The 107,648-nt window shown below is 59.6% G+C and carries 116 protein-coding genes and 6 pseudogenes (1 of these 122 only partly in view); 71 read left to right on the top strand and 51 right to left on the bottom strand.

Going from position 1 to position 107,648, the window contains the following annotated elements; genetic code table 11:
• The first annotated feature begins 271 nt into the window (after positions 1 to 271).
• Positions 272 to 592: a hypothetical protein gene (locus C5J24_RS06745; RefSeq protein ID WP_105416509.1), complete on the top strand. Its 321-nt coding sequence runs from the start codon at positions 272 to 274 to the stop codon at positions 590 to 592.
• A gap of 16 nt (positions 593 to 608) precedes the next feature.
• Here C5J24_RS06745 and C5J24_RS06740 read toward each other — a convergent pair whose 3' ends face one another.
• On the bottom strand, positions 609 to 941 hold the full coding sequence (locus C5J24_RS06740; protein WP_105416507.1) for a hypothetical protein: 333 nt from the start codon (positions 939 to 941) through the stop codon (positions 609 to 611).
• 72 nt (positions 942 to 1,013) lie between these two features.
• Between C5J24_RS06740 and C5J24_RS06735 the strand changes: the two genes are divergently transcribed.
• The gene (locus tag C5J24_RS06735) at positions 1,014 to 1,364 is read left to right on the top strand and encodes a cupin domain-containing protein (protein ID WP_105416505.1); all 351 of its coding nucleotides are present in this window, start codon (positions 1,014 to 1,016) and stop codon (positions 1,362 to 1,364) included.
• A gap of 33 nt (positions 1,365 to 1,397) precedes the next feature.
• On the opposite strand, the gene C5J24_RS06730 is transcribed toward C5J24_RS06735, so the two are convergent.
• The gene (locus C5J24_RS06730; protein ID WP_105416503.1) at positions 1,398 to 2,009 is read right to left on the bottom strand and encodes a hypothetical protein; all 612 of its coding nucleotides are present in this window, start codon (positions 2,007 to 2,009) and stop codon (positions 1,398 to 1,400) included.
• 237 nt (positions 2,010 to 2,246) lie between these two features.
• On the opposite strand from C5J24_RS06730, the gene C5J24_RS06725 reads away from it, so the two are divergent.
• Both C5J24_RS06725 and C5J24_RS06720 read left to right on the top strand, forming a co-directional pair.
• Entirely contained in the window at positions 2,247 to 2,801 is a 555-nt protein-coding gene (locus tag C5J24_RS06725) for a recombinase family protein (protein ID WP_105416501.1), read from the top strand.
• 47 nt (positions 2,802 to 2,848) lie between these two features.
• Complete coding sequence (locus tag C5J24_RS06720) at positions 2,849 to 3,988, top strand: M20 aminoacylase family protein (RefSeq protein ID WP_105416499.1); 1,140 nt, start codon at positions 2,849 to 2,851, stop codon at positions 3,986 to 3,988.
• Between the two features lie 14 nt (positions 3,989 to 4,002).
• Here the strand turns inward: C5J24_RS06720 and C5J24_RS06715 are convergent, their stop codons facing one another.
• Positions 4,003 to 4,527, bottom strand: coding sequence for an SMI1/KNR4 family protein (locus C5J24_RS06715; protein WP_172723864.1), 525 nt, complete (start codon positions 4,525 to 4,527; stop codon positions 4,003 to 4,005).
• A 266-nt stretch (positions 4,528 to 4,793) separates the two neighbouring features.
• Between C5J24_RS06715 and C5J24_RS06710 the strand changes: the two genes are divergently transcribed.
• Positions 4,794 to 5,183 (top strand): ester cyclase, encoded by a 390-nt coding sequence (locus C5J24_RS06710; protein ID WP_105416495.1) that lies wholly within the window; start codon positions 4,794 to 4,796, stop codon positions 5,181 to 5,183.
• Between the two features lie 78 nt (positions 5,184 to 5,261).
• Here C5J24_RS06710 and C5J24_RS31775 read toward each other — a convergent pair whose 3' ends face one another.
• Positions 5,262 to 5,486 carry a hypothetical protein gene (locus C5J24_RS31775; protein ID WP_172723863.1) on the bottom strand — a complete coding sequence of 75 codons (225 nt, stop codon included), beginning with the start codon at positions 5,484 to 5,486 and terminating at the stop codon, positions 5,262 to 5,264.
• A 151-nt stretch (positions 5,487 to 5,637) separates the two neighbouring features.
• Positions 5,638 to 5,850, bottom strand: coding sequence for a hypothetical protein (locus tag C5J24_RS06700; RefSeq protein ID WP_105416491.1), 213 nt, complete (start codon positions 5,848 to 5,850; stop codon positions 5,638 to 5,640).
• A 114-nt stretch (positions 5,851 to 5,964) separates the two neighbouring features.
• Between C5J24_RS06700 and C5J24_RS06695 the strand changes: the two are divergent.
• Positions 5,965 to 6,696 (top strand): annotated as a pseudogene (locus C5J24_RS06695) (phosphotransferase enzyme family protein); the annotation flags it as partial.
• A 724-nt stretch (positions 6,697 to 7,420) separates the two neighbouring features.
• Positions 7,421 to 7,552: pseudogene (locus tag C5J24_RS06685) on the top strand (aminoglycoside phosphotransferase); the annotation flags it as partial.
• Positions 7,553 to 7,621: 69 nt separating this feature from the next.
• Here the strand turns inward: C5J24_RS06685 and C5J24_RS06680 are convergent.
• The 5 genes from C5J24_RS06680 to C5J24_RS06660 form a co-directional block, all read right to left on the bottom strand.
• Entirely contained in the window at positions 7,622 to 7,912 is a 291-nt protein-coding gene (locus tag C5J24_RS06680; RefSeq protein WP_052753933.1) for a hypothetical protein, read from the bottom strand.
• Between the two features lie 63 nt (positions 7,913 to 7,975).
• Positions 7,976 to 8,431, bottom strand: coding sequence for a hypothetical protein (locus tag C5J24_RS06675; protein ID WP_105416485.1), 456 nt, complete (start codon positions 8,429 to 8,431; stop codon positions 7,976 to 7,978).
• Entirely contained in the window at positions 8,428 to 8,985 is a 558-nt protein-coding gene (locus C5J24_RS06670) for a nucleotidyltransferase domain-containing protein (protein ID WP_046625487.1), read from the bottom strand. Before C5J24_RS06670 ends, C5J24_RS06675 begins: the two co-directional genes overlap by 4 nt.
• 182 nt (positions 8,986 to 9,167) lie before the next feature.
• Positions 9,168 to 9,623 (bottom strand): carbon-nitrogen hydrolase family protein, encoded by a 456-nt coding sequence (locus tag C5J24_RS06665; protein ID WP_105416483.1) that lies wholly within the window; start codon positions 9,621 to 9,623, stop codon positions 9,168 to 9,170.
• An 83-nt stretch (positions 9,624 to 9,706) separates the two neighbouring features.
• Positions 9,707 to 10,111 (bottom strand): hypothetical protein, encoded by a 405-nt coding sequence (locus C5J24_RS06660; RefSeq protein ID WP_105416481.1) that lies wholly within the window; start codon positions 10,109 to 10,111, stop codon positions 9,707 to 9,709.
• Positions 10,112 to 10,414: 303 nt separating this feature from the next.
• On the opposite strand from C5J24_RS06660, the gene C5J24_RS06655 reads away from it, so the two are divergent.
• Positions 10,415 to 11,242 (top strand): LON peptidase substrate-binding domain-containing protein, encoded by an 828-nt coding sequence (locus tag C5J24_RS06655; protein WP_105416479.1) that lies wholly within the window; start codon positions 10,415 to 10,417, stop codon positions 11,240 to 11,242.
• A 296-nt stretch (positions 11,243 to 11,538) separates the two neighbouring features.
• A pseudogene (locus C5J24_RS06650) lies at positions 11,539 to 11,905 on the top strand (VOC family protein).
• Between the two features lie 118 nt (positions 11,906 to 12,023).
• On the opposite strand, the gene C5J24_RS06645 reads toward C5J24_RS06650, so the two are convergent.
• Complete coding sequence (locus C5J24_RS06645) at positions 12,024 to 13,703, bottom strand: hypothetical protein (RefSeq protein ID WP_245446528.1); 1,680 nt, start codon at positions 13,701 to 13,703, stop codon at positions 12,024 to 12,026.
• A 1,163-nt stretch (positions 13,704 to 14,866) separates the two neighbouring features.
• Here C5J24_RS06645 and C5J24_RS06635 point away from each other — a divergent pair.
• Together C5J24_RS06635 and C5J24_RS06630 are read left to right on the top strand one after the other, a co-directional pair.
• The gene (locus C5J24_RS06635) at positions 14,867 to 15,298 is read left to right on the top strand and encodes a hypothetical protein (RefSeq protein ID WP_105416477.1); all 432 of its coding nucleotides are present in this window, start codon (positions 14,867 to 14,869) and stop codon (positions 15,296 to 15,298) included.
• A 143-nt stretch (positions 15,299 to 15,441) separates the two neighbouring features.
• Positions 15,442 to 16,425 (top strand): phosphotransferase enzyme family protein, encoded by a 984-nt coding sequence (locus C5J24_RS06630; protein ID WP_105416475.1) that lies wholly within the window; start codon positions 15,442 to 15,444, stop codon positions 16,423 to 16,425.
• 28 nt (positions 16,426 to 16,453) lie between these two features.
• On the opposite strand, the gene C5J24_RS06625 is transcribed toward C5J24_RS06630, so the two are convergent.
• Positions 16,454 to 17,608 (bottom strand): hypothetical protein, encoded by a 1,155-nt coding sequence (locus C5J24_RS06625; RefSeq protein ID WP_245446526.1) that lies wholly within the window; start codon positions 17,606 to 17,608, stop codon positions 16,454 to 16,456.
• Positions 17,609 to 17,695: 87 nt separating this feature from the next.
• Entirely contained in the window at positions 17,696 to 18,907 is a 1,212-nt protein-coding gene (locus C5J24_RS06620; RefSeq protein WP_105416473.1) for a flagellin, read from the bottom strand.
• 396 nt (positions 18,908 to 19,303) lie between these two features.
• On the opposite strand from C5J24_RS06620, the gene C5J24_RS06615 reads away from it, so the two are divergent.
• Positions 19,304 to 20,542, top strand: coding sequence for a flagellin (locus tag C5J24_RS06615; RefSeq protein WP_105416471.1), 1,239 nt, complete (start codon positions 19,304 to 19,306; stop codon positions 20,540 to 20,542).
• A gap of 117 nt (positions 20,543 to 20,659) precedes the next feature.
• Here C5J24_RS06615 and C5J24_RS06610 read toward each other — a convergent pair whose 3' ends face one another.
• Positions 20,660 to 20,944, bottom strand: a complete 285-nt coding sequence (locus C5J24_RS06610) for a hypothetical protein (RefSeq protein WP_105416469.1) — start codon at positions 20,942 to 20,944, stop codon at positions 20,660 to 20,662.
• 97 nt (positions 20,945 to 21,041) lie between these two features.
• Complete coding sequence (locus tag C5J24_RS06605) at positions 21,042 to 21,497, bottom strand: VOC family protein (RefSeq protein WP_245446524.1); 456 nt, start codon at positions 21,495 to 21,497, stop codon at positions 21,042 to 21,044.
• A gap of 107 nt (positions 21,498 to 21,604) precedes the next feature.
• On the opposite strand from C5J24_RS06605, the gene C5J24_RS06600 reads away from it, so the two are divergent.
• Positions 21,605 to 22,210, top strand: coding sequence for an adenylate kinase (locus C5J24_RS06600; protein ID WP_371673847.1), 606 nt, complete (start codon positions 21,605 to 21,607; stop codon positions 22,208 to 22,210).
• Between the two features lie 15 nt (positions 22,211 to 22,225).
• On the opposite strand, the gene C5J24_RS06595 is transcribed toward C5J24_RS06600, so the two are convergent.
• Positions 22,226 to 23,038, bottom strand: a complete 813-nt coding sequence (locus tag C5J24_RS06595) for a nucleotidyltransferase domain-containing protein (RefSeq protein WP_105416464.1) — start codon at positions 23,036 to 23,038, stop codon at positions 22,226 to 22,228.
• Between the two features lie 428 nt (positions 23,039 to 23,466).
• Entirely contained in the window at positions 23,467 to 23,994 is a 528-nt protein-coding gene (locus C5J24_RS06590; protein ID WP_105416462.1) for a hypothetical protein, read from the bottom strand.
• Positions 23,995 to 24,122: 128 nt separating this feature from the next.
• Between C5J24_RS06590 and C5J24_RS31770 the strand changes: the two genes are divergently transcribed.
• The 3 genes from C5J24_RS31770 to C5J24_RS06580 all read left to right on the top strand — a co-directional run bounded on the left by C5J24_RS31770 (position 24,123) and on the right by C5J24_RS06580 (position 24,890).
• Positions 24,123 to 24,308: a transposase gene (locus tag C5J24_RS31770; RefSeq protein ID WP_172723862.1), complete on the top strand. Its 186-nt coding sequence runs from the start codon at positions 24,123 to 24,125 to the stop codon at positions 24,306 to 24,308.
• 178 nt (positions 24,309 to 24,486) lie between these two features.
• The gene (locus tag C5J24_RS31765) at positions 24,487 to 24,657 is read left to right on the top strand and encodes a hypothetical protein (protein ID WP_172723861.1); all 171 of its coding nucleotides are present in this window, start codon (positions 24,487 to 24,489) and stop codon (positions 24,655 to 24,657) included.
• Positions 24,654 to 24,890, top strand: a complete 237-nt coding sequence (locus C5J24_RS06580) for a transposase (RefSeq protein WP_105416458.1) — start codon at positions 24,654 to 24,656, stop codon at positions 24,888 to 24,890. The genes C5J24_RS31765 and C5J24_RS06580 overlap by 4 nt, the downstream gene beginning before the upstream one ends.
• On the opposite strand, the gene C5J24_RS06575 is transcribed toward C5J24_RS06580, so the two are convergent.
• Together C5J24_RS06575 and C5J24_RS06570 are read right to left on the bottom strand one after the other, a co-directional pair.
• Positions 24,880 to 25,122 (bottom strand): hypothetical protein, encoded by a 243-nt coding sequence (locus tag C5J24_RS06575; protein ID WP_105416456.1) that lies wholly within the window; start codon positions 25,120 to 25,122, stop codon positions 24,880 to 24,882. The two genes, C5J24_RS06580 and C5J24_RS06575, sit on opposite strands and share 11 nt — an antisense overlap.
• A gap of 502 nt (positions 25,123 to 25,624) precedes the next feature.
• Positions 25,625 to 25,903 (bottom strand): hypothetical protein, encoded by a 279-nt coding sequence (locus C5J24_RS06570; protein ID WP_105416454.1) that lies wholly within the window; start codon positions 25,901 to 25,903, stop codon positions 25,625 to 25,627.
• Positions 25,904 to 26,095: 192 nt separating this feature from the next.
• On the opposite strand from C5J24_RS06570, the gene C5J24_RS06565 reads away from it, so the two are divergent.
• Entirely contained in the window at positions 26,096 to 26,731 is a 636-nt protein-coding gene (locus C5J24_RS06565) for an HAD family hydrolase (RefSeq protein WP_105416452.1), read from the top strand.
• A gap of 153 nt (positions 26,732 to 26,884) precedes the next feature.
• On the opposite strand, the gene C5J24_RS06560 is transcribed toward C5J24_RS06565, so the two are convergent.
• The 6 genes and pseudogenes from C5J24_RS06560 to C5J24_RS06535 form a co-directional block, all read right to left on the bottom strand.
• Positions 26,885 to 27,331: an HIT family protein gene (locus tag C5J24_RS06560; RefSeq protein WP_105416450.1), complete on the bottom strand. Its 447-nt coding sequence runs from the start codon at positions 27,329 to 27,331 to the stop codon at positions 26,885 to 26,887.
• Between the two features lie 90 nt (positions 27,332 to 27,421).
• On the bottom strand, positions 27,422 to 28,096 hold the full coding sequence (locus C5J24_RS06555; protein ID WP_105416448.1) for a hypothetical protein: 675 nt from the start codon (positions 28,094 to 28,096) through the stop codon (positions 27,422 to 27,424).
• Positions 28,097 to 28,174: 78 nt separating this feature from the next.
• Positions 28,175 to 28,615: a hypothetical protein gene (locus C5J24_RS06550; protein WP_105416446.1), complete on the bottom strand. Its 441-nt coding sequence runs from the start codon at positions 28,613 to 28,615 to the stop codon at positions 28,175 to 28,177.
• A gap of 202 nt (positions 28,616 to 28,817) precedes the next feature.
• On the bottom strand, positions 28,818 to 29,300 hold the full coding sequence (locus tag C5J24_RS06545) for a hypothetical protein (protein ID WP_105416444.1): 483 nt from the start codon (positions 29,298 to 29,300) through the stop codon (positions 28,818 to 28,820).
• 138 nt (positions 29,301 to 29,438) lie between these two features.
• A pseudogene (locus tag C5J24_RS06540) lies at positions 29,439 to 29,709 on the bottom strand (transposase domain-containing protein); the annotation flags it as partial.
• 169 nt (positions 29,710 to 29,878) lie between these two features.
• The gene (locus C5J24_RS06535; RefSeq protein WP_172723860.1) at positions 29,879 to 30,397 is read right to left on the bottom strand and encodes a hypothetical protein; all 519 of its coding nucleotides are present in this window, start codon (positions 30,395 to 30,397) and stop codon (positions 29,879 to 29,881) included.
• Between the two features lie 461 nt (positions 30,398 to 30,858).
• Here C5J24_RS06535 and C5J24_RS06525 point away from each other — a divergent pair, with 461 nt between their 5' ends.
• Positions 30,859 to 31,131: a hypothetical protein gene (locus tag C5J24_RS06525; protein WP_105416438.1), complete on the top strand. Its 273-nt coding sequence runs from the start codon at positions 30,859 to 30,861 to the stop codon at positions 31,129 to 31,131.
• A 6-nt stretch (positions 31,132 to 31,137) separates the two neighbouring features.
• Here C5J24_RS06525 and C5J24_RS06520 read toward each other — a convergent pair whose 3' ends face one another.
• Entirely contained in the window at positions 31,138 to 31,371 is a 234-nt protein-coding gene (locus tag C5J24_RS06520; protein WP_105416434.1) for a hypothetical protein, read from the bottom strand.
• A 63-nt stretch (positions 31,372 to 31,434) separates the two neighbouring features.
• Between C5J24_RS06520 and C5J24_RS32635 the strand changes: the two genes are divergently transcribed.
• On the top strand, positions 31,435 to 31,746 hold the full coding sequence (locus C5J24_RS32635; RefSeq protein ID WP_371673809.1) for a hypothetical protein: 312 nt from the start codon (positions 31,435 to 31,437) through the stop codon (positions 31,744 to 31,746).
• Positions 31,747 to 31,897: 151 nt separating this feature from the next.
• Here the strand turns inward: C5J24_RS32635 and C5J24_RS06510 are convergent, their stop codons facing one another.
• Positions 31,898 to 32,080 (bottom strand): hypothetical protein, encoded by a 183-nt coding sequence (locus C5J24_RS06510; RefSeq protein WP_105416430.1) that lies wholly within the window; start codon positions 32,078 to 32,080, stop codon positions 31,898 to 31,900.
• 597 nt (positions 32,081 to 32,677) lie between these two features.
• Between C5J24_RS06510 and C5J24_RS06500 the strand changes: the two genes are divergently transcribed.
• Genes C5J24_RS06500 through C5J24_RS06490 form a run of 3 tightly spaced genes read left to right on the top strand, consistent with a single transcriptional unit; the run spans position 32,678 to position 38,122 of the window.
• Positions 32,678 to 33,436, top strand: coding sequence for an ImuA family protein (locus C5J24_RS06500; RefSeq protein ID WP_105416426.1), 759 nt, complete (start codon positions 32,678 to 32,680; stop codon positions 33,434 to 33,436).
• Positions 33,354 to 34,868, top strand: coding sequence for a DNA polymerase Y family protein (locus C5J24_RS06495; protein WP_205836922.1), 1,515 nt, complete (start codon positions 33,354 to 33,356; stop codon positions 34,866 to 34,868). Before C5J24_RS06500 ends, C5J24_RS06495 begins: the two co-directional genes overlap by 83 nt.
• Positions 34,865 to 38,122, top strand: a complete 3,258-nt coding sequence (locus tag C5J24_RS06490; RefSeq protein ID WP_105416422.1) for an error-prone DNA polymerase — start codon at positions 34,865 to 34,867, stop codon at positions 38,120 to 38,122. The genes C5J24_RS06495 and C5J24_RS06490 overlap by 4 nt, the downstream gene beginning before the upstream one ends.
• Before the next feature lie 134 nt (positions 38,123 to 38,256).
• Here the strand turns inward: C5J24_RS06490 and C5J24_RS06485 are convergent.
• A pseudogene (locus C5J24_RS06485) lies at positions 38,257 to 38,413 on the bottom strand (transposase domain-containing protein); the annotation flags it as partial.
• A 142-nt stretch (positions 38,414 to 38,555) separates the two neighbouring features.
• On the opposite strand from C5J24_RS06485, the gene C5J24_RS06480 reads away from it, so the two are divergent.
• Positions 38,556 to 39,191, top strand: coding sequence for a hypothetical protein (locus C5J24_RS06480; protein ID WP_105416420.1), 636 nt, complete (start codon positions 38,556 to 38,558; stop codon positions 39,189 to 39,191).
• Between the two features lie 9 nt (positions 39,192 to 39,200).
• Here C5J24_RS06480 and C5J24_RS06475 read toward each other — a convergent pair whose 3' ends face one another.
• From C5J24_RS06475 to C5J24_RS06460, 4 genes and pseudogenes are all read right to left on the bottom strand, one after another.
• A complete protein-coding gene (locus C5J24_RS06475) occupies positions 39,201 to 41,069 on the bottom strand; it encodes a hypothetical protein (RefSeq protein WP_105416418.1) in 1,869 nt (622 codons plus the stop codon).
• Positions 41,066 to 41,548 carry an ABC-three component system middle component 2 gene (locus C5J24_RS06470; protein ID WP_105416416.1) on the bottom strand — a complete coding sequence of 161 codons (483 nt, stop codon included), beginning with the start codon at positions 41,546 to 41,548 and terminating at the stop codon, positions 41,066 to 41,068. Before C5J24_RS06470 ends, C5J24_RS06475 begins: the two co-directional genes overlap by 4 nt.
• Positions 41,545 to 42,561 (bottom strand): ABC-three component system protein, encoded by a 1,017-nt coding sequence (locus tag C5J24_RS06465; protein WP_105416713.1) that lies wholly within the window; start codon positions 42,559 to 42,561, stop codon positions 41,545 to 41,547. Before C5J24_RS06465 ends, C5J24_RS06470 begins: the two co-directional genes overlap by 4 nt.
• 375 nt (positions 42,562 to 42,936) lie before the next feature.
• Positions 42,937 to 43,725 (bottom strand): annotated as a pseudogene (locus C5J24_RS06460) (transposase); the annotation flags it as partial.
• Here C5J24_RS06460 and C5J24_RS31760 point away from each other — a divergent pair.
• On the top strand, positions 43,627 to 43,830 hold the full coding sequence (locus tag C5J24_RS31760) for a hypothetical protein (RefSeq protein ID WP_172723803.1): 204 nt from the start codon (positions 43,627 to 43,629) through the stop codon (positions 43,828 to 43,830). The pseudogene C5J24_RS06460 and the gene C5J24_RS31760 overlap by 99 nt on opposite strands.
• Positions 43,831 to 44,081: 251 nt before the next feature.
• Here the strand turns inward: C5J24_RS31760 and C5J24_RS06455 are convergent, their stop codons facing one another.
• Entirely contained in the window at positions 44,082 to 44,474 is a 393-nt protein-coding gene (locus tag C5J24_RS06455) for a helix-turn-helix domain-containing protein (RefSeq protein WP_105416414.1), read from the bottom strand.
• An 81-nt stretch (positions 44,475 to 44,555) separates the two neighbouring features.
• Here C5J24_RS06455 and C5J24_RS06450 point away from each other — a divergent pair, with 81 nt between their 5' ends.
• From C5J24_RS06450 to C5J24_RS06415, 8 genes are all read left to right on the top strand, one after another.
• The gene (locus C5J24_RS06450; protein ID WP_105416412.1) at positions 44,556 to 45,287 is read left to right on the top strand and encodes an SDR family NAD(P)-dependent oxidoreductase; all 732 of its coding nucleotides are present in this window, start codon (positions 44,556 to 44,558) and stop codon (positions 45,285 to 45,287) included.
• Positions 45,288 to 45,605: 318 nt separating this feature from the next.
• On the top strand, positions 45,606 to 46,001 hold the full coding sequence (locus C5J24_RS06445; RefSeq protein WP_105416711.1) for a response regulator: 396 nt from the start codon (positions 45,606 to 45,608) through the stop codon (positions 45,999 to 46,001).
• Between the two features lie 87 nt (positions 46,002 to 46,088).
• Positions 46,089 to 46,877, top strand: coding sequence for an alpha/beta fold hydrolase (locus tag C5J24_RS06440; protein ID WP_105416410.1), 789 nt, complete (start codon positions 46,089 to 46,091; stop codon positions 46,875 to 46,877).
• 7 nt (positions 46,878 to 46,884) lie between these two features.
• Positions 46,885 to 48,015 (top strand): HAMP domain-containing sensor histidine kinase, encoded by a 1,131-nt coding sequence (locus C5J24_RS06435; RefSeq protein WP_105416408.1) that lies wholly within the window; start codon positions 46,885 to 46,887, stop codon positions 48,013 to 48,015.
• 9 nt (positions 48,016 to 48,024) lie between these two features.
• A complete protein-coding gene (locus C5J24_RS06430) occupies positions 48,025 to 48,330 on the top strand; it encodes a hypothetical protein (protein ID WP_105416406.1) in 306 nt (101 codons plus the stop codon).
• Positions 48,331 to 48,391: 61 nt separating this feature from the next.
• Complete coding sequence (locus tag C5J24_RS06425) at positions 48,392 to 49,060, top strand: SOS response-associated peptidase family protein (RefSeq protein ID WP_105416404.1); 669 nt, start codon at positions 48,392 to 48,394, stop codon at positions 49,058 to 49,060.
• 28 nt (positions 49,061 to 49,088) lie between these two features.
• The gene (locus tag C5J24_RS06420; RefSeq protein ID WP_105416402.1) at positions 49,089 to 49,733 is read left to right on the top strand and encodes an SOS response-associated peptidase family protein; all 645 of its coding nucleotides are present in this window, start codon (positions 49,089 to 49,091) and stop codon (positions 49,731 to 49,733) included.
• Between the two features lie 117 nt (positions 49,734 to 49,850).
• Positions 49,851 to 50,093, top strand: a complete 243-nt coding sequence (locus tag C5J24_RS06415) for a DUF2934 domain-containing protein (protein WP_105416400.1) — start codon at positions 49,851 to 49,853, stop codon at positions 50,091 to 50,093.
• Here the strand turns inward: C5J24_RS06415 and C5J24_RS06410 are convergent.
• Genes C5J24_RS06410 through C5J24_RS06400 form a run of 3 tightly spaced genes read right to left on the bottom strand, consistent with a single transcriptional unit; the run spans position 50,073 to position 52,148 of the window.
• On the bottom strand, positions 50,073 to 50,417 hold the full coding sequence (locus tag C5J24_RS06410; RefSeq protein WP_105416398.1) for a hypothetical protein: 345 nt from the start codon (positions 50,415 to 50,417) through the stop codon (positions 50,073 to 50,075). The two genes, C5J24_RS06415 and C5J24_RS06410, sit on opposite strands and share 21 nt — an antisense overlap.
• Position 50,418: 1 nt before the next feature.
• Positions 50,419 to 51,231 (bottom strand): Ku protein, encoded by an 813-nt coding sequence (locus C5J24_RS06405; RefSeq protein WP_105416397.1) that lies wholly within the window; start codon positions 51,229 to 51,231, stop codon positions 50,419 to 50,421.
• A gap of 11 nt (positions 51,232 to 51,242) precedes the next feature.
• Entirely contained in the window at positions 51,243 to 52,148 is a 906-nt protein-coding gene (locus tag C5J24_RS06400; protein ID WP_105416395.1) for a Ku protein, read from the bottom strand.
• Between the two features lie 1,113 nt (positions 52,149 to 53,261).
• Here C5J24_RS06400 and C5J24_RS06395 point away from each other — a divergent pair.
• Positions 53,262 to 53,543: an AlpA family transcriptional regulator gene (locus C5J24_RS06395; RefSeq protein WP_172723859.1), complete on the top strand. Its 282-nt coding sequence runs from the start codon at positions 53,262 to 53,264 to the stop codon at positions 53,541 to 53,543.
• 39 nt (positions 53,544 to 53,582) lie between these two features.
• Here C5J24_RS06395 and C5J24_RS06390 read toward each other — a convergent pair whose 3' ends face one another.
• The 3 genes from C5J24_RS06390 to C5J24_RS06380 all read right to left on the bottom strand — a co-directional run bounded on the left by C5J24_RS06390 (position 53,583) and on the right by C5J24_RS06380 (position 56,447).
• Positions 53,583 to 54,140 carry a hypothetical protein gene (locus C5J24_RS06390; protein ID WP_105416391.1) on the bottom strand — a complete coding sequence of 186 codons (558 nt, stop codon included), beginning with the start codon at positions 54,138 to 54,140 and terminating at the stop codon, positions 53,583 to 53,585.
• 347 nt (positions 54,141 to 54,487) lie between these two features.
• Positions 54,488 to 55,837: a site-specific integrase gene (locus C5J24_RS06385; RefSeq protein ID WP_172723858.1), complete on the bottom strand. Its 1,350-nt coding sequence runs from the start codon at positions 55,835 to 55,837 to the stop codon at positions 54,488 to 54,490.
• 307 nt (positions 55,838 to 56,144) lie between these two features.
• Complete coding sequence (locus C5J24_RS06380) at positions 56,145 to 56,447, bottom strand: hypothetical protein (RefSeq protein ID WP_105416709.1); 303 nt, start codon at positions 56,445 to 56,447, stop codon at positions 56,145 to 56,147.
• A 431-nt stretch (positions 56,448 to 56,878) separates the two neighbouring features.
• On the opposite strand from C5J24_RS06380, the gene C5J24_RS06375 reads away from it, so the two are divergent.
• Positions 56,879 to 57,535 (top strand): hypothetical protein, encoded by a 657-nt coding sequence (locus C5J24_RS06375; RefSeq protein ID WP_172723857.1) that lies wholly within the window; start codon positions 56,879 to 56,881, stop codon positions 57,533 to 57,535.
• A gap of 66 nt (positions 57,536 to 57,601) precedes the next feature.
• Here the strand turns inward: C5J24_RS06375 and C5J24_RS06370 are convergent, their stop codons facing one another.
• The 4 genes from C5J24_RS06370 to C5J24_RS06355 all read right to left on the bottom strand — a co-directional run bounded on the left by C5J24_RS06370 (position 57,602) and on the right by C5J24_RS06355 (position 61,921).
• A complete protein-coding gene (locus C5J24_RS06370; RefSeq protein ID WP_046637733.1) occupies positions 57,602 to 58,375 on the bottom strand; it encodes an amino acid ABC transporter ATP-binding protein in 774 nt (257 codons plus the stop codon).
• Positions 58,376 to 58,424: 49 nt separating this feature from the next.
• Positions 58,425 to 59,582 carry an amino acid ABC transporter permease gene (locus tag C5J24_RS06365; protein WP_105416385.1) on the bottom strand — a complete coding sequence of 386 codons (1,158 nt, stop codon included), beginning with the start codon at positions 59,580 to 59,582 and terminating at the stop codon, positions 58,425 to 58,427.
• A gap of 4 nt (positions 59,583 to 59,586) precedes the next feature.
• Positions 59,587 to 60,780 carry an amino acid ABC transporter permease gene (locus C5J24_RS06360; protein WP_105416383.1) on the bottom strand — a complete coding sequence of 398 codons (1,194 nt, stop codon included), beginning with the start codon at positions 60,778 to 60,780 and terminating at the stop codon, positions 59,587 to 59,589.
• Positions 60,781 to 60,895: 115 nt separating this feature from the next.
• Positions 60,896 to 61,921, bottom strand: a complete 1,026-nt coding sequence (locus C5J24_RS06355; protein ID WP_105416381.1) for an amino acid ABC transporter substrate-binding protein — start codon at positions 61,919 to 61,921, stop codon at positions 60,896 to 60,898.
• 365 nt (positions 61,922 to 62,286) lie between these two features.
• Between C5J24_RS06355 and C5J24_RS06350 the strand changes: the two genes are divergently transcribed.
• Entirely contained in the window at positions 62,287 to 63,477 is a 1,191-nt protein-coding gene (locus C5J24_RS06350) for a cystathionine beta-lyase (protein WP_105416379.1), read from the top strand.
• On the opposite strand, the gene C5J24_RS06345 is transcribed toward C5J24_RS06350, so the two are convergent.
• Both C5J24_RS06345 and C5J24_RS06340 read right to left on the bottom strand, forming a co-directional pair.
• Positions 63,478 to 64,641 (bottom strand): FAD-dependent monooxygenase, encoded by a 1,164-nt coding sequence (locus tag C5J24_RS06345; protein WP_105416377.1) that lies wholly within the window; start codon positions 64,639 to 64,641, stop codon positions 63,478 to 63,480. It lies immediately after the preceding gene.
• 13 nt (positions 64,642 to 64,654) lie between these two features.
• Entirely contained in the window at positions 64,655 to 64,900 is a 246-nt protein-coding gene (locus tag C5J24_RS06340) for a zinc-finger domain-containing protein (protein ID WP_007758304.1), read from the bottom strand.
• A 172-nt stretch (positions 64,901 to 65,072) separates the two neighbouring features.
• Between C5J24_RS06340 and C5J24_RS06335 the strand changes: the two genes are divergently transcribed.
• From C5J24_RS06335 to C5J24_RS06300, 8 genes are all read left to right on the top strand, one after another.
• On the top strand, positions 65,073 to 65,861 hold the full coding sequence (locus C5J24_RS06335; RefSeq protein ID WP_105416375.1) for an alpha/beta fold hydrolase: 789 nt from the start codon (positions 65,073 to 65,075) through the stop codon (positions 65,859 to 65,861).
• A gap of 116 nt (positions 65,862 to 65,977) precedes the next feature.
• A complete protein-coding gene (cysE, locus tag C5J24_RS06330) occupies positions 65,978 to 66,799 on the top strand; it encodes a serine O-acetyltransferase (RefSeq protein WP_046637726.1) in 822 nt (273 codons plus the stop codon).
• Between the two features lie 162 nt (positions 66,800 to 66,961).
• The gene (locus C5J24_RS06325) at positions 66,962 to 67,165 is read left to right on the top strand and encodes a DUF3126 family protein (protein WP_105416373.1); all 204 of its coding nucleotides are present in this window, start codon (positions 66,962 to 66,964) and stop codon (positions 67,163 to 67,165) included.
• 272 nt (positions 67,166 to 67,437) lie between these two features.
• Positions 67,438 to 67,788, top strand: a complete 351-nt coding sequence (locus C5J24_RS06320; protein ID WP_105416371.1) for a phasin family protein — start codon at positions 67,438 to 67,440, stop codon at positions 67,786 to 67,788.
• 255 nt (positions 67,789 to 68,043) lie between these two features.
• Entirely contained in the window at positions 68,044 to 68,397 is a 354-nt protein-coding gene (gene clpS / locus C5J24_RS06315; RefSeq protein WP_007758328.1) for an ATP-dependent Clp protease adapter ClpS, read from the top strand.
• Between the two features lie 10 nt (positions 68,398 to 68,407).
• On the top strand, positions 68,408 to 70,939 hold the full coding sequence (clpA, locus tag C5J24_RS06310; RefSeq protein WP_105416369.1) for an ATP-dependent Clp protease ATP-binding subunit ClpA: 2,532 nt from the start codon (positions 68,408 to 68,410) through the stop codon (positions 70,937 to 70,939).
• Between the two features lie 89 nt (positions 70,940 to 71,028).
• Entirely contained in the window at positions 71,029 to 71,778 is a 750-nt protein-coding gene (locus tag C5J24_RS06305; protein ID WP_105416707.1) for an AzlC family ABC transporter permease, read from the top strand.
• On the top strand, positions 71,775 to 72,113 hold the full coding sequence (locus C5J24_RS06300) for an AzlD domain-containing protein (RefSeq protein ID WP_105416367.1): 339 nt from the start codon (positions 71,775 to 71,777) through the stop codon (positions 72,111 to 72,113). Before C5J24_RS06305 ends, C5J24_RS06300 begins: the two co-directional genes overlap by 4 nt.
• A gap of 3 nt (positions 72,114 to 72,116) precedes the next feature.
• Here the strand turns inward: C5J24_RS06300 and C5J24_RS06295 are convergent, their stop codons facing one another.
• From C5J24_RS06295 to C5J24_RS06280, 4 genes are read right to left on the bottom strand one after another with little or no spacing between them, the layout of a single operon-like run.
• On the bottom strand, positions 72,117 to 72,548 hold the full coding sequence (locus C5J24_RS06295; RefSeq protein WP_105416364.1) for an HIT family protein: 432 nt from the start codon (positions 72,546 to 72,548) through the stop codon (positions 72,117 to 72,119).
• 46 nt (positions 72,549 to 72,594) lie between these two features.
• Positions 72,595 to 73,791 (bottom strand): GNAT family N-acetyltransferase, encoded by a 1,197-nt coding sequence (locus C5J24_RS06290; RefSeq protein ID WP_105416362.1) that lies wholly within the window; start codon positions 73,789 to 73,791, stop codon positions 72,595 to 72,597.
• Positions 73,792 to 73,799: 8 nt separating this feature from the next.
• Positions 73,800 to 74,537 (bottom strand): glycerophosphodiester phosphodiesterase, encoded by a 738-nt coding sequence (locus C5J24_RS06285; RefSeq protein ID WP_172723856.1) that lies wholly within the window; start codon positions 74,535 to 74,537, stop codon positions 73,800 to 73,802.
• Complete coding sequence (locus C5J24_RS06280) at positions 74,534 to 75,004, bottom strand: RidA family protein (protein ID WP_105401245.1); 471 nt, start codon at positions 75,002 to 75,004, stop codon at positions 74,534 to 74,536. Before C5J24_RS06280 ends, C5J24_RS06285 begins: the two co-directional genes overlap by 4 nt.
• A gap of 110 nt (positions 75,005 to 75,114) precedes the next feature.
• Between C5J24_RS06280 and C5J24_RS06275 the strand changes: the two genes are divergently transcribed.
• From C5J24_RS06275 to lpxB, 18 genes are all read left to right on the top strand, one after another.
• A complete protein-coding gene (locus tag C5J24_RS06275; RefSeq protein ID WP_105416360.1) occupies positions 75,115 to 75,963 on the top strand; it encodes a cell envelope integrity EipB family protein in 849 nt (282 codons plus the stop codon).
• A gap of 131 nt (positions 75,964 to 76,094) precedes the next feature.
• Entirely contained in the window at positions 76,095 to 77,171 is a 1,077-nt protein-coding gene (locus C5J24_RS06270; RefSeq protein WP_105416358.1) for a toxic anion resistance protein, read from the top strand.
• The gene (locus C5J24_RS06265) at positions 77,168 to 78,751 is read left to right on the top strand and encodes a VWA domain-containing protein (RefSeq protein WP_245446518.1); all 1,584 of its coding nucleotides are present in this window, start codon (positions 77,168 to 77,170) and stop codon (positions 78,749 to 78,751) included. Before C5J24_RS06270 ends, C5J24_RS06265 begins: the two co-directional genes overlap by 4 nt.
• Positions 78,752 to 78,759: 8 nt before the next feature.
• A complete protein-coding gene (locus C5J24_RS06260) occupies positions 78,760 to 79,377 on the top strand; it encodes a 5-bromo-4-chloroindolyl phosphate hydrolysis family protein (protein ID WP_105416356.1) in 618 nt (205 codons plus the stop codon).
• Positions 79,377 to 80,483: a substrate-binding domain-containing protein gene (locus tag C5J24_RS06255; RefSeq protein WP_105416354.1), complete on the top strand. Its 1,107-nt coding sequence runs from the start codon at positions 79,377 to 79,379 to the stop codon at positions 80,481 to 80,483. Before C5J24_RS06260 ends, C5J24_RS06255 begins: the two co-directional genes overlap by 1 nt.
• 174 nt (positions 80,484 to 80,657) lie before the next feature.
• Positions 80,658 to 81,431, top strand: coding sequence for a 30S ribosomal protein S2 (rpsB, locus tag C5J24_RS06250; protein WP_046637716.1), 774 nt, complete (start codon positions 80,658 to 80,660; stop codon positions 81,429 to 81,431).
• 236 nt (positions 81,432 to 81,667) lie between these two features.
• The gene (gene tsf, locus C5J24_RS06245; RefSeq protein ID WP_046606277.1) at positions 81,668 to 82,594 is read left to right on the top strand and encodes a translation elongation factor Ts; all 927 of its coding nucleotides are present in this window, start codon (positions 81,668 to 81,670) and stop codon (positions 82,592 to 82,594) included.
• Positions 82,595 to 82,708: 114 nt separating this feature from the next.
• Positions 82,709 to 83,431, top strand: a complete 723-nt coding sequence (pyrH, locus tag C5J24_RS06240) for a UMP kinase (RefSeq protein ID WP_038542600.1) — start codon at positions 82,709 to 82,711, stop codon at positions 83,429 to 83,431.
• A gap of 45 nt (positions 83,432 to 83,476) precedes the next feature.
• On the top strand, positions 83,477 to 84,034 hold the full coding sequence (gene frr / locus C5J24_RS06235) for a ribosome recycling factor (protein ID WP_046606279.1): 558 nt from the start codon (positions 83,477 to 83,479) through the stop codon (positions 84,032 to 84,034).
• A gap of 52 nt (positions 84,035 to 84,086) precedes the next feature.
• Positions 84,087 to 84,830, top strand: coding sequence for an isoprenyl transferase (locus C5J24_RS06230; protein WP_105416352.1), 744 nt, complete (start codon positions 84,087 to 84,089; stop codon positions 84,828 to 84,830).
• Positions 84,830 to 85,663: a phosphatidate cytidylyltransferase gene (locus C5J24_RS06225; RefSeq protein ID WP_105416350.1), complete on the top strand. Its 834-nt coding sequence runs from the start codon at positions 84,830 to 84,832 to the stop codon at positions 85,661 to 85,663. The genes C5J24_RS06230 and C5J24_RS06225 overlap by 1 nt, the downstream gene beginning before the upstream one ends.
• 39 nt (positions 85,664 to 85,702) lie before the next feature.
• Entirely contained in the window at positions 85,703 to 86,824 is a 1,122-nt protein-coding gene (gene rseP / locus C5J24_RS06220; protein ID WP_105416348.1) for an RIP metalloprotease RseP, read from the top strand.
• A 197-nt stretch (positions 86,825 to 87,021) separates the two neighbouring features.
• On the top strand, positions 87,022 to 89,385 hold the full coding sequence (gene bamA, locus C5J24_RS06215) for an outer membrane protein assembly factor BamA (protein ID WP_105401250.1): 2,364 nt from the start codon (positions 87,022 to 87,024) through the stop codon (positions 89,383 to 89,385).
• A 51-nt stretch (positions 89,386 to 89,436) separates the two neighbouring features.
• On the top strand, positions 89,437 to 90,504 hold the full coding sequence (lpxD, locus tag C5J24_RS06210) for a UDP-3-O-(3-hydroxymyristoyl)glucosamine N-acyltransferase (protein WP_105416346.1): 1,068 nt from the start codon (positions 89,437 to 89,439) through the stop codon (positions 90,502 to 90,504).
• Positions 90,497 to 90,964: a 3-hydroxyacyl-ACP dehydratase FabZ gene (gene fabZ / locus C5J24_RS06205; RefSeq protein ID WP_046637708.1), complete on the top strand. Its 468-nt coding sequence runs from the start codon at positions 90,497 to 90,499 to the stop codon at positions 90,962 to 90,964. The genes lpxD and fabZ overlap by 8 nt, the downstream gene beginning before the upstream one ends.
• Positions 90,961 to 91,776, top strand: coding sequence for an acyl-ACP--UDP-N-acetylglucosamine O-acyltransferase (gene lpxA / locus C5J24_RS06200; protein ID WP_105401252.1), 816 nt, complete (start codon positions 90,961 to 90,963; stop codon positions 91,774 to 91,776). The genes fabZ and lpxA overlap by 4 nt, the downstream gene beginning before the upstream one ends.
• 6 nt (positions 91,777 to 91,782) lie before the next feature.
• On the top strand, positions 91,783 to 92,664 hold the full coding sequence (locus C5J24_RS06195) for an LpxI family protein (RefSeq protein ID WP_105401253.1): 882 nt from the start codon (positions 91,783 to 91,785) through the stop codon (positions 92,662 to 92,664).
• The gene (gene lpxB, locus C5J24_RS06190; RefSeq protein ID WP_105416344.1) at positions 92,664 to 93,842 is read left to right on the top strand and encodes a lipid-A-disaccharide synthase; all 1,179 of its coding nucleotides are present in this window, start codon (positions 92,664 to 92,666) and stop codon (positions 93,840 to 93,842) included. The genes C5J24_RS06195 and lpxB overlap by 1 nt, the downstream gene beginning before the upstream one ends.
• Positions 93,843 to 93,871: 29 nt before the next feature.
• Here the strand turns inward: lpxB and gltA are convergent, their stop codons facing one another.
• Positions 93,872 to 95,161, bottom strand: a complete 1,290-nt coding sequence (gene gltA / locus C5J24_RS06185; RefSeq protein ID WP_046637704.1) for a citrate synthase — start codon at positions 95,159 to 95,161, stop codon at positions 93,872 to 93,874.
• A 287-nt stretch (positions 95,162 to 95,448) separates the two neighbouring features.
• Between gltA and C5J24_RS06175 the strand changes: the two genes are divergently transcribed.
• A complete protein-coding gene (locus C5J24_RS06175) occupies positions 95,449 to 97,956 on the top strand; it encodes a ComEC/Rec2 family competence protein (RefSeq protein WP_105416340.1) in 2,508 nt (835 codons plus the stop codon).
• Here C5J24_RS06175 and lexA read toward each other — a convergent pair.
• Positions 97,937 to 98,656: a transcriptional repressor LexA gene (gene lexA, locus C5J24_RS06170; RefSeq protein ID WP_105401256.1), complete on the bottom strand. Its 720-nt coding sequence runs from the start codon at positions 98,654 to 98,656 to the stop codon at positions 97,937 to 97,939. The genes C5J24_RS06175 and lexA overlap by 20 nt on opposite strands.
• A 200-nt stretch (positions 98,657 to 98,856) precedes the next feature.
• On the opposite strand from lexA, the gene C5J24_RS06165 reads away from it, so the two are divergent.
• From C5J24_RS06165 to lpdA, 9 genes are all read left to right on the top strand, one after another.
• Positions 98,857 to 99,729: a VOC family protein gene (locus C5J24_RS06165; protein ID WP_105416338.1), complete on the top strand. Its 873-nt coding sequence runs from the start codon at positions 98,857 to 98,859 to the stop codon at positions 99,727 to 99,729.
• 4 nt (positions 99,730 to 99,733) lie between these two features.
• A complete protein-coding gene (gene kdsA, locus C5J24_RS06160) occupies positions 99,734 to 100,582 on the top strand; it encodes a 3-deoxy-8-phosphooctulonate synthase (RefSeq protein ID WP_105416337.1) in 849 nt (282 codons plus the stop codon).
• 110 nt (positions 100,583 to 100,692) lie between these two features.
• The gene (eno, locus tag C5J24_RS06155; protein WP_046669297.1) at positions 100,693 to 101,967 is read left to right on the top strand and encodes a phosphopyruvate hydratase; all 1,275 of its coding nucleotides are present in this window, start codon (positions 100,693 to 100,695) and stop codon (positions 101,965 to 101,967) included.
• A 161-nt stretch (positions 101,968 to 102,128) separates the two neighbouring features.
• Positions 102,129 to 102,446 (top strand): septum formation initiator family protein, encoded by a 318-nt coding sequence (locus tag C5J24_RS06150; RefSeq protein ID WP_046669298.1) that lies wholly within the window; start codon positions 102,129 to 102,131, stop codon positions 102,444 to 102,446.
• Positions 102,447 to 102,640: 194 nt separating this feature from the next.
• Complete coding sequence (gene pdhA / locus C5J24_RS06145; RefSeq protein ID WP_046669299.1) at positions 102,641 to 103,711, top strand: pyruvate dehydrogenase (acetyl-transferring) E1 component subunit alpha; 1,071 nt, start codon at positions 102,641 to 102,643, stop codon at positions 103,709 to 103,711.
• A gap of 18 nt (positions 103,712 to 103,729) precedes the next feature.
• Positions 103,730 to 105,148, top strand: coding sequence for a pyruvate dehydrogenase complex E1 component subunit beta (locus tag C5J24_RS06140; RefSeq protein WP_105416335.1), 1,419 nt, complete (start codon positions 103,730 to 103,732; stop codon positions 105,146 to 105,148).
• Positions 105,149 to 105,163: 15 nt separating this feature from the next.
• Positions 105,164 to 106,507: a pyruvate dehydrogenase complex dihydrolipoamide acetyltransferase gene (locus tag C5J24_RS06135; protein WP_105416333.1), complete on the top strand. Its 1,344-nt coding sequence runs from the start codon at positions 105,164 to 105,166 to the stop codon at positions 106,505 to 106,507.
• A 60-nt stretch (positions 106,508 to 106,567) separates the two neighbouring features.
• Positions 106,568 to 107,206 (top strand): SGNH/GDSL hydrolase family protein, encoded by a 639-nt coding sequence (locus tag C5J24_RS06130; protein WP_105416331.1) that lies wholly within the window; start codon positions 106,568 to 106,570, stop codon positions 107,204 to 107,206.
• A gap of 61 nt (positions 107,207 to 107,267) precedes the next feature.
• A protein-coding gene (gene lpdA / locus C5J24_RS06125) for a dihydrolipoyl dehydrogenase (RefSeq protein ID WP_105416329.1) crosses the window boundary here: on the top strand, positions 107,268 to 107,648 show its start. The gene runs 1,065 nt beyond the window's last position; only the first 381 of its 1,446 coding nucleotides appear in the window; it begins with the start codon at positions 107,268 to 107,270; its stop codon lies off the right edge, out of view.

The following is a 107,648-nucleotide window of genomic DNA, read 5'->3' as shown; positions in this document are numbered from 1 at the left end:
TCTTCTGGAGCCAATCGGAAACATTCCGCCTGCAGAGGCAGAAGAACAATACTACGCCATGCTGGACGCGCCAGCGATGGCCGCATAACTTAAACCAAACGGTCTCCGGCAAACCCGGGGCGGTTCAACACGATTTTCTGGGAGAACCTGGGGAAGGGAGAGGGGATGCTCAACCTCGCCGGGATCGACGTCCACAAATCGCTTCACGGGTTTCGCACCAACAGCGGGCAAGGTACGCAATACCAGGTGTCGTTTCATTGGACGGGTTCTGATGGGGAGCGTCGAAGCTCTGGATCCGGGCTGCCCCCGGCTGCCTTCAATCGAAGGAACGACGAGGCACGGGACTACGGACTACACGAATAACGAAGACTACTGGGTGATTCATGACTTGGAAATCAAACCGTTCAAGGAGGATGGCATCGAAGTCATAAGGGAATTCGAACGGCGCAACTGCGGTCCGCTGGAATCCAGTGAGATCGTTATATTCGAGAAGCTCGGGATTTCGACTGGCCGGCTAAACCAGTCTGTCCGCGAGGACAATTCCGTCACGGCGTTCGTGGGGGTCTGTGGACGGAAAGGCCCAGCCGTCTGAAGCCCGTTTCGTTCCTTTAGGTGCTCTTGTCGCCTCGCCAGTAGCTGTCGATGATATGCTGGCCGTTGTTGACGATACGCTGACCGATCTCCGGGTCGCCGCCTTGAAGAGTGTCGGGGTTGCCACCGCACAAACGGACGAATGCAACCTGCTGTACCGTGAACGTGAAGTAGTCCTTGCTGGTCGGCTCGAACTCTAGGCCTGCTTCCCGGAAGCCGCCCGCGACCTCGGCGGCCGCGTCGTCTATCGCTTTGAAGACCTTTTGCAACATCGCGCGCTCGGCGGCCTCCCGTATCACGAGATACTTGCGTTGTTCAGGCGTCGGGACGGCGCAGCTCTTATCGGTCATGTCATCTCCATCGATACGGTTGGCGATCTCGGCATCCGCTCTATCTCCCGATCACAGCATAGGAGGTGATAGATGAAGGTCCAAAAGTTCAGTTTTGCGGACGCCAAACTGGTCAAGTCGCCAGGTCAGGATGCCGAAATCTATGTCGGAAATCTGGTGGACGAGAAAAACGGCGGGCCTGTCACCATAGGTTACGGCCGCTATGCGCCTGGTCAATCGCTGACCGAGACCATGGCCGTCGACGACACGATGATTGTCTTGGAAGGTAGGCTCTCCGTATCCACGGGCGCTGGCACGGTGACGGCAGGGCCTGGCGACATTGTGTATATGCCCAAAGGCGAGTCGGTGACGATTACCACCGAAGGCGAGGGCGCGCTGACGGCGTACGTAACCTACCCGCATTGGGCCGAAGCTCACGATTAAGGTATTCCTGTCAGCTATCGGCGGACGAAGCTTTCACCACGTGGCCGAGAGCAATCGCACAAACGCGGTAACTCCGGTGCGTGCCTTGATCTTCGCGATCCGGTGTTCGATCGTCCTCGCGGACAATTCGAGCGCCATCCCGATTTCCCCTGCCGACAGGCCCTCCCGTGAAAGCTGTAGGATCGAGAGGTCGACGTCGTCATAGCGGGTCGGCTGCCCGGCACCCGAGATCGACTGAACCTCGTAGAAGAGTATGCACCATCGCCCCGTGCCTGAGGGGTCAGGCAGTACCAAACGGTCGCAGACAATCCTGATGCCGTAGACGGTCTCGTCAATCCGGCCGAACTCGGGTCGTCCTGAGGCTGTCACCATCCGACAGGGCCTGATGACGTGCTGTTCAGTTCCTAACGATGCCCATTCCGGCAAACTCGAAAGCTGGCGGTCCTGTTGCGCTTTCCTGGCGTCGAACAATGTCGTCGGAATCGAATAAGTGTGGACAAACCTGACCTGCCAATCCTGCGGAGTGTCCCGTGTCATGTCGACAATCAGAAGCGCCATGTTGACCCTGAACAGGTCTTGAACGGACCGACAAATGACGTGGGGAGAGATTTTCTTTCCGGCGTTAGTCAGCCAGGCGTCGGTCATTCGTCTCGAGAGGTCAGCAAAACGGAGATGCGTCCTCACCGGAGCGGCGTCCAAGCGCGGTCGGTAGACAGAAACGAACGGATTTGTCACGACAGACACGAAGACCTCGTTTCTTGCCTAAGTCTTTGCGATGCTTCATTTGAGCTAAAAATTGCCGACCCGAATGCAAGACCTGCGAAACCGTTCGTTTCTGTCAAGCCATTCTCGCGGGACGGAATTGGGAGGATTCGAAAGACAATGGCGAGGATCGGCTATGCGAGGGTCTCGACGATTGACCAGCACATGGACCTTCAGATGGACGCGCTCCGGGCAGCGGGATGCGAACGCATATTTGAAGACCTCGGTGTTTCTGGCGGTCGGGACAGGAGGGCAGGGCTCTCGGCGATGCTCAGGGTCTTAAGAAAGGGAGACGTCTTGATCGTCTGGCGGCTAGACAGGCTCGGCCGGTCGATTGGACACCTCATTTCCGTAATCGAAGGCCTGAAGCGGCGAGGCATCGCGTTTCTCTCGCTGACGGAGTGCATCGACACCTCGTCGGCGGGCGGAAAGCTGGTCTTCCATTTTCTCGCAGCACTTGCCGAATTTGAGAAATCCCTGATCCGAGAACGTACCATTGCCGGTATCAAGGCCGCGAAGGCACGGGGGCGATGTCCGGGGCGACCGCGCGCGCTGACGGATGAGCAGTGTGAGGAAGTCCGGACCGCCATCGGAGCCGGGACATCATTGCAGGACGTAGCTCGCAGATACAATGTCCACCCCAGAACCATTGTCCGCGGAATCGAGCGGCGGTAGCATGTCGTGCGTGGCGGACGTGCGATATCGGAATTGGGACAACATTCATGGACCATGAAATCGTTGCTTGGCGTCGTGATCTGCATGCCAACCCGGAACTCGGCTACGAGCTGCCTCGCACGGCATCCTTTGTGGCCGACAAACTGCGCGGCTTTGGCTGTGATGACGTGACCGAGGGAATCGGCAGGAGCGGCGTTGTCGGCGTTGTCCATGGCCGTAGCAGGTCGTCCGGGAAGGTGATCGGCCTGCGCGCGGACATGGATGCCCTTCCCATTCACGAAGCGACCGGACTTTCCTACGCCTCGAAGGTCGATGGCCGAATGCACGCATGTGGCCACGACGGCCACACGGCGATGCTTTTGGGGGCCGCAAAGAGCCTGGCAGAGACACGAAAGTTCGACGGCACGGCCGTTCTGATCTTCCAGCCGGCGGAGGAAGGGCAGGCGGGTGCCAGGGCGATGTGTGACGACGGCCTGATGACGCGGTGGGGGATTGAGAAGGTATTCGCCCTCCACAACGAGCCAGGCCTCGCGGTGGGCCACTTCGCTACCCGCACCGGGCCGTTCGGCGCAGCGGTCGCAAGTTTCCGAATAATCGTAGATGGCCAGACTGCCCACTCGGCAAGCCCGCAGGCTGGTGTTGACGCGCTGCTTCCCGCCGCCAACATCCTCATTGCCCTGCAAACGATCGTCGCCCGCAATGTCCATCCCCTGAAGAGCGGCGTGATCTCCTTCGGGTCATTCCAAGGAGGACAGCCCGGAGGTACCTTTGTTCGCTCAAGCGAGACGCGTGGGCTCGCCCGCTGGTTCGAGCCCGAGGTGCGGGATACCATGCAGCGGCGCATCATCGAGATAGCCGAGGGAATTGCATCATCCTATGGGGCAATTGCGACGGTCAGATTCAGAGGCTTGTATCCCGTGGTCGTCAACCATCCAGCCGAAACGGCGATGGCAGTGGAAGTCGCCCGGGCCGTCATGGGGTTCGATGCGGTTGACCCCGACCACCCGCAGCTCATGGGGTCCGAGGATTTCGCGTTCATGCTGGAACAACGGCCCGGCAACATCGCGCTGCTTGGCAACGGCAGCACGGCAGGTTTGCATGATCCCGCCTATGACTTCAACGATGCCGCGATACCATACGGTGTCGCCTACTGGACGCGATTGGTCGAGGTCGCAATGCCCTGCTGACCCGCTGAGAGTTCTCAGCTGAGGCGGGCGAACTTGTCGAGCAGATCGTCGAAATCTTTCGCAATGGGAGCGTAATAGCCGATCTCCGAAAGATATTCGATGGCTGCGTCTGCGGACTTGCCGTCGAGATCGTCGTGGGTGAGGCCGTGGAACAACTCGCCATCGGTATAGATGATTGTGCCCGCATGCTCGCCTTCGGTGATCTCGACGAGGGTGGAGAAATCGCCGCCGAGACCGACAACATGGGCGAACGGTGTGAGGTTGTAGTCGTGAAAGCCCATCTCCGGTGCGAGGGCTTCGAGATCGAAATAAGGATGGCCGTTGCCTATGCCGAACAGGGTGTTGATATCCGATAGGATGAAAGCATCGCGACGCTGGTCAGTAGGCAGTGCATCAATGCCATCGTGAGGAAGAGCGTAGTCCAGCCCGTTCTCCCGCATTAGGAAACGCCGGTATGCATCGGAGAAACGGACACCGTAGTCGCGCTCGTATGCGGCCAAGCGCTCCGCGTTCGCACCACCGTAACGTCCGACGACCAACCGGGATGCCACGAACTTCGAAAGGCTGTCCGACGGTCGGAAAGGCACAATGTTGTCGTTGCTCAGTGTGGCCTCCTGTCATGTTATTGGCTGTGTGATCCCCGGGCTTTCTAAATGTGACAGGAGGTCGCCTCGTCAAGGCAGCTTTCGTGCTGCCCGCCAATGAAGACGCCCGTCGCGGCCTTGGAGGAAGGGGAGGGTGCGCCATATCTCAACCTTTTGAAGACCGCGTGGCATTTGGGCCTTCGGGCGCAGGGAGATTGCCAATGATCGGAGAACTCGCTGATATATATCGTGCCTACCTGGATTGCCTCAATCGGCACGCGTGGGATAAGCTTGGCCGCTTCGTCGACGATGACGTACAGCACAACGGTCGGCTGCTAAGGTTATCGGGCTACCGGGAAATGCTGGTGAAGGATTTCGCAGATATTCCGGATTTGCACTTCAACATTCAACTGCTTGTCTGCGAGCCGCCGCGCCTTGCCGCCCGCCTTTCATTCGATTGCTCCCCGAAGGGCGAGTTCCTGGGCCTGAGCGTCAACGGACGTCGCGTGTTCTTTACGGAGAACGTCTTCTACGAGTTCACGGGATCGAAGATCAGTGCGGTATGGTCGGTAATCGACAAGTCCGCAATCGAGGCACAGCTCCCCGATTAGTGGGTCGGCCAGCCGCCTGCTTGGCCGAAGGGACTGGGTCGCTTCGCGGTGGCAGCGGCCGTCTGCACCCTGAACACCTTAGCGCGGCCTGGAGCAGCACCGGAAGCCTTCAACCCACGCCAGGAAGCGCTCAGGTTCAGAAACCGAGCTGTAGAGACAAAGTGTGGCATCTTTTCCGTGTTTCGCCGCTTCGGCACCCTGCTCAAAAGCCTGGAGCAGCCCCTCCGTAAGAACGGGCGAAAGATCGCCGTATTGTTTTTTGACGTATTCGTTGAAGACTTCTTTGCAGTGACATTCCAGCATTCCGCATACCACCCATCATTGCCGAAGGTTACCCATTTGCCAGCGCCCATTCTTGCGAACGAACCTGTACAGCAACTGAACGGGACTCAGGCCGCTGACATGGCTCCCGAGTAGGGGTAGCTCCTGAACAGGGATGGCCGATGGTTTTTGGCTATTTAACGCGGGTCAGTTTTTCGTGAGTAAGAGCGATTTCGAAATTTCCATCGGACAGTAACTCTACTAGATACCCATCGACCGTATAGTAAATCACCGTCAGTGGCGCATCGACAGTATCCGGATCAGATTGTCGCGTAGCCTTGATAACGGTCACCAAGGAACCGCTCTCGTTGGTGCAGCTAATAACTTGCTCTTGGGGATTTATCATGGGGCGTCCCCTTATCCATCGGGAACAAGCTTAGAGGGCGGTCCAATAGGGGGCAAGGGCGGCGTTTCCCTCTATTTCATCACTCAGATCGATCACGACGGCAAAGGTTAGCCAATGGGATGGGATGCACTCGCTCGGTGGGGAGAAGACGCGGTTCGCATCGAACCGCTGGCTGGTGGATCGGCCAACGACGTGTGGAGCGTTCGCGTCCACGGTCGGATCGCCGTCGGGCGTCTCGGCTCCAGGAGCGACGCTGATCTCGCATGGGAAACCGACCTGCTCCGATACCTCGACCGTGAAGGCATGACCGTTCCAGTACCGATCCGGACGACGGACGGTCGCCTGTTCGCGGACGGTCTGGTGGTGATGAAATACATGGAGGGCGGACCGCCCGAGACGAAGTCCGACTGGCGTCGCGTCGCCGAAGCGCTCCGGGAACTGCATCGATTGACACAGGGCTGGCCGCAGCGCCCAGGCTGGCGGTCGTCGATCGACCTCCTGCAGGCCGAGACCGGAACGAGGATCAACCTCGCCACGATGCCACCCGAGGGTGTTCTTCGATGTCGAGCAGCATGGGCTCGGCTCATCGGCCGTCAGACATGCATTGTCCACGGCAACCCGAATAACCCGGGAAACGTCCGCATGACCGCAGATCGGGTCGCGCTGATCGACTGGGATGAGTCCCACGTCGACGTCCCCGACCTTGACCTGGTGCTGCCCGCCAATGCCGCCGATCTCGACGATCGCGCGTATGACATCGCCGCGCAAGCGTCAGCCGCATGGGAGGCCGCCGTTTGCTGGAAGGATGACTACGCGGTCAAGCGTCTTGCCGAAGTTCGTGCGGTTCGATCAGTCTCGGTGGGGAGCGAGAAGGCAGTGGTGCAATCGTTTACCGCTCGTTCCAGCACGGTTGGTAAGGCGGAACGATAGAGATGTCGACACACACAATAACGCTGACGCCGATACTTATTCTAAATATCTACTTTTCCCTATCTGTGCTCGTATCATGCATTTTATCGTTTGTATTTCGAAAAAGATACAGAATGAAAATAAGGGATGTATACATAACATTATTCATGTCAGGATGTTATACTGCCGATATCATTTATCTCGATTTGATGCGCTATGTATACAATGGACTGAAATATACCATCGGCGGAGCGTTGTTCATATGGCCTCTTTTCTACATGTTGATGGCTGTGTCTCAGGCCGCGGTCAATTTCTTCAGGATAAGCAGGCATCGGGGGTTTAGTATCGCTTGTTTCTGTCTGGTGTTTGACTCCCTGGTCACATTGTTTCTGGTATACAGCTGAAGGAACCTGCTGAGGTCCGGAGGTAACGACATATACGCCGACTTGGATGTCGATGTTCTCCACGCTCAAGCGCGAATATCAAATTTGTGGCAGCCATATTGAGGATAAGCGAGAAGCTCTCGCAGGAGCTGTCGCCGGGGAATCAACGAATGAGACGTCAACGACACTCAACGGTTTAAGACGGCACCCTCGATGCGATAACGCCCAGCTGGTTGTCGAGCCACGCCAGCATTCTTGATTATTGCAAGTGGCGGGGACCCGAGAATGCCGCCGATCTCGGCGATGGCACGCATGACATCGTAGCGCAAGCGCCAGCCGCATGGGAGGCAGCCGTCTGCTGGAACTACGACTACGCGGTCAAGCGGCTTGCCGAAGTTCGGGCGGTCTGAGCAGTCTCGGTGGAGCGGCGGGTCGTATCATACAGGAACATCCGGCGACGGCATTGCGGCCAACGGGAGTCATTGCCGCAGTATCGGGATGTCGAAGACCAGCAGCCCAGCCTTTTCCAATTCGAGTTGCGCCACGACCCGATCGTACGGGTCGATCACGGCGGTAGGTCCCCACGACACCCGACGATCTCGCTCTCCGAAAATGTCCGATGAAACGAGCCAGAGACTATGCTCCTTGCATCTCTCGGCACGCACCATGTTGTGCACATCACGGTACTCTTCTGCTCGTTGGCGAGGCATCATGTTGTTCGCGAGACAGACGACCAATGTGCCACCTTGATCGGCGATCACCTTCGCCATGGCCGGGAAGTTCGCGGAATTAGGCAGCAAATGCCACAGAAACTTGAGTCGAATGTCAGGAGTCTACTCTTCCTGGTGCTGGGCCAGGAACTTCTCTGTCGCTGCGAGCATGAACTTGAGTGCTTCGATCGCCGCCGTTCCAACTTTTTCGCTCATGGGCGGGAAAGGAGACTGATAGGTGATAGTGTTTCGTGTTCGATGAAACCCCATTATTGCGGTACTGGCACCTTTTCGCACTTCATCGACTTCAATGACCATTAACGCGACCTGGAACGCTGTCTGCCTATGGCCGTCCGAACCCTCGGAGCGGACTCCTACCCGATTGAGAACCGCCAGGCTGAGCGAGTGCATTCCCTCGTATGCTAGCAGGAAACGCGAGCGCGTGGTTTCAGTCTTCTCCGCATCCGCGAGGTATTCCTTCGCGTAGATAACGTATTGACGCACGTCGTCCGCGATATAGTCGGTCCGCTTAAATGTTCCAATGCGGATTAGATTGTCGATGTTCTCCTGCCAACTCATGCCGCCGCTACCATAATACGAGGTTCACTGTTGATAGCGCGGATCACGCGATCAGACTGCAAGTCCTTCCACTCTGCCCGCGTGTGTAGATTGAGGTGGATGTCACGTCCAAGTTTGCCCTTGAGGTTTTCGATAGACTCGCCAAGCTCGAAGTAATCGACATCCCCCACGACCATGAGGTCGATATCGCTATCCGCCCTCTCATCCCCCCTTGCCATGGAGCCGAATACAAAGGCCGTTTCAATGTCTGGCGCAAATTTGGTCAACTCATCGGAGATCACGTCAGCCAGGCCAAAGGTCTTGAGGCAGATCGAACGTAGCTCGGCATAGATCGGGTGCTTCTTGTTAACGCTGTAGAGTCGCTGATTTCCTCTTGCTTCCCTCGTGACAAGGCCCGCCTTTTCGAAGCTATCGAGAATCCTTTGGGTCGCTCCGTTTCCGGGTCCTGCGATCCGAATGAGGTCAGAGACAGACAGTTGGCGCTCACCGTGCAGGATTAACGCACGCAGCACATTTTGTTGTCGCTCGGAAAGCAGAAAGTCGATGCTTGACATGATTTTACCCGCTTCTGGTAGGTTCTTACCAATTCTGGGTAGATATACCCATTTTCTAACGATTGTCAAACATTTTTAGCGTCTTACCAATTGCGGGTAAGATCACACCCAAATTGGGGCGTGCCCTTGTGTGATGAGGCCACTGTCTGATGCGCGGTCATCCACTCAGTGGCATTTGCTACCTAATTCCGGAAGTTCGTGTCGTAGCAGATGTTGACACCAAACGTCAGTCCTTCGACCGAGAACACAGGGGCTTCCGCACCTGGAGCGAAGAAACCCTCCGACTTGAGGAGATGTGTTTTTCGGTAAAACCCTTTGATCGCTCCACTCTGGATGACCGCTGCGGTGTTGAAGAGACTACCTGAACTTGCCTCGATCATGCCCAGGGCGACGACCATGTCCGTCAACGGCAGTCGAGCGACGATGGATTGAAATTCTGGTGAAGCGAGGTCTAGTGCAGATCGCCGGGCCCCGGCCTCGTCAAGCAGATATCCCTGTAAGAAGCATTCCGGGAAACAAAGCAATCGGACTCCACGAGCCGATGCCTCGGTGATGACCCCCGCGGCGTAGGATAGGGAAGCTTCAACATCTCCCCTGAATTCTGGCGTCTGCACGACGGCGATGCGGACGGTGTCCATGCCTCAGGTCCTTTCATCGTGAAGAATCAGTCGAACGCGACGCCACTAGTCCAGCGATCAACTGTCGTGGGTATGGGATATCGCTATCGGAGAGACGGATAACTTCCGTGATAGGTTAGGTTCGTGGTGGACCGAAGCTCAATCTCATCCTCACCGAATGCCGTCTGGTCCACAAGGACAAAGGTATTCGCGGATGTTCCGCTTTTCTCGATTTCGGTCACATCCGTGTCGTGTAGCCGAGACCGCAAATAGTCCCAATCCGGCTCTTGGCCGCTTTTCCATATGACTTCAATGAAATCGCTGTCGAGGCGGCGACCCAGTTCCGATTTGAGTGGCCAGACGGGATTGCGGTCCTGCCACGCGGCATACTCCTCGTCAGAAGCGTCGCCATTGGGTTCGGGTTCCCAATGAGGATGTCCGAATGCGGACGCATCTTCGTTGGCTTCGAACATCGCGGTGAAAACGTGTACTTTGGCTTCAGCGGACATTTTGGCTCCTTGTGTTAGTCCGTCCGACAGAAATAGTGCAAAATGTATGGGGCTGAGGCCACTTTATAGACCGCCGCCGCTCCGCGCCAACACCTTCCCCAGAACGGGCTCTCGCCCAGCCTAAGATTGACAGGCAACAAACCTTCTGCGAACAATTAGTCCTCGGTGGATACGACCTGCTGCTTGCGCCCCCTTGGGGTACGGTGAATGTATCGAGCCGCCTATGGCTCCCTTTGCCCGAACGAACGGGTCAGCAATGCAAGCCCCTGACGCTTTCCGTTCGTTGACGCAAAGGATCACCCCATGCGCGACTTCCGCGATGCCAAAGCTATGGCGAAAACGCTACGTGAAGCGCTTCACGCCAAATCCATCACCTTCACCAACAGTGAAAGCCAGGAGCTCGTTGCTCGAATTCTTGGCTTTCGAGACTGGAACGTATTGGCCGCAAATATCCACGCGACGCAGCCGCCAGCTAAATCGGTGAGTAGCGAAACGTCTATTCGAGCGAGGGCGGAGATCCCCCTCGTTCCTATGCGGGACTTGGTCCTGTTTCCGCACATGATCTCGCGGGTTTTCGTGGCGCGCGAGAAAACCCGACAGGCCGTGGAACACGCTCTTGCCAGCGACCGGCGCGTTCTCGTCGTCGCCCAAAGGCATGGCGGCGACGATCATCCCGGCACTCTTGAAGCCCTCTACCCAGTGGGAGTCATAGCAAACGTGGTTGATCGCCAGACACAGGTGGACGGGACTCTCAAGGTTACCGTCTGCGGGCTTCAACGCACAGGTATGGTCCGGCTGACCGATGAAGGATTCCTGGCGGCGGAGATTACACCAATCGACGACGAACGCGGCCAGTCGGCGGAGGCCGCCGCTTTGTCGAGTGCGGTTCTCGATGCCTACCAGACCTACGCCGAGGTCGATTTTTCTGCACTGCCGCCGGGATCAAAGGCTAGGTTCGGCCTACCTTCGATCGGAAATCCGAGCCTCTTAGCCGACACAGTCGCCCCGTTGCTATCCACCCCTATCGAACAGAAGCAGCAACTCTTGGAAACCAATGACGTGGTGACTCGTCTGCATAGACTCATCGAGCTGATGAGCGATGGCCGACCCAAAGCCGTCGCAAAATACTAACTTTTGCAACGTATCGGCTTTCTCTCAAGGGGTTTGAGGATTCTCGTCACGGAACTAGTTCGCAAAAGCTGGAGTTCCGCGGCGGATTTTTCGACGCCAATGACTGGATGGGCCGTAAGGCGTCATGGAGGAGAAGGGCCATATCGGTCATTGCACCTCTTGCATGACTGCATATTGCGGGTCGGCGCAAAAGTCACGAAAACTGGTGCCGCTTTGACCGGGGTTTTGTGACCACCAAACAGCCAGGTCAGGTTATGCAAGATGGGGACTATTTGGTAGCTTTCTGGAGATGAAGCATGTTCACTCACGTTATGATTGGAAGCAACGACTTGGAGCGGGCCCGAAACTTCTACGACGCCACGTTCGCTGCAATGGGAGGCAGGCCCGGCGAGATGGATGCGAGAGGCAGGCTGATCTATACCCACGAGGGCGGTCGGCTGATGATCACCAAGCCTCAACCCGGCGACTGCAGCCAACGGCGGGACGATCGGTATCGCCGCCGCGAGCGCCGACCATGTTCTAGCGTGGCATGCCTCTGGTATCGTGCATGGTGGCACAGCGATCGAGAGCCCGCCACGGGAACGCCCGAACGGCTCATTCGTCGCCTATCTTCGCGATCCTGACGGAAATAAGCTGACCGCGCGGTCTCAGCCAACCAGATGAAATAGGGGGGCAGCAGCGCGGATTCGACAGATCGATGCTTGGAGGCGAGTAGGTGCCGAAAGCGGTTCATTCGCTTCCGCGTTTCAGGGTGCGAAGCTCCCAACTATCGAGCAGCGTTTCAGTACAGGTTATGTCGACGGACGCCGCCAATCCTTTCCTGCTCCCGTGCGATGCGTTCCTCTCTGGCCGCACAAACCCGGGACGGTGACGACGGTGAGACATTCTCCCAGTCGGCTTGAAATTTGACGAAGAGATTACGCTTATCGTCGACCAGAGGCGGGGGAGAAATCCCCATTCGGCGCATCGCCACAAACAGATCATTAAGGAGGTCATATGAAAGATTGGGCTTAGCCCACAGGGCCAGCAGGACAGGTTCGGCGACCACGCGCGCCGAAGAGCCGACACGACATAGGCCTTCTATGGCTGCTCCATCGACGGAGGGTAAAGAAGCGCGTGGATTGATCAGGTAGGGCAAGGCATCGGGGCCGAGGTCACCCAGCCGCCGGAGTAGCGGCTCCGCCTCCCAAAGCCAGTGATCGTTGCCAGCATCCGCGTAGATCGACAGAAGACGGGATTTGAGTTCGGCGAATTCACCTGGGGGCAGAGCGGCCGCAAGTCGAGCAAGGATACGGCCGCTCTCGCGCGCCTTTAAATGCAAGCGCGCTGCTCGTTCGATGCCCGTCATGACCGCGCCGGCGTGGGAGGCAAGGGCATCGGCGCGATTGACCAGGACATCGATCTGCCATTCGGTGACCTTCGCTGTCGGGTCTGCGATCATCGCGTCGACGTTGGAAAGCTGGCGTGCCAGGGTTGCCTCCTGTATCCTGGCGATATTCGCCAGCACCATAGCGCTATCGCTTCCGGCTCGATCTTCGATCGCGATAGGCACAAGTCCGAGAGCCCGTGCGAGGACATTTGAAGCTTGCCTGTATGGGGTGCCGCCCGGGACAATGGGCGTATGACTGTTTCGCGAGAACCCGACACCGCATTCCCATTTCGCCGCTCCAGAATCAAGACCGCAGCCGATGAGCGGCATCGGTATCCAACCGAGAGGTGCGGCGACGCCCCCGAGGAGCTGGAAACTGCGGCCGTCCGGCATGGTAATCGTCGTCGTTGCCCGTGTCACCGGCAGGCTTTTCTCGGAATCCGTCGTCTCCTTCCGGCTCACCGTAACGATCGGGAGTTCTGGCCTTTCCGGCATCGACAGATTGCAGAAAGGTGTTTCCAAGGGTCCGTAGGCGAAGGCTTCACCATCACGAAACTCCGAAGTCTGCACATTTGTAGACTGCAGCTCGCGGGTCTCGCGGAGCTTGACGCATAGAGGTCGTTCGATCATCCGCTTGGACAGATAACCCTCTGGAACATTGCCTTTGACGGTGTAAGCGACCGATAGCGCGAAGTTATTGGTGAGCCAGGCGCTATTCCCGTTTTCGTCTCTCTCGAAGACGAGGGCGTGGTGAGCAGGATCAAATCCAGTCATAACCTGCATGTTAGCTGCGTCTGTTCGGCTGGTGAGCTCGCGCAACGCGGAATGTTCCAGTGCTGCAACTGCCCAGTACCCTCCGTAAAAGATCAGTGGCAGCAGAAGCCACAGGCGAGAAACCCGCCCCATGATCGCCTCGATGGCAACCCCAATCATGCTGCCATTCACGAGCACGACCGACCAAGCCATCGCCATCGCGAACATCAGGAAAATGCCCGTGAACGGTATGGCTTGAAGAACGAAGACGCACCCGGTTACGACCAGGCCAACGAGCGAGATCGGGAATTGTCTGCGCACCTGCTCTTCACCCTTCATGACCCCGACCTCGCCACTTTCAATTGGGGAGATGCTTATCAGACTTCTCCCCAAAAAATCCTAAAAGGGCGCAATCAGAAGTTCCATGGACGCTGGTCACATTGCAACTGCTGAGAACTAAAGCTACGCTGGGGCCGTCAACCCCTCGTCAGTTGCGAGTTGGCCATCTACGTCCCGCGACGGCCGACGCGCTGCACTCCATCCGCAATTTTGCACAGCAGGTAGAAGGTCAGTATTCCCATGAGAGAAGCATGAAATTGCAGGATGACGACAGTGGCCCCAGCCTGGCTCGCGGTCTTTTCAGACTCGGCGTTCTCTTCGGATGTGTCGCTTTCGTCCTGTTCTTCGTTTGGGAAACCTACGGTTCGAGCGCCGCTCTCAGCCGACTATCAGCGGCGGCAAGCAGTTTCTCGTATACAGAGAGGTGTGATGCCAACGGAAATCCGACGACTACGGGAGAACCCAACTGCATCGACCTTGGTCGCTACCAGTTTGTTTATGGCCCTGTGATGACGGCCTTTCGAAGAGCGTGTTCAGGGAGTGACGATGCCCCGGGGGTCATAATCTTGGAGGAAGACAAAGCACCAAGAATAGAAATTCACCGGGTGGAAAAGGCCTTCAGGTTTCGATCGCGCAATGGTGCGAATGTGCCATGCCTACCAAGCAACACTACGCCCTAAGGGAGGTTGGTCCAAGGGAACCGTTGCGGCAGGCTATAGCTACGTGGGGCCGAGAAATCCACGGCATCAATCCAATCGATCCGGCTCCGCTTGTCGCCGACGACGATGGCCCCGAGTAGGACGACCGCGCCTAGTCCGTGGAGTGTCGCGGGTTTCCACGGCGATGTCGTGAAGGGCTAGCGTGTCCTCAGGAGCGTACTCAGCAGAAAGTATCGCGCCGAGAAATGCCGCTCGGGCGATTTCCTTTCTCGTCGCTTGGGGATGCCGTGCCTTAACCGCATCCACCAGCGCCTTGGGCTTCACCGATTTAGGACCGCCAGCCGAAGAAGCCCACTCGGGAGTGGGTCAGAAGCAGTGATCGTGTGCCCTGCAGAACTGCCTATTCCGCGACGTTGCAAAGGTCATTGCCCCGGTCACACGATACCTTAAACTGACATCGAATTGAACAGGCGCATATCCCGTTCCCGATATATTGAGGCGAAAATGGCGACGACGATCCTTTTTATTCGCAAATTTTGGAGCGTCTTTTGGCGATCTGTTTTGGTCCTCATAATCAACGCCATCATCACTTACGGGGTATCCGCGATGGTGCCCCCGCAGTCTGTATCTCTTGTCAAGACCCGATTGTCGGTGTCGCTTCTTCCCGCGATCTTCATCTTTGCGGCACTGGCTGCGAAGTCACCGCCAGGCGTCATCTTCGAGGAGCATTCGTCGCTCTCCAACGCACAGTGGCGGCAAACCTACGTCGGGCTGTGCCTATGCAGTCTCATCAGCCTGGTGATTGTCAGCGTCACGGCACCACTCTTGGAGACAGATGCATGGCTAGCCCTGCGGTCATTGCTGCCGATGGCAATGTTCTTGATCTTCTGGGTGGGGATTGCCGCCTGGCAAACACGATCAGCGATCAGCCGATAGCGCGGGTGTTTCAATAGAAGTCCCGAATCTTTGGATCAATTCATCTGAATTAATCTCCGCGTCGTGCCGACCTTCAGTCATTGCGGCTGTCAAAGAATACCCTATTCTGCGACCTTCCCAACGCTGCTACATGGACGCCTGAGATGCTGGACTTCGATCCGTTATATTCGACCCCTCAGGCTGCGTCGATCGAACGGTTCATAGAAGAGCACTATGCAATTGCAGGGTCGGTTCGCTGCCGACTGCTTCATCGTGGTTTGAACGACGTCTATCTCGTCACCAACAACAGCGGTCAGCGTTACGTATTCCGACTTTCCCACGTCCGGGCTCGCGGTCGAGCCGATGTCGAAACCGAGACAGCTTTCCTCGACCATCTTTCACGGTCCAAAGTGCCTGTCGCAGCGCCCATCCCGACGCGTGATGGTACTCTCTACACCCAAGGGCGCGCTCCAGAAGGGGTGCGTGAAGGCGTGCTTTTCCAGGCCGTGGCCGGTCGAGAGCCTATTGCGACCGATGCTGGCGATGCGCGGGCCAACGGGAAGACCCTCGCTCTGATGCACAATGCAGCGGAGACATTTTCGTCTGACGGAGCATTGTATCGGCTCGACCTCGAACACTTGCTGCACCGGCCGCTCACGCGGATACGCGATAGCGGAATCGTGGAAGACGCCAAAGTCCTTAGCGACCTTGAAGATATCGCCTCGCGCAGCGCCGAGGCGATCGATGCGCTCGGCAATCTGACGTGGACGTACTGTCACGGAGACTGTCATGGCTTCAATGCCAGGATCAACGACGCGGGCGACGCGGTCTTCTTCGATTTCGATGACGGAGGCCCGGGATACCTCGCGTACGACCTATCCGTGTTCCTGTGGGCGAAAGTGTCCTTCGGCCGGAAGCTGACCCCGATGTGGGACGCGTTCATCGAGGGATATCGAGCGGTGCGGCCGATTGCCCCCTTCGACTTCGAGGCAGCACGGCGTTTTGTGATCGTCCGCCACATCTGGCTGATGGGGGAGTACGCCAGCCGATCGCAAGAATGGGGTAGCAATGCTGTCGGCTGGATCGCTCGGGAAGCGACCTTTCTCAAGACCTGGGAGACGGATCGGTTTGCGGACCGTCTATTCTGAGGTCGGCGTCGCCGAGTTTCGACACAACTCATTCGAACGCAGGTGGGGTAGGCTCCGTGGCAGACATCCAGTGGACCCAGACGTGGACCCCGCGATCCTTCAGCGCCTCGAAGATGCGTCTGGTCGGCGTGCCGGCGGTCGTTACCTCGCTATAAATCTCGTCGTTGAGGACCCTCACTCCCTTTAGCGCGGGCAAGTCGAGCAAAGCCTCGATATGGTTCATCCCGGTGCTGAGGTTCAGGGATTCGAGTTTGGAGAACGGCAGAAAGGTTCGCACATCGACCTCTCCGATCATCGAGATCGCCGAAAAGCTCTTGAGGTTCGAGCAGAGTTCGATCCCCGACAGGTCCTTGACGTCGAAGACGTCGTCTTCGCCATCCCAGAAATACCACGCGTATTCATAGACGGTTCCTCCGCCGTCGAACTCGATCTCCTCCACGGCGGCGAGTAGCTCGTCGGTCAGCGGGTATCGCTCCAGATAGTCCCGGGCCTCGGAGATGATCTCGTATCCCTCGTGCTCGAGATCGACCGCTCGACCGAGAACGTGCGTGGCGAGCTGTTCGGGTGAGCCGAGATCGATCTGCTTCGCGTCGAGAAGCGAAGACAGGATGACGAGCTTGAGGTTTGGGTCCGCGAAAGGCGCACCTGCAATGCCTGCGGCCGCCGGGTAGGGTGGTTCCGTCGGTTCCGGATATTCGGCCTCCGGGTTGGAAAAGCCGATTTCGTTGACCGTCTCGAGGGTGAGGCGGACACGCAGGGTGTAACCCTCGGGAAACCGCCGCACGCCCATGCGCACCCCTCGCATCATCGGCAGGTCGTCGCCGATCTCGAGAGAGGGCATGGCGGCGCGCACCTGCTCGATCTTCATCTCCATCGCGATCCCGTCGACCGGGTGCAGGAAGCGATGATTGTAGTTGAGCATGCCGATCAAGCCGTCCCGATCGATCCACGCGACGAACCCATGGCTGTTTTCGAGCAGGTCGATCTTGCCGCCCTTGTGTGGGGCAGGTGGCTTCCAGGCGGAACCCATTGCTGCCTCGACCTTCGCCATCGGCATACCGGGCCGCAGGACTGCGAGCGCTGCGACATCCACGTTGTCGTTCAATGCCGCCATCACCTGCCCTCCATGAATGCCTGCAAGCGTGACTGCGGCCGCGCCCGCCAGAAATTCCCGTTTCCGCATCAAAACGTCTGCCGTTCCCTGTGTCGTCGCCCACGTTAAAGCCGTCGTGCGACAAATATGCTGGCCCAACCGACTTTCAATGGGGGCCTACCGGAACAACTGCATCACGTTCTGAGCGTCTGAGTTCGCGATCTGAAGCGACTGTATCGCCAGTTGTTGTTGCGCCTGCAGGGCCTTGAGCCTCGTCGCGGCGTCGTTCATCTCGGCGTCGACGAGGCGGCCTATCCCGCTATCAAGCGAGTCTCTGAGGTTGGAGACGAAATCGCCCTGTAGGTCGATCCGCTTCGAGAGACTGCCCAACTTCGCCGCCGAGTTTGTCGCCTTCTCCAACTGACCGTCCACGAACGAGACGAGAACGTCGATCGCATACTCATCGGGGGCCCTTGCATAGGTACCGAAAAAGCTAACTCCATATTCGTCGAGTTTGGTGACGTCGAGGTCGGAGAGACTGATGTCAGTGCCGAGTATCACCATCGACGTGTTCAAGTAGTCGACCGTGCCGGAATCATTGAGTGCCTTGACAAAAAAACCATCCAGTCGGCTGAAGTAGTCCGTGCCGTCATAAAAGACCTGATCGTTTACCGCGTCCCACTCAGCGCGATAGCTCTCTATTTTAAGCAACTTCTCATTGCCCGCAGTGTCCGTCGCAGGGACGCCGCCTGTCCGGATTTCCTTATCGGCTATTCCGACATCAAGTGTTACACCCAAGACCGTTCCTCGCGCGAAGAGGACGTCGTCGGTGGTAAGGTCAAGGTCGATCGTGGAGACCGAGAAGTTGCCCTGCGGGTCGCGCTGGACCGATCCCACCACCTTCTTCGGGCCGCCATCGAGAGTTAGTAGAGTTTCATACTGATTATTGCCCTTCATGTGCGAGATATATCGGTCGCCGGTACCGACCAGCCAGTTTTCCCCCGCGAATGAGGAGGAGTTGGCGATCTCGCGCAACTGATCCTGTAGCTGTTCGATTTCCTGCTGTATTTTGGACCTATCAATCCCCGTATCGGCCGCGCTGACGAGGCGGTTCTTGACCTCGGATATGACGTCTACCGCCGCTTCCATCCCGGCATATGCCGTGTCCACCTTCGCGGCTCCGAGTCCAAGGGCATCCTGGACGGCCGATAGCGATCCGTTATCCGAGCGCATCGTCGTTGCGATCGACCAGTAGGCCGCGTTGTCCTTGGCGGTGCCGACGCTCATTCCCGTCGATACTTGCGACTGGGTTTGTCGAAGCGAGCGATCGAGATCGCGGAGGACGGCAAGCGCGGATGAGGAAGCGTTGTTGGTGACGATACTGGTCATGCCCGGCGATCCTGGAGGCTGGAAGGCTTCATCATGAGCCAGTCGCGGACGGTCGCCGCACAACCTATATGGTGCACAAAAGGTTAACGCGGAGAGCAAAGACAGAGGGTGAAATTACCCTCGGCCGCCAAAATTCACTTGCCAAAGTCCGGTTAGTCCCGCCGCTCTCCTGCTTGTGGAGCGGGCCCTGCCCGAGGCTGCGGTCGGCGCGGCATTTGACCCAAGACTCTCCGAATTGCCGGAGGAAGCCTTGGTCTCATCTCACCGGACGCCGGTGCGGCTCACTGCTAAATGTGACATTCATTTTTTACCAATCGTTAACCATCTCCGCATTTGATGTCAGCGTCTACCTAGCGCGCATGAAGCGTCCAACAATCCCAATCACATGAGCCTGTTATGACGAGCCTTCTCACGAACGCTAGCGCGATTTCTGCGCTCCAAACGCTGCGGCACATTGCTGGCAATATGGTGGAGACGCAAAGGCAGGTCTCTACGGGGCTACGTGTGGCATCTGCCTCGGACAACGCTGCTTACTGGTCGATCGCTACGACCATGCGGTCGGACAATGGAGCGCTTTCCGCAGTGAAGGATGCCATCGGTCTTGGTGCCGCGAAGGTTGATACGGCATATGCCGCAATGGAGTCGTCGATTGATGTTGTCGCGGAGATCAAAAACAAGCTCGTCGCAGCGTCCGAGTCAGGCGTTGATCGTGGTAAGATTCAGGAAGAAATCAGCCAGTTACAAAGCCAGCTGAAGAGCATCGCCTCCTCTGCGTCGTTCTCTGGCGAGAATTGGCTCCAGGCTGACATCAGCGGAAAATTCGACGCCGCCAGTCGTGGATATGTGGCTGGGGATGCACAGCAGAAGCAGATTGTAGGAGCGTTTAACCGGGATACTTCAGGCAACGTTGCAGTAAGAACAATCGACGTGGAGTTGGACGAGACGAACGTCCTGATTGACCTTACGGGCAATCACGGCGGTATCTTGGACCAAGGCATTCTCGTTGGAGCGAGGAATTCCGGTATTCAAAGCTTTTGGGCAAACCCGGCGCAGGACCTTTATGTCAGGACATTCGAGTTAAGCCCCACCTGGATCAGGGACGAGACGAATCCCGAGGTCTACTTTGACCCGATAGCCCCTCTTCACCCTTACATCTTGTTTGAAGGGGCGTACGTTCATGCATGGCCGAACTTCCCGGCATCGCACGAACAGAGTCCAGTCGTTGAGACGAGTACTGAAGCTGCAATCGGGGCGACCCACTACGCTAATGAAATTTCGGTATTGACGCTCGATATAACGAAAATGCAGGAGAACAAGACAACGCTGCGCCTTGGAACCTATGCAAGTGACGATCAAGTTATTGCTTCATTGGTACCCTTCGTAGATCGCCAATTGGAGAAAATGGTGAATGCCGCTGCAAAGCTGGGATCGGTTTCCATGCGTATCGAACTGCAGCAGGAGTATGTGTCGCGCCTTACCGATACTATTGATCGCGGTGTCGGACGTCTTGTCGACGCGGACATGAACGAAGCGTCCACTCGATTGAAGGCACTGCAGACACAGCAGCAGCTGGCCACCCAATCCCTTTCAATCGCCAACGCGGCTGCAGATAGTATTGTCACTCTCTTCCGATAGGGGCTGGCGTAAACCTTATGATGTCCCCAGAGGTTTTCGATCGCGGTACTCAAGCTGTCGGACTTGGCATCGCCGGTCAGATCATGTCCTGTTCGGAGTTAGGTGCTTTTGACCGCGTTAGATGCCAGCTCGCCCTCTTTGGACGTCATCAGCCTGTTCACTGATGCTGTGCCGCTGGTCGCTAACGCGCTGCAAATAGCCGATCTCCGCAAGATATTCGATGGCGGCGTCTGCGGACTTGCCGTCCAGATCGTCGTGGGGTGAGGCCGTGGAACAACTCGCCATCGGTATAGAGATTGTGCCAGCATGCTCGCCTTCGGTGATCTGGACGAGGGTGGAGAAATCACCGCCGAGACCGACAACATGGGCGAACGGTGTGAGGTCGTAGTCGTGAAAGCCCATCTCCGGTGCGAGGGCTTCGAGGTTGGCTGATCGGTTGGCCAGCCGATAATGATCGGCCTCTGGTTGGGCAACAGCAGCGGTTGTTTGTCATGGACCCTTACCGATCATGTCGCGTTTGCTCGAGTTCAAGGACATTTCCCTCCGGATCTCGCGCATAGGCGATCAGATACGGCATCTGCGGCGTACCGAAATCCGTGATTTCACCGATCTGCGCCCCTCCAGCCTGGATGATGTTTGAAAGCGTTTCGCGAATATCTTCCATCTGGAACGCCAGGTGCCCAAATCCAGGCTCGTTAACTCTTGGCTGGTCACGAGAATGGGTGACCGTATGTTCGTGGATTTCCAGGAATGGTCGTTCCAGTTCCGGGAATTTCAGCCAGATTGTGCGAATCTCGGAATTCGAAAGACCGTTTCCTCGGGAGACTTTTTCACCAGACAGCGTCTTCGGTTCGCGAAGTAGATCGCATCTCATGACGTTCACGTAGAACGCAGCGAGCGCGTCTGCATTGCGGGCAACCAAGTTGATATGAGCAAGTCTCATGACGTTCGGCATCCTCGTCTCTAGGCAACCATATCGGTTCTTCAAAGGCCACGAAAGAAGTCTGCCGCGGGCCAGCACAACCCCTCGGCAGCTTCGCGCAGTTGAAGTCATTGAGCACCGTGACGGGCTACGATAAACCCTCTTCTTCTGGAGGGGACAGAGTGACGGATCAGCCGCGGCTATATTTGACGGGAGCCTCTTGCTCGGGCGTGTCAACGTTGGGTGCCGCATTGTCGGAGCAGTTGGATGTTCCGCAACTGGATGTCGACGACTTCTACTGGATGCCGACCGATCCACCTTTCACCGTCAAGCGACCTCCCGAAGACCGTGTCCGCCTTATCCAGCAGAAACAAAGAGAGGCAGAAGGCTGGATATTGACAGGGTCTTTTGTGGGCTGGGGCGATCGCCTGATCGACGATGTTGATCTGATCGTGTTTCTCCACACGCCTACGCCTCTTCGCCTCCAGCGCCTAGATGAGCGCGAGGCCGCCCGCCACGGCTCACGCATCTTGCCGGGCGGTGACATGCATGTGGCGCATCTGGCGTTTCGAGACTGGGCCTCCCGCTATGATGACCCTTCGTTCACGGGGCGCAATCTGGCCCAGCACGAGAGTTGGTTGAGTGAGCAAGCCGCACCCGTGCTTCGCTTGGAGGGCGAGCGGCAAGCCCGGGAATTGGCAGAAGCTGTGTGCAAGGAGCTTTTGCATTCTCGGTGGGCCGAATGAACTCCTCCAGAGGCATTATGCGACGATATCGAGGGCCGCCATATCGTTTTCCCGCGGCCGGGAAAGCTGAAATTTCTCATGCAATGCCAGCACCTGGTTTCGATAGCCGCCCACGAGTAAGCGTAATGCAGCCAGGATCGCTTCGCCTTCGCATGGCGGATAGGACATCGCGAGATCAGCCAGAACCCTGGCGCTTGCTCGCTTTTCGAACTTCGCCGTGACGATCGTCGCAGGGCTGCGATCCTCGAGCCAGTCGTCGGCCTGCATCATATGGTGACGGAGTTCGTCCAGGAGCGTCTGCGCGTCGAACAGCTCACCGCGCTTCGCCCGCCGATATGCCTCGTGCGCCGCCGCCAAGCCCTTGCTGATTGAGAAATCAACGTCTTCCTCCGCGACCTTGAACATCAGCGCTTCCGATCGTTTCATGAGATCGGCGACGACGCCCGTGGGATCATGCAAAATCTTGATCGGCAGGCGGTACCATGGCGAAGGTGTCAGCTTGGCGGCATCATAATAAAATATGTCGACCTTCCCGAATGGATGAAAATGCGACACGCAGTGCTGCGTGCCCGGGAGCCATTCGTTAAAGAGAAAACCCGACCAGTGCTTGGGAATTTCGCGGCGCTTCTCCACAAAGTGGGGATGCTGTTCCGGTTCGACGACGATCCGCAGATCGATATCCGAATAGGCGTCGGAACTCCCGGCAGCGATCGACCCGCCGAGGAAAATGCCCAGAACGTGCGGGTCCCTCTTGAACCAATCAACCGCCGTCGCGAGAAGCGCGCTTCTCGCCTTCTCGAGATCGTCACATGTGAACGCCGTCCTCATGCGACCGAGATTAACCGGGTTCGCGACGACCGCAAAGGGGGCAGAGGTCGGCCGAGGTCTCGAGCCTCGTTTGCATTCGTGACGAAGTTAGGAAGCGTCTATCGAGCACATTTCTGCGGCATTATGGAGCAAATGCCACAAACGCCTTCATCTCCTGATCCGAGAGCGTAAACGGCTCGGTGCATTGCCGGACGGGAGGGTTGTAACGCCGAGTTCAGAAACCTATCTATGTGCTTGGTTTCTTCGGTGCACATTCGGAAATAGGTGCATTCAGGGCGAAGCTCTTGACTTAGACGGCCCCACCGCTTATATATCTGTTCAGGCAGGCTGACTTAAAGGTCGCTGTCATGTCAACCTAAGGCCCTAAGGCTTAGGTCTCGTACACCACGGTAATGGACAATTCATCAAGGCCCGGCGAAAGCTGGGCCTTATGCTTTTGGTGTTCGTACTTTGTGGTAGAGGCACATCCGCGCAAAATAGCTCAGATTCCTGCGGGAGATCGACTTCTCATCGATCACCTTAGGATGGCACGAGAGCACTTCCATCCGCACAGAGCAACCGTCATCAAGAGGTACGAGGCAGTAAACGGCAGCCCATTTGCGACCGTCTACGGTTTCCACGAAGACTAGATTATCCATGCCACCGTAGCTTTTCGAGACGTGCGTTAGGCTATTGCCCGAAATGCTCTCCTTGATCGCGCCGACGAGAGTCTTGGACATTTCATAACGATCTGCGTCGAATGTTCGCTTAGTTCCGTGGTGATCGACGGCATGATGCAGTTCTCCGTGCTTTGTCCTCTCAGTGTAGACGTGGTTCGAAAAAACAACGACCACGCCTAAGTCGGTTCCATGCTCAATCCCCTTGCCTGGGATCGCTGCAGAAAACGCGCTTAGGTGTGCCAGGTCGTAGACGCCTTCGTCGACGGTGATAGGGGAGTGTTCGGTCGGGATGCTCACATAGGCGCTATATCTGCAACGGTGCCGTGTGCCAACTGGTATTACGCGTAGTCGACCGAAAGCCAAAAGCACAATGGCTTCGAGAGGCCGCCGGCCTGCGGCATAACGCCATCACACTCCACGGGCTGGTGCAGATCGACGGAAAGTACGTCGGTGGTGTGCTTCGCAAGGCCAACAAGCAGGAGGAACGCAAGGAGGAGAACCAGAACGGCAAGCGCATGTGCGTCCTGGCGCTGAGGGAGGCCAACCGACACGCGCCGAACCGAACGCTGACGCGGGTGATCATGGACGATAACGGCAAGGACGCCTGGTAGCCGCACAGGTTCCTCGACGTCGGCCTAGACGTGACCGTGCGGAGAAGATCGGCAAACTGCCAGCGCAGGCCCATGTAGCGCGTGTCTTCCTTCCACGACAGCATCGCCATGTACCAGTCGAGGTACTTGGTAGAGAAGCGATGGTTGATGCCTTTGTTGGCTTTCGGGAGTGTTGCGTATGGTGGAAATCGTAGACGAATTGAAAGCGAAATTGGCCGAGATCGATGCCAAGATTGGAGAACTGCGGCGCGAAATCGTCGTTCTCGGCGGCCAGAAGTCTGCGTTTGAAAAGGTGATTAACGTCTACGATCGGCCGTCGCCAAGCATGTCGATCCAAAGGCGCTCCTGATCGCTGACGAACACAAGGCGTATGACGATCTCGTCGGCCTTGTCGCGATGCACCGCGTGAACCACAGCCTGCAGTATCAGGAGGACGACGGCACGAACTCGAACGTGATCGAGAGCTTCTTCAGCCGTGTGGAGATCTTGTGGCAACTGCTCCATAATGCCGCATTTAAGGTGGTCGGCGAACATCGGCGGTTGACGATCGCCCTCTATCAGACAACCGCGCCTAGTCCGTAGTGTCGTCCCGGGTTTCCACGGCTATATCGTGAAGGGCTAGCGTGTCCTCAGGAGCGTACTCAGCAGAAAGTATCACGCCGAGAAATGCCGCTCGGGCGATTTCCTTTCTCGTCGCCTGGGGATGCCGTGCCTTAACCGCATCCACCAACGCCTTGGGCTTCATTCCGGGGATAGCGAGTTCTCTGATCGTATTCGCGATCTTCTCTATCTCCCGAAGCTTCTTCTCGCGCATCCAGGCCTCCAAGCCTCCAAGGGGTCTTTCACAAAGCCTTGCCAGATTTTGATGAGTCCTTTGTGACGGCTGTGCGAACGGCGTATGGAGGACGAACACGATTGGTCCCAAATGCGATGTCGCAATTTGTGGAACGGTTCGCTGAAGTGGGCGGAAGGGTCGCGAGGGGATGTTCGTTGGGGGTGCGAACGATCTTTTCCGGGGGACGGGGGAAGTACCCTCGCGACCCACCTCAAACGCCCGGCTGGGCAATTGGTTCCGATGGAAAGTGCGGCCGGAGCTGCACTGAAGCGCGCTCCGGCCGCCGGCCCGCCCTGGGATGTCCAGTTGAGGGAAAAAGTCGAAGTTGAAGACCCGCCTTGATGGGAGAGGCAACTATAGGGAATGCGAGGCGAGCCTTCCACCACTTTTAAGTAAGGAGGGGGCTTGCGTACGGAAGCCGACAGGCAGGCATGTGTCCTGGAGCGAAGCGGTGGCTCGATGCCGTTGCAGGAACCAGGGTTTAGTCCGCCACAACACCTACAAGCTTGCGCTCGACGATAAGGGCATCCAGCAGCGAGCTCTTCTCGTTCAGCACGGCAAGCAGCCCGTCGGTGTCCGGCCAAGCCATGGTGAACCGATATATGGCCATTGCTCCAAGGGGCTCCAGATCCGGGTCATGCCGCCGAAGTTCTTCACGCTCGGACAATGCTTCACGCTGGCAATCCTCCAGGGAAGCCTCGAAGCCCAAAGAATCGTCACTGCCCGGCACGATCTGATACCCAAATATAACCAATTTCATTCCATCTTCCTCGGGCAAACACCCTCATAGGTATATCCGCACAGGGGCGCTGGGGAACTCCCAAAATCGGGGGGTGACGAGGACATCCGCACCACGGCGACGGGCCAAGGTGGACCTGCGGTCTCGATTGCATCGGCGAACAGATCATGCAACGACTTATCGCAGGTTGAGATATATGCGAGGGTGACAGGGTTGAGATCGGTCCTTTTTGATGTCGATGGCGTTCTTGTTCATGGCTACACAGGGCAGGTGGAGCGCCGTCGGCGCTGGGACGAACACCTGCTCGCCGACCTTGGGATCGACCCGTCGGCTTTCCGTCATCTCTTCATCAAACAGGTATTTGAGAAAGAGGTTCTGACGGGAAGAAAGGCGCTCATCTCAGCCCTTGAGGAAATCCTTCCGCAATTGGGCTTCCATGGCTCGCCCTTTATCGTCGCCAGCTACTGGCTGAACCGCGACAGCCATCTTAACTTGCAATTGCTGGATGTCATCCGTCACCTTCGGCGAACAGGACGTGCCCGTCTCTATGTTGCGACCAATCAAGAGCACATGCGCGCGTTCCACCTGTGGAACAGGCATGGCTTCGAGAACCTATTCGACGACATGCTCCATGCCGCTCGGCTTGGCGAGTTGAAACCCGGCCGGGCGTTCTTCGAGGGAGCAGCGAGGATACTCGGCCCACAAGACGAGCCGCCTCTTTTCTTCGACGACTCAGAAGCGGTTGTCGTGGCTGCCAATGAGGTCGGCTGGGAGGGGGTTCTCTTCAATAAGCTTGAGGACTGCACTGCCCATCCCTGGATTTCGGCAATGTTATACCGGGAGAGCTAAAAGTCAGTTCCACCGGTGACACGTCGTCTGCTTATTCGCGCCTTCGGGAAGACCTCCGAGGGTGCGAAGGGTAAATTCAATCTTGGAGGGAGTTATCGAGACATCGCTGTACAGTCGATCATCTTTTCGACGCCTGTGACATGTCCGACGGAATCACAGCGGTTGGTTCATTGCAGATTTCAACTCGCTGGCCACGTCCGTCAGTTCGGCCTTCGTCGCTCGGGGTGCCGGGACGAAGGTGAGGGACTCTTCAGCAATATAGCGGCGAGATGTGATATCCGTCTTGTCGTGCATCGGGACGACATGAGCGTGGACATGGGGAATGTCGCCACCCGAAAAAAGGAACGCGGTACGTTCGACTGCGTAAAGGCGTTTCTGCGCGCGAGCAATGAGCTGTCCCGCGGCGACGATCTCACTTGCGAGATTGATCGGGAGTTCTTCAAAGTAGCCAAAGTGTTGACGCGGGATAATCTGGACGTGGCCCTTCCGGATCGGGAATATATCCAGGAAAGCGAGCAAGTGCTCGGTTTCATAAACAATTGTGGCTGAGACCCGTTGGTTCGCGATCTCGCAAAAGAGGCATGGAGTAATCCGTTCCATAACCGCCTCTCGACCTCCCGTCACTCGCACAATAGAACAATAGCTGATCCAAGCTCGGCCGCAATAAGGGGGTCGCCGTGAGGGACGAGCTTATAATTTTCGCACGTTAAATACCGTGTAGCCGTAGCGTCGCTTAAAGCTGAGTATTCTTTCAGGACTATCCCACCAGCCGTTCACGTAATCGGTCACGAAGACTGATCTCAGAATGTTAGGCGCGGTCTTTTCAAGGTCATCGGAAGGATGGTGCCACGTTGGGATCGCTTTCATCGAGATTAACTTTGCGCCCTCGTCGCCAAACAAGAAATTGAAGGGCTTCCAGGTTGTGGGGGTGTTGGCGCTATCTACAATGAATCCGATAGGTTTATTTGGCCAATTCTGAGAGCAATGCTCGATTACATCTACCGCATTCTGCAGTGATCTTTCTGCGCTTTGGCAAATGTCGGTGTGTATCAGGAAAACACGGTCGTCCTTCGCTCGGAAGCTCAGCGCTATGCCGTAGTGCTGCCCGCATCCGCCCGAGTTCATGACGGAAATCCATTCCCGTGACTGCGAAGTCTGTCGCACAACAGACGAGGTCAGAAGCTCACGGCCCACCTGAAGTGTGGCATCCAAACGGTATTGCGCCCGGTACGTGCACAACGGGTTCAACGTGTTGGGAGGGAGCGTCCAGAAAATGAGGCCAGCACCGATTACAGCGAGCAATGCCAGCGATGTGCGCCGCCTCGTCTTGATTCTGGCAATAAGTGTTTCGATTGAGGAGCCCATTCGATCTCTACAGCAGTTATTCACGCCATACGGTGAGTAGCGCTGCTGCATCCCGGAATACAAAGAAGAAGAGTCTTATCAGCGGTTGCTTATCAAGTAGTCCCAACTGTATTTTTCGATTGTATCCACCGCGAACATAGGGAATTTGCCATGTAAAATCTCGACAACCATCGACGCTCGGGTAGTAATTGGGATTTTCGTGCCTACTTGACGGGTTACTTCTTCGGTGCAGCGATTATACTGTTGTTTCAGATCTTCAAAGAGCTGGTATGCTTCGATGATCTCCGTATACGTGGCCTCCGGGTTCGCAACCTTAATCCAGCTTACCCACAAACTTTCTTGTAGGCTGTACGGAGTAGGCTCATGAATGCCTGCATCTCGCGCGTGGCCATTCAGCGTGAATCTCGCGCAGTAGATTTCGTAGACTGAATCATGCAGTGAAAGAGCCGAGGCCCGCTTTAGAATTTTCTCAACTTTAGGAATGGTCCGCAACGCGGACAATGCCTCTAGTCTCGTCATTGTTGGTCTCCATGTTCACAGGCAATCGCAACAGTCATTGATGAACAGCCAAGGGCATTCACCTTGCTTGTACGTTTCACTTCTGGAAAAGTAAGGTAACCGTTGTTCAGTCAGCACCTTGACGAAAATGCTTAACATAGGCCCGGCGTCGCTGCTTTAACGAGCCAGGTACTTGATACCGACTTTCAGCTGGGAGAAATTGTTATGTGCGAAGGTTCCATACACCGGCTTTCAGATCGATCTTTTCGGTTATCGCCGATTTTATCGCGGAATTGACGCAGAGAACCACATTGGGGCTTGTAAGCTCCCCATTGATCAACGTGAGGTAAGCTTCCCTCTGGGCGGCATTGAGTGGTTCAGCCTGTTTGGTGATCCAAGGTATGAACTCATCCGCGCTCTGCTCAGCACTTTTCCCTTCAGCCATGAAGATGCCGGACTTGAAGTACGTTTTTGTGGCTAGCCCTCCCACCATAGCGTCATTCAGAGGACCACGTGCAGCCTCTGTGAGGCAATTTGGCAAAGTAGCTGCAATTACTCTTGCAAGTAGATCGGGCGCGTTACGTGCTAACTGAAGGTAGCGATCTGAAAAGTCGTTATCCTGTGTCACTGGGGAAAGCGCGGTGTAGGCTCCGAATGTGCCGGTGATTGCGACGGAGCCAACAGCGGCGGCAATCAAGAAACGCATGAAAGCACCCCAGCTCTTTCTTCCAGACTTACAAGGAAAGGATGAACAGTAGGCTAAACGTTAGGCCAATGAGGTTTTATGCCTTCGCGATAGGCATCTGCGCCGAGTAGTGTCTGAGTTGCGTATCAGCCTATCTCATTAGTTCCAGGGAAGCAGTCGGTCTATTTTGGCTCTGCTTGTGGCCATTGACGATGGAGGTGAGCGTGGCGGTCAGATACGCAAGCGGATCGACGCCGCTGAGCTTACAAGTCTCGATGACGGAGGCGATGGTCGCCCAGTTCTCTGCGCCTGCATCGTGTCCGGCGAAGAGGGCATTCTTCCGGTTCAGCGCAATCGCCCTGATGGTCCGCTCGACGGTATTGTTGTCGATCTCGATTCGACCGTCGGTCAGGAAGACGCAAAGGCCATCCCGTTATTTTGCGTATAGGCGAGCGCTTCGCCGAGCGAGACTTACGCATGCACTCGGCAGATCAGCAAAGTGAGTTTTCGCCAGCGTACACCAGACCCGATGCCGCGATAGGCACTACCAGCCAAAAGATCAGATGACGTATTTGAGTGACGAACGTCGATTTGCACCGTCAGTAAGGTATCGACATTACCAACGCCGCTCTTTTGAGGTTCGAGATTTCCTTCCCGGAAAGCTTCTCATATGCTTCAACTACGGCTCCAACCATTTCCGTTTTTCTTACCGAACCTAAGCTATCGGTGACTATCATGGCCGCAAACCGCGTCCCACTTCCCGGGTCACCGAAGTAGCAGAGTGCATTGAACCGGTTGGTTCCGAAAACACTGGTTGCCTCGTAAGGAAATACATATCCACGAACGAAGCTTGCATATTGAGGGATGTCGTCCGGGCTCCGCTTCATCAGAGACGCAAGTTTATAGGTGGCAGCCTGACTGTATTGGGCAACACTGTCCGGCTTGAGTTTTTCTTGTATTTTGGGGGCCGCTGCAAAGCATGATCGCAACTGTTCCCCGCTAATAGATGACTCCGATGGCGATGCTGGCTTGATAGAGGCAGCAAGATTTGCATCCTGCTGCTGCGAAACACAGCCTGAAAGGGTCAGCACCCAGAAAAGTCCAACTGCCACGCGCATTGTCCCACCTGCGATCATCTGCAATGCCTCTGTCTCGATAGCGCGTCCGGCTCGCTATTACAAACCAAAGATTGCAGAAGCCCGGTAGGGATTGCAAATGCCGTGGCGACCGACTGTGCTTGGCTATTCGCTCGAACATAGAACAACCGCGACTTTTCTTGATAAGGTCGTACGACATGAATGGGATCGCGGGACGCAGGTTGGTTCCCTTTGACATCTCCAAAACACTTCCTACTATTCCCGCATGATGGCGAAGTGCGACACCTGCCACAATACCGGATGGGTATGCGAGGAGCACTTCCGCAGACCATGGTCGGGTCATTATCGTTGTGGATGTGGTGCCGCCGGAATGCCTTGTCCTGTCTGCAATAGCTCCGACGAGGAGAACGAGCCCCGGGACGGCATCGTGGAGCCAGAAGGTGGAGATATGCGTTAGGGGGTATCTCTTACGGAGTATCCTCATGGATCGACAGTTGGAAGGTTGGGAATTGGAACTGCTCGCCTCGCATGAAAAGGCTGTCCGCGAGTACGAGGACCTGTTGCGGGCCTTTGACACCGGGTATCGGATCATACTCCCCGACTTAGGCGACGTGACGGATGATGAGCGTAAGAAGGCCGAGTGGTTCCTCGCTCATCACACCGCGAACGTTCTGAAGTTGCGGGAGGGCGCGGCCAACGATAACGAGCCGCCAATGGATGAAGAACTGGCCGACCTGATCGCGGGTGACTGGTAGCCTTTCTCAGGTCAGCGACCTTTCAGCGTAGTCGATGCTGAAGCCGAAGCGAAGCGTCGCTATATGATCTCGATCCGCATCAGAGACCTTGATTACAAGTTTTTCTGGCGGCGGAAAGTTGCGACAGGCAAATTGGGCGAGCGCATTCAACGCTGCGTTCATCGCTTCTTGAGGATTTGGTACATCAATCGAGGTTTCCGCCTCGATGCTGTCTGAAATTTCCAGATAAAAAATTGTCATCGGTCCACCGCTGTTGCAGGACCTGTCAATGACGGCAGCGTTTATTAGTTCCATCTAATATTAATGGCTTGCCTGGTCGAGCAGGAACATTCCGGAGTTGGAGATGATTGGTACGGGAGCGTACAAAAAGGTGAGGGCATGCCCCGGTATTATTTCGATGTTATCAACGGCCACGGCCTGGAACGAGACGACGACGGTCAGGACCTCTCCTCCGAAAACGAAATTAGGCGCGAGGTAACTCGCATTCTCACTGACATCGCAAAAGACGAAATTTCCTATGCTGACGCAGCGAATATCCGGGTGAATGTCCGAGATCGCAACGGATTGCAGGTGCACTACGGAGAAATATCATTCCGAAGCGGCAGCGATGGATGACGTCGCTGGATTGACAATCGTCACTGGTGTCATTTGCCGCACCGATCCGTTGTTCCCGTAGGCTGACGGCCCCGCCTCATGGATAGATCGAGGGTGCGGATACCGAGGAGTTCAATTGGAATAGCCAAGGACGTTTGGTCGGCTAAGCAAGTCAGCCACGCGCTCGACGAGCGTCGTCGGTTCCGTTGGCTTGATCAAGTCTTACCTTCTGCCCATCAGCCCACGAACGGGCGAACTTCTCGAATGAGAAATGTTTCTCGGAGACTTCACCGTCTTCAATAACGCGGACGGTGAACTGCTCGTCTTCGGGGATGACTTTGACGGAATTCGTCATCTTCCACTCCTGCACAAGGCCACTGTCACACTCGATGGCTCCGCGCCATCAGGGCCCCCAAAATATCGCAAGAGCGGGCGCTGCCAAGGTATTTCAGGACTTCGTACGGTACCGGACGGTGACACCTGGCTAGTCGGCCGGTTTTTCCGTCGCAGGCGTTGATTTTGGCTTGTTCAATGGAGGCTGATCGATGCCTGCTTTGATCTTGATGCGCCGTCCAAGCGGCTTGAATCCGACTTCGTCAAGACAGGAACCGAGGGAGACGTTCTTCGAGGTCTTGACCCTGATGCTTCGCTTTACCCGCTTAGCCATCTCGCACCTCCATCTCCAGTAAGCCCGCACCATGTACCCAGCCCACCCATCGGGCAAGGCTTAACTGCCGCCGTCCCAAAAAAATCAATGGAGCCGGTTATTTAGCGGAATGGGCTTAGAGTCCTGATTCATTTCACGATTCCAAAAATTGCTTGTTAGTGTCGTCTAAAAAACCCGATTCAGACCCGCTTGACTCTCCCTATTGAACGGAACAGAAGAGGAACGTAAACCGTTTTGAGGGACATGAAGCCCTGTGCAACGCGAACCTGAGGAGGGTCGTGAACGATGTCGCATGCCCGCAATTCTCGGGTCGTCGAAGAGCTCCGAGACCGCATCGCGCACCTGGAAGGTTGCGCATCCCGGAAGGCGGTGGTGCTGCCATTCGGTGTCCCCGAGGTCGATGAGCGACTCCCGGGAGGCGGCCTGGCATACGGCGCGCTTCATGAGGTGGCAGGCGGCGGTTCCGGAACGGTGGACGGGGCGGCGGCGGCCTTGTTCACGGCTGGGATTGCTGCGCGGTCAAAGGGCAAGGTGCTATGGTGTCTGACCCGCCCCGATCTCTTCGCCCCGGCGCTTTCGCAGGCGGGCCTCCATCCCGACCGGGTCATATTCTGCGAATCCGACAAGGAGGAGGACGTTCTGGCGTCGATGGAAGAGGGTCTGGCCTTTGGCGGTCTTGCGGCCGTCGTTGGTGAACTGGTGCGGTTGCCGATGACGGCCTCCCGCCGCCTTCAGTTGGCCGCCGAGAAGACGGGAACGATGGGGCTGGTCGTCAGGAGGTGGAGGCGGCAGACCGAGGCCGCGGACTACGGAAACCCCACGGCTTCGACGACGAGGTGGCGTGTCAGCGTATTGCCTTCCGAGCCGTTGCCAACTGCGGGCGTTGGGCGGGCCAGATGGCTGGCGGAACTAATGCGTGTCAAGGCGGGCGAGTGTGCCGAGTTTGAGTTAGGAGCATGCGATGCCAAGGGTCGTCTCAGTTTACTTCCCGTATCTCGCGACAGATCGGATACGTCGTCATGGCAAGGGAGCCGTGCCAGCTGACCAGCCGCTTGTCGTGATCTCGCGGAGTGGCTCGAAGCGCTGGGTGTCGGCCGCCGACACTGCTGCCCGCAAGGTCGGCCTTCGCGTTGGCATGGCCGCCAGTAAAGCTCAGGCCGTCATCGCGAACCTGACGATGATCGACGCCGACCCGGCTGCGGACGCTGCCGCGCTCGAGCGGTTGGCGCTGTGGGCACTCCGGCAATACAGCCCCGTCGTCGCCGTCGATGGCGTGGATGGTCTCGTACTCGACATCGAGGGTGCCGACCACCTGCGCGGCGGGGAAGAGATGTTGATCTCGGGCCTCGTCAATCTGCTCCGCAGCCGCGGCCTGACGGCGAGAGCCGCCGTTGCGGACACGTGGGGTGCTGCCCATGCGATCACCCGCATGACGACTGCAGAGACCACGGTTGTTCCCATCGGAGGCGTCAGCAAGGCCGTGGTCGAGCTGTCCATCCACTGCCTACGACTGCCGTCCGACACCATCCAGGGCCTCAGGACTCTCGGCGTAGAGACGGTCGGCGAACTGTCGGCGATGGCCCGCGCTCCGTTGACCCTGCGTTTCGGGGCGGAAGTCGCACGGCGTCTCGATCAGATTTTTGGTCGGGTGGCCGAACCCATCGAGCCTTTGCGAACACCTGAACTTGTCGAAGTTTCCCGGAATTTTCAGGAACCCATCGGTGCGCCAGAGACGATCGCGAAATACATCCGAAAATTGGTAGCCGATCTTACAGCCAGGCTCCAAGAGCGCGGCCTCGGCGTTCGCCGTTCCGACCTCGTCATTCATCGCGTCGACAACACGAGGCAGTCCGTCCGCGCGGGGCTCCAGAAGCCTGTCCGCGATCCGGCTCGGCTGTCGAAGCTTATCTGTGACCAGATCGAAAAGATCGATCCCGGCTTCGGTATCGACAAGATGGTCCTCGTTGCGGTGATGACCGAGCCGCTGGAAGAGCGGCAGATCGCGTCATCGCTGATCGAGGAACAGGTCGTCGACGTGACCCCGCTCATCGATATCCTCGGAAATCGAGGTCAGCGCCTGTATCGAGTGACGCCGGTAGCTTCCGATGTCCCCGAGCGGTCGGTCATGAGGATAGCTTCGACCGCGGACGAAACGGGGGCAGACTGGGCCGTGAGGTGGCCTCGTCCGTCGCGACTGCTGGCCCGTCCGGAGCAGATCGAGACCATCGCCGTCCTGCCGGACCAGCCTCCTGTGGTCATGACCTGGCGTGGCAAACGACGGCGCATCGTCCGGGCCGACGGCCCCGAGCGCATATTCGGCGAGTGGTGGTTGCGTCCGCGCGAGATGGAAGCTGTCCGTGACTACTTCGTCGTCGAGGACGAGAACGGCGAACGCCTCTGGGTCTACCGCGCGGGTGACGGGGTCGACACCGCTACAGGCTCTCACAAGTGGTTCCTCCACGGAGTTTTCGGATGAAATACGCCGAACTCCAGGTCACGACGCATTTTAGCTTTCTCCGCGGGGCTAGTTCCGCCGACGAACTCTTCGCCACTGCGGCTGCAATGGGCATCGACGCGCTTGGTGTCGTGGATCGCAATAGCCTTGCTGGCATAGTCCGCTCTTGGGAGGCGGCAAAGACAACGGGCGTTCGCTTGGTTGTCGGCTGCCGTCTCGATCTCGCCGACGGCATGTCGCTCATTGTCTACCCGACCGACCGTCCTGCCTACTCCAGGCTCACCCGCTTGCTGTCGTTGGGGAAGAGCAGGGGCGGCAAGGGAAAGTGCATCCTTAACCTCAACGACGTGGAAGCCTACAGTGACGGCCTGATCGCCATCCTGATCCCCGACGAAGCCGACGATGTCTATGCGGGACAGCTCCGCAAGGTCTCTGCCATCTTTGGTGACCGCGCCTATGTCAGCCTATGCCTTCGCCGTCGCCCGAACGACAGGCTGCGCCTGCACAACCTGTCCAACATCGCGTTTCGCCACAAGGTCAAAACGGTCGTCACCAACGACGTGCTGTTCCATGATCCCTCTCGCCGCCAGCTCCAGGACATCGTGACCTGCATTCGCAACCGCACGACGATCGACAGCGTGGGCTTCGACAGGGAAAGGCATGCCGACAGGTTTCTGAAGGCTCCCGAGGAGATGCATCGTCTGTTTTCCGAGTACCCGGAGGCGCTTGCCCGCACCCGCGAGATCGTCGATCGCTGCAAGTTCGACCTATCCGAACTCCAGTACCAGTATCCGGAGGAGGCGCTAGTTCCCGGTCTTGATGCCCAGCAGTCGCTGGCGAAGTTCGCATGGGAAGGCGCGTCAGACCGATATCCCGAAGGCATCCCGGAGAAAGTCCGAAAGGCGATCCTTCACGAACTCGATCTGATCAGGAAGATGTCATATGCGCCCTACTTTCTGACCGTTTTCTCGATCGTTCGCTTCGCCCGCTCGAAGGACATCCTCTGCCAGGGACGCGGGTCCGCCGCCAATTCGGCCGTCTGCTACTGTCTTGGGATCACCAGCATCAATCCCGAGACATCCGACCTGTTGTTCGAGCGCTTCGTGTCGATGGAGCGCAACGAGCCGCCGGATATCGACGTCGATTTCGGGCACTCCCGCCGCGAGGAGGTGATCCAGTGGATTTACGAGACCTACGGGCGTTCGCGCTCGGCTCTCTGCTCCACGGTCACCCGCTATCGGGCAAAGGGCGCGCTGCGCGACGTGGGGAAAGCACTCGGACTGCCTGAGGACCTCATAACGCAATTGTCGTCCGGGGTCTGGGGCTGGTCGGAAGGCGTCGGGGAGAAACAGCTCAAAGAGAACAACATGAACACGGCGGACTACCGCCTGAAGCTGGCGCTGGACCTCGCGTCCCAGCTGATGGGCGCGCCCCGGCATCTTGGCCAGCATCCGGGCGGGTTTGTCCTGACACAGGACAGGTTGGACGACCTCGTGCCGATCGAGCCGGCCAGCATGAAGGACCGCCAGGTCGTCGAGTGGGACAAGGACGACATCGAAGCCCTGAAATTCATGAAGGTGGACGTTCTGGCCCTGGGAATGTTGTCGTGCATGGCTCGCTCGTTCGAACTCCTGGCCGAACACAAGAACGAGCCGATGAGCCTTGCCGACGTCCCGCAGGAGGATTCTAAGACCTATGCCATGATCCGTAAGGCCGACACGCTCGGGACATTCCAGATCGAGAGCCGCGCCCAGATGGCAATGCTGCCGCGCCTGAAGCCAAGGACGTTCTACGACCTGGTCGTCCAGGTGGCGATCGTCCGGCCGGGACCGATCCAGGGTGACATGGTTCATCCATATCTTCGCCGCCGGGAAGGCAAGGAAAAGGTCGAATACCCAACGCCGGAACTCGAAGCCGTCCTCGGCAAAACCCTCGGCGTTCCGCTGTTCCAGGAGAGCGCCATGAAGGTCGCGATGGTCTGCGCGGGCTTTTCGGCGGGAGAGGCCGACCAGCTGAGGCGGGCCATGGCCACGTTCAAATTCACGGGCGGGGTGAGCAAGTTCAAGGACAAGCTCGTCGATGGCATGGTGAAGAACGGTTACACCCGCGAGTTCGCCGAGAAAACATTCACGCAGCTGGAAGGCTTCGGAAGCTATGGTTTCCCGGAGAGCCATGCTGCTTCCTTCGCCCTCATCGCCTATGCGAGCTCGTGGGTAAAGTGCCATCACCCTGACGTTTTCTGCGCCGCCCTGATAAACAGCCAGCCGATGGGGTTCTATAGCGTCGCGCAGATCGTCACCGACGCCCGTCAGCATGGCGTCGAAGTCAGGCCAGTCTGCGTGAACGCGTCACGCTGGGACTGCACCATGGAGCGGATTGGCAATTCGGATCGGTTCGCCGTCCGATTGGGGATGCGGGTTGTCAAAGGGCTTCCCGAGATCGACGCGGCGCGTATCATCTTGGCCCGCGCCGACCAGCCGTTCGAAAGCGCCGACGACATGTGGCGGCGCTCGGGAGTTCCGACGGCGTCACTGGTCAAGCTCGCCAACGCGGATGCCTTCCTGCCGTCTCTAGGTCTCGAGCGCCGCCAGGCGCTGTGGGACATCAAGGCGATGCGCGACGAGCCGCTCGAGTTGTGGGCGGCGGCGGCCGAGCGCGAAGCCAAGACGGTCGCCGAGATGCAGGAACCCGAAGTCGTCCTGAGATCGATGACGGAGGGCAGGGAGGTCGTCGAAGACTATACGAATACCGGACTGACCCTGCGCGCCCACCCGATGTCGTTCCTCCGCGGGGACCTCAAGGCGAAAAGGATTGTCACATGCGCCGAGGCGATGGGCGAGCGAGACGGAAGGTGGCTCTGGACGGCTGGGCTGGTTCTCGTGAGGCAGCGGCCCGGATCGGCCAAGGGCGTGATGTTCCTGACGCTGGAAGACGAGACCGGGATTGTCAACGCCGTCGTGTGGCCGAGCCTCTTCGAACGCCAGCGGCGGGTACTCATGACCGCGACCATGATGGGCATCCATGGTCGCATCCAGCGGGAAGGCGAGGTTGTTCATCTGGTCGCCCAGAAGCTATTCGATTTCTCGGCGGACCTGTCGGGCCTGAGTGAGCGGGATGGGGACTTCCCGCTACCACATGGTCGTGGAGATCAGGTCAAGCATGGTGGCGGCCCTGATCCCCGGGACAACCCGCAGCCCGCAGTGCAGGCGAGGGACATCTATATCCCGGACCTCCACATCGATACGCTGACGGTGAAGAGCCGGAACTTTCACTAATAGGACGGATGTTTCCAGCGAACTCGTTTCGCTATCGGCGCGCCGACGCGTTCCGAATTGCAGAGCAGATTGAATTATAGGAGAGGTAGACCACCGGCGCGAGCCGGTGGTCGCCGCTGCGCCAATTGCGGACTTTAACCGTTTGTCCGCCGCGAAAAATTCCACGGCATCAGCACGGCGATCTGGCTCTGCCTGTGACCGTTGACGATGGCGGTGTGTGGCGGACAGGTAGGCAAGCGGATCGACAGCGTTGAGCTTGGCGGTTTCGATGAGTGAGCCGATGGTCGCCCAGCATACGGCATCTCCGATGCTTCTATCAGGAGAGCCGTCGGGTTGCGCGTGAGACCCTGCCGCAAAATCTGTTGACAGAATGACCGGACGAAGTTACCGGTTCTTTCGTCCGGTCATATTGACCAAATGTATGAGGATCGTCATGGCCGTGGCTGCGCAGAAGCCTACCTTAAAGAAGCGAATACCACGGCGTTCGACCGTCGTCCCTAGATCGACTAAGCACGCGGGAACGAAGATCGACAGGAAGATCGCAAAGTCTGGCTTCCTCGCCTACTGCCGCCAGGTCCTCGACGAAGACAGGCTCTTCTATATTGCCGACGCGGACGGCATCCCGTTCATGGCCTTGGACTTCAAAGAGCGACATCTACACGGCCCACTCGTCGATATCTCGGCGCAGTTCTTCAAGGACAACTTCAGCCGCTGCTCTTCTGCGATCCGTGACGGCGTATGCTTCAGACTAACCCTCAAGGGCCGCAATGCGGGTGTCATCGCTCGACGACATACGCAGTACAAGGACCCGCTGGATGACGTTTTGGCGCAGTGGCAGGAAAAGGTCGTAGATGCAGCGATGCGGAACAAGGGCGATTCCGACGGCATAGCAAAGGCGATCCGCAAGCTGGAAGTCGCTCAGAACTTTTCGAAGGAAGAGCTTCAGGAGCAGATTAAGGCGCTGGCGAAGGGTATCGCTCGGCTGGCAATCGGCCATCGTCCGTTCGACGAAGGCGAGATGTCCTCCGGGGTCGTGAAGCTATACAAGGACCCCGAAAGCCTGAACTGACGGCCGAGCTTACCCAAAGAAGCCGGGACGCCCGACCTCAGCGTTTCCGGTAAAGTGCGTGTTTGGATATGAGGCAACGACCTGTTGGTCGGACTTGTGGTTCTCGATCACGATGATCTGTGCGAAACCCGCCAAACTGTGGAGGTGGGCGTAAAAATGCGCGGCCAGGTTGGCTCGGCGAAGGTTCAAGTCTTCTTCGGTGAGTTCACCATAGCGCTCGGTTTCGTCAGCAGGACGATACGCAAGCAGCGGTGAATCAAGCACGATGAAACCGGGATGGGGACGTCCCGCCTCTGTGCAGTACATCAGGAGGGCGATCTTGACCGCCGCGTGAAGGATGGCGCGGATGCCTGCTCCATTGTTCCGCCTGTTCTTGCCATCCACGACGATGTCTTGTTCTTCGGGCGAGAAATGTACTGCCTCACCGCCGGGGTAGTTCCAAGCCTTCAGGACACGTTTCACGACCTTCGACAGTTCGTTCGCTTCACTCGTCGTGAGATTGAGGTTGAGATCGAGGCCAGCGGCCCGCTGACGTAAGGCCACGCGCTCGCGTGAGACCTCGCCGATATTGAGTTCATACGATGCCAGCAATCGCCTGTTGCTGATCTCGCCCTCGAGTTGGCGGACGGTTTCGGACGCTTTGGAAAATACGGTGCGGGCGCTTGTTTCAAGTTCCTTTGCTTCGTTCAGAAGTCCCTGGGTCACGGCCTGACGCAAGAGAATGCTATCCACCACGACCTTGCGCACATCGATCTCCCGCCTGGCCTCGACAACGGTGTTGGCTAACTCCATCTCTTCGCGGCGAATTTTCTTGATCTCAGCCTCGGCCGCTACGCGCTGAAGTTCGATATCGCCCAGACTGTGTTCATGCTGATGTTCCGGTGTGGCCCCGCATAACGGGCAATTAATGGCTGCGAACTTCTGAAGCAGGAAGCCTCCTTCCTCCAGCCCGGAAAGTCGGTTCAGGTCCGATGTGAAAATGCTCGCCAGTTCTTCGAAGCGCACGATCATCGCAGAAATCTCGGCGATCTCGGTCTCCTCCGTTCTAAGGGCGGCAGTCTCCACTTTGAGGTCCTCGGTCAGCACGTCCAGGTCATCCTGGCGCTTGAACATCACCTCCTGAAGGTTCTCGCGCTCCTGTTTTGCCGTTGCCAGCTTTTCATCGATTTCGTCGTCGGACCAATTCAGTGTGAGTTTTGCACGCAGCCTCTCGGCAAGCTGGGACAAGACTTCGATCTTCGCGTCACGGGCAGCCTTTAGTTGATCTCCTGATCGGACCTGTTCGACCGACGAACCGTCGACGCCGGTCAGCAGGAATTTTATGAGGCTTTTGTCCTCCGACGTAACCGCGGTGTTGTATTGCAGCAGAATGCTCTTCTCATCCATCATTCTCGTTTCATCGACGATCAGGTAACGAATGAGAACCCTCAGGGAGAAAGGCGACTTTTCGGCGCGCTCGTTTTTGAGCAAGCGCGCTTCACGGAAACCGCTTTCTTGCAGGATAAACCTCGACACGTTGGGTGATTGTACATGCGAAGACTTCAGCACCTCATAGCCGGGCTCCAACCTACTCACAGACTCGGAGTGGCCGCGGACCAAGTAGATGTCGCCGCCATATACGGATCGACGAAGGGATACCGGACCGCTCTTGGGGGTCGTCATCCACACAACGACATTGTCATACCCAATACCTTCGTCGGGAACCTCGATCTTTTCCGAGCCCAAAACGTAGTCGATACATCTCCTGACGAAGGACTTGCCGGCATTCGATGCACCCCAGACAACGTTCACGCCCTCTACAAATCGGACATGCACGGTTTTTTTGTCCGGTCCTGTCATTACGACGCGGTTGATACGGATAAAAGTGCACGGGCTCATTGCTGCTGATCTCCGATGATTTCGAGCGTCCATCGGTCAATACCGGTACGGAGCTCTACGAGGAACTTCTCAAGCCCTTGCTCCTCCGCTCTTTCAGCAAGCCATTCTGCCGCCTCTTTCAGCCTCTTGTTGTATGGAGTGTTCATTAGGCTGACCATGGCTCCGGCAATTTCGTGCGCTCGGAAGGATATCCCGCGATCATCGTGTATGCGGTCGACGAGGAAACCGCGTACCATCAAGGCAGTACCTTCCTCCACAAGGCGACGTCGAACAAAGTACTCGCCTTCTCTTGCCTCGAGGTCGGGATGGACGCTATCGCGCGCTCCGGCATCGCCGGCGTGGACGAGATAGTAATCGAGCAGCGACAGGGTAGCGATGTCGAACGCGCTCGGAGCGAAAGCATCCAGAATCACGACCGCTCTAATACCCGCTTCGAGTGAGCTGTTGAAAAGCGCGGGGGGGGCGTCTTCGGACGTCATTTCCAAGGCATCTTTCCGGTGTTTGCGAAATGATGGCACGCGCCTTGTCTAACGCTGGCGGTGACACGATTGTGCTTTCCAAAAGGACCAGAGACGGTCGCCGCCGACGCCTCGCTCATGAGCTTGGCCAGCCTGTCATACTTGGGACCTCTGTTCATTTGGTAATAATGGTCAACGACCCTGTCATGTACGTCCCTATCTACCTGTAGAATGTATTTCTCGAACAGGCTGTCCCTGTAGTGCAATCCGAACAGGCGGTGCTCCAGGTATCGCCTTCTCGCGAGAGCCATTTGCGGTCCGAATTCTGGGTCTGAAATGACCGCCGTGAGATCGGCGAAGTCTATGCCCCTATGTTCGCCGAATACCCCGACCAGTTGAGATACATAGGCATATTCGAACTCAGCCGCTTCGATAGGCACATCTTCGTCGGCCAACGTAGGGGCTTCCCCTGGATCGATATCCATGTGATCCATCATCACGGCCCGCATTTGGGGCCTTTCTACCAACTCGCTCGCCTTCCATAAATCGACGTTTGAGAAATCATAACCCGCGATAGCTGCTCGGATTTCGTCAGTGAGCGGACTCGGTACCGTATCCGAGATATCATCCAGGCAGTATTCATCCCAGTGATCGATGAGGTAGGATGCGATCTTGCTAGGCCGAGCGATTAGTTTTTTGACATCGCCCACGCCGCCGTTCGGGGCAACGAAAATGTATTTTGTCGGAAGCGTAAACTCGCCGGCGCAGTGGTAGTGAAAAATCTTGCCGAGTTCCAAAACAAACCTGCCTTTACCCAGAGGTTTCGACAGCTGCTTGCACTGGTAGTTATGCCACTCCTCGTCATACCGCGCCTGGGACAGAAAGCCGACTGCATCGCGGCCCATGTCAGCGGACTTCGAAACCTGTTCAAAATCAACGTAGTCACTCTTCAGTCGGGCGAGCCACTTCTTAACGAGGTCCTCTAATTCAGGCGGCTGGAGATTCAAAATGTATCGATCTTCGTTGAACGGCACGCTCAGAAACTCCCCGACTCTAAAGGCAGGCTTAAATTGCAAAGTGCGTGATTAATTTCAACAAGTAATACGACTCGAACTTTGCGGAGGTAGCAACTGTGACCGCGCGTTTCGGTAGATGTAAACATGGCAGGTTGCTGTCAAATTATTCGACGGACGCCGCCCTATTCGCTGACAACTACGCAACCGCGAATGCCACCTTATTGCGTAATAGGTTAACTCGACGTCGAAGCCACCGTATCTATTCAAGTCGATCGTCAAACTCGAGTCGATCTACGAGAATAATGGACAATACAAGATGACGTTGAAGTTGCTAACTGAGGAATTCAATTTCCGGACGACTGAATAGCCCCGATTTTCGTGGACCCTTCGGGTTAAATCCTGCTGCTTCTCGACTCGACGGGCGACAGCATCCCCTTGGGATGCTCCGACTTCCGCCTGGCGAATTGCCCGTGTCGCCTCCACATCCAGAATAACGCCGTGATCTGTGTCGATCAGATAGTTCGTGGCATAAGCGAAGAAGGCATGGCCTTTGTGAGCGCCCGTCCATTGAGCGGCCGGGTCTGATGTGGAGATGAACTTCGGCGTCACTGGCGAAGCCGCACCGAAAGCCGCATCGTCGAGAACCGCCAGATATTCCTGCACCGAGCGGCCAGCGTCTTCTTTGGCTTCCCACTCCGCTCAGGTTACCGAGCGCTGCTTGTTGGCATCCGCTGCGATCAGGCTGACATCGACGGCAAACCCTTCCGCACCGACCAGCCCTTGCGCAAGGCAGCGCTCCACCACCGTCTCAAACATAAGTCGCAGGATGTCGCTCTGCCGCAACCGGCCATGACGGTTCTTCGAGAAGCTGGAGTGATCGGGCATCTTGCCGTCCAGTCCGAGGCGGCAGAACCAGCGATAGGCAAGATTAAGGTGGACCCTCTTCGCAGAGCCGCCGTTCCGAGCGGATACCCATGGAATAGCCGATGATCAGCATCCGCATCATCAGCTCGGGATCAATCGAAGGCGACCAGTGGTACTGTAGAAAGGCTTCAACTGTGCCCGTACGCTGTCGAGTTCGAGATGTCGGTCGATCCCGCGCAGCAGGTGGTCGGCAAGGACATGATCATCAAGGTAGAAGTCATAGAAGAGCTGCGCCGGAGCCGTCTGACATCCCATCATCGCACAATCCTCCGCAAATCAATACGACGATTGAATCACGGCGCTGAAGCTTCATCAACCTTTCAGTCCGGAACGCGGATGTTCAACTACGAGGCCGGCGACTGACGGGCCATGCGGACCGCAGCGCATTCCAAAAGCTACGTAACAACAGCAGGTATTCGCCACCGCGTACCAATTTAACTGCCTGATCAAGGTCGGCCTTTTCACGCTGGTCTTTCATAAATCACTCCACCGAGCTTTGGGTGAAATATTTGGCACCTACATATCAGAAGTAGACAATTGAGCGTCACGCTACAAGCGCTTACCACAAACGGAGTTTTCAACAGTATCCTCCAGAAGCGGACACAGCGACGCCTTCAACGACGATTTCCCGTGTTGTCATAGCGTAGCGTGGCCGCCTCAACCTTGTCGCCGTTGGCCGCTGCCCATGAACACAGTGCTTCAAACGGCTCCCGCAATGAGTGGCCTAGTGGAGTGATTGCATATTCTACGCCAATCGGCTGAGTTGGGAGTACGGTTCTCGTCACAAGGCCGTTCCGCTCAAGCCTCTTCAAAGCGTCGGCCAGAGCCTTGTGCGTGATTCCATCGAGACGCCGCTTGAGTTCGTTGAAGCGCGCAGGTTTTGGACAAATCACTGTCAGTATCAGGATCGTCCATTTATCAGCAATCTTGTCGAGCACCGGACGAACCTGCGCCATGTCGCAAAGCGCGCGATGAGAAAGGGCTTCCAGGTCGGTATACTCGTCCATATCTAGTCTATTCCAGGTGCGTAATTGATATCAGATATCCAACGTATATCATCGCGAGACCATTCAGTGAAAGGATTTACGATGGCTCGAATGATTAACAAGGTGGCTTTGGTCGTCGGTGGCGCGAAGGGTATCGGCCTGGCTATTGCAGAACGACTTTCTGCCGAAGGCGCACATGTCTTCATCACCAGTCGTAGAGGTGAAGATGCTGAAATCGCGGCCAAAGGCATCGGCAATGGCGCGGTCGGTATGGCCGCTGACGCGAGCTCTCCGGAAGACATGGTAATTGCTGTCGAAAAAGTGCGCAAAGCATACGGTCGTATCGACGCGCTTGTTTTGAATGCAGGTCTTTCCGAGCCTTCGCAGATCGCCGAGATCACGCCGGAGCACTTCGACCGCCACTTCGACGTCAACGTTCGAGGGATGGTGTTCGGCCTCCAGGCAGCTCTTCCCGCAATGACAGAAGGCTGCTCGGTCGTCCTCGTCGGGTCCATAGCCGGGAACGCCGGCTACTCGGGTTACGGAACCTACTGCGCAACCAAAGCGGCCGTTCGATCCTACGCCAGAACCTGGACGGCAGAACTCGCACCCAAAGGTATTCGGGTCAATGTCGTTGCACCCGGCCCCACCGATACGGACATGATGGCAGCTGTCGCGGAAGACACTCGCGCGGCAATTGTTGCTCCGATTCCGATGGGTCGTATGGCACGGCCTTCAGAAGTGGCTGCGGCCGCCTTGTTCTTGTTGAGCGACGACGCGAGCTACATCGCCGGCGCTGAACTATGCGTTGACGGCGGCTTGCGGCAGGTCTAGGGAGCCGCCGAAACGCTGCACCCGATCTCGAATAGGTCGGGTACACCAAAATGCTCAATGACGGCGCACACCGAACTATTCAACGGTGATCAAAACTAAAGTTGACCCCTAAGCCAGTGCCAAGTCCCAGGAGAGCCTGGTCTGGCTGCCGACGTTGAGGTGAGGGAGGCCCAAAAGCCAAGATTCACGACGGCTTCGGACAGGTCAAGGAAGCCGGACCCTATCAACGATTTTGAAGAAAAGCGCGTTCGAGACCTCGCCAAATCCGACACCATTCTTATGATCCGGAACATTCGACCATCCGGTGCATTAGCATCCATGGATGAAGCTGAATTTGCTAGGCTGAACGAGCCTATCGCTCTCGTCGTTGATGACGAACCCCTGATCCTCATGGATACTGCGGACATGATCGCTGACGAGGGCTATGCCATCGTCGAAGCGAGGACCGCGGACGAGGCTTTCGAGTTCCTTACCCGATACTCCTCCCTCCAGTTGCTGTTCACCGACGTTCAGACCCCCGGACATCTTGACGGCTTCGATCTAGCTCGCAAGGTGGCCGACCGTTGGCCACATATCTGCGTCATAGTCGCGTCAGGTGCGGCCAAGCCGAAGCCTGGGGACATCCCTGAGAACGCCACATTCATCTCAAAGCCCTTCAGCGCCCGGCTCGTACACGACGTGCTGAGAGAACGATGCGTCTCGACAACGCCGTAGCCGGAGACAGCTATGCCTGCGATGCCTCACATCTCAGGTGCATTTTCGCGTGGACCTGTTACGTTGCCGCGAAGCTCAGGGGGTGGAATGTCGGTCATTCGGCGTAACAACGTTGTGGTCTCCGGACATGGAGAAAAGGCAATCGTCTTCTCGCACGGTTTCGGGTGCGACCAGAACATGTGGCGGTTCGTTGCTCCAGAATTCGAAACCCGTTTCCAGACCATACTGTTCGACCACGTCGGTGCTGGCAAATCAGATCTCGGTGCATACGATCCTGAAAAGTACGGCGACCTCCACGGCTATGCCGAAGACCTCGTGGAAATCGGCGAGGCGCTTGGCCTGAACGATGCTATATTCGTGGGGCACTCGGTGAGCGCGATGATCGGCGCTTTGGCATCCCTCAAAGCTCCTGACATGTTCGAGGCGCTTGTGATGGTCGGCCCGTCGCCCCGCTATATCGACGACATTGGCTATAAAGGAGGCTTCAGCCCGGCAGATATTGAGGAATTGCTCGCTTCGCTCGCGGACAATCACATGGGTTGGTCGATGGCGATGGCTCCAGCGATCATGGGAAACTCGGACCGCCCGGAACTCGGGCAGGAGCTTGCCGACAGCTTCTGCAGGACCGATCCCGCGATCGCGAAGGCATTCGCACGGGTGACCTTCACTTCCGACAATCGCGCCGACCTGCCGCGGGTGACGGCGAGAACGCTCATACTCCAGTGCAAGGATGACATCATCGCATCGGAAGCGATCGGCGAGTATGTACGCGACCATATCCCGGGAAGCACGCTGGTCGTCCTTGACGCGACTGGTCACTGCCCAAATCTCTCGGCTCCTCGCGAGGTCGTCGCCGCCATCCAGGACTTCGTCTAGGCAGCCGATGGACCACGATATCGATTTCCGCGATCTGTTCGACAACGCACCGTGCGGATACCTCGTTTTGAACGACAAGGGCCGCATCGTGCTCGTAAACGAGACGCTCCGAATATGGCTCGATCTGGTGGACGACGAGCTTTTAGGCAAACGCCTGCTCGATCTCCTGCCCGTGGCGGGCCGTGTGTTCTACGAAACCCATTTCGCACCCCTCTTGCGCATGCAGGGGTTTTTCCACGAGGTCGCTTTGGACGTAGTCCGGAGGGACGCTACGAGGCTCCCTGTCCTTGCCAATGCGACCCAGCGAGTCGATGCAGATGGCGAAGTCGTGGAAACGAGGATCGCTCTCTTCCAGGCGACGAGCCGACGCAAATATGAGCGGGAACTGTTCGAAGCAAACGAGGCCGGTGATCGGGCACGGAGCGAAATTGAGACCCTCAATAAGGCCCTGACCGAAACAGGTCGCCTGCGCGACGAATTCATCGCCATCCTCGGACATGATCTTCGGAACCCAGTCGCTGCAATCGGGGGCGGCATGCGCATCCTGTCCAAAGAGGACCTCAGTTCAAGAGGCCAGCAGGTCGTCCGACTGATTGATGGCAGCGTTGCCCGCATGGGCAGACTGATTGATGACGTACTCGACCTGACCCGTGGTCGAATGGGCGGCGGCCTTACTATTTCCCGTAGGCTCGAAGAGGAACTTTCCCTCCACCTCAAGCAAGTCGTCGCGGAGCTTTCCACTGGGAGCGGCAGACGCATCGACGTCGAGATTGACCTGCCTGAACCAGTGCTCGTGGATGCCGGACGCATTGGCCAACTCGTCTCGAACCTTCTCGGGAACGCACTGTCTCATGGAGCGGAAGACAAACCCGTCGGGCTGTCGGCACGACTGGCTGGACATGACCTGGTCATTTCTGTCTCCAACGGCGGCGACCCAATCCCGCCCGAGACAATAGGCCGCCTGTTTCAACCTTTTTTCCGAGGAGGTGACGCTGCGGGACGTCACGAGCAAGGCCTCGGGCTCGGTCTTCATATCGCCTCCGAGATCGCAAAGGCACATGGCGGAACGCTCTCGGTGTCGTCGTCCGCCGAGAAAACAACATTTGAGTTTCGCATGCCGATCGGTGCGGAAAACTGAAGGTGCGCGGTGACGAGGGTAACCGACTTCATTTCCGAGCTGATCGAAGCCGCTAACACCCTCCCTTCGTTGGCTCCATCCGAGCGTCGGCGGCTGATCGAACGGGGCATTTCGACCGTGCAGGCCCAGAGAGAGCTACTGCACGTCAATGGAAACATGGTCGCAATCCAGCCCGGCTTAATGGCGGACATGCCAACGCTTGCCGAGATGGCGGGGGACAACGACGCCGTAGGTGTCATCGTGAGCGCCGGGATGCTGATGCTGGCCGGGGAGATCAGGCGTCTGCGCATCCTCTGTAACGGGGACGGAGACTAGTTCGCGTTGTTCTCATTCCGTTCCTGTGTTATCCCGTTGCGCGTCTCTGTGGGACCAGTCGATGTCACGCCTGTATGCGATAACGCGAACCATGGACGAGATCGTCGCGCATTTCGGCGTGGACGTTCCGAGTCCGGTTGACCTCCCGAGCGAGACGATCGAGGGCACACACGGACTGATCGTGCTCGAGAAGGACGGTCTCCGTCTGCTCAAGTCGATCCCGTGGGGCTTCCCGAGGCAGACACGCGAGATGCGGACAGGCGGGGAGCCGCCAGGTCGCATCGGTCTCGTAGCTGACCTTACCAATCCGCTGTGGGATCGAATTGTCGTTGATCCGCGCTATCGATGCCTGATACCGCTCACTCACTTCGCAAATCCCGACGGCCCCAAGGGCGAGAAGACGAGGACATGGTTCTCGAAGAACCGCCTGCCGTTGATGGCTTGGGCGGGGTTCTGCAAAAACACGGCCGACTTCGGACCCGTGTTTGCCGGAATGACGATGACGGCGAACGAGAAGATCAAGCCGTTCAACGACCGCATGCCGGTCCTTCTGAAACCAGACGAATACGACCGCTGGCTTCACGGTTCGATCCAGGACGTCATCGCGATCCAATTTCGCGATCCCCCGCCTTCGGAAGACTTCGAAATCCTTCACACTCGAGACCGCTGGCAAAGCGGGACGCCGCCAGGGAAAGCCTTGCCGCGCCGGGCCAACGACGCCATGTTCTAGCAACCCGCGAACTACCGGGAGACAACGCATGTGTAACTTGTATACCGTCCGCAAGTCCGCCGCCGAGGTTGCCGCACACTTCCGGGTCGCGAACCCGATGGCATCCAACGCTCCTGAGGAGGTTTACCCTGGGACCCCTGGCATGGTCGTCACGGAAAACGAAGGCGTGCGGGAGCTGCGGTCGATGACTTGGGGGTTTCCGATGCGGTTCGCGACTATGAAGCCGGACGCGAAGCCCAAGCCCGTCAACAACATCGCGGACCTGACCAAGGGTACTTGGGTCGGTCTGGCCCGCAAGCCGCAATGGCGCTGCTTGATCCCCCTTACGCATTTCGCTGAACCCGAGGGGCAGAAAGGTGCGATGACCAGGACGTGGTTTTCGTTGCCGGACGAGCCCGTGTTCGCGTGGGCCGGACTCTGGCGCGTCAGCGACGAGTGGGGTCCGGTATACTCAGGCGCAATGACCGACGCCAACGCGTTCGTGGCTCCCGTCCATAACCGGATGCCAGTGATACTCCACCGCGATGATTACGATCGATGGCTACACGGAAGCTTCGAGGACGTGCTGGCCTTCCAAAGGCGGTCCTTCCCGCCAGAGCTGATGTCGATGGAGAGGACGTCCGAACTCTGGGTCAAGAAAAAGACGGCGACGGAAAGTCCGCTACTCCTGTGACATGACCATTGAGCGCGCCCTCAAGCTTGCCCGTTGGCTAGGCGTCAGCTGGCCTGGACGCGAGGAACGACTTCGCGAGGCACGGGTTATATTCAGTCAGCCGTGGAGGAGCGCGAGATGGTAGACAAGGAACAGCAGCAGCGTGAGCGGGCTTACAAGATCTGGGAAGACGAAGGTCGCCCCGAAGGTTCACACAACGAACATTGGCGGCGTGCCGAAGAACAGCATGAGCTGGCGGAGCAAGAATCCGAGGATGTGACGAAGGTCAATCAGCAGGCCGACGACAGGTTCGCGAGGGACGACACCGTAAGCACGTCGGTAGCAGACATAAAGCCGCCATCAGCGGTGAGCCCCGATTGATAGAGACGACAACTTCCTGCGGCCATTGAAATCCCGAGGCCTTTGCTTCGCTCGGAGTGCAAGGACGTCCTTTTCGAATATCCAAACCTTGCCGTCGTCGCCATCTCCCCGCGCCAACATGACTTCGGCCATGTCACGGTAGACATCTGCATAGCGTACCAGGCGCTTTAGCGACGCCTCTGGAGGATCGGCGGTGGCTATCATCGCCTCGCGAGTTACGACGACGATCCAGACTGAGGTGCCATCAGTCACTCCGAGATGGCCGTTCTCTCCGAAGAGAAAAGGGGAAGGTTCGCACAGTTCGATTTCGACGACATTGTCCATCCTATCCCGCCTTCTTGCTTTTGAGTTCGTCGGCCAATGACTTTTTCAATGCGTCCATGATATTGATGACGTTGGAGGCCGGAGCGGCCGTTCCTTTGCCTTTAGTTGACTTCTTGGCAGGCTTGAGGGCTTTCTTCTTTTCAGCGATGAGTTTGAGGAGGCTCTCCTGGATCGGGTCGCTTACCATGTCCGGCGACCACCGCGCGGTCTTCTGCTTGATCAGCTTTTGTACCAGCGGCACGAGGTCCGGATCGGCTTCGTCCTCGATGTCCTCGAAGTAGTTCTCCTCGGGTCTGACCTCGTCTCCGAAACGAAGCGACCAGAGTACGATGCCCTCACCGCGAGGCTCGAGGACGACAGCGCGCTCGCGGCGGCCGATGACGAGCTTCGACACACCGACAACCTTGTCAGCTTTCATCGCATCACGGATGACAGCGAATGCCTCGTTTCCGACGGCGTCGTCGGGCATCAGATAGTGCGGTTTCTCCAGATAGACCCACTCGATGCTGTCGGCGGGCACGAACTTCTCGATGTCGATCGTCTTCACGGTATCGAGGGCCACGGCATCGAGGTCGTCTTCAGTCAGGATGACATAGTCGTTTTCGCCGCGGGCGTACCCTTTCGCCTCGTTCTCGTCGCGCACCGGTTTTCCCGTCACCGAGTCGAGGTACTGGGAGACGACGCGGTTGCCGGTCGCCTTGTTCAGGGTATGGAAGCGCACCTTCTCGGATTCGGATGTCGCCGGCGTCATCGCTACCGGACAGGTGACGAGGGAGAGTTTCAGATAGCCTTTCCAGTAGGAACGCAATGCCATGATCCGTCTCCTCAGCCTGCTTTGCGCTGTGGGGCTGTCTTCACCGCGGAGGACTTCGCGGCCGTCCCGCGCGCGGCGCGTTGCCGTCCGGTGCCAGCGTTGGCATTGGCGGCAGTGCGTTTCGGTTTGTCCGCTGCGGCCTTCATCATTCCGGCGCTTTCACGCAACGCGGCCAGCAGGTCGTTTGGCTTCGAGACTTCGACCTTCTTCTTTTTCGGGAGTGCCTTGCCTTCGATCTTTGCCTTGACCAGTTCGGCCAGCGCCGCTTCATAGCGGTCATCGAAGGTCGCAGGATCGAACTCGCCCTTCTTGGTGCCGATGATGTGCTTGGCGAGATCGAGCATCTCACCCTCGATCTTGATCTTCGGCAGTTCTTCGAATGCCTTTTTCGACGAGCGTACCTCGTAGTCGTAGTTCAGCGTCGTGGCTATGAGGCCCTTGCCATGGGGCCGGATCAAGACGGTGCGCATCCTGCGGAACAGGACCGTGCGAGCGATCGCGGCGACATTCGATTTCCTCATGCCATCGCGCAGGGCCGCGTAGGCGTCGGAACCCATCCTGTCTGGCGTCAGGTAGTACGGCTTATCGAAGAATACGTCGTCTACATCGGAGCAGGGGATGAACGCCTCGATCTCGAGCGTCTTGTTGCTCTCGGGGATCGTTGCCGCCACCTCTTCGGGGTCGATGATGATGTATTGCCCGTTTTCGATCTCGAAGCCCTTGGTCTGGGCTTCTTTCGGTACAGGCTCCTCGGTCTCGCTGTCGATAAACACGCGGTTGACGCGGTTTCCGGTTGCGGTGTTGATCGTGTTGAAGGTGATGCGATCCGATGTAGACGCAGCGGTGTAGAGCGCCACCCCGCACGACACCTCGCCAAATTTCACGAAGCCTTTCCACTGTGCCCGCTGGCCTGCCATGACGCTGAACTCCGACTCGACTGATTCGCGACTCAATCGTTACGCAACCGATTCGTTCCGAATCGAAACGAATCGGTTTTCAATGGCTTGGCGTTGGAAGCGGAATCGCTCTCTGAAGCCTTGACGATCATACTCGGGTCAGAGGTCGAAGGCCGCCACCGCCAAGCCGTCCTCCCCTCGTCAGACGGAATGGTCGCGGTTGAAGGTACCGGCTTCAGTGATGGGATGAAAATCAGGCCTAAGTCCGAGCCGGTACAACGCTCATGGTGGACCATAAACGAGGCTGTTGTTACCTTGGGTCGAAGCCAAGTGATTCCAATGTCGCCTGCGCCTCGAAGGCCTTGGCGAAGACCTCCAGATAAGCCTGTGGCCGATCCGCTTCGTCCCATCGAATTCTCGGCCGATCCGTTCCACCATCGAGCATCGGGACGAGCGGGTAGGCTGGAAGCCGTCGCCCGGACCGCTCCGGCCGCTGGCTGCGCCAGGGGCGCTTTTCACGCTTGGCAAAGGCGGTTTTCGGACGATTGAGGCGCGTTTTATGCTTTAGGCCGAGGCGGACGCCTGGGCGCGTCGTTGTTACCGTGGGCCGTGGGGCGGCAAGTGAACGCCGGGCGGATGAAATATTTTTCTAAGGCGGCCGCGCCGCGCCGTCGAACGAGCCCGACACTCGGAGTCTTCACTAAAGCGTCGCCACGCTTCCGATCCATCTCACAAATTCTGTTCCAAAAAGGCCGGGCGCACCGCGCCGGAAGTTTTGATCTCACCCGCGAAGCCCTGGTTATCCAGTGACCGCCGCGCCGCCATATCTGTACCCTGCGCTGCGGAGTCTGGAATTGAGCCAGTAAATCGGTGTCTCAGGAAACGTACTGTTGTTACGGGCTGGCCATACGCTGCGTTTCTAATACCTTATGCGGGGTCTATATATATATCGCGTATGTAACGACTTAGGTGACGTAAACAGTGTTGCTCGAAACAATATGCTGGTATTTCAAAATGTTATTGACGAATCCTAGAAGTTCGCGTGAGTTATATTTGGCGCGAAACGCCGCGACGATACAGTCGCACGTGTCCCCGCCGGTTGTACCGGGGACGGTGCAGAAGGAGGATCGAACAATGGCATTCCCGACCGGATACTACACGCTCAAGCAGGTTTGCGAGTTTCTGACGCTGTCCAAGTCGACGATATACTGGATGCGGAGGAGAGGTGAATTCGTCGAGGCGGTCGATCTGACCAGCGGGCGCATCGGCTTTCCGATTCCGGAAGTCCATTCGTGGAAGCTTCGCCGGGACGAGGCGCGCGGCGGCCCCCGCCGGCAGCGTGGACTGATCCGATGCCGGCCCCTCCCAGTCTGGAAGGCGAAAGGCGACGAGCGAGGAGGCACCGGCCGCAAGTAGCGCAGCCCTGACACAGGCCGCGCCTCTCCGGAGAGTGTGCTACCGGTCATGCTCGATCCTGGCGAGCACGTCGAGCGCGCCGCTGTCGATGGCCGCGACGATTGACCCGACCCGCTCTTCGAGCGGGCTTCCGGGCCTTTCCGACCACTCGCGCGACCACGCCACGCCGAGGAGAGGGCTGTAGGCAGTCAGTTTCAATCGACCACACGGGACCGCCATTTCCTTCACCCAGGTCGCGCCGTAGCGTTTCTGCCGTCTGAATTCTTCGGCGGTGACGAATTTTCCGTAACCGGCGTAATGCATAGTGACCATTTCGCAGAATTCGGCGACGGCGAGGCCGATCGGCATCCCGTGGACGAAGGCCACGGTCGGGCGAAGGGGCGACCAAATCCGCACGCTTCCGGGGCGGCGTTCCCCCCTGGGGTCAGGCGCGATGCGCGTGAATTCGAACGAGGGGGCGATCGCAACGCGGTGGCCCAGCGTCCCGAGGGCGTTGAACAGGCGGTCGGCAAAGCGGAGGCACTTTGCGAGGCAGGGAGCGGAGACCTGTACGTCGACCACCAGCTTTTTCTTCGGCTTGAGATAGAAGCCGTCCACGCCCGGTTCCGCCCCCCGGAAGGAGTCCTCGGCTGCGCGGATCAGCGGATGCTTCGATTGGTCCGACGGCCGCCGCGCTGGTCGTTCTCGCGCGGCCGGCGGCGTGTACGGCCGCGGTGGTCGGGTCGACTTGGCCCACCCTCGTGGTGTCACCGGTCCGGCCGGCGGCAGCGGGGGCGGCTCCGGCGCTCGCCCCGCGGCGTGCTGTGCCCAATAACCAACGGGGGGGCGGGGCACGTCCAGCCTTTGGCAGATGCGGCCCAGGTAGCTGTCGGATACTCCGCAGACCGCGGCGGCCCTTGTGCCCGACGCTGTCCAGACAAGATGGTAGAGCTCTTCCCGCGTGATCATCGACGCCTTCGCTTCGCGGGTGGCTCCGTCCCGCCGGGTCCGGCTTCCGCCCGGGGCGACGCTTCCGCGCGAGCTCCTGTGATCAACTGCTCCAACCGGTCCGCCCACAACGAGAGAGCTTCCGCCGTTTCGTCCAGGTAGCGGTACTGGTCGTATATTCTTTTCAATCCCTTTTTGCCGTGGCCCAGGATCGTGTCGATGACCGGTTCGGGTATCTTCAGTGCGGCCAAGTTCGTGCGGACGACCCGCCGGTCGTCGTGCATTACGAACCGCTCCATATTCACGCCGGGCGAGATTTCCGCAAGCTCGGCCGACACCCTGGCGCGGAACGCGTCCATCGCACCGGCGACACTCACCGGCAGCTGGCCGTTCGTGGTGCTGAACACGCAGTCGCCGTGATAATAGGACAGACCGCCGCGGATTTTCTGTAGAAGGTCAATCATTGCGTCGGAGAGCGGGACGAGATGTTGGGTCCCCGCCTTGAAGCGTTCATTCGGCACGGTCCACAGCTTTTCGTCCCAGTCGATCTCCGACCAGCGCATGCCGGTGAGCTCCGCTTTCCGCACGCCGGTCAGCAGCAGCGCCTGGAAGAAAGGGCCATAGGGATAGGGGGTCTCGTCTGCCGCTCTCCAGTATGCCAGCACTTCGTTCTTGTGCAGGATGCGGTCCCTTACTGTACTATGCAGGCCGAGCACGGCGGCTTTGAGATCCCGGATGGGGTTCCTGGGATTGTCCGGGTCCAGGCCGTAGGCAAGCTGCCGGTCGGGGTCCATCAGCCAGGTGAAGAATGTCTTGAAGAGGCGGAACGTGACGTGAGCCGCCGCGGGCGCGGGGCGGGCGCGGATATCCTTGACCAGCTTTGAGACGTGAAGCGCCCTTACCTCTGACATGGGCAGCTCAAGCCACGGGTTCCGTCGGGGGTCGAGCATCTCGCGCCGTATCGCCGCGATGTCCTGTGGAACGTGCTTGTTTCTCTCTCGGTCCGGCAATTCGGCGATGTAGTCCTCCATCACCGACGCGAACGTATGCCGGCGCGCCAGTTCCTCTTGCTCCTCCTGCCGTTCCTTTTCCTTCTTGGGGTCGAGGCCGCGCTTGACCAGGGCGTTCCAGTCCGACGCTATCGCCCGGGCCTCGTCGAGCGAGATTCGCCCGTGCACCCCGATGACCCTGCGGGTCGAATTTTTCACGCGTTCGAACCGGGCGAGCAACACGAATGTCTTCTGCCGCGGGCCGACGCGGACGAACAGGTTGGGCACATCCCCGTCGGGGACGTCATACCGCTTTCCGTTGCGCGGCGGCGGCAGGTTTTCGATCCGGCTTTCGGTCAGTCCATGAGGGCGGGACATCGCAATGCTCCTTTGGCAGGGCAGCGCGCGGGGCAGCAGGAGCGGCGGGAAGCGCGGTGCCGGGATGACCAAAATGAGCATCGGGGCCGGGCCAAGTCCATGACAACGTTAGGTTCGAACCCGAATGAACGAGTCCGCACTATTCCTCACGGACCTGGAGTTTCGCCTTCTAAGCAGCAGGTCGCAGGTTCGAGTCCTGCAGGGGTCGCCAAGCTTTTTCTAGTGCATATCGAAGACATAGGTAACAGCTTGTCTCTAAGACATGGGTGACACTTTTGGACCGAACCCTTCCAGCTGATCCCCGCGACTACCGGATGCGGTAGACGGACATGGCCACCGGGTATGCATAGACGCCCCGGTAGAAGAACCCTTTGCGATACAGACAACCCCGCAGCCGCACCGCAGGCAGGCTGGCCTCAGCGATCGCTCCGGCCTCTGCCAGACCAGCTTCGGGGAGGCATCGCTCCAGCGCCCTGTTGTAGGCCTGCATGAGCTGAGGGCTGCTTTCCACAGGCACGGCTCCGTAGAGCCGCAAATCCGACCGGGCTTCAGCCACCATCGATGTGCAGGCCAGGCCAAGTGCCACGCCCAATGCGAGCTTGAGGTTCATCTGTTCGCTCTCCGCTTGATAGGATGCCGCCTTGAACGCGATGCCAGGCGATTTGTTCCTGAGCCGTGTGTGCCTATACTCCAAGCCGCCGTATCTCCGACCCGTGGCCGGTCGGCGGGGTACCGTGGGAAGGGGAAGATGGAATGCGCGCATGGACGAGCGTTTGGATAACACCTGAAGGCAGCCCACCGCTGCCGCCCGAACTGGCCGAGCCCACGAAACCCCATTCTTGCCGCATTGAGGATTCGGAATTGCCGCATTGTTTCGTATGATGCGTCTTGTCGGTTCCGTAGCGGCACGAGCGGAAGACAGATCGGCGATTGAGCGGCCATGGCCCTCGGAAAACGCCTCCAACACATTGAAATGGTTTTCATTCGGGCAGCTCGAACTGCCCGGACCCTTTGCTTGTTTGAGCTTCGAGTGGGATTCATATGAAAAGGATATCGTCCGCTGGCGCGGTTTTGGCGCTTGCGTGTTTTTTGACGGCCGGTCCGGGGTTTGCGGAAGACACCCCACTGATCTGGAACCCGATCCGCAGTTCCGACACCAGCTACTCCGTCAAGCTCGGCCTCAAGCTGCCGACCCGGCTCGAAACCGAGGCCGGCGTGTCGATGGGCGTCGATACGTCGACGAGCGGAACTCCGCTGGATACGCCCATCAAGTTCTGGAGCAATTTCACGGCGGAAAAGATCCAGACGCCGGCCTATCAGTTGAACCGCGGCGTCGGTGTCGATCTCGACGGCAATACCGGCAGCGCCGGGATCACCATGAATTATTACGAAAAGGAAATCGCCACGCCGACGATCGATATCGAGAGGCGCAGCAGCTACGGCCTGCGGTATGACGGCGCCTCGGGAGAATGGCTCGGCCTTGATGCGAGCCAGTCGGTTCGCCTGTCGCATAGCCCAAGCAGCACGGCGCTGGTCGGGCGGGCAAGCGGCAGCGACGGGTTTCGCACGCTCGGAGCAGGCGTCGCCGTGGAGAAGAGGCTCGGTCGGTACATGACGGTCAGCGGCGCGCTCGACCGCACCTCGGATGCGCCCGAACCGGTCACGAGCGTCAATGCTCGTTATTCCTTCCGCTGGTGAAACGAACCGCTGGTGAAACGAAAATGGGGCGCCGAAGCGCCCCATGATTGCGTGCCCGTAAAGCTGTCAGTGCAGGATCTGGCTCAGGAAGAGCCTCGTGCGCTCGTGCTGCGGGTTGTCGAAGAATTCCGCCGGCGAGTTCTGTTCGACGATCTGGCCCTGGTCCATGAAGATCACCCGGTGGGCGACCTGGCGGGCAAAGCCCATTTCATGGGTGACGCACAGCATGGTCATGCCTTCTTCCGCAAGGCTCACCATCGTATCCAGCACTTCCTTGACCATTTCTGGGTCGAGTGCCGAGGTCGGCTCGTCGAACAGCATGATCTTCGGTTTCATGCAGAGCGAGCGGGCGATCGCCACGCGCTGCTGCTGGCCGCCGGAGAGCTGGCCCGGATACTTATGGGCCTGTTCCGGGATCTTGACGCGGGCGAGATAATGCATGGCGATCTCTTCCGCCTGCTTCTTCGGCATCTTGCGGACCCAGATCGGCGCGAGCGTGCAGTTTTCCAGGATCGTCAGGTGCGGGAAGAGGTTGAAGTGCTGGAACACCATGCCGACTTCTCGGCGCACTTCGTCGATCTTCTTCAGGTCGTTGGTAAGCTCGATCCCGTCGACGATGATGTTGCCGGCCTGGTGTTCCTCAAGACGATTGATGCAGCGGATCATCGTCGATTTGCCGGAGCCGGACGGGCCGGCGATGACGATGCGTTCGCCCTTCATCACCTTCAGATTGATGTCGCGCAGCACGTGGAAATCGCCGTACCACTTGTTCATGCCGATGATTTCGACGGCAACGTCGGTAGCCGAGACGGTCATTTTTTTGGGTTGGGCGTCTGCCATTTATATCCCCTTAGTTATCGTTTGTGGCTAGGCACAGCTTCAGGTCGGCTTATCGCTTCAGGTTGGTGTCGAGGTGCCGCTCCATGAAGGCGGAGTAGCGCGACATGCCGAAGCAGAACAGCCAGAAGATGAAGCCTGCGAAGATGAGGCCCGTGATCGGAGTGACGGGGCTGATCCAGGTCGTGTCGGTGAAGTTCAGCTGTACGATCCCGAGAAGGTCGAACATGCCGATGATCGACACCAGCGACGTGTCCTTGAAAAGACCGATGAAGGTGTTGACGATGCCCGGGATAACCAGTTTCAGCGCCTGCGGCATGATGATCAGCCGGATCTTCTGCCAGTAGCTGAGGCCGAGCGAATCGGCGCCCTCGAACTGTCCTTTCGGAATGGCCTGCAGGCCGCCGCGAACGACTTCTGCCATATAAGCGGAGGCGAAGATCGCCACGCCTACCAGCGCCCGCAGGAAGTTGTCGATCGTGTAGCCGGTCGGCAGGAAGAGCGGCAGCATCACGTTCGCCATGAACAGCACCGTGATCAGCGGCACGCCGCGGATGACCTCGATGAAGGTGACGCAGATGACCCGGATCACCGGCATCGTCGAGCGTCGTCCTAGCGCCAGCAGAATGCCGACGGGAAGCGAGACGGCGATGCCGACGAAGGACAGGATCAGCGTCACCATCAGGCCGCCCCAGAGCGGTGTCTCGACCTTCTGGAGCCCGAACACGCCGCCATGCAGCAGGAAGAATGAGACGATCGGCAGGCCGACGAAGAGCAACAGGGCATTCAGGCCCTTGCGAGGCAGCTTCGGCATCAGGACCGGCACGAGAAGGGCGATGAACAGGATCGCCACCAGCATCGGCCGCCAGCGCTCGTCGATCGGATAACGCCCGAACATGAATTGCTGGAAGCGGTCGCCGACAAACGCCCAGCAGGCGCCGCTCCAGCCGTTCGGCTTGATACCGCCCTGCACCGCGGTGGTGCAGAACGAGCGGTCGGTCCCGAACCACGCCGCCTGGACGAAAAGCCAGTTGATCATGCCCGGCAGGATCCAGACCAGGAGGGCAACCGCGAGGATCGTCAGCGCGGCGTCTTTCGGTGTGGCCAGAAGGTTGATGCGGATCCAGCCCGAGGCGCTCCTGGTGCTGAGCGGAGCGGGTGCGGGGGCGAGCATTTCCGGGCGGACATAGGCAAGGTTTTTCGCGTTCATGATCTTACCTCTCCACCAGGGCCATTTTGGCGTTGAACCAGTTCATGAACAGCGAGGTCGTGATACTGATGCTGAGATAAACGACGAGCCAGATCGACACCACTTCGATCGCCTGTCCGGTCTGGTTCATCGTCGTGCCGCCGGTGGCGACCAGTTCCGGAAACCCGACGGCGATGCCGAGCGACGAGTTTTTCGTGAGGTTGAGATATTGGCTGGTGAGCGGCGGGATGATGACGCGCATCGCCTGCGGCACGACGACGAGGCGGGTCGTGGTGGCGGGCTGCAATCCGAGTGCTGCCGCCGCTTCGCTTTGCCCCTTGGCGACGGCCCGGATCCCGGCGCGGATCGTCTCGGCGATGAACGAGGCCGTATAGAAGGACAGGGCCAGATAAAGGGCCACGAATTCCGGCGCGATCACGGATCCGCCAGACAGGTTGAAGCGGCCGGCGATCGGGAAATCGAACGTCAGCGGTGCGCCGACGGCAAGGAAGGCGAGAACCGGCAGGCCGACGATCAGCCCGATGGCCGTCCAGATCGTGTGGAACTGCTGGCCGGTCCGCATCTGCCGTTGTTTTGCCCAGCGCGCCACGATGAACGTCGCAACGATGGCAACCAGCAACGCAAGGGGGATTACCCATGCGGTATCGCCCCAGACGGGTCTCGGGAAGGCGAGGCCGCGGTTGTTGAGCACCATGCCGAGCGGCAGCTTGAGCGAGTCCCGAACCTGCGGCAGTGACGAAAGCACGCCCTTGTACCAGAAGAAGATGATCAGCAGCACCGGAATGTTGCGGAAGACTTCCACATAGACGGTGCAGAGTTTCGCGATCAGCCAGTTCTTCGAAAGACGGCCGATACCGATGATGAAGCCGATGGTGGTCGCGGTGATGATGCCGAAGAATGCCACCAGGATCGTATTGAGGAAACCGACGAGGATGGCGCGCCCGTAGGGCGAATCGCTTGAATAGTCGATCAGCGAGGCGCCGATGTCGAAACCGGCGCGGCCTTTCAGGAACTGGTACCCGGAAGCGGTACCGGAACGCGCAAGGTTGGTGACGGTGTTGTCGAAAATCCACCAGCCGACGCCGACGACGATGACGAGCGTGAGGACCTGGAAAAAAATACCCCGGATCTTGGGGTCGTAAACGTAGGATCTGAGAGTTCGCGCTTCGGAAGGCGCAATTGCAGCGTGATCTGTCATGCTGGCCTTTTCCCCTGTGACCTCATTTTTGAGGTCTTTTTCTTTTTATGCGTTTTTCTTTTATGCCGGGGGATAAGGCGGCAGCGGCCGCCTTATCCGGTCTTGGTCTGGCCGATTACCGAACCGGCGGAGCGTATTGCAGGCCGCCCTTGGTCCAGAGCGCGTTCAGGCCACGCTGGATCTTGAGGGGGGTGTTCTGGCCGATGTTGCGTTCGAACACTTCGCCGTAATTGCCGACGGCCTTGATGATGTTGTAGGCCCAGTCGTTGGTCAGGCCGAGGTCGGTACCGATCTTGGTATCCTTCTCGATGCCGAGGAAGCGGCGGACGTCCGGGTTGGTGGAGGACTTGCGGATGTCGTCGACATTGGCCTTGGTGATGCCGAATTCTTCAGCCTGCACCAGCGCGTAATGCGTCCACGAAACGATGTCGAACCACTGGTCGTCGCCCTGGCGAACGGCCGGGCCGAGCGGCTCCTTGGAGATGATTTCCGGCAGAATGATGTGCTCATCCGGGTTCGAAAGCGACAGGCGCAGCGAATAGAGGCCGGACTGGTCGGTCGTGTAAACGTCGCAACGGCCTTCCTGGTAGGCCTGGTTCACTTCCGGCAGCTTTTCGTAGACGACCGGCTTGTATTCGAGCTTGTTGGCCTTGAAAAAGTCGGCGAGGTTGAGCTCGGTGGTGGTGCCGGACTGAACGCAGACGGCAGCGCCGGAGAGTTCCAGAGCCGACTTCACGTTGAGGCTCTTCGGTACCATGAAGCCCTGACCGTCGTAATAGTTGACGGTACGGAAGTTGAAGCCGAGCGCGGTATCGCGGTTGATCGTCCAGGTCGTGTTGCGGAAGAGGACATCGCCTTCGCCCGACTGCAGTGCCGTGAAGCGGGTCTGCGAGGTGGTCGGGGTGTATTTGGTCTTCGTTGCGTCATTAAAAAGGGCAGCAGCAAGGGCTTTGCAGTAGTCAACGTCGAAGCCGGACCAATTGCCCGATGCGTCCGGTGCGGCAAAGCCGGCGAGACCGGTGTTGACGACGCACTGAACGAAACCCTTGGACTTGACGGTATCAAGCGTGGCGGCCGATGCCGCCGATGCGAAGCCAAGGACCGCTGCGCCAATCGCGGCTGACAGAAGCGTCTTTTTCATTTTCCCAACCTTTATCTGTGGTTTTCTGTGACTTGATGGAACCGGGCCGCTCCCCTGTCTTATCGAATACGGCCGGCCGCCCGCGAACCCTCCCGGTGCAGGCGCCGCTATCTCATTCGCAAAACAACGCAGGGTCAAGTGTCGCCTTTTCGAATTGCGTCTGAAATGAGGTAAATTCGTTAACCCGGCTCAGAAAACGCTCATTTACTTAAAGTTTGGGCAGTGCGTGATCAAAAGAGGTGCGTTTTCCGTGATGTGGCAGGCGACCTGATGTCTCTGCTTCAGGCTCCTTTCGCGGGGTTGACCGGGCCTTGCTCCGGCGGCAAAACTTTGCGCCTCAATTGCCAACGAAAGCTCTCCCCGACATGAAAAAGACGAACGAGTCCCTGTTCACCGGCGCTGGCCCCAACACGCGTCTCGCCCATATGGGCAACGACCCGTCCGACTACCACGGTTTCGTCAATCCGCCCGTCGTTCACGCTTCGACGGTGTTGTTTCCCGACGCAGCGACGATGGAAAAGCGGGCCCAGAAATACACCTACGGGACCCGCAGCACGCCGACGACCGATGCGCTTTGCGCGGCACTTGACGAATTGGAAGGCTCGGCCGGCACCATCCTCGTTCCCTCGGGACTGGCGGCGATTTCGGTGCCGTTTCTCGCCTATCTCTCGGCCGGCGACCATGCGCTGATCGTCGATTCCGTCTACGCGCCATGCCGCCATTTCTGCAACACGATGCTGACGCGCCTCGGCGTCGCGGTCGAGTATTACGATCCGGAAATCGGCGCCGGCATCGAAGCGCTGATCAAGCCGAACACCAGGCTGATCCATACGGAAGCGCCGGGCTCCAACACCATGGAGATGCAGGATATCAGGGCGATCGCAGAGGTGGCCCACCGGCATGATTGCGTCGTCACGATGGACAATACCTGGGCGACGCCGCTTTATTTCCGGCCGCTCGATTTCGGCGCCGACGTGTCGATCCATGCGACGACGAAATATCCGTCGGGCCACTCGGACATCATCATGGGTTCGGTATCGGCCAACGCCAAGCATTGGCCGAAGCTCGAGGACGCCCGCATTGCGCTCGGCATCTGCGGCTCACCGGATGATTCCTACCAGATCCTGCGCGGCCTGCGTACCATGGGCGTGCGTCTCGAACATCATCAGAAGAGCGCGCTCGATATCGCCACATGGCTGGAGGGCCGCGACGACGTCGCACGCGTCCTGCACCCGGCGCTGCCGAGCTTCCCCGGCCACGCGATCTGGAAGCGCGATTTCAAGGGCGCCAGCGGCGTCTTCTCCTTCGTGCTGAAGGCGCGGGGCGACAGGGCGAAAGCCAAGGCGCATGCTTTCCTGGATGCGCTCTCCTTCTTCGGCCTCGGTTACTCCTGGGGCGGTTACGAGAGCCTCGCGGTGCCGGTCAACCTGTCGGACCGCACCATCCGCAAGGCGCCGCCGGAAGGCCCGGTCATTCGCCTGCAGATCGGCCTCGAAGACGTGGTCGACCTCAAGAAGGACCTGGCAATCGGCTTCGCGGCCGCGGCCGAGATCTGATCACCGCGCCTTGAAGCCGTAAAGCCAGTCGAAATCCGCCGCAAGCGATTGCGGCGGACGCAGCGACAGGACGATATCGCGGCCGAGCCGGATCGGGCCGCGGGCGTGATAGGCGAAGCGGTTGAACAGGCCGCGGGCGCGCACCTTGGCGATCCGCCCCATGCGTTCGCTTTCGAAATCCGTCAGCGCCCGCGCAAGGGGCAGGGGACCGGCTACCCGGTTTGCCAGCACGAACGCGTCCTCAATCGCCATCGATGCGCCCTGGGCCGCAAACGGCATCATCGCATGCGCCGCATCGCCGATCAGCACCATGTCGCGACCGTTGTGCCAGCGCCCGGCACTCACCTCGTAAAGCGGCCAGAAGGTCGGCTGTTCGGCTCTTTCGATCAGTTGAACGATGCGCCGGTCCCAGCGATGGAACTGGCCGAGCAGCATGCGCCGCTGCGCATCGCCGGCTTGCGCATCCCAGGTCTTGCCGGGGCTGATGCCGGAGGCGATTGCGACGATATTGAACCCGTCGATCTCCTTGAGCGGGTAGGCTACCGCATGGGTTGACGGCCCGAGAAAGGCGGTGACCTGGCCCGCGTCCAGCCAGTCGGGTCTGGCGCTGCCGGGAATCGTGAAGCGCCAGGCGACATTGCGCGAAAAATCGGGCTCCGGGCTGTCCGGTATGCCGGCGCGCAGATTGGACCAGACGCCGTCGGCGCCAACGATCAGGGGATAGGTTCTGCCAGTGATTCCGGCCAGCGTCCCGCGCGGATCCTCGCGGACAGGCGTATCCAGATGGATGTTGCAGAGCGGGCTTTGTTCGACAGCCTCAAGCAGCGTGTTTTGAAGCGTCGCACGGTGGAGGACCCCATAGGGCGCACCCCAGCGCTCGCGGGCAAAACGCCCGGCTGGCACATGTGCAAGCGGTCTGAGCGTCGTCCCCGAAACGAGCGCAATCCGCTCCGGCTCGGTCCAGACGGCTTCGAGCGCGGGCAGGACGCCGAGTTCGGAGAGCACGCGCGAAGCGTTCGGCGATATCTGCAGGCCGGCGCCGACCTCGATCAGGGCGGGTGCCTCCTCGAAAACGTCGCAGGCTATGCCGTGGCGGGCGAAGGCGAGTGCGGCCGTCAGCCCGGCCATGCCGGCACCGATGATCGCTACTCTTTCAATGGGCATGTCGGAATGCCGATCAGGCGGCCTTGACGTGGAAGACGCAGCCCGGCGGGTCGGTCTGTTCGGCCTTCAGCGACGGATTGTAGCGGTAGAGGGTCGAGCAGTAGGAGCAGACCTTCTCGTTGTCGTCGCCCATGTCGATGAAGATATGCGGATGATCGAAGGGAACCGAAGCGCCGGTGCACATGAATTCCTTGACGCCGATCTGGATCAAGCGATGCCCGCCGTCGTTCTGGAAGTGGGGAATGCTGTGCCCGGCCATGATGGTCTCCGATACTTGAATGCGGCGCGTCTGATTTGCGCCGGACATTAGCCGCCCGCTTGGCGATTGTGTAGTGGGAAAACCGCCGCAGGCGCGTCGATTTCGTGTCGGGCACGGGTTCAAACGCCGCGGTTCATCCCTTATGTTCCCGGCGTCAATGAGGACTGCCCCGATGAATCTCAACGCGCCTGCCTTCTCCAAGTTTTCCCGCGAGGGTTTCGATCTTGCCTATTTCGACGAAGGCGATCCGTCGGGCGATCCGGTGCTGCTCATCCACGGGTTTGCCTCGAGCGCGCTGGTCAACTGGGTGCATCCGGGCTGGTTGAAGACGCTCGGCGACGCGGGTTACAGGGTGATTGCCATGGACAATCGCGGGCATGGGGCAAGCGACAAGCCGCGCGATCCGGAAGCCTATCGGCCATGGGTGATGGCCGCGGATTCGATGGCGCTCCTCGATCACTTGAGGATCCCGGAAGCGCATGTCTTCGGTTATTCGATGGGCGCACGCATTTCGGTCTTTTCCGCGCTCGCCCATCCGCATCGGGTACGTTCCCTGGTTCTGGGAGGTCTCGGCATCGGCATGACCGACGGGGTAGGGGATTGGGACCCGATCGCAGACGCCTTGCTCGCCCCTTCGCTCGATAACGTCAGCCATGCCCGCGGCCGCATGTTCCGCGCCTTTGCCGACCAGACAAAGAGCGACAAGGAGGCTCTGGCCGCCTGTATTCGCGGTTCGCGGGATCTGGTGACCCGCGCCGACATGGGGAGGATCGACGCGCCGACCCTGATCGGGGTCGGAACCACGGACGACATCGCCGGTTCCGCGCAGGAGCTTGCCGCCTTGATGCCGCACGCGATTGCCCTCGATATTCCCGGACGTGACCACATGCTCGCGGTCGGCGACCGGGTGTTCAAGAAGGCGGTTCTCGACTTCTACGCGGAACTCTCTGCAAGGCCGTAGGTTTCTTCATTCTTACGATCAACGGAATGCGATTTTGCGCCCATTGGTCTCGGCGTAAACTTATTCTATATACTGGCCTTGGAAAGCTCTGCCATACGGCAAACGAGGAGACGGCGATGGCCGCAAGAACTGAAATCCGCCAGGAGCAGGTCGCGACGATGGATCCCATCTGGGATACGTTGCGCCAGGAGGCGCGCGCGGCAACCGAGCAGGACCCGCTGCTCGCCGCATTTCTGTATTCTGCCGTGCTCAACCATCGCTCGCTCGAGGAATGCGTCGTGCATCGCATCTGCGAGCGCCTCGCTCATGCGGATATTCCGGACGTCCTTCTGCGCCAGACCTTCATGGAAATGCTGGCCGACTGGCCGGAATGGGGCGCGATCATGCGCGTCGACATCCAGGCCGTCTACGACCGCGATCCGGCTTGCCTGCGTTTCATGGAGCCGGTCCTTTATTTCAAGGGGTTCCACGCGATCCAGGCGCACCGCCTGGCGCATTGGTTGTTCAACCGCGGCCGCCGCGATTTTGCGCTCTATCTGCAGAGCCGCTCCTCGTCCGTCTTCCAGACGGACATCAACCCGGCAGCCCGCATCGGCAAGGGCATCTTCCTCGACCACGCCACCGGCCTCGTGGTCGGCGAGACGGCCGTCATCGGTGACAATGTCTCGATCCTGCATGGGGTGACGCTCGGCGGCACCGGCAAGGAGGGCGCCGACCGCCATCCGAAGATCGCCAACGGCGTCCTCATCGGCGCCGGCGCCAAGATTCTCGGCAATATCGAGGTCGGGTCGTGCTCGCGCGTCGCCGCGGGCTCGGTGGTCCTGAAGGCCGTACCGCCGAAGTCCACCGTCGCCGGCGTGCCGGCAAAGGTGGTCGGGAGCGCCGGGTGTTCGGAACCGTCGCGCCTGATGGACCAGCTTCTCGGAGCCGACGACTGATTCGTCTGCGTTTGCCCGCCGCTTGCCGATATTTGGGGTTTGCTGAACATCGGCCCCATGGAACATCGCAAAAGAGCGGCAAAGGCTACTTCTGGCGGCTTTACTTTCGCCGTTGTCCCATGCCAAAAGCGCCGCAACCGAGAACCGCTGACGGAGAGAAACGTGAAACCGGACGAAATCAAGAAGCTCGATGCCTATTTCAAGCGCGTGATCAATCCGCAGGTGATCGTCAAGGCGCGCCCGCGCAAGGACGACTCGGCCGAAGTCTACCTCGGCGACGAGTTTCTTGGCGTCGTCTATGTCGACGACGAGGATGGCGACCGCTCTTACAATTTTTCCATGGCGATCCTGGAGGTCGATCTCTGATCGTTCCGGTCACGCGACTTCAAGGCGGGCTGACAGGCCCGCTTTTTGATTCGTGCGGAGCGACCGCCGGGAAAGAAAATGGCTGCGACGTTTTTGCACGGTTGGCTGCGATCCGCTGATATATCTTCGCAAAATCAGAAGCCTGAATCCATCTATGCATCTGCATGAATCCTGTTGCAACCAAAAGTAATTTTGCGGCGCACAAATCACCTTGACTTTTATCGGCACGCCGCTTTCTATCAGCGCATCCGAATAGAACAAAGGGACCGGCGATGTTCAATTTCGATGAGGCCAACAAGAAGAGCAAGGAAGCGATGGACGGAATGCTGAAGAGTTATTCCGAGATCGCCAAGGGTTATCAGGCGATCGCCACCGAAGCGACCGACTATTCCAAGAAGTCCTTCCAGGACATGACGGGTTTCGTGGAGGCGCTCGCTTCCACCCGCAGCGTCGAAGCGGCGTTCGAACTCCAGACCAATTATGTGAAGTCGGCTTACGAGAGCTTCATTGCCGAGTCGACCAAGATTACCGACATGTATGCCGATCTCGCCAAGACGGCCTACAAGCCCTACGAAGCGCCGGTCGCCAAGTCGACCGCCGTGGTGACCGCAAACGCCGCGTAACGCGCATAGCGGCCCCCAAAGCGACGCCTTCACCATAGAAGGCCGGCGGCGTTCAGCGCTGCCGGCCTTTTTGATTCATGCCAATGCGGAAATACCCGACTTTCGGCATGTTCCATCATCTCTTTAGCGTAATAGTGATTGCGTGGCCGCAAAGGGGGCTTAAAATCCGCGTTCAATGAACTAAGTTAGGAAGACTAAAGTCCGGCCGTTCGGCCATTCGGACGAACCCGCCGGATGACTGGGGAATGAATGAAGATGATCGCACTGCCGATCTTGATGCAAGCTGAAAAGGGTGGCGACGGAGACAACGCAAATCGCGGTACCTCGGTCATCACGCGCACGAAGCCGAAAACAAAGAAGCCCAATCTCTACCGCGTACTGCTGCTGAATGACGATTATACGCCGATGGAGTTCGTCATCCACATTCTGGAACGTTTCTTTCAGAAGGACAGGGAGGCAGCGACGCGTATCATGCTCCACGTCCACAATCACGGCGTGGGGGAATGCGGAATATTTACATATGAAGTAGCGGAAACCAAAGTGTCCCAGGTCATGGACTTCGCCCGGCAACACCAGCATCCGCTGCAATGTGTCATGGAAAAGAAGTGAGGAACCCGACGTGCCAACATTTTCGCCTAGTCTAGAAAAGGCGCTGCATCAGGCACTGACCTTTGCCAACGAGCGGCATCACGAATATGCCACGCTCGAGCACCTGCTTTTGGCGTTGATCGACGATGCCGACGCAGCCGCGGTCATGGGCGCTTGTAACGTCAATTTGGAAACGCTGCGCAAGACCGTCACCGACTATGTCGATAATGAACTTGCCAACCTGATCACCGGTTATGACGAGGATTCCAAGCCGACCTCCGGCTTCCAGCGCGTCATCCAGCGCGCCGTCATCCACGTCCAGTCCTCGGGCCGCGAGGAAGTGACCGGCGCCAACGTTCTCGTCGCGATCTTCGCGGAACGGGAAAGCCATGCGGCCTTTTTCCTGCAGGAGCAGGAAATGACCCGCTACGACGCGGTCAACTACATTTCTCACGGCATCGGCAAGCGCGCGGGCACCTCCCAGACCCGCACGCCGCGCGGCGCCGAAGACAGCGAGCCGGAAGCCAAACCCTCCGCCCGCGACCAGGAGGAAGGTTCCGCCAAGAAGCCGCAGGATGCCCTCAAGGCCTATTGCGTCAACCTGAACGAAAAGGCCCGCGATGGCCGGATCGACCCGCTGATCGGCCGCCATGCCGAAGTCAACCGGACGATCCAGATCCTGTGCCGCCGTTCCAAGAACAACCCGCTCTACGTGGGTGATCCGGGCGTCGGCAAGACGGCGATCGCCGAAGGCCTCGCCAAGCGGATCATCGAAGGCAAGGTGCCGGAGGCGCTCGCCGACGCCACCATTTTCTCGCTCGACATGGGCACGCTCTTGGCTGGCACCCGTTATCGCGGCGATTTCGAGGAACGCCTGAAGCAGGTCGTCAAGGAACTCGAAGAGTATCCGGGTGCGGTTCTGTTCATCGACGAGATCCACACCGTCATCGGCGCCGGGGCCACCTCCGGCGGCGCGATGGATGCCTCGAACCTGTTGAAGCCGGCTCTGTCTTCGGGCTCGATCCGCTGCATCGGTTCGACCACCTACAAGGAATACCGCCAGTTCTTCGAAAAGGACCGGGCTCTGGTTCGCCGCTTCCAGAAGATCGACGTCAACGAGCCGTCGATCGAGGATGCGATCGAGATCATGAAGGGCCTGAAGCCTTATTTCGAGGACTATCACAAGCTGCGTTACACCAACGAGGCGATCAAGTCGGCCGTCGAACTGTCGGCCCGCTACATCTCCGATCGCAAGCTTCCGGACAAGGCGATCGACGTGATCGACGAGACCGGTGCGGCCCAGATGCTGCTGCCGGCCTCCAAGCGCCGCAAGCTGATCACCGAGAAGGAGATCGAAGCAACGATCGCCACCATGGCGCGGATTCCGGCAAAGACCGTCTCCAAGGATGACGAGATGGTTCTCGCCAACCTGGAAAAGGAACTGCGTTCGGTCGTCTACGGCCAGGATGCGGCGATCGAAGCACTGTCGACGGCGATCAAGCTCGCCCGTGCCGGCCTTCGCGAGCCGAACAAGCCGATCGGCTCCTACGTCTTCTCCGGCCCGACAGGGGTCGGCAAGACGGAAGTCGCCAAGCAGCTGGCCGCCTCGCTCGGCGTCGAGATACTGCGCTTCGACATGTCGGAATATATGGAACGCCACACGGTCTCGCGGCTGCTCGGCGCACCTCCCGGTTATGTCGGCTTCGACCAAGGCGGTCTTCTGACCGACGGCGTCGATCAGCATCCGCACTCAGTGGTCCTGCTCGACGAAATCGAGAAGGCGCATCCGGATATCTACAATATCCTGCTGCAGGTCATGGACCACGGTTCGCTGACCGACCACAACGGCAAGAAGATCGACTTCCGCAACGTCATCCTGATCATGACGACCAATGCGGGCGCGTCGGAAATGGCGAAGGCCGCTATCGGCTTCGGTTCGTCCAAGCGCACTGGCGAGGACGAAGAGGCGATCAACCGCCTGTTCACGCCGGAATTCCGCAACCGTCTCGATGCGATCATCCCGTTCGCACCGCTGCCGACTGAGGTCATCCATCAGGTCGTGCAGAAGTTCGTGATGCAACTCGAGACGCAGCTCTCGGAACGCAACGTCACATTCGACCTGCATCAGGATGCGATCGCCTGGCTGGCGGAAAAGGGTTACGACGAGAAGATGGGTGCCCGCCCGCTCTCGCGCGTCATCCAGGAATACATCAAGAAGCCGCTCGCCAACGAAATCCTCTTCGGCAAGCTGCGTAAGGGTGGTGTGGTTCGCGTGACCGTCGGCAAGGGCGAGGATGGCAAGGACAAGCTCATCCTCGACTCGATTTCCGAAGCGACGCCCGTGAAGCCGAAGCCGGAGGCCGAGGTGAAAGAGGCCGCCGAGGAAGCCGAGGCCAATGTCACCAAGCCCAAGGCGCCGAAGAAGTCGGCGTCGAAGGACAAGGACGGCGGCTCGGCCCGGGCTCGCGCCATGGTCGACGCGGATGTGATCGCTTCTGAAGATGCGCCGAAGACGCCGCCGCGCAAGAGCACCACGGTGCCGCGCGTGCCGAAGAGCAAATAACAGTTTCGCATGGAACTCCTGCGATGCCGGGCTTGTCCCGGCATCGTCGTTTTGATGACGAGCCTCTTCCCATATCCGCCGGAATGCCGATGTCTCCAGACAATGACGACCGCAACGCCCTATCCTGGTTTTTTACCGGCATGCGGGGCCTGCTTTCGCTTCCGGCCCTCATTCTCCTGACCTCGATCGTCGGTTTCAGCGCCTTTGCGCTGGAATCGGGGCTGACGCGCGCCGAGGCGGTCTTCATGTCGCTGGCGATCTGGGCGCTTCCGGCGCAGGTCATTCTGGTCGGCAGCATGGCGGGCGGCGCCAACATCGCAGCCTGTTTCCTCGCAGTCACGCTCTCCTCGATCCGCATGATGCCGATGGTCGCCTCGGTCGTCCCGGAAATGCGCACGCGGCGCACGCCGATCTGGCTGCTGCTGATTCTCTCGCATTTCATCGCCATCACGTCCTGGGTGTTCGCGATCACCACGCTGCGCAACGTGCCGCGCGAATACCGGGCGATCTATTTCGCCGGCTTCGGGGTGACTTTGACCTTGACGGGCACCCTTGTCGTCGGGGTCTTCTACGACATCGTTTCGGGCTTTCCGCCGGTCGTCGCGGGCATACTCTTCTTCCTGACCCCGGTCTATTTCAACGCTTCCATCTGGGTGAGCGCGCACCAGCCGGTGGTCAAGATCGCCTTCGTCATGGGGATGATCCTCGGCCCGACGCTGGCGTTGGTGACCCCGCAATTCGACGTGCTTTGCGCGGGCGTCGGGGGCGGAACGGTGGCCTACCTGATCGACAGGGCGCGTCGGAAGAGAAAGCGCGTCGGGCAGGAGGCCAGGCGATGATTACCGAATACTGGACCTTTATCGTCATCGCGGTAGCTGGTTTCCTGGCGACCGATATCTGGCGCTGGCTCGGGGTTTTCACCGGCAACCGACTGAACGAGGATTCCGAGGCGCTGTATTGGGTGAGGGCGGTGGCGACCTCGCTCGTCATGGCCGTCACCGCAAAGCTGATCGTCTTCCCGAACGGCACGCTTGCCGGCACGCCGCTCTGGTTGAGGGTCGGGGCCGCCAGCATCGGCTTTGCCGTGTTCCTGGCGACCGGCCGCAAGGTCGGCATTGGCGTGGCGGTGCCTATGGCGCTTTTGGTCGTCGGTCTCTGGTGGATCGGGTTCTAGAGGTCAGTTGCCCAGTTCGCCGATGATCTTCTCGGCATTCGCCGCCAGCACGTCATTATTCTCCATCTGGCCCGAATGGGGCTTCAACGGCTGCCCCTCGTAACGCGGGACGACGTGGAAATGCAGATGGTAGACCGTCTGTCCGGCGGAGGGTTCGTTGAACTGGATGACCGTGATGCCGTCCGCCTCGAAGGCCTCTTTGGCGGCTTTGGCGAGCTTCTGCACCACCGGGATCACCTTTGAAAGCACGGCAGGATCGGCATCGAGGATGTTGCGCGATGGGGTTTTCGGGACCACCAGAAGGTGACCGGGTGATTGCGGCATGACATCCATGAAGGCAAGGGTATCGTCGTCCTCGTAGACCCGGTGGCACGGGATCTCGCCGCGCAGGATTTTTCCGAAGATGTTGTTGCTGTCGTAAGCCTGTCCGCTCATGGTGATGTCCTCTCCTTAGTTTTGTCGGCCCGATCTTTTCCGAGCTCTAGTCCTGTTCCTGCTGGCGCTCGCCCTTGCGGAAAGGGCTGTGCTCGGCGAGATATTCCGTCATCTGCTCCACGTCTTCCCGTTCGTGCTCCAGATAGTCGGCGATCGCGCGCCTCAGTCCCGCATGGGCGATATAGTGCATCGAATGGGTGGTGACAGGCAGGTAACCGCGCGCCAGCTTGTGTTCCCCTTGCGCGCCCGCTTCGACCCGCTTCAGGCCCTTGGTAAGCGCAAAATCGATCGCCTGGTGGTAGCAGACTTCGAAATGCAGGAAGGGGTGGTCCTCGATACAGCCCCAGTGCCGGCCGTAAAGCGCGTCCCCGCCGATGAAGTTGATCGCGCCGGCGACGTATTTGCCCTCGCGCTTGGCCATCACCAGCAGGATGTCCTCGGGCATGCGCTCGCCGATCAGCGAATAGAATTTTCGTGTCAGGTAAGGCCGGCCCCATTTGCGGCCGCCGGTATCCATGTAGAATTCGAAGAACTGGTCCCAGATGTCCTCTGTGAGGTCCTTGCCGGTCAGCCAGTCGATCGTAATGCCGTTTTCCAGGGCTGAGCGTCGTTCCTTCTTCAGCGCCTTGCGCTTGCGGGACGCGAGCGTCTCCAGAAACGCGTCGTGGTTCTCATAACCTTCGTTGATGAAATGGAACTGCTTGTCGGTGCGGTGCAGGTAATCGGCCTCCTCGAAGGCTGCGACCTGGTCTTCCGCGACGAAGGTGACATGCGCGGACGAGATGCCAAGCTGGCGGGTCACCTCCTGGAGACCTGCGGCGAGCGTCAGCTCCGTCGATTCCCTGTCGTAACCGTCGCGGACGAGCAGGCGAGGTCCGCTCGCCGGCGTGAACGGCACGGTGCATTGCAGTTTCGGATAATAACGTCCGCCGGCGCGCTCGAAAGCGTCGGCCCAGCCGTGGTCGAAGACATATTCGCCCTGGCTGTGGCTTTTCAGATAACCGGGGACCGCGCCGATCAGCGTGCCCTTGTCGTCTTCGAGAAGCAGATGATGGCCGAGCCAGCCGGTCTTGGCGGTGGCCGAGCCCGATTCCTCCAGCGCCGAGAGAAAGGCGTGCGACAGGAACGGATTGTAGGGCACGTCCGAAGAGGAGGACTTGGAAGTGCCCGAGAGGCGCGACCAGCTTGTCGGGCTGATCGCGCAGAAGGACTTTTCGATGCGGATGGTAAGATTGCCGGTCATACTCTGCTTTACAGGGAGGGGGAGGTTGCCTCCCGCGGATCAAAACCTTCGAAGGTCATCTGGTCCGCATATTTATAGGTATGTTCGCGGCCGTTTGCATCCCTCACGGTCCAGGTAATGACCGGAATTCCAGTCGCTCTCTGGGCTGTGACGAACGTGTTCGGCAGGTGGGGGTAGTGGTAGGAAATGAAGTCGAGGCCCAGTTGCATGGCCTCGTCGTGCTCGAAAAATTCCTCCGGCTTGTCGCCCATAGCAGTGAGGCCAAGCGGATAGGGCGAGCCGGCATTCTTGAGGTCGCGCAGGATGTGATAGTCGAAGCTCATCAGCGCCACCTTGCCCTGATAACCTTCGAGAACTTCGAGCACCGCTTCGGCAAACCCGTCGTCCTCGCCGTCGCCTTCGCGCCCCTTGATCTCAATGACGAGGGGCACCTTGCCGGCGACGAGGGCCAGCATCTGCTTCAGCATCGGAACCTTGTCCTTCGTAGCCCCGACCGAAAGCATGCCGAGCTCGGCGGAGGTTTTCTCGCGGATGTCGCCCTTGATGCCGCAGAGCCGCTCGAGGTCGTGATCGTGAAAGACCACCGGAACGCTGTCGGCGGCAAGCTGCACGTCGCATTCGATCGCAAAGCCGGCTTCCACTGCGCGGGAAAAGGCAGACAGGGTGTTTTCCCAGACCTGGTGGTTCATGTCGTGAAAGCCGCGATGGGCGACCGGGAGGTCCTTGATCCAGGATGCGGAGGTCATGCTTCGATCTCGATGATGGCGTCGATTTCGACGGAGGCGTTGAGGGGCAGGCAGGCCATGCCGACGGCGGCACGGGCATGTTTGCCGGCGTCGCCCAGCACGTTGGCGATCAGGTTGGAGGCGCCGTTGATGACGAGGTGCTGCTCGACGAAGTCAGGTGTCGACGCGACGAAGCCGTTGAGCTTCAAAACGCGGCGGATCCTGCCGAGATCGCCCCCGAGTGCCGCCTTCGCCTGGGCGAGGATGTTGATGGCGCAGAGTTCAGCTGCCCGTTGCGCTGCCGGCAAATCCACATCACGGCCGACAAGGCCGGTTACCGCGACCTTGCCCCCTTCGATCGGCAACTGGCCGGAAAGATAAAGGGTATTGCCGCTGATCGTATATGGCACGTAATTGGCGGCGGGTGCTGCCGCGACGGGGAGTTCGATCCCCAGTTCCTGCAGGCGGCCCTCGATGGCTTCGGTCATTTTCGACTCCCGTTTTGTTGTAAATTCTTCAAAAATCCTGCATCAAGGCCTTAGCTTGGTCAGATGGCGTTCTTATAACATCACCAACTGAGTCCAACAGGAGAATGTGAATGTTGCGAATGAGCCTCGGGGTGATCCTTGCCGGCGGTCTGAGCCTTGTGGCTGCCACCTCCGCGGACGCGAATACCGACGCTGCTGCCCGGCTGCTCGTCCCGCATCGCGCCATTTACGACCTGAAGCTCAAGAATGCCTCCGAACGCTCCGGCATCGAAGGCATGTTCGGCCGCATGGTCTATGAGTTCACCGGCTCGGCCTGCACCGGTTTTTCCACCAATTTCCGGCTGGTGACCAAGATCAATACGGGCGAGGAGACCCGCCTTAGCGATCAGCAGACCACGACCTTCGAGGACATGGCCGCAAGCCAGTTCCATTTCGAGACCAAGTCGTTCACCGACGAGCAGCTCGACAAGCAGCTGAGCGGTGACGCGTCGATCGCCGACAAGGGCATCAAGGTGGAAATTACCCAGCCCGACGGCCGTGAGATCCAATTGCCGTCCAGCGATTTTCCGACCAGCCATATGCTCGACGTCATCGCGAATGCCAAGCAGGGCAAGAGTTTCTTCGAGGCGCGGGTCTTCGACGGCTCGGAAAACGGCGACCAGGCGCTGCTGACCACGACAGTGATCGGCAAATCGCAGACGGCGCAGAGCGACGACATCGATGCCGACAAGGCCGGCGAGTTTGCAAAGTCTTCCTTCTGGCCGGTGACGATCGCCTATTTCAACGAGAATGCGGTCGGCGACCCGACCCCGGTCTACAACATGTCGTTCAAGCTCTACGAAAACGGCATCACCCGCGATCTCACCATGGACTACGGCGATTTCGTGCTGTCCGGCAGCCTTGCCAAGCTGGAACTCCTGAAGCCGCAGCAGGACCCGTGCCCGGCGCCGGCGAGATAACAGACTACACGGCCTTCATTTCAGAGGCCGCTTCGTCATGAAACTGTCACGCAATCCTCTTTAGTGTGAACCCGCGTCGGCCATCTGAAAAAGGCCTGACGGTGAAACAGAGCGCTGCGGGGGATGACACGATGGCGGACACCGACTTAGCGACGACTTCCAATCTCAATCTTCCCGTGGTTTCTGCCGATCCGGCGGAAATCGCTCGCATTTCAGACAATATAAATTTGACCGACCGCTCGTCGATTTCAGTCTTTGGAGACCGGGCGCAGCAATCGGTGACCGATTATGCGGATCGCATCCTGCGCGAAGTCCGCAACCGCGACATGGGCGAAGTCGGCAAGCTGCTCAACGATATCATCCTGAAGTCGAAAAACCTCGATCCGGCGTCGATCAGCGAGCAGGGCTTTTTCAGTCGCATGTTCCAGTCCGCCCAGGCGCGGCTGGAACGCTTCAAGGAAGAGTTCGAGGATGTCGCCGGCCAGATCGACCGGATCGGCCTGGAGCTCGACCGCCACAAGGATACGCTTCGCCGCGATATCGCGCTGCTCGACGATCTCCACGAGGAGACCAAGCAGTCGATCGTCAAGCTCGATGGCTATGTCCAGGCGGGCAAGGCGTTCGCCGAGAATTTCCGCGCCAACGATCTGCCGAGGCTGAAGGCCACCGCCGAGGCAGCCGCCGCCAATCCCGGCGGCGGGCTGATCGAGGCGCAGACCTACCAGGACAGTCTGCAGGCGCTCGACCGGCTGGAAAAGCGTATCTTCTATCTACAGCAGGCCCGTCAGCTCGGCATCCAGCAATTGCCGCAGATTCGCATAGTCCAGTCGGGCGACGAGACGCTGATCGAGAACCTGCAGGCGACTTCGGCGCTGACAGTCCCCGCCTGGAAGCAGAAGATGGTTATCCTGCTCGGCCTCAACCGACAGAAGTCGGCGCTCGAACTGCAGAAGACCGTCACCGACGCGACCAATCAGATGATCCGAGAAGCATCGGCGATGATGAAGGACCAGGCGATCGCCATCGAGGAACAGTCACAGCGCGGCATCGTCGACATCGGTACCCTGGAGCAGGCGAACCGCGATCTGATCGACACGATCAGCGGCGTGCTGCGCGTCCAGGAAGACGGCCGCAAGAAGCGCGCCGAGGCGGAGAGCCGCATGGAACAGCTCACCGTCGAGCTCAAGAAGGCGATGACAGGGGCGTGACATTGGTGATCAGGCGGGCGCGTTCCTTGGCTTTTGCGCTGCTGGCGGTCGTTTCGCTTGCCGGCTGCAATATCGGCAAGGGACCGGATTTCTCGATCGTCTCGGGATCGGAAAACACGGTCCTGCAGCCGATCGTGGAAGAGTTCTGCAGAGAGAAGAACGCCGCCTGCACCTTCAAATATGAGGGCACGCTTGATATCGGTCTGGCGCTGCAGAGCGAAGCTGGCGTATCCCAGGATGCCGTCTGGCCGGCCTCCAGCGTCTGGGTCGACATGTTCGATACCCGCCGCCGGGTCAAGAACTTGACCTCGATCGCCCAGACGCCGGTTATATTAGGCGTCCGCAAATCGAAGGCACAGGCGCTCGGCTGGATCGGCCGGGATGTCTTCATGAAGGATATCCTCGCGGCGGTGAATTCCGGCTCGCTCAAATTCCTGATGACCTCGGCGACACAGTCCAATTCCGGCGCCAGCGCCTATCTCGCCATGCTGTCGAGCGCGCTCGGCAACAAGCCGGTGATCGAGCCCGGAGATCTCAAGGACAAGACGGTGCAGGATACAGTCAAGGCGCTGCTGTCAGGCGTCGAGCGCTCGTCCGGCTCCTCCGGCTGGCTCGCCGATCTTTATGTGGATCAGGCCCGCCGCGGCACGCTTTACGACGCCATGTGGAATTACGAGGCGGTGCTGAAGGAGACCAACGACATGCTCGCGGGCATCGGGCAGCAGGATCCGCTATATGCCATCTATCCGGCCGATGGCGTGACGGTCGCCGATTCGCCGATCGGCTTTGTCGATCATGGCCGCGGTGCAGAGGTTCAAACCTTCTTTAATGAACTGCTCGCCCATCTGCGCACGCCCGATATCCAGAAACGCATCGCTGCGACCGGCCGGCGTATTCCGCTCGCCGATGTGGCCGCGACGCCGGAACCGCTCTGGAATTTCGATCCGAAGCGGCTGGTGACGGCGATCCGCATGCCGGAGCCGGCCGTGATCAGCGAGGCGCTGACGCTTTATCAGGCGGCCTTGCGCAAGCCGTCGCTGACGGCGCTCTGCCTCGATTTTTCCGGATCGATGGCCGGCGACGGCGTCACCCAGTTGAAGCAGGCCATGCGCTTCCTGCTGACGCCGGCCGAAGCGAGCCGGGTCCTGGTGCAATGGTCGCCCGCCGACCGCATCATCGTCATTCCCTTCGACGGCAGCGTGCGCCGCTCGCTGATGGGAAGCGGCGATCCCATGGAACAGGAAGGGCTCCTGAATGCCGTGCTCGGCGAGGAGCCGGGCGGCGGCACCAACATGTATGCCTGTGCCGCCGAAGCCATGCGGCAGATCGGCGCCACCAGGGACCTTTCGAATTATTTGCCGGCCATCGTCATCATGACCGACGGCAAGTCGGATGATGAAAGCCGTCGGTTCACGAGCCAGTGGAAGACGATGCAGCCGCATGTTCCGATCTTTGGCATTACCTTCGGCAATGCCGACAAGACGCAGCTGGATAGTCTTGCCGAGGCCACGTCGGCCCGCGTATTCAATGGCGGGTCGGATCTCGCGGCGGCATTCCGCACCGCGCGCGGTTACAACTAAGGCCGAGAATGCGTAGATGGTTCGGCAATGATTGGAATTGGGTAGCGGCAGGGCTTGCCGCTGCGATCGTGGTTCCTGTCCTGAGTTTCATCTTCCTGATGCCGGTCATCGTGGCCGCGGGCATCGGCGCCTTCGTCTTCGCCGGCCTGGTTTTCCTTCTGGCGCCGCGCCGGCTGTTCGAAGGGCTCGACGAAAAGTCGATCGGCCGCGGCAGACTGGAATTCGTCCGGGAGCTGATGGCCGCCGCCGTGCCCGCCGCCGAGCGGCTCGAAGCCGCCGCCGGCCGCATAACCGACAAGCCGACTGCCGCCCGTGTCAGGCACCTTGCCGAGATTGCCGCCGATGTCTTTGCCAAGCTCGAGGCCGATCCGCAGAGTGCTGGCGCAGTGCGTCGCTTCCTCAGCTACTACCTGCCGCGTGCTGCCGAGGTCGCCGAAGGTTTCTCGATTATCGAGGCGAAACGTGCCCCCGACAACAAGCAGTTGCAGGAGGTCGGCGGCGTGCTGGTCAAGCTGGAAGATGCCTTTGTACATTATGCCGACAGCTTGGTCGACGAACAGCTCGACAGCCTGAACACCGATCTTCGCCTCATCCAGGCATCTCTCAAAGAGGACCTTGAACGCTGATGGCGATTTCCAGACGCGCCTTTGGAGTGGGATTGCTGGCAACCGGCGTTGCCGGCACCGGCGGATATTTCGCGGTGAAGGATCGACCGGAACTGCAGGGCCTGCTTGGCAATCGCACGACGCTGACCGGCTTCATCGGTGGCGAAAAGGAAGCTTTTCTTGCCGATCCCGACGTCATCCGCGCGCTCGCCAGCCGCGGCCTGACCGTCCAGAGCCGGGTGGCCGGCTCGGTGGAGATGGTGCGCGAACGGGCGCTGCTGTCGCAGAGCCCGCAATTCCTCTGGCCGTCCTCGTCGATCATGGTCGATATCGCCCGCCAGAACGGCGTGAGGATCAGGGATGACCGGGTGATGCTCAACACCCCCGTCGTCGTTTATTCGTGGCAGCCCGTCGCCGACGGGCTGATGAAGGCGGGCCTGGTGATCCGCACGGGCGAGGGGCATTACCAGCTCGACCTCAAGGCGCTGCTCGATGCCATTCTCGCTGGCACCGATTGGTCGAAGCTCGGCGTCAACATGCTCTACGGCCGGGCGCGCATCATCTCGACGGATCCGAACCGGTCGAATTCCGGCTTCATGTTCGCCGGCCTCGTGCTCAGCCTCCTGAGCGGCAATCTGGCGACCGCCGAATCGCTTGCTGAATTCGGCCCGAAGGCGCAGGCGATCTTCCGCAACATGGGCTTCAAGTCGCCGTCTTCGGGGAAGCTGTTCGAACAATATCTCGCCGGCGGCATCGGCGGAGAACCGATGATCGTCGGTTATGAGAACCAGCTCGTCGAATGGATTCTCGCCGATCGCTCCCGCTGGGAACGGATCATGGCAGGCGCTGGTGCAAAGCCCGTCGTGCTTTATCCTCGCCCGACCGTTTATTCCGCCCATCCACTGATCGTGATCGACGAGGAGGCGAACCGGCTTGTCGATGCGCTGACGACACCGGCGCTGCAGCAGCTCGCCTGGGAAAAGCACGGTTTTCGCGGTCCGCTGGGAACTCCGACGGGTAGTGCGTCGGGAGCGGTCGCTCGCCTGCTGCCCGCCGATGTTGACGCGGTCTTGCCGATGCCGGATGCCGGCGTCATGTTGGCGCTGCTCAATCTCCTGGCCCGTTGAGGCAATTTCCGGCAAAGCTCTTGCTTTTGCGGCAAATCGAATGTAAGGCCAGCCGTATTCCACACGTAAGGCATGGGATTGTCCGGGAGAAATCCGGACCGTTCCGCCCGGTGGCATTCTCGAAGAGGGTGCTGTTCGCCTTGCGGAGGTTCAACCGGAAAAGGATAACAAGGCATGGCATTGCCCGATTTCTCTATGCGCCAGCTTCTCGAAGCAGGCGTCCACTTCGGCCACCAGACTCACCGCTGGAACCCGAAGATGAAGCCGTATATCTTCGGCGACCGTAACAACATCCACATCATCGATCTGGCCCAGACCGTTCCGATGCTGTCGCGCGCCCTTCAGGTCGTGTCCGACACCGTCGCCCGTGGCGGCCGCGTTCTGTTCGTCGGCACCAAGCGCCAGGCGTCTGAACTGATCGCCGACTCTGCCAAGCGTTCGGCCCAGTACTACGTCAACTCCCGCTGGCTCGGCGGCATGATGACCAACTGGAAGACCATTTCGAACTCGATCCAGCGCCTGCGCAAGCTCGACGAAATCCTCAACTCGGAAGCTTCCGGCTACTCCAAGAAGGAACGCCTGAACCTCGAGCGCGAACGCGAAAAGCTGGACAAGGCTCTCGGCGGTATCCGCGACATGGGCGGCACTCCGGACCTGATGTTCATCATCGACACCAACAAGGAAAAGATCGCTATCGACGAAGCCAAGCGCCTGGGCATCCCGGTCGTGGCCATCATCGATTCGAACTGCGATCCGGACCTCATCGACTACCCGATCCCGGGCAATGACGACGCCTCGCGCGCCATCGCTCTCTACACCGACCTGATCGCCCGCGCTGCCATCGACGGCATCGCGCGCCAGCAGGGCGCTTCGGGTCGTGATGTCGGCGCCTCTGCCGAAGCTCCGATCGAGCCGGCTCTCGAAGGCGAAGCAGAAGCAGAAGCTTAAAAGCCGGATGGAGCGGCTTGGTCCGCTCCTCCTTTCTGAAATTCGATCGAGGCCAGAGATACCGATCCCTGGCCTTGGTCGTTTCAAGGCGAGCCGCCACCGCTTGGTCGTCGAGGCGATCGCTTTCGTGATGTCTTCATCACGCTGTCACACTTCCGGGTACATTCGTCCCAAAACTTTTGAGTCCGCCGACGTTTTTCCGGCGAGAAGCACTTGAACCGACAAGAGGCAAAACAATGGCTGAAATCACCGCTGCACTGGTAAAGGAACTGCGCGAAAAGTCCGGCGCAGGCATGATGGACTGCAAGAAGGCGCTGACCGAAACGAACGGCGACATCGAAGCGGCGATCGACTGGCTGCGCGCCAAGGGCATCTCCAAGGCCGACAAGAAGTCCGGCCGCACCGCAGCCGAAGGCCTGATCGGCATCGCCAGCGCCGGCCACAGGGCCGTCGTCATCGAACTCAACTCGGAAACCGACTTCGTTGCCCGCAACGATGCCTTCCAGGACCTCGTCCGCGGCATCGCCAGCGTCGCGCTGACGACCGACGGTTCCGTCGAGGCGATCTCGGCTGCCACCTATCCCGCTTCCGGCAAGCCGGTTGCCGACACGATCAAGGACGCGATCGCCACGATCGGCGAGAACATGACGCTGCGTCGCTCCGCCCTGCTGCAGGTCGAGCATGGCGTCGTCGCGACCTACGTCCATAACGCTGCCGGCGACGGCATCGGCAAGCTCGGCGTCCTGGTCGCCCTGAAGTCGGTCGGCGACAAGGAAGTCCTGACCTCGCTCGGCCGTCAGGTTGCCATGCACATCGCTGCCACCAACCCGCTTGCCATCCGCGCCGAAGAAGTCGACGCGACTGTCGCCGAGCGCGAGCGCAACGTGTTCATTGAGCAGTCGCGCGCTTCCGGCAAGCCGGAAGCGATCATCGAAAAGATGGTCGACGGCCGCATGCGCAAGTTCTTCGAGGAAGTTGCCCTTCTGTCGCAGGCCTTCGTCATCAACCCGGACGTGACTGTCGGCCAGGCCGTCAAGGATGCTGAAAAGCTCGCTGGCGCTTCGATCGAAGTCACCGGCATGGCCCGTCTTCTGCTCGGCGAAGGCGTCGAAAAGGAAGAATCGGATTTCGCCGCTGAAGTAGCAGCGGTCGCCAAAGGCTGATATTCGTTAGCTAAAGCTGTCGAAAGCGCAAGGGCACCGGTGACAAGCCGGTGCCCTTCGTGTATCCGCAACCCGTTTGACCCTCCGCATGCATTTCGATTTCAAGGAGCCTCCATGTCGCCTCAGCCCCTCTACAAGCGTGTCTTGCTCAAGGCCTCCGGTGAAGCTCTGATGGGCAGCCAGGGTTTCGGCATCGATGTTGCGGTTGCCGATCGGGTCGCCTCCGATATTGCCGAAGCGCGCGCCATGGGCGTCGATGTCGGCGTGGTCGTCGGCGGCGGCAACATCTTTCGCGGCGTCGCCGTGGCTTCCAAGGGCGGCGACCGGGTTACCGGCGACCACATGGGGATGCTCGGCACCGTGATCAACGCCCTGGCGCTTGCCACGTCGCTGCGCAAGCTGAACGTCGACACGGTGGTCCTGTCGGCGATCTCGATGCCGGAAATCTGCGAGAGCTTCTCGCAGCGTCAGGCGCTGCATCACATGGCGCAGGGCAGGGTGGTGATCTTCGCCGGCGGCACCGGCAATCCGTTCTTCACGACCGATTCGGCGGCAGCGCTACGCGCGGCTGAAATCGGTGCGGAAGCGATCTTCAAGGGCACCCAGGTGGACGGCATCTATTCGGCCGATCCCAAGAAGGACCCGACAGCGACCCGGTTCGAGACGCTGACGCATGGCGAAGTGCTCGAAAAGGGTCTGGCGGTGATGGACGTGGCGGCGGTGGCGCTCGCCCGCGAAAACTCCATCCCGATCATTGTTTTTTCGATCCATGAGAAGGGCGGCTTCGCCCAAATCTTGACCGGCGGCGGCCGCAAGACCATCGTAGCGGACAATTGAGGCGCGGCATCGCGGGCCGCCCAGATAACATACGGGAGTAGACGGATGAGTGGAATCGACCTCAACGACATCAAGCGCCGCATGGAGGGCGCGATCAACGCGTTCAAAAGCGATATCGCGTCGCTGCGCACCGGCCGCGCCTCGGCCAATATTCTCGATCCGGTGATGGTCGAAGCCTATGGTTCGCGCGTGCCGCTCAACCAGGTGGCCAACATCACCGTGCCGGAAGCGCGTATGCTGGGCGTATCCATCTGGGACAAGTCGATGGTCAACGCCGTCGACAGGGCGATCCGCGAATCACATCTCGGTCTCAACCCGATCGTCGACGGCCAGAACCTGCGCATTCCGCTTCCCGAGCTCAACGAGGAGCGCCGCAAGTCGCTGGTCAAGGTTGCGCATGATTATGCGGAAAAGGCGAAGGTTGCTGTCCGTCACGTCCGTCGCGATGGCATGGACGGCCTGAAAAAGGCCGAAAAGGACGGCGACATCGGCCAGGACGAGAGCCGCTCGCAGTCAGAAAAAGTGCAGAAGATGACGGATGATACGATTTCCGAAGTCGACCGCTTGCTTGCGGATAAGGAAAAGGAAATCATGCAGGTCTAACTTAGGCCTGGTTTGCCGCCATATTCCGGCGGCCAAAGGAGCCGCATAGAATATGGTGAACCCCGAGCTTGCAATCATCCCTCAACACGTTGCCATTATCATGGATGGCAATGGACGCTGGGCCAACAAGCGCGGGCTTCCTCGTACGGTCGGACACAGCAAGGGCGTCGAAGCGGTTCGCGAAACGGTGCGGGCTGCCGGCGATGCCGGCGTCAAATATCTGACGCTCTTTGCGTTTTCTTCGGAGAACTGGAGCAGGCCCGAAACCGAGGTGAGGGATCTCCTCGGTCTTCTCCGGCGCTTCATCCGTCAGGATCTGGCCGAATTGCACCGAGAGAATATCCGCATCCGGGTGATCGGCGAACGCGAGAAGCTGCGCAGCGACATCCTTCCGCTTCTTCTCGAAGCCGAGGAAACCACAAGGTTCAATACGGCACTGACGCTGGTCATCGCCTTCAACTACGGTGCGCGCGACGAGATCGCCCGTGCGGTCGCCATGCTTGCCCGGGACGTCGAGGCCGGTGTGCTCAAGGCTTCCGAGATCGACGCGGACAAGATCAGCGCAAAGCTGGATACCGCCGGCATTCCCGATCCGGACCTCATCATCCGCACCAGCGGCGAGGAGCGGCTTTCGAATTTTCTGCTCTGGCAGGCGGCCTATTCCGAACTTGTCTTCCTGCCGGACTACTGGCCCGACTTCGATCGGAAACTCTTCCTCGATGCCCTGAAGATCTATGCCTCCCGCGACCGGCGCTTCGGCGGCCTGTCGAACAAGACGATAGCAGTGGGTGGTTGATGAGCACTGAACTGAAGCGCCGCATCGCATCCGCGGTGGTTCTGGCGGCCGTGGTCCTGGCGGCCACCTGGTATGGCGGCCTGGCCTTCCGCATCTTGGCTGCAGCCATGGCGGTCCTGATCTATTACGAATGGTCGACGATCACGCGGGCCGCCGAGCGCGATTTTCGTGCGAACGCCTTCGGCTGGGTCGCGATTTTTCTGATCGCCATCGACCTGGTGGTCGATGAAGGTGCGCTCTCGGTGCCGATTCTCGGCGGCGCTGTAGTCACCGTCCTTCTTCTCGTGCTTCTGCGCAAGGGCAGCTGGTGGCTGCCGGGCGGCATCTTCTACGCGGGCTTGAGCGGAATCTCTCTGGCGGCGATCCGGGCCGAAGACCAGGCGGGGTTTGTTGCGACCCTCTTCATCTTCGCGGTCGTCTGGGCGACCGATATCCTCGCCTATTTCGTCGGCCGCGCCCTCAAGGGGCCGAAACTTGCACCGCGCATTTCGCCCGGCAAGACCTGGTCCGGCGCGATCGGCGGCACGGTGTCGGGCGTGGTCGCAAGCTCCGTCCTGACGCTCGGCGTCTTTTCCCGGCTGTCGATCTGGACGGTGGCGATCGCATTTCTGCTTTCCGTCGCCAGCCAGATCGGCGACCTGTTTGAGTCCTTCATCAAGCGCCGGTTTGGCGTAAAGGATTCCAGCCACCTCATTCCGGGGCACGGCGGCGTCATGGATCGCGTCGACGGCCTCGTTTTCGCCTGTTTCGCGGCGTTCCTGCTGACGCTTGTTTATACGGCCATGACGGGCCATCTTGATGTGTCGGTTGCAGGCTTCCTCTTCGGGTTTTGAGGTCTGGGCGGCCAACACAATGTTGAAACGGAAATTTTGATGGCCATCCTCAGCTTCCTTACCGGCTATATCATCCCCTTCGTGCTGGTCCTGTCCCTGCTCGTCTTCGTGCATGAGATGGGCCACTATCTTGTCGGACGCTGGTGCGGCATCCGGGTCACCGCCTTCTCGGTCGGCTTCGGACCGGAGCTCGTCGGCTTCACCGACAGTCACGGCACCCGCTGGAAGCTCTCGGCGATCCCGCTTGGCGGCTACGTCAAGTTCTTCGGCGACGAGGACGCCGCGAGCCTGCCGGATGCGAGCGGCCTTGCGGGCATGAGCGAGGAAGAAAAGGCTCAGACACTGGCTGGTGCCAAGCTCTGGAAGAGGGCCGCCACCGTCGCGGCCGGCCCGATCGCCAATTTCATCCTGGCGATTGCCATCTTCGCCGTCCTCTTCAGCGTCTACGGCAAGGTCGTCGCCGATCCCGTGGTCGCCGAAGTCCAGCCGGGAAGCGCCGCCCTTGCCGCCGGCGTTGAGCCCGGCGATCGGCTGGTGGCGCTCGACGGCTCGCGCATCCGGACCTTCGACGATGTACGGCGTTATGTCAGCATCAGGCCGGACACCCCGATCGTCGTGACGGTCGAGCGGAACGGCCAGGACATCGATCTGCCGATGGTGCCGAAGCGCTCCGAGGTCACCGACCAGTTCGGCAACAAGGTCGAGCTCGGCCTGATCGGCATCGTCACCAACGAACAGCGCGGCAATTTCCGCATCGAGACGTTCACGCCGCTGCAGGCGGTTGCCGAAGGCGTCACCGAGACCGGCCATATCGTCACCGGCACCTTCCGCTATATCGGAAACCTGGTGACCGGGCGGATGAAGGCTGACCAGCTCGGCGGGCCGGTCAGGGTCGCCCAGGCGTCGGGCCAGATGGCGACGCTCGGCTTTGCGGCGGTGGTCCAGCTGGCGGCGGTTCTTTCGGTCTCCATCGGGCTCTTGAACCTCATGCCTGTGCCAATTTTGGACGGCGGTCATCTCGTCTTCTACGCGATCGAGGCCATCCGTGGCCGACCGCTCGGCTCAGGTGCGCAGGAGATCGCCTTCCGCATCGGGCTTGCGATGGTTTTGAGCCTCATGGTCTTCGCGACCTTCAACGACATCAGCAATCTGATCGGTTGATGTCCTTCAAATCGTAAAAGAAACTGTTTATTCACCATGTTTCCAACAGTTGCGTGGCCATTGGGTCACGCAAGGGAAGTAAGTAAACAGAAATTAACGCGATACCTTGCTTGTAGGTCAAAAGAAGGTAAAACGACACACGTGGCCGGAGTCGGGCACCACCCGCCGAGGGACAACGGGAAAAGGTAAGAATTGAAATGAAGGCTGGTTCAAAGTTTTTGAACGCAGTGTCGGCGTTTGCGCTGTCTGCTAGTGTTGTTGCATCGGGCGCAGGTGTACTGGTACTTGCTTCCGCACTTTCTGCCGAAGCGGCGGTTATCCGGAGCGTTCAGGTCCGCGGCGCACAGCGCGCCGGCGAGGAGGCTGTCCGTTCCAACCTGACCATCCGCCCGGGTGTCAACTTCTCCAATAACGACATCGATGAATCGGTCCGCAAGCTCTATTCGACCGGCTATTTCTCGGATGTCAAAATCAGTGTTTCCGGCAGCACGCTGGTCGTGTCGGTGAGCGAGAACCAGCTCATCAACCAGGTCGTGTTCAACGGCAACCGCAAGATCACGGACGACAAGCTTCAGGCAGTCGTTCAGACCCAGCCGCTCGGCCCGTACAATCAGGCATTGATCGACGCAGATATTCAGCGTCTGCGCGAAGCCTATCGCGCCATCGGCCGCAGCGACGTTCAGATCACTACCCAGACCGCTGATGTTGGTCAGGGACGCGTCAACCTTGCTTTCGTCATCAACGAAGGTGACCGCACCAAGATTGCCGACATCAGTTTCGCCGGCAATCAGGCTTATGGCGATGGCCGCCTGAAGTCGGTGCTGATCACCAAGGAATCCGGTCCGCTGTCCTTCTTGACCCGCAAGGACGTTTACAGCGAGGACAAGCTGCGCGCCGACGAGGAAGCGCTGCGCCAGTTCTATTATAACCACGGTTATCCTGACTTCCGCGTCATCTCGTCGGAAGCAGTGCTCGATGAATCGAGCAACAAGTACAATATCAGCTTCACGGTCGAGGAAGGCCAGCGTTACGAGTACGGCAACGTCTCGGTAGAATCCACGGTCGAGGGCATCAGCGGCCAGGACCTCGAAGGTCTGGTTCAGACCCGCGCCGGTAGCGTCTATAACGCCCGCGAAATCCAGAAGTCGATGGAAGCGATCTCCAAGCGCGTCGCTGCGGCCGGTTATCCGTTCGCCCGCGTCACGCCGCGCGGCGACCGCAACATGGAAAACCACACGATCGGTGTTTCCTACCTCGTCGACCAGGGCGAGCGCGCCTATGTCGAGCGCATCGAGATCCGCGGCAACACCCGCACGCGTGACTATGTCATCCGCCGCGAATTCGATTTCAGCGAAGGCGATGCCTTCAACCAGGAAATGATCTCGCGCGCCAAGCGTCGCCTTGAGGCGCTCGGTTATTTCACGACCGTCAATATCTCGACCTCGCAGGGCACTTCGCCTGACCGCGTCGTCATCGTTGTCGATGTCGAGGACCAGCCGACCGGTTCGTTCGGTATCGGCGCCGGTTACTCGGCGGGCGGCGACGGCTTCCTGCTCGAAGCTTCGATCGAAGAAAAGAACTTCCTCGGCCGCGGTCAGTTCATCCGCGTCGCAGTCGGCGGTGGTCTCGACGAAGCCCGCAGCTACAACCTTTCGTTCACCGAGCCCTACTTCCTCGGTTATCGTTTGGCGGCTGGTTTCGACCTGTTCAAGAGCAAGACCTCTTCGAACGAGTATTACGATTACGATGAGCAGGGCGTCACCCTGCGCGTAACGGCGCCGATCACCGAAGATCTGGCGACCACGTTCCGCTACACCTACAAGGAAATCCAGTACGACAACGACGGTGCCTTTGGTACCGATGGCGTCCCTGGCACCGCGGACGATAACCTTTCGTCGCCCTACATCTCGATGATCGACCAGGGCAAGTTCGTTCAGTCGTCGATTTCGCAGACGCTGACCTACAACACGCTCGACAGCCAGACGCTGCCGCGCGAAGGTCTCTACGCGACGATCACGCATGAATATGCCGGTCTCGGCGGCGACTCCGACTTCTACAAGATTTCCGGTCGTGCCCGTTACTTCCAGCTTCTGTCGACCGAGGCTGACCTGATCGGCTCCATCGCAGTCGGTGCGGGCCATGTGGTTTCCACCGGCGACAATCTGCATGTCTTCGACCAGTTCACGATCGGCGGTCGCCAGATCCGTGGCTTCGAGAACGACGGTATCGGTCCGCGTACCGCCGATCACGGCGATGCGCTCGGCGGCACGACCTACTTCACGGCCTCTGCCGAAATGTCGATGCCGATGCCGGCTATTCCGGAAGACTTCGGCCTGCGTGCTGCCGTCTTCGCCGATGCCGGTACCCTTTACGGCAATGATGTCCCGCTCGGCACCAGCACCGCGCAGGGCACCAGCATGAACTGGCGCGCTTCCGTCGGTGCGGGTATCATGTGGGCGTCGCCGTTCGGCAACATCCGCTTTGACTACGCGCATCCGGTCATGAAGGAAGACTTCGACGAAACCCAGGAATTCCGGTTCAGCATGGCGAACCAGTTCTGATCATTTCCGCTCGCGGTTGCGGGCGGAAATCTGTTCTGGAGCTTTAGCTTTATGGACCACAATGAATTCTTTCCGCCCCATGATGGCGTGAGCCTGCGCGAGTTGGCCGCCCTTCTTGGGGCTGAACTGCTTGATGGCAGCGCCGGCGATCGGCTGATCCGTTCCGTTGCACCCGTTGCGCGGGCCGGCGAGGGCGAGATTTGTTATATCCTGTCCCGGAAAAGCCGTCACGAACTGGAAAGCTGCAAGGCTTCCGCGATTATCTGTGATCCCGCGATCCGTTCGATCATTCCGGCCCATATCCCGGTTCTGCTGACCAAGACTCCACACACGGCGTTTGCCCAGGCCGGTGCCATCCTGCATCCGATCGCCATGCGACCGTCTCCGATCACTTCGTTTCCCCCGGGCATTTCGCCGGCCGCGTTCGTCGATCCGACCGCCAGGCTCGAACCCGGCGTCGAGATCGAGCCCATGGCCGTGATCGGCGCGCGGGCGGAAATCGGCACCGGCACCCGCATCGGCGCCGGAACCATCATCGGTGCCGACGTCAGGATCGGCCGGGATTGCACGATCGCCGCAGGGGCGAGCGTGGTCGCGGCTCTGATCGGCAACAGCGTGATCATTCACAATGGCGTCCGCATCGGCCAGGACGGCTTCGGGTTTGCGCCGGGTCCGCGCGGCATGCTGAAGATCGTCCAGATCGGCCGCGTCATCATCCAGGATAATGTCGAGATCGGCGCCAACACGACGGTCGACCGCGGCGCCATGGACGATACGGTCATCGGTGAGGGCACCAAGATCGACAACCAGGTCCAGGTTGCCCATAACGTGCGCATCGGCCGCCATTGCGGCATCGCCAGCGGCGCCGGCATCGCCGGTTCGACGCGGATCGGCGACGGTGTATTGATCGGCGGCGCATCCGGTATTAATGGACACATCTCGATTGGAGACGGCGTGCAGATCGCCGCGATGAGCGGTGTGGTGGGAGATATTCCCGCCGGGGCGCGTTATGGCGGTATTCCCGCCCGCCCGATGCCGGATTTCCTCCGCGATACCGCGGAAGTCTTGATGCGTTCGGATGAGCGGGCGAAACGCAGAGGAGAAAAGAAGAATGACTGATGAGACCAAGCCGGTGCTCGGCGCGGCCGATATTCAGGAAATCATGAAGCTGCTGCCGCACCGCTATCCTTTTCTCCTGGTCGATAAGATCGTCGAGATCGACGGGGACAATTCCGCGATCGGCATCAAGAACGTCACCGCCAATGAACCGCATTTCACCGGGCATTTCCCGGAGAAGCCGATCATGCCGGGCGTGCTTCTGGTCGAGGGCATGGCGCAGACTGCAGGCGCCATCTGCGCCAGGAAAGAAGGCGAGGGCGGCAATCTCGTCTACTTCATGACCATCGACAATGCCCGCTTCCGCAAGCCGGTTGTGCCGGGCGACCGGGTCGAATTCCACGTTACCAAGCAGAAACAGCGCGGAAATATCTGGAAATTCCATTGTGACGCAAAGGTGGACGGCGTACTTGTTGCCGAAGCCGATATCGGCGCAATGATCCGGCGCAAGGAAGAAGAATGAGCAGCATTGCAGCAAGCGCGCGCATCCATCCGTTAGCATTGGTCGAGGACGGCGCCGTCATCGGCGAGAACGTCGTCGTCGGCCCGTTTTCGCATGTCGGCCCGCGCGTAGTGCTGAAGGATGGCGTCGAACTGCTGTCGCATGCCGTGGTGAGCGGTCGCACCGAGATCGGCCGCAACTGCCGTATCTTTCCGATGGCGATCATCGGCGGTGTTTCTCAGAGCCTTCATGAGGCGGGCGAGGATTCGACCCTGACGGTCGGCGACAATTGCGTCATGCGCGAAGGCGTGACGATGAACTGCGGCACGGTCGGCGGCGGCGGCAAGACGGTGGTCGGCAACAACTGCCTGTTCCTCGCCAATTCGCACGTTGCGCATGACTGTCAGCTCGGCAACGATATCATCATGTCGAACAACGTCATGCTGGCCGGGCACGTCCACGTGGCGGATCGGGCGATCCTCGGCGGCGGCTGCGCCGTGCATCAGTTTACCCGCATCGGCCGCCAGGCTTTTATTGGCGGGCTTACCGCCGTCAATTACGACGTCATCCCCTATGGCATGCTGAACGGCAATCCGGGGGTCCTCGGTGGCCTGAACGTGGTCGGCATGACCCGGGCCGGCGTCGAGCGCGCGACGATCCATACCGTCCGCCGCGCCTTCAAGCAGATCTTCGAGGGCGAGAGTAACATCCGCGCCAACGCGGCGGCGATCCGCAACGACTACGCCGATTGCAAGGAAGCGATGGAAATCCTCGATTTCATCGCGGCCGAGAGCGATCGTGCCATTTCCTCGACCTTCCGCGGCAAGGGCTGATCCCACATGGCCGGCCTCCCGAGCCTTGCGCCGAAGGGCCGGCTGGCAATCATCGCCGGGAAGGGCTTCTTGCCTCTCTATGTGGCAAAAGCCGCACAGGCGGCCGGTGAAGCGCCTCTGATCGTAGCGCTCGCAAACGAATCCGATCAGAGCTTCGATGGTTTTGAAGCGGTCTCCGTCGGCGTCGGCGATCTTTCGGCGATCGAACGCCTGTTTCGCGACAAGGGCATCACCCGTGTCATCCTGTCGGGCGGCGTTGCCCGAAGGCCCGACTGGCGCGACATCCATCCGACCTTCCGCACGATCCTGAAAGTCCCCTCGGTTGTCCGCACGCTTCTTTCCGGCGGCGACGATTCGGTGCTGCAGATGGTCATCAAGCTCATCGAGGCGATGGGCTGCGAAGTGCTGGGCGCCCACGACATCGTGCCCGGCCTGCTTGCAAGGACCGGACCGCTTGGCGCCCATGCGCCCTCCGAGGACGATCGCCGCGATATCGACCGGGCGTCCGAAGCCGCCAAGCGTCTCGGCGAGCTCGATATCGGCCAAGGCGCGGTCAGCGTCGGCGGACGTGTCGTAGCCTTGGAAGGCGTCGAGGGCACCGACCGGATGCTGGAGCGGGTGACGGCATTGCGCGCCGAGGGCCGCATCTCCGCCCGCCGCAAGGGCGTGCTCGTCAAGCTCTGCAAACCGCAACAGGATATGCGTGCCGATCTGCCGACGATCGGCCCGTCGACCATCGAAAACGCCATCAAGGCCGGTCTCGCCGGCATCGCCGTGGAGGCGGGCCGCGCCTTGGTGCTGGAAGAAGCGAAGATGATTGCCGCGGCCGATGCTGCCGGTATTTTCGTCTGCGGCATCGATCCCGGCCTGCCGCAAGGAGGATTGTGATGGTCAAGACCTTGAAGGTCGGCGTCATAGCCGGCGAAGTATCCGGCGATCTTCTCGGCGGCGATCTGCTTGCGGCCCTGAAGGCAGCTCATGACGGCCCGGTCGAACTCGTCGGCGTCGGTGGCGAGGCGTTGGAGGCACAAGGCCTTACCTCGCTCTTCGACTTTTCCGAACTGTCGATCATGGGGCTGACACAAGTGATCGCCCGCTTGCCGAAGCTGATCAAGCGGATTAGCCAGACGGCGGCCGCCATGATTGCAGCCAGGCCGGATGTGCTGATCATCATCGACAGCCCCGATTTCACCCATCGGGTCGCCAAGAAGGTGCGCGCTGCGCTGCCGGACCTGCCGGTCGTCAACTACGTCTGCCCGAGCGTCTGGGCGTGGAAGGAATATCGCGCCAAGGCGATGCTTCCCTATGTCGACCATGTCCTGGCTGTGCTGCCGTTCGAGCCTGAGGCCATGAAGCGTCTCGGCGGGCCGGAAACCACCTTCGTCGGTCACCGTCTGACAGCCGACCCGTCGCTCCTCAAGGTCCGCGGCATCCGGGCCGGGCGCCCGGTGAAGGAGCCGGGGGAAGAAAAGACGATCATGCTTCTGCCGGGCTCCCGTTCGGCGGAGATCAAGGTGCTGCTGCCGATCTTCGGCGAGGCGGCCCGCGAGTTCGTTGCGCGCAACGGGCCGACCCGATTCGTGCTGCCGACGGTTCCACGGCAGGAAAAGCTGGTGCGCGAGATCGCCGCCGGTTTCGAGATCAAGCTTGAGATCACCGCCGATGCGGACGGCAAATGGGCGGCCTTTGCCGAGGCCGATGCAGCACTTGCAGCCTCCGGAACGGTGATCCTCGAACTCGGCCTGGCCGGAATCCCGGTGGTCTCGGCCTACAAGGCCGACTGGCTGATCACCATGCTCGCAAAACGCATCAAGACCTGGTCCGGCGCCCTGCCGAACCTCATCGCCGATTATGTCGTCGTGCCGGAATTCGTCAACGAGGTGGTGCGGCCGGCAAGCCTCTGCCGCTGGGCCGAGCGGCTTTCGTCCGATACCATGCAGCGTCGCGCCATGATCGAAGGTTTCGACCTCACCTGGGAGCGCCTGCAGGTGCCCGTGCCACCGGGCGAAGCGGCCGCCGGCATCGTTCTCCAGGTTCTGGACACACAAAAACCCGGTCGTCTCTGACCGGGTTTTTTGTTGGGTTCGCTTGGCGATTAACGCTTGGAAACCGGAATGTAGTCCCGCTGCGCTTCGCCGGTATAGAGCTGACGCGGGCGGCCGATGCGCTGCTGCGGATCTTCGATCATTTCGGCCCACTGGGCGATCCAGCCGACGGTGCGGGCGAGAGCGAAGAGCACGGTGAACATGGTGGTGGGGAAGCCCATCGCCTTCAGCGTGATACCCGAATAGAAGTCAATATTCGGGTAGAGCTTCTTCTCGATGAAATACTCGTCGGTGAGCGCGATGCGCTCGAGTTCCATCGCGACCTGCAGGAGCGGATCATCCTTGTGGCCAAGTTCGCCGAGCACTTCATGCGTGGTCTTCTGCATGATCTTGGCGCGCGGATCGTAGTTCTTGTAGACGCGGTGACCAAAGCCCATCAGGCGGAACGGATCGTTCTTGTCCTTGGCGCGGGCGATGTATTCCGGGATTTTGTCGACCGAGCCGATTTCCGTCAGCATGTTGAGCGCTGCTTCGTTGGCGCCGCCGTGGGCCGGGCCCCAGAGGCAGGCAATGCCGGCCGCGATGCAGGCAAACGGGTTGGCGCCCGAGGAACCGGCGAGGCGGACCGTCGAGGTCGAAGCGTTCTGCTCGTGGTCGGCATGCAGGATGAAGATGCGGTCCATGGCGCGTGACAGCACCGGGTTGACCACATACTCTTCGCACGGAACGGCAAAGCACATGCGCAGGAAGTTCGACGCATAGTCCAGGTTGTTCTGCGGATAAACGAAGGGTTGGCCGATATGGTACTTATAGGCCATTGCGGCAAGCGTCGGCATCTTGGCGATCATGCGCAGCGAAGCGACCATGCGCTGGTGCGGATCGGTGATGTCGGTCGAGTCGTGATAGAAGGCGGACAGAGCCCCGACGCAACCGCACATGACGGCCATCGGATGGGCGTCGCGGCGGAAGCCGGTGAAGAAGCGGCTCATCTGCTCATGCACCATCGTGTGATGGGTCACGCGATAGTCGAAGTCCTTCTTCTGCGCAGCGGTCGGCAGTTCCCCATAAAGCAGCAGATAGCAGGTTTCCAGGAAGTCGCCATGCTCGGCCAGCTGTTCGATCGGATAACCGCGATGCAGCAGGATGCCCGCGTCGCCGTCGATATAGGTGATCTTGGATTCGCAAGACGCCGTCGAGGTGAAGCCCGGGTCGTAGGTGAAGGTGCCGGTGTGTTTGTAAAGAGCGCCGATATCGACCACGTCAGGACCGATGGTGCCCGACTTGACCGGCAGGTCGACTTTTCTGTCACCGATTACCAGATTTGCGCTTGTATCCGTCATGCTGATCCTCCAACCTTTTGGCGGCATGGCGCCCTAAAAGCGCCACAAGAATTAAGCGTCCACAGTTTAGCTATATGATCCGAAAGCTGATGCCAAGCTGTCGTGACGGCATTTTGTGCAGCGCGAAAAAATATTGGGCAGCGGCTTTTGCTTGGATGTCCAACTTCCTGTTGCAGGCCTTTTTTGCGTCTCGGAATTCCCGATATTTAACCGTCGGTTGACGACCGGGGAGGAAGCGCGCAGGTTGCATTGCCGCATGTTTGGCGGTGGGGCGAACAGAGCGTTTCATGCCGGAGGAAGATGCATTTCCGACGCATGCCGAGGCAGGGAAGCTGATATCCCGGCCGCCGGATCTCCGCATAAACGGAGGAGCATCCGACTCGGTCAAGGTCCGGGACCTCGCCGAGCTTTTTCCCGCGATCGAACGCAGCCCGCCGGTTCACACGTCAGACGGGTCCGTTCGCCGCTCGACGATCCGACGCCTCGACCGGCTGCGGCGCCGCCTCCCGGTCATGCTGGAGGAGGAGACGGTCTATGGCCATGGCTTCCTTTTTCTGCCCGTTGTCGTCGGGGCAGGGGCCGCCTGCTGGTTTGCGCTGCCGCAGACCCCGGCTTTCTGGCCGTATTTCCTCCTCTTTTGGGTCTGCGCGACATTTGTGACCGTCTCGCGCTACCGGTCCGGTGCCACGCACCTGTTGCCGCTCGCTCTCGCACTCTTCCTCGCAGGCATGATGCTGGCGCAGTTGGAGACCTGGAGGCGGTCCACCGTCATTCTCGATACGCCGGTGACCACCGAGCTTGCCGGCGTGGTCGAGCGCAGGGAGATCGACGCCCAAGGGCGATGGCGTTATATCGTCCGCATCGAGCGGACCTCCAATCCGCAAGTCAGGCGCCCACCGCAGCGTGTATCGCTGCTCGCAAGGTCCCGCCATGAGCCGGCCCAAACCGGCGAGACGATCAGCGGCCGCGCTCGCATTTCACCCCCGTCCGGACCCGCCTTGCCGGGCCTCAACGACTTTGCCTTTTCTTCCTATTTCGACGGCATCGGCGCGGTCGGATTTTTCTATGGAGCGCCGAAAAAGCAGGCTGCTCCCCCTTCAACCCGGAGCCGGATTGCGGACGTCGAAATCCAGCTTTTCGATCTGCGCAGCGCCATCGCAACCCGTATCCGGGAGACCGTGCCCGGAGATCCCGGCGCCTTTGCCGCGGCGATCGTCACGGACGAGCGACGGGCGATTTCCGAAGACACCACCGAGGCGCTGCGACTGTCGGGCCTCGCCCATATCGTTGCCATTTCGGGGCTGAACATGGCGCTCGCCGCCGGCATCTTCTTTGTCGGCGTGCGCACCGTGCTTTCCGTCTTCACGGGCTTCGCGCAGGCCTATCCGGTCAAGAAGATCGCAGCACTCGGCGCGCTGATGATGGCGACGGCCTATTACCTGATCTCCGGTTTCGGCGTTTCCGCCGAGCGGGCCTATATCATGATGGCGATCATGCTGGTCGCGGTGCTTTTCGACCGGCCATCGATCAGCCTGCGCAATGTGGCGCTGTCTGCCCTGGTCATCATCGCCATGTCCCCCTCGGAAATACTGGGGCCGAGCTTCCAGATGTCGTTTGCCGCCACCGCAGCCCTGGTCGCCGGCTACGCACTCTGGAAACACAGGGCGCAACGCCGCGACCCCGAACCCCTGCCGTTCCGTCACCCTGTGGTGACGCCGGTGCTGGCATCCTGGAATTTCGCGGCCGGCATCTTCGTGACCTCGCTGATCGGCGGCATCTCGACCGCCATGTTCTCGGTCGAGCATTTCCACCGCATCGCCACCTACGGCCTTGCCGCCAACCTCGCCGCCATGCCGATCATCTCCTTCGTGGTCATGCCGGCAGGGCTGGTCGGCATGTTGCTGATGCCGTTCGGCCTCGATGCGCCCTTCATGAAGCTCATGGGTCTCGGCCTGGGGTGGGTGATTGCTATTGCCAAACACGTCGCCGCCTGGGGCGGCGATGTCGGCATAGGGCGACAGCATCCCTGGTTCCTGACCGTGTCGACGGCAGGTTTCCTGCTGCTGACGCTCATGAGGACGAGACTGAGACTGATAGGCCTGCCGCTGATGGTGACCGCTCTGCTGCTTTCCTGGCATGAGCGGTCGATGCCGCTGCCGGATATCCTGATCTCGGAAGACGGGACGATGGTCGCACTTGTAGACGGGGAAGGGGTGACCATCAATCGCGCCCGCCCGCCCGACTTCGTCTACGACCAATGGAAGAGGGCGCTTCTGCTCGGCGATCCCACCAGGCCTGAAATGTCGCCATCCAGGGACAAGCCCCCCGACGACATGCCGTCCGGCGAGAAAACCAACGAGCGCCGCGAACTGACTCCGCAGCAACTGGAAACGGCAAAGTCGAGGATAAAACAGGCGCCTGTCGGCCGCTTCACCTGCGAGCCGACGGCCTGGTGTGCGGCAAGCACGGGCAAGGGCATCGTTATCGCTGTCGAGGACGGCCGTTATGCGGGTGCCGCCTGCGACGCCGCCAGTCTTGTCATTGCGCCGCGTGCCCGCTTCGACCAATGCCGGTCCGGCGCCCTGATGATCAACGGTGCCACGCTTCGCAAGACGGGTGCCCTGGAGATTTCCCTCAACGGCGCGACCGACATTCGGCGCTGGCAGATCCGTGCCGCCATGGCGGGCGCAGACCGTCCCTGGAGCCGGCACCGCCACTATGATTGGCGAAGCCAGGGTTTCGATAGTTCATTGCCGGAACCGCTCCGGCAGATGATCAGTGATACCGGCGGATGAGGCCGACGAGCTTGCCCTGGATCTTCACCCGGTCCGGCCCAAAGATGCGGGTTTCGTAGGCCGGGTTGGCGGCTTCGAGGGCGATGGAGGCGCCGCGGCGGCGGAAGCGCTTCAGCGTCGCTTCCTCGTCGTCCACCAGCGCCACGACGATGTCGCCCGGATTGGCCGTATTGCTGTTGCGGATGATCACGGTATCGCCGTCGAGAATGCCGGCCTCGATCATCGAATCGCCCTTGACCTCGAGCGCATAATGTTCGCCGGAACCGAGCATCTCGGCAGGCACGGCGATGTCATGCGTGTTGTTCTGGATCGCCGAGATCGGCACGCCGGCAGCGATGCGGCCCATGACCGGAACGGTGGTGGCGTTCGGCGAATCGTCGTTGGCGGCGGGTTTCTGAGGGGCTGCTACCGGCTGCGGCTTGCCGAGGCTGCCTTCGATGACGCTCGGCGAAAACCCGCGCCGCGGCTGCATGCTGGGCGAGTAGGCTTCCGGCAGCTTGATGACTTCGAGCGCCCGGGCCCGGTTTGGCAGGCGGCGGATGAAGCCGCGCTCCTCGAGCGCGGTGATCAGGCGGTGGATGCCGGACTTGGACGCGAGGTCGAGAGCGTCCTTCATTTCGTCGAATGACGGCGGGATGCCGGATTCCTTCATGCGTTCGTGAATGAACAGAAGCAATTCCTGTTGTTTGCGCGTGAGCATCTTTTGGCACCCTCAGAGTCGGAAACAAATCCAGAACGGACACTATATGTTCCATATGTGTTCTGCAAGTCCCTAAATTTCTGTGAAGTATGATGATTTTTTCTTCATAGATGCGTGCCAGATATCTCGGGTCTCACCACTTGCGCGGCGCGAGCCCGCTGCCAAAGTAGCTTTGCGATTCCAATTCCGGGGGCCCTCGCGTGAACGCAAGACCAATCGATCATCTCGTGCTGCCGGTGGCGGGACTTACCGCTGCGCGTTCCCGGCTCACGAAGCTTGGTTTTACAGTTGCGCCCGACGCTTTTCATCCTTTCGGCACAGCCAATGCTTGTGTATTCTTCTCGGATGGCAGCTATCTGGAGCCGCTGGCTGTTGCCAATCGCCGTCATGCAAGCGCCGCCGCCAAACGTGGCAACGTTTTTACCGCACGCGATCTGGCCTTCCGCAAGGGACGCGACAGGCAGGGCTTTTCGGCGCTCGTTGTCGCCACGGGCGACGCGATGGCCGATCACGCGCGTTTCAAGATGCGCGGCGTCTCGGCAGGCGACGTGCTGGAATTTTCCCGTGGGATGACCTTGGCCGACGGTTCCGAAACCCAGGCGAGCTTCCGGCTGGCTTTTGCCGGTGATGACCGGGCGCCCGACTTCCTGATGTTTTCCTGCCAGCGGATCAATCCCCTGCCGGCCGATCGCAGCGAACTGGAGCACCATTCCAATGCGGTCATGGGACTGAGCAAGATCATCCTGTCGGCATCGGCGCCCTCCGATTTCGCGCCCCTGGCCGAGCAGGTGCTGATGACGAAGGCCAAGCCGGAGGCTGCTTCGCTCGAGCTTGCGGCGGCCAATGCCGGCATTCGCATCCTGCAGGATCACGAACTCGAGGCGGAATTTGCCCTGCCGTCGACGCCGGGTGCCGAGGGCCTGCGCGGCCGGGTGATCATCTTCAAGACGGCCGATCTTGCCGTGACAGAGATCACCCTTGCTGCTAATGACGTCGCATTCGTCCGCCGGGAGGGCCGTGTTCTCGTCTCGGCGGCGCCCGGCCAGGGTGTTTTGTTCGGCTTCGAGGAATAGGTTCATGGAAGTTACCGCAAATTCCAGCGTCTCCGTCGGCGAGGGAGACGGCAAGGTGGTTTTCGCGCAGGACGCAAAACTGTCGCTGATCGCCGGCCCCTGCCAGATGGAAAGCCGCGATCACGCCTTCATGATGGCAGGCGCGCTGAAGGAACTCTGCGGCAAGCTCGGTATCGGCCTCGTCTACAAGTCCTCCTACGACAAGGCCAATCGCACGTCGATTTCCGGCAAGCGCGGCATCGGGCTCGAAACCGCCATGGAAATCTTTGCCGACCTCAAGAAGGAGTTCGGCTTTCCGGTCCTGACCGACATTCACACGGAAGAGCAATGCGCCGTCGTCGCCGAGACGGTCGACATCCTGCAGATTCCGGCTTTCCTCTCCCGCCAGACGGACCTGCTTGTCGCAGCCGCCAAGACCGGCCGCGTCATCAACGTCAAGAAGGGCCAGTTCCTGGCGCCCTGGGACATGAAGAACGTGCTTGCCAAGTTCACCCAGAGCGGCAATCCGAACGTGCTGCTCTGCGAGCGCGGCGCTTCCTTCGGCTACAACACACTCGTCTCCGACATGCGCTCGCTGCCGATCATGGCGTCGCTCGGTGCTCCGGTCATCTTTGACGCGACACATTCGGTGCAGCAGCCGGGCGGGCAGGGCGCTTCGACCGGCGGCGACCGCACGATGGTGCCGGTGCTGGCGCGCGCAGCCGTCGCGGTCGGTGTCGCCGGCGTCTTTCTGGAAACCCACGAGGATCCGGACAACGCGCCCTCGGACGGCCCCAACATGGTGCATCTGAAGGACATGCCGCGGCTGCTCGAAAAGCTGCTCGCGCTCGATGCCATCGCCAAGGCGGCTTGAGCCCGCCCACAAAAAGCGCGCAAACTGCTTCGATTGTAATTTTCGTGTCATTGATTATGAGACATTTTCAGTGACCTCGTGACGTCAAGTCCAAACCCAGGGAGAGACCCTTGACCGCCATCACCGATATCATCGCCCGCGAAATTCTCGACAGCCGCGGCAATCCGACCGTCGAGGTCGATGTCTATCTGGAAGACGGTTCGATGGGCCGCGCGGCCGTTCCGTCGGGCGCCTCCACCGGCGCCCATGAAGCCGTTGAACTGCGTGACGGCGGCAAGCGCTATCACGGCAAGGGCGTCGAAAAGGCGGTCGAAGCCGTTAACACCGAGATCTTCGATGCGATCGGCGGTTTCGATGCCGAAAGCCAGATCCATATCGACAAGACGATGATCGCGCTCGACGGCACGCCGAACAAGTCGCGCCTCGGCGCCAATGCCATCCTCGGCGTCTCGCTCGCCGTCGCCAAGGCTGCCGCCGAAACGTCGGGCCTGCCGCTCTACCGTTATGTCGGCGGCCCCAACGCCCATGTCCTGCCGGTGCCGATGATGAACATCATCAACGGCGGCGCGCATGCCGACAACCCGATCGACTTCCAGGAATTCATGGTCATGCCGGTCGGCGCCGATACGCTGAAGGACGCCGTGCGCATGGGCTCGGAGATCTTCCACGTCCTCAAGAAGGAACTGGCGGCCCAGGGTCACAATACCAATGTCGGCGACGAAGGCGGTTTCGCACCGGGCCTGAAGAGCGCGTCGGAGGCCCTCGACTTCATCATGAAATCGGTCGAGAAGGCCGGTTACACGCCTGGCGACGACGTTTGCCTGGCGCTCGATTGCGCCTCGACCGAATTCTTCAAGAACGGCAAGTACGAAATGGAAGGTGAGGGCCGCACGCTCGAGCCGGAAGCCATGGCCGATTACCTGGCCGAGCTTGCAGCCAAGTACCCGATCATTTCAATCGAAGACGGCATGGCCGAAGACGATTGGGCCGGCTGGAAGTACCTGACCGACAAGATCGGCGCCAAGTGCCAGCTGGTCGGCGACGACCTGTTCGTCACCAATTCGGCGCGCCTGCGCGACGGCATCAAGATGGGCGTTGCCAACTCCATCCTCGTCAAGGTCAACCAGATCGGCTCGCTGTCGGAAACGCTCGATGCCGTCGAGACGGCACACAAGGCGAGCTATACCGCCGTGATGTCGCACCGCTCGGGCGAAACGGAAGATTCGACCATCGCCGATCTTGCCGTCGCCACCAATTGCGGACAGATCAAGACCGGCTCGCTGTCGCGTTCCGACCGGCTTGCCAAATACAACCAGCTCATCCGCATCGAGGAAATGCTGGGTCCGCAGGCCGTTTATGCCGGCCGCGGCATCCTGAAAGCCTAAGGCTTTTCAATCGAAATTTGCCATGAAAGCCCGCGCCAAAAGCGCGGGCTTTTTCGCGTCATGATTCTGGTCAACGATTGCTTAAGCAAGTTCTGCGAATTTGAAGCTCTGTTTCGGATCTGATTTGAGATCCCGTAGGCGTGACAAGGCGTTAGAGCGGCATGTGGACAAAGCATCATAAGAAAAGAAAATTCGGCCGTTTTGTCCTTCCCGCCATCACAGTCGCGTTTCTGTCCTACTTCGGCTATCATTCCATCCATGGCGATCTCGGTCTGATCGCCACGGAGGAATTCGAACGTCAGCGGCAGGCGCGTGCAGGCGAACTCGCCAAGCTGACCGCCCGGCGCGAAACGCTGGAGCGGCAGGTTCAGCTGATGAGCGACGGTTCGCTCGACAAGGACATGCTGGACGAGATCGCCCGCTATCAGCTGAATATTTCCCGCGGCGACGAAATCGTCATCTTCAACAACTACTTCTAAATTAACTCGATTTCGGTTAATTTTACATTTCTGTAACCTATTCAATAAGTTGCGCGGAATGTGAGCCATGCATTTATGGCATTGCTGGGGCAGCTTTTCTTGCCTATGGTACGCCCCGACACCAGAGTGGGAATCTGGCGATACACGTCAGGGCGTAATCTCGCTCTCAACGCAGAACTCAAAGGGAGGGATGAATGGCGCCGACCAAGACCGCGTCTGTATCCGGCCGCAAACCAGCGGCAAAGTCTGCAATCAAATCGGCCTCGAAAGCCTCCGCCAAGGAGTTTACGGGCAAGAACACCCCGGATTTCGGCAAGGATCAGGATCTTCACGCCTATCGTGAAATGCTGATGATCCGCCGTTTCGAGGAAAAGGCCGGCCAGCTCTACGGCATGGGCTTCATCGGTGGTTTCTGTCACCTCTATATCGGCCAGGAAGCTGTCGTCGTCGGCATGCAGATGGCGCAACAGGAGGGTGACCAGGTTATCACCGCCTATCGCGACCATGGGCATATGCTGGCAACCGGCATGAGCGCGCGTGGCGTCATGGCCGAGCTCACCGGACGCAAGGGCGGCTATTCCCGAGGGAAGGGCGGCTCGATGCACATGTTCTCCAAGGAGAAGCATTTCTACGGCGGCCACGGCATCGTCGGCGCCCAGGTTTCGCTCGGAACCGGTCTCGCCTTCGCCAACAGGTATCGTGGCAATGACAGCGTCTCGGTCGCCTATTTCGGCGATGGCGCGGCCAACCAGGGCCAGGTCTACGAGAGCTTCAACATGGCGGCCCTCTGGAAGCTGCCGATCGTCTATATCGTCGAGAACAACCGTTATGCGATGGGCACCTCGACGGCCCGTGCGACGGCGCAGTCGAACTACTCGCTGCGTGGTTCCGGCTTCGGCATCCCCGGCATCCAGGTCGACGGCATGGACGTTCGTGCCGTGAAGGCCGCCGGCGACGAGGCGCTCGAGCACTGCCGCTCCGGCAAGGGCCCGATCATTCTCGAAATGCTCACCTATCGTTATCGCGGCCACTCCATGTCCGACCCGGCGAAATATCGCTCCAAGGACGAAGTGCAGAAGATGCGCTCCGAGCACGACCCGATCGAGCAAGTGCGCCTGCGCCTCATCGAAAAGGGCTGGGCCACCGAGGACGAGCTGAAGGCGATCGACAAGGATATCCGTGACGTCGTTTCGGACAGCGCCGATTTCGCCCAGGCCGATCCGGAGCCGGATCCGTCCGAGCTCTACACCGACATTCTGCTCTGATCGCGGGGAGGGAACCCAATGCCAATCGATATCCTGATGCCCGCGCTTTCTCCGACCATGGAGGAAGGCACGCTTTCCAAATGGCTAAAGAAAGAAGGCGACAAGGTCACGTCCGGCGATGTCATCGCTGAAATCGAGACCGACAAGGCGACCATGGAAGTGGAAGCCGTCGATGAAGGCGTGATCGGCAAGCTGCTGATCGCCGCCGGCACCGAAAACGTCAAGGTCAACACCAAGATCGCCGTGCTCCTGCAAGATGGCGAAAGCGCCGATGCGATGAGCGCGGAAAAGCCGGCGGCACCTGCCAAGGCTGACGCGGATACGCCTGCGGCCACATCCGACGCGGCAGGCGGCAAGGCCCGCGAAGCAAGTGAAGAGACGCCTGCCGCGGCCAAGGTCCCGGCCCAGCCCAAGGCCGAGACGGCCGCCGATCCGGATATCCCGGCCGGCACCGAAATGGTCATGACCACCGTTCGCGAAGCGCTTCGCGACGCGATGGCCGAAGAAATGCGTCGCGACGAGAACGTCTTCGTCATGGGTGAGGAAGTCGCCGAATACCAGGGCGCCTACAAGATCACGCAAGGCTTGCTGCAGGAATTCGGACCGCGCCGCGTGGTCGATACGCCGATCACCGAACACGGCTTTGCCGGCGTCGGCGTCGGTGCCGCCATGGCGGGCCTGAAGCCGATCGTCGAATTCATGACCTTCAACTTCGCCATGCAGGCGATCGACCAGATCATCAATTCGGCCGCCAAGACGCTTTACATGTCCGGCGGCCAGATGGGTGCGCCGATCGTGTTCCGTGGCCCGAACGGTGCCGCCGCCCGCGTCGGCGCGCAGCACAGCCAGGACTATGCCACCTGGTACAGCCAGATCCCGGGCCTCAAGGTCGTCATGCCCTACACGGCTGCCGACGCCAAGGGCCTGCTGAAGGCCGCCATCCGCGATCCGAACCCGGTCGTCTTCCTGGAAAACGAAATCCTCTACGGTCACCAGTTCGAAGTGCCGAAGCTCGATGATTTCGTCCTGCCGATCGGCAAGGCGCGCATCCACCGCAAGGGTAACGACGTCACCATCGTTTCCTTCGGCATCGGCATGACCTATGCCGTGAAGGCGGTCGCTGAGCTGGAAAAGGAAGGCATCGACGTCGAGTTGATCGATCTTCGCACGCTGCGCCCGATGGACCTGCCGACGGTCATCGAGTCGGTCAAGAAGACCGGCCGCCTCGTCACCGTCGAGGAAGGTTATCCGCAGAACTCGATCGGTACGGAAATCGCCACCCGCGTCATGCAGCAGGCCTTCGATTATCTCGATGCGCCGATCCTGACGATCGCCGGCAAGGACGTTCCGATGCCTTATGCGGCCAATCTCGAAAAGCTGGCGCTGCCGAATGTCGGCGAAGTCGTCCAGGCGGTGAAAACCGTCTGCTACAGATAAGGGGAGGATGTTTCGATGCCGATCAACATCACCATGCCTGCCCTGTCCCCGACCATGGAAGAGGGCAATCTTTCCAAGTGGCTCGTCAAGGAAGGCGACAAGGTCAAGTCCGGCGACGTGCTCGCCGAGATCGAGACCGACAAGGCGACCATGGAAGTCGAATCCGTCGATGAGGGCACCGTTGCCAAGCTCGTCGTTGCGGCCGGTACCGAAGGCGTCAAGGTCAATGCCCTGATCGCCATTCTTGCCGCCGACGGCGAGGATGTCTCGGCTGCCGCCTCTTCGGGCGGCGGCGCTTCTCCGGCTCCGAAGGCCGAAGCTGCACCCGCCCCGAAGGCGGAAGCCGCTCCGGCTCAAAAGGCGTCCGAACCGGCTCCTGCAGCCGCAGCACCGGCTCCGGCGTCTTCGGGTGGTGCAAGGCCCTTTTCTTCGCCGCTCGCCCGTCGCCTCGCCAAGGAAGCCGGCCTCGACCTTTCCGCCGTGTCGGGTTCCGGCCCGCACGGCCGTGTCGTCAAGGCCGATATCGAAAAGGCTGTCGCTTCCGGTGGTGCCAAGCCTGCACCGGCTGCCGCTGCACAGGCTGCTGCCGCACCGGCGATCGCCAAGGGGCCGTCGGACGATACCGTCCTCAAGCTCTTCCCCGAGGGTTCGTACGAGCTTCTGCCGCATGACGGCATGCGCAAGACGATCGCCTCGCGCCTCACCGAGTCGAGCCAGACGGTTCCGTCCTACTTCGTCTCGATGGATTGCGAGCTCGACGCGCTGATGAAGCTGCGCGCCGAGATCAACAAGTCTTCGCCGATGAAGAAGACCGACAAGGGCGAGGTTCCGGCCTTCAAGCTGTCGGTCAACGACTTCATCATCAAGGCAATGGCGCTCGCGCTGCGCGATGTCCCGATGGCGAATGCTTCCTGGACCTCGACGGCCCGCGTGCTGCACAAGCATGCCGACGTCGGCGTGGCCGTATCCATCCCGGACGGCCTGATCACCCCGATCGTCCGCAAGGCCGAAACGAAGACGCTGTCCGCCATCTCCAACGAGGTGAAGGATCTCGCCAGGCGCGCCCGCGACAAGAAGCTGAAGCCGGAAGAATACCAGGGCGGCACGACATCCGTTTCCAACCTCGGCATGTTCGGCGTCTCCAACTTCACCTCGATCGTCAACCTGCCGCAGGCTTCGATCGTCTCGATCGGCGCAGGCGTCGAGAAGCCGATCGTCAAGAACGGCGAGATCAAGGTCGGCACGGTGATGACGGCAACCTTCGCCTTCGACCACCGTGTCATCGACGGCGCGCTCGGTGCGGAACTCGCGTCCGCCTTCAAGCGCTACATCGAAAACCCGATGGCGATGCTGGTGTAACGGTTTTCTCTCGCCCTTGCGGAGAGGTATCCGCAAGGGCGGGGAAGCGGAGACATATCCATGAAAACCGTTCTGTGCTTCGGCGACTCGCTCACCTGGGGTTTCGACCCTGAAGGACCCGGCAGGCATGCGTTCGAGGACCGTTGGTCGAGCGTTCTCGCTGCAGCGCTCGGTTCCGGCGTGACGGTCATCGCCGAGGGTCTGAACGGCCGCACGACGGGTTATGACGATCATCTTGCCGACTGCGACCGCAATGGCGTCAAGAACCTCCCGACCGTGCTGCATACTCACATGCCGCTCGATCTGGTGATCATCATGCTCGGAACCAACGACATGAAGCCGATAATCGCCGGCACCGCCCATGCGGCGCGTGCCGGCATTCAGCGTCTCGTGGGGCTGATCCGCCACCACGAATATTCGTTCGACTACGATGCGCCGGATATCTTGATCGTTTCGCCACCGCCGCTCTGCGACACCGCCGATCCGATCTTTTCGGCGATCTTCAAGGGCGGCGTCGAGCAGTCTTCCATGCTCGCCTCGCTTTACCGCGACCTCGCGGACGAACTGGGCTGCGGTTTCTTCGATGCGGGATCGGTCGCCAGAACGACGCCGATCGATGGCGTGCATCTCGATGCAGAAAATACCCGAGCCATCGGACGCGGCCTCGAGCCCGTCGTCCGGATGATGCTGGGGCTGTAGAACAAGATTTCCCGAGGCGGGCCGCTTGGAGCTGGCTCCCCAATGAGAAGGCAGGAAAGCAATGGCTCAATCCTACGACGTCATCGTTATCGGTTCCGGTCCCGGCGGTTATATCGCCGCCATCCGGGCATCCCAGCTCGGGCTGAAGGTCGCCGTCGTCGAGCGCGAGCACCTCGCCGGCATCTGCTCCAACTGGGGCTGCATTCCGACCAAGGCGCTATTGCGCTCGGCCGACGTCATGCACACCGCGAGCCATGCGAAGGACTACGGCCTGACGCTGGAAGGCACGATCAAGCCGGACGTCAAGGCGATCGTCGACCGCTCGCGCGGCATCGCCCACCGCATGAACAACGGCGTCGGTTTCCTGTTCAAGAAGAACAAGGTCGATATCATCTGGGGCGAGGCGAAGATCACCAAGCCCGGTGAAATCGTTGTCGGTAAG

This window comes from Neorhizobium sp. T25_27, from assembly GCF_002968565.1.
Classification (GTDB): Bacteria; Pseudomonadota; Alphaproteobacteria; order Rhizobiales; family Rhizobiaceae; genus Neorhizobium; species Neorhizobium tomejilense.
This window is presented reverse-complemented; position numbering and strand designations above follow the sequence as displayed.

What these genes read in the sequence shown, in the direction of transcription:
- C5J24_RS06745 (WP_105416509.1), top strand. Translation starts at nt 272, where the DNA reads ATGGGGAGCGTCGAAGCTCTGGATCCGGGCTGCCCCCGGCTGCCTTCA.
- C5J24_RS06740 (WP_105416507.1), bottom strand. Translation starts at nt 941, where the DNA reads ATGACCGATAAGAGCTGCGCCGTCCCGACGCCTGAACAACGCAAGTAT.
- C5J24_RS06735 (WP_105416505.1), top strand. Translation starts at nt 1,014, where the DNA reads ATGAAGGTCCAAAAGTTCAGTTTTGCGGACGCCAAACTGGTCAAGTCG.
- C5J24_RS06730 (WP_105416503.1), bottom strand. Translation starts at nt 2,009, where the DNA reads ATGACCGACGCCTGGCTGACTAACGCCGGAAAGAAAATCTCTCCCCAC.
- C5J24_RS06725 (WP_105416501.1), top strand. Translation starts at nt 2,247, where the DNA reads ATGGCGAGGATCGGCTATGCGAGGGTCTCGACGATTGACCAGCACATG.
- C5J24_RS06720 (WP_105416499.1), top strand. Translation starts at nt 2,849, where the DNA reads ATGGACCATGAAATCGTTGCTTGGCGTCGTGATCTGCATGCCAACCCG.
- C5J24_RS06710 (WP_105416495.1), top strand. Translation starts at nt 4,794, where the DNA reads ATGATCGGAGAACTCGCTGATATATATCGTGCCTACCTGGATTGCCTC.
- C5J24_RS31775 (WP_172723863.1), bottom strand. Translation starts at nt 5,486, where the DNA reads ATGCTGGAATGTCACTGCAAAGAAGTCTTCAACGAATACGTCAAAAAA.
- C5J24_RS06700 (WP_105416491.1), bottom strand. Translation starts at nt 5,850, where the DNA reads ATGATAAATCCCCAAGAGCAAGTTATTAGCTGCACCAACGAGAGCGGT.
- C5J24_RS06680 (WP_052753933.1), bottom strand. Translation starts at nt 7,912, where the DNA reads ATGGCGAAGGTGATCGCCGATCAAGGTGGCACATTGGTCGTCTGTCTC.
- C5J24_RS06675 (WP_105416485.1), bottom strand. Translation starts at nt 8,431, where the DNA reads ATGAGTTGGCAGGAGAACATCGACAATCTAATCCGCATTGGAACATTT.
- C5J24_RS06670 (WP_046625487.1), bottom strand. Translation starts at nt 8,985, where the DNA reads ATGTCAAGCATCGACTTTCTGCTTTCCGAGCGACAACAAAATGTGCTG.
- C5J24_RS06665 (WP_105416483.1), bottom strand. Translation starts at nt 9,623, where the DNA reads ATGGACACCGTCCGCATCGCCGTCGTGCAGACGCCAGAATTCAGGGGA.
- C5J24_RS06660 (WP_105416481.1), bottom strand. Translation starts at nt 10,111, where the DNA reads ATGTCCGCTGAAGCCAAAGTACACGTTTTCACCGCGATGTTCGAAGCC.
- C5J24_RS06655 (WP_105416479.1), top strand. Translation starts at nt 10,415, where the DNA reads ATGCGCGACTTCCGCGATGCCAAAGCTATGGCGAAAACGCTACGTGAA.
- C5J24_RS06645 (WP_245446528.1), bottom strand. Translation starts at nt 13,703, where the DNA reads ATGAAGGGTGAAGAGCAGGTGCGCAGACAATTCCCGATCTCGCTCGTT.
- C5J24_RS06635 (WP_105416477.1), top strand. Translation starts at nt 14,867, where the DNA reads ATGGCGACGACGATCCTTTTTATTCGCAAATTTTGGAGCGTCTTTTGG.
- C5J24_RS06630 (WP_105416475.1), top strand. Translation starts at nt 15,442, where the DNA reads ATGCTGGACTTCGATCCGTTATATTCGACCCCTCAGGCTGCGTCGATC.
- C5J24_RS06625 (WP_245446526.1), bottom strand. Translation starts at nt 17,608, where the DNA reads ATGCGGAAACGGGAATTTCTGGCGGGCGCGGCCGCAGTCACGCTTGCA.
- C5J24_RS06620 (WP_105416473.1), bottom strand. Translation starts at nt 18,907, where the DNA reads ATGACCAGTATCGTCACCAACAACGCTTCCTCATCCGCGCTTGCCGTC.
- C5J24_RS06615 (WP_105416471.1), top strand. Translation starts at nt 19,304, where the DNA reads ATGACGAGCCTTCTCACGAACGCTAGCGCGATTTCTGCGCTCCAAACG.
- C5J24_RS06610 (WP_105416469.1), bottom strand. Translation starts at nt 20,944, where the DNA reads ATGGGCTTTCACGACTACGACCTCACACCGTTCGCCCATGTTGTCGGT.
- C5J24_RS06605 (WP_245446524.1), bottom strand. Translation starts at nt 21,497, where the DNA reads ATGCCGAACGTCATGAGACTTGCTCATATCAACTTGGTTGCCCGCAAT.
- C5J24_RS06595 (WP_105416464.1), bottom strand. Translation starts at nt 23,038, where the DNA reads ATGAGGACGGCGTTCACATGTGACGATCTCGAGAAGGCGAGAAGCGCG.
- C5J24_RS31765 (WP_172723861.1), top strand. Translation starts at nt 24,487, where the DNA reads ATGGTGGAAATCGTAGACGAATTGAAAGCGAAATTGGCCGAGATCGAT.
- C5J24_RS06575 (WP_105416456.1), bottom strand. Translation starts at nt 25,122, where the DNA reads ATGCGCGAGAAGAAGCTTCGGGAGATAGAGAAGATCGCGAATACGATC.
- C5J24_RS06570 (WP_105416454.1), bottom strand. Translation starts at nt 25,903, where the DNA reads ATGAAATTGGTTATATTTGGGTATCAGATCGTGCCGGGCAGTGACGAT.
- C5J24_RS06560 (WP_105416450.1), bottom strand. Translation starts at nt 27,331, where the DNA reads ATGGAACGGATTACTCCATGCCTCTTTTGCGAGATCGCGAACCAACGG.
- C5J24_RS06555 (WP_105416448.1), bottom strand. Translation starts at nt 28,096, where the DNA reads ATGGGCTCCTCAATCGAAACACTTATTGCCAGAATCAAGACGAGGCGG.
- C5J24_RS06550 (WP_105416446.1), bottom strand. Translation starts at nt 28,615, where the DNA reads ATGACGAGACTAGAGGCATTGTCCGCGTTGCGGACCATTCCTAAAGTT.
- C5J24_RS06545 (WP_105416444.1), bottom strand. Translation starts at nt 29,300, where the DNA reads ATGCGTTTCTTGATTGCCGCCGCTGTTGGCTCCGTCGCAATCACCGGC.
- C5J24_RS06535 (WP_172723860.1), bottom strand. Translation starts at nt 30,397, where the DNA reads ATGCGCGTGGCAGTTGGACTTTTCTGGGTGCTGACCCTTTCAGGCTGT.
- C5J24_RS06525 (WP_105416438.1), top strand. Translation starts at nt 30,859, where the DNA reads ATGGATCGACAGTTGGAAGGTTGGGAATTGGAACTGCTCGCCTCGCAT.
- C5J24_RS06520 (WP_105416434.1), bottom strand. Translation starts at nt 31,371, where the DNA reads ATGACAATTTTTTATCTGGAAATTTCAGACAGCATCGAGGCGGAAACC.
- C5J24_RS32635 (WP_371673809.1), top strand. Translation starts at nt 31,435, where the DNA reads ATGGCTTGCCTGGTCGAGCAGGAACATTCCGGAGTTGGAGATGATTGG.
- C5J24_RS06510 (WP_105416430.1), bottom strand. Translation starts at nt 32,080, where the DNA reads ATGACGAATTCCGTCAAAGTCATCCCCGAAGACGAGCAGTTCACCGTC.
- C5J24_RS06500 (WP_105416426.1), top strand. Translation starts at nt 32,678, where the DNA reads ATGTCGCATGCCCGCAATTCTCGGGTCGTCGAAGAGCTCCGAGACCGC.
- C5J24_RS06495 (WP_205836922.1), top strand. Translation starts at nt 33,354, where the DNA reads ATGCCAAGGGTCGTCTCAGTTTACTTCCCGTATCTCGCGACAGATCGG.
- C5J24_RS06490 (WP_105416422.1), top strand. Translation starts at nt 34,865, where the DNA reads ATGAAATACGCCGAACTCCAGGTCACGACGCATTTTAGCTTTCTCCGC.
- C5J24_RS06480 (WP_105416420.1), top strand. Translation starts at nt 38,556, where the DNA reads ATGGCCGTGGCTGCGCAGAAGCCTACCTTAAAGAAGCGAATACCACGG.
- C5J24_RS06475 (WP_105416418.1), bottom strand. Translation starts at nt 41,069, where the DNA reads ATGAGCCCGTGCACTTTTATCCGTATCAACCGCGTCGTAATGACAGGA.
- C5J24_RS06470 (WP_105416416.1), bottom strand. Translation starts at nt 41,548, where the DNA reads ATGACGTCCGAAGACGCCCCCCCCGCGCTTTTCAACAGCTCACTCGAA.
- C5J24_RS31760 (WP_172723803.1), top strand. Translation starts at nt 43,627, where the DNA reads ATGTCGGTCGATCCCGCGCAGCAGGTGGTCGGCAAGGACATGATCATC.
- C5J24_RS06455 (WP_105416414.1), bottom strand. Translation starts at nt 44,474, where the DNA reads ATGGACGAGTATACCGACCTGGAAGCCCTTTCTCATCGCGCGCTTTGC.
- C5J24_RS06450 (WP_105416412.1), top strand. Translation starts at nt 44,556, where the DNA reads ATGGCTCGAATGATTAACAAGGTGGCTTTGGTCGTCGGTGGCGCGAAG.
- C5J24_RS06445 (WP_105416711.1), top strand. Translation starts at nt 45,606, where the DNA reads ATGGATGAAGCTGAATTTGCTAGGCTGAACGAGCCTATCGCTCTCGTC.
- C5J24_RS06440 (WP_105416410.1), top strand. Translation starts at nt 46,089, where the DNA reads ATGTCGGTCATTCGGCGTAACAACGTTGTGGTCTCCGGACATGGAGAA.
- C5J24_RS06435 (WP_105416408.1), top strand. Translation starts at nt 46,885, where the DNA reads ATGGACCACGATATCGATTTCCGCGATCTGTTCGACAACGCACCGTGC.
- C5J24_RS06425 (WP_105416404.1), top strand. Translation starts at nt 48,392, where the DNA reads ATGTCACGCCTGTATGCGATAACGCGAACCATGGACGAGATCGTCGCG.
- C5J24_RS06420 (WP_105416402.1), top strand. Translation starts at nt 49,089, where the DNA reads ATGTGTAACTTGTATACCGTCCGCAAGTCCGCCGCCGAGGTTGCCGCA.
- C5J24_RS06415 (WP_105416400.1), top strand. Translation starts at nt 49,851, where the DNA reads ATGGTAGACAAGGAACAGCAGCAGCGTGAGCGGGCTTACAAGATCTGG.
- C5J24_RS06410 (WP_105416398.1), bottom strand. Translation starts at nt 50,417, where the DNA reads ATGGACAATGTCGTCGAAATCGAACTGTGCGAACCTTCCCCTTTTCTC.
- C5J24_RS06405 (WP_105416397.1), bottom strand. Translation starts at nt 51,231, where the DNA reads ATGGCATTGCGTTCCTACTGGAAAGGCTATCTGAAACTCTCCCTCGTC.
- C5J24_RS06400 (WP_105416395.1), bottom strand. Translation starts at nt 52,148, where the DNA reads ATGGCAGGCCAGCGGGCACAGTGGAAAGGCTTCGTGAAATTTGGCGAG.
- C5J24_RS06395 (WP_172723859.1), top strand. Translation starts at nt 53,262, where the DNA reads ATGGCATTCCCGACCGGATACTACACGCTCAAGCAGGTTTGCGAGTTT.
- C5J24_RS06385 (WP_172723858.1), bottom strand. Translation starts at nt 55,837, where the DNA reads ATGTCCCGCCCTCATGGACTGACCGAAAGCCGGATCGAAAACCTGCCG.
- C5J24_RS06380 (WP_105416709.1), bottom strand. Translation starts at nt 56,447, where the DNA reads ATGAACCTCAAGCTCGCATTGGGCGTGGCACTTGGCCTGGCCTGCACA.
- C5J24_RS06375 (WP_172723857.1), top strand. Translation starts at nt 56,879, where the DNA reads ATGAAAAGGATATCGTCCGCTGGCGCGGTTTTGGCGCTTGCGTGTTTT.
- C5J24_RS06370 (WP_046637733.1), bottom strand. Translation starts at nt 58,375, where the DNA reads ATGGCAGACGCCCAACCCAAAAAAATGACCGTCTCGGCTACCGACGTT.
- C5J24_RS06365 (WP_105416385.1), bottom strand. Translation starts at nt 59,582, where the DNA reads ATGAACGCGAAAAACCTTGCCTATGTCCGCCCGGAAATGCTCGCCCCC.
- C5J24_RS06360 (WP_105416383.1), bottom strand. Translation starts at nt 60,780, where the DNA reads ATGACAGATCACGCTGCAATTGCGCCTTCCGAAGCGCGAACTCTCAGA.
- C5J24_RS06355 (WP_105416381.1), bottom strand. Translation starts at nt 61,921, where the DNA reads ATGAAAAAGACGCTTCTGTCAGCCGCGATTGGCGCAGCGGTCCTTGGC.
- C5J24_RS06350 (WP_105416379.1), top strand. Translation starts at nt 62,287, where the DNA reads ATGAAAAAGACGAACGAGTCCCTGTTCACCGGCGCTGGCCCCAACACG.
- C5J24_RS06345 (WP_105416377.1), bottom strand. Translation starts at nt 64,641, where the DNA reads ATGCCCATTGAAAGAGTAGCGATCATCGGTGCCGGCATGGCCGGGCTG.
- C5J24_RS06340 (WP_007758304.1), bottom strand. Translation starts at nt 64,900, where the DNA reads ATGGCCGGGCACAGCATTCCCCACTTCCAGAACGACGGCGGGCATCGC.
- C5J24_RS06335 (WP_105416375.1), top strand. Translation starts at nt 65,073, where the DNA reads ATGAATCTCAACGCGCCTGCCTTCTCCAAGTTTTCCCGCGAGGGTTTC.
- cysE (WP_046637726.1), top strand. Translation starts at nt 65,978, where the DNA reads ATGGCCGCAAGAACTGAAATCCGCCAGGAGCAGGTCGCGACGATGGAT.
- C5J24_RS06320 (WP_105416371.1), top strand. Translation starts at nt 67,438, where the DNA reads ATGTTCAATTTCGATGAGGCCAACAAGAAGAGCAAGGAAGCGATGGAC.
- clpS (WP_007758328.1), top strand. Translation starts at nt 68,044, where the DNA reads ATGATCGCACTGCCGATCTTGATGCAAGCTGAAAAGGGTGGCGACGGA.
- C5J24_RS06305 (WP_105416707.1), top strand. Translation starts at nt 71,029, where the DNA reads ATGTCTCCAGACAATGACGACCGCAACGCCCTATCCTGGTTTTTTACC.
- C5J24_RS06300 (WP_105416367.1), top strand. Translation starts at nt 71,775, where the DNA reads ATGATTACCGAATACTGGACCTTTATCGTCATCGCGGTAGCTGGTTTC.
- C5J24_RS06295 (WP_105416364.1), bottom strand. Translation starts at nt 72,548, where the DNA reads ATGAGCGGACAGGCTTACGACAGCAACAACATCTTCGGAAAAATCCTG.
- C5J24_RS06290 (WP_105416362.1), bottom strand. Translation starts at nt 73,791, where the DNA reads ATGACCGGCAATCTTACCATCCGCATCGAAAAGTCCTTCTGCGCGATC.
- C5J24_RS06285 (WP_172723856.1), bottom strand. Translation starts at nt 74,537, where the DNA reads ATGACCTCCGCATCCTGGATCAAGGACCTCCCGGTCGCCCATCGCGGC.
- C5J24_RS06280 (WP_105401245.1), bottom strand. Translation starts at nt 75,004, where the DNA reads ATGACCGAAGCCATCGAGGGCCGCCTGCAGGAACTGGGGATCGAACTC.
- C5J24_RS06275 (WP_105416360.1), top strand. Translation starts at nt 75,115, where the DNA reads ATGTTGCGAATGAGCCTCGGGGTGATCCTTGCCGGCGGTCTGAGCCTT.
- C5J24_RS06270 (WP_105416358.1), top strand. Translation starts at nt 76,095, where the DNA reads ATGGCGGACACCGACTTAGCGACGACTTCCAATCTCAATCTTCCCGTG.
- C5J24_RS06260 (WP_105416356.1), top strand. Translation starts at nt 78,760, where the DNA reads ATGCGTAGATGGTTCGGCAATGATTGGAATTGGGTAGCGGCAGGGCTT.
- C5J24_RS06255 (WP_105416354.1), top strand. Translation starts at nt 79,377, where the DNA reads ATGGCGATTTCCAGACGCGCCTTTGGAGTGGGATTGCTGGCAACCGGC.
- rpsB (WP_046637716.1), top strand. Translation starts at nt 80,658, where the DNA reads ATGGCATTGCCCGATTTCTCTATGCGCCAGCTTCTCGAAGCAGGCGTC.
- tsf (WP_046606277.1), top strand. Translation starts at nt 81,668, where the DNA reads ATGGCTGAAATCACCGCTGCACTGGTAAAGGAACTGCGCGAAAAGTCC.
- pyrH (WP_038542600.1), top strand. Translation starts at nt 82,709, where the DNA reads ATGTCGCCTCAGCCCCTCTACAAGCGTGTCTTGCTCAAGGCCTCCGGT.
- frr (WP_046606279.1), top strand. Translation starts at nt 83,477, where the DNA reads ATGAGTGGAATCGACCTCAACGACATCAAGCGCCGCATGGAGGGCGCG.
- C5J24_RS06230 (WP_105416352.1), top strand. Translation starts at nt 84,087, where the DNA reads ATGGTGAACCCCGAGCTTGCAATCATCCCTCAACACGTTGCCATTATC.
- C5J24_RS06225 (WP_105416350.1), top strand. Translation starts at nt 84,830, where the DNA reads ATGAGCACTGAACTGAAGCGCCGCATCGCATCCGCGGTGGTTCTGGCG.
- rseP (WP_105416348.1), top strand. Translation starts at nt 85,703, where the DNA reads ATGGCCATCCTCAGCTTCCTTACCGGCTATATCATCCCCTTCGTGCTG.
- bamA (WP_105401250.1), top strand. Translation starts at nt 87,022, where the DNA reads ATGAAGGCTGGTTCAAAGTTTTTGAACGCAGTGTCGGCGTTTGCGCTG.
- lpxD (WP_105416346.1), top strand. Translation starts at nt 89,437, where the DNA reads ATGGACCACAATGAATTCTTTCCGCCCCATGATGGCGTGAGCCTGCGC.
- fabZ (WP_046637708.1), top strand. Translation starts at nt 90,497, where the DNA reads ATGACTGATGAGACCAAGCCGGTGCTCGGCGCGGCCGATATTCAGGAA.
- lpxA (WP_105401252.1), top strand. Translation starts at nt 90,961, where the DNA reads ATGAGCAGCATTGCAGCAAGCGCGCGCATCCATCCGTTAGCATTGGTC.
- C5J24_RS06195 (WP_105401253.1), top strand. Translation starts at nt 91,783, where the DNA reads ATGGCCGGCCTCCCGAGCCTTGCGCCGAAGGGCCGGCTGGCAATCATC.
- lpxB (WP_105416344.1), top strand. Translation starts at nt 92,664, where the DNA reads ATGGTCAAGACCTTGAAGGTCGGCGTCATAGCCGGCGAAGTATCCGGC.
- gltA (WP_046637704.1), bottom strand. Translation starts at nt 95,161, where the DNA reads ATGACGGATACAAGCGCAAATCTGGTAATCGGTGACAGAAAAGTCGAC.
- C5J24_RS06175 (WP_105416340.1), top strand. Translation starts at nt 95,449, where the DNA reads ATGCCGGAGGAAGATGCATTTCCGACGCATGCCGAGGCAGGGAAGCTG.
- lexA (WP_105401256.1), bottom strand. Translation starts at nt 98,656, where the DNA reads ATGCTCACGCGCAAACAACAGGAATTGCTTCTGTTCATTCACGAACGC.
- kdsA (WP_105416337.1), top strand. Translation starts at nt 99,734, where the DNA reads ATGGAAGTTACCGCAAATTCCAGCGTCTCCGTCGGCGAGGGAGACGGC.
- C5J24_RS06150 (WP_046669298.1), top strand. Translation starts at nt 102,129, where the DNA reads ATGTGGACAAAGCATCATAAGAAAAGAAAATTCGGCCGTTTTGTCCTT.
- pdhA (WP_046669299.1), top strand. Translation starts at nt 102,641, where the DNA reads ATGGCGCCGACCAAGACCGCGTCTGTATCCGGCCGCAAACCAGCGGCA.
- C5J24_RS06140 (WP_105416335.1), top strand. Translation starts at nt 103,730, where the DNA reads ATGCCAATCGATATCCTGATGCCCGCGCTTTCTCCGACCATGGAGGAA.
- C5J24_RS06135 (WP_105416333.1), top strand. Translation starts at nt 105,164, where the DNA reads ATGCCGATCAACATCACCATGCCTGCCCTGTCCCCGACCATGGAAGAG.
- C5J24_RS06130 (WP_105416331.1), top strand. Translation starts at nt 106,568, where the DNA reads ATGAAAACCGTTCTGTGCTTCGGCGACTCGCTCACCTGGGGTTTCGAC.